This window comes from Streptomyces flavofungini, assembly GCF_014650815.1.
Classification (GTDB): Bacteria; Actinomycetota; Actinomycetes; order Streptomycetales; family Streptomycetaceae; genus Streptomyces; species Streptomyces flavofungini.
This window is the reverse complement of the sequence record NZ_BMVR01000003.1, coordinates 391,482-506,824: the sequence shown is the minus strand read 5'-3', so window position 1 is coordinate 506,824 and position 115,343 is coordinate 391,482. Positions and strand designations below refer to the sequence as shown.

The following is a 115,343-nucleotide window of genomic DNA, read 5'->3' as shown; positions in this document are numbered from 1 at the left end:
GCTGGAGGAGCTGGCGCGCCTGCGGGTCCATCAGTTCGGCGTCGCGCGCCGAGACCTGGAAGAAGGCGGCGTCGAAGTGCCCCTTGCCGCGCATGCTCGCGCGCACCGGTACGTGCGCCGGGTCCTGGACGAGCCGTTCGTCGACGCCGAGGCGGCGCAGCTCGTCCGGCGGGCACAGCTCCACGCTCTCGGTGCCCTCGACGAGGTTGCGCCAGAACGCGCGGTGGTCGTCGGCGCCGGGGAGGCCGACGGAGATGCCGATGATGGCGACGCTGCCGTCGAGGTGGGCGGGGGCTTCGGGGCTTTCCACCGTGCCGGGGGTGTGCACTTCGGTGCGGGGGGTGCGCACTTCGGTACGCGGGGTGCGCTCGGTCGAAGCCGAAGCCGAGGCCGACGCCCGCGCGGGCACCGGCGCCGACACCGGTGCTGCGGGGCGGGCCTCGTCGTGCGGCGCCCGCTCCGGGCTCAACACCGCGCGCAGCCGCGCGGCCGTGCCCCCCGCGTCGACGCAGCCGAAGACGTCCGCCGAGGTGAAGGGGACGCCGAAGCGCGCGGCGATGCGGTCGGCGAGCACCACGGCGAGGACGGAGTTGCCGCCCGCGTCCAGGAAGGCGTCCGTGGGCCGGAGCCCGGCGACGCCGAGCACCTCGCACCACAGGTCGAGCACGTCGGCGTCCCGCACGGTCCCCGTGGCGCCGGTCGGGGTGTCGCGCACGGCGCCGGTGCTGCCGGTGGTGCCGGTCGGGGTGTCGGGCGCGGCGTCGGGGCGGGCGGCGGTGGCGGACGCCGTGGCGGGCAGGGTGACGGGGCGCCGCGCCAGGACGAGCCGGTCCACCTTGCCGTTGGGGGTCTGCGGCAGCCGGTCGATCGGCAGGACGAACGCGGGGACCATGTACGCGGGCAGGTCCCGGCCCAGGTGCGCGGTCAGTTCGCGTACGGAAGCGTCCGTGCCGGTGCCCGTGGCGGTCCAGTAGGCGACGAGCTGGGTGGTGCCCGTGGCGGGCTCGGTCCTGGTGACGACGGCGCACTCGCGGACGGCGGGGTGCCGGGTCAGGACGTGCTCGATCTCGCCCGGTTCGACGCGGAAGCCGCGCACCTTCACCTGGGAGTCGATGCGGCCCAGGCATTCGATGGCGCCGTCGGCGAGGCGGCGCGCCAGGTCACCCGTGCGGTACAGCCTGGCGCCGGGCGTGAAGGGGTCGGCGGGGAACCGCTCGGCGGTGAGTCCGGGCTTGTTGAGGTAGCCGAGGGCGAGCCCGTCGCCCGCGACGCACAGTTCGCCGGGGACGCCGATCGGCGCGGTCCTGCCCCGCTCGTCGATGATGTGGATCCGGGTGTTGTCGATGGGGCGGCCGACGGTGACGCGGCGGCCCGCCTCGACGCGGTCGACGGTGGACCACACGGTGGTCTCGGTGGGCCCGAACAGGTTCCAGACCTCGCCGCCCAGGGCCGTGAGGCGCTCCTTGAGGGCCTCGGACATGGCCTCGCCGCCGCACAGCACGCGCAGGCCCTCCGCGTTGGTCCAGCCCGAGTGCAGCAGCATCGTCCAGGTCGCGGGGGTCGCCTGCAGCACGGTCGGCCGCACCCGCGCGACGAGGGCGGCGAGCCGGTCGCCGGAGCGCACGGTGGCCGGGTCGGCGAGGTGGCACTCGGCGCCGGTGATCAGCGGCAGGTAGAGCTCGAGGGCGGCGATGTCGAAGCTGTGCGTCGTGACCGCGAGGAGACGGTCGCCCGCGTCCAGACCGGGCTGCTTCGCCATGGCGCACAGGAAGTTGGTGAGCGCGCGGTGCGGCACCACGACGCCCTTGGGCCGACCCGTGCTGCCGGAGGTGTAGATGACGTACGCGGGGTCCTCACCACCGGACGTGACCTCGCCCGCGGCCTCCCACGCCCCCTCCGCCGGGGCATCGGCGTCCGGTGCGTCGAGCGCGAGCACCCGCTGCCCCGCCGCGTCCGGATCACCGAGACGGTCGCGCAGCGCGGAGGTGCTGAGGACCAGCGCGGGCGCCGCGTCGTCGAGGATGTGGGCGATCCGGTCCCGCGGGTAGTCCGGGTCGAGCGGAATGTAGGCGCCGCCCGCGCTCAGCGTGGCGAGGAGCGCGACGACCAGGTCGACGGAGCGCTCCAGGTGCACCGCGACCAGGCTGCCGGGGCCGACGCCGAGGCGGCGCAGCCGTGCGGCGAGGCGGCGCGTGCGCGCGGCCAGGTCCGCGTAGGTGACCGACCCGGTGCCCGCGACGAGCGCGACGGCGTCCGGTGTGCGCGCGGCCTGCTCGGCGAACAGCTCGTCGACGCGGAGCCGCGGCTGGGTCACGGCGGTGTCGTTCCACTCCGCGGTGAGGGTGTGCAGCTCCTGCGGCGACAGCGGCGAGCAGTCGTCGAGCCGCTGGTGGGGGTCGGCGGCCGGGGCCGACTCCAGGAGGTGGACGTACTGCCGCAGCAGCCGGTCCACGGTCGCGGCGTCGTACAGGGCCGGGTCGTACTTCCCCTTGATCGTGAAGGCGGCCTCGTCGCCGTGCGGCGCGATGACCTCCAGGACGAGGTCGTACTCGCCCTCCTGGTGGATGCCCTCGACGTAGCGGACGCCCGGGGCGGCCGCGGTGACGTCCTCCAGCCAGTCCTGGTACATGAAGGCGTGCCGGAACACCGGCGCGGAGCCGTCCGCCCCGCCCAGGCCGAGCTCGCGGACCAGCGGGCCGAACGGGTAGGTGTGCGCGAGGGCGTCGAGCAGCGTCCCCTGGACGTCCGCGCACAGGTCGGCGAACGTCCGGTCGCCGGACAGCCTGCTCCTGACCGGCACCATGGTGACGAAGTGGCCGACGGTGGCGTCGAAGCGGCGGCCGGGGCGGGTGCTGACCGGCATGCCGACGACCAGGTCGTCCTGCTGGGTGTACTGCCGCAGCAGGACCTTGTGCGCGGCCAGGAACACGGCGGACGGGTAGACGCCGCGCGCACGGGCGAAGCGGGTGATCCGCGCGCCGACGTCCACCGGCAGTCGCGTGACCTCGGTGGCGCCGTGCCGTCCCCGGTCGGGGGCCGAGCGCGGCCGGTCGGTGCGGAAGGCCGCGGCGGGCGGCAGGTCGGCGAGCCGCTCGCGCCAGTGGGCGAGCCGTGCGGTGCCCTCGGCACCGGACAGGAGGCCGGTCTCGTCGGCGACGAACTCCGCGAAGTCGGCAGCCGGGGGCGGCCCTTCGGGCAGGGTTCCGCCCTCGACGAGGCTCCGGTAGCCGGACAGCAGGTCCTTGACGAGGACGACGGCGGAGGCTCCGTCGAGGACGAGGTGGTGGGCGTTCAGGAGGATCCACGCGTCGCCGTCGGGCGTGTGGAAGACGCTGAGCCTGCACAGCGGGCCCCGGTCCAGGTCGAACGGCTCCCTGGCGTGCTCACGCACCTGCGCGCGCACCGCGTCGGGGTCCGGCGCGGACAGCCGGTGCTCGGCGAACGCGGGCCGCGCGGCAGCGGGGCGGGCGAACACGAGCCGGTCGCCGTCACGTCGGACGACCGCCGCGAGCAGCGGGTGCCGGGTGCGGACGCCCTCGAAGGCGGCCCGCAGCGCGTGCGGGTCGAGCCCGGACACGCGGAAGCACAGCGGCACGTTGTACACGCTCGTGTCGGGAGCGGACTTCTGCAGGCTCCACAGGCCCCGCTGCCCCTCGGACAACGGATGCGGCTCGAACTCCCCGTCCGGGCGCGGCAGTTCGCTGCGGGGCGGGTTCGGCACGCGGACGCCGTCGAGGTGGGCGGCCAGGGCGGCCACGGTCCGGTACTCGAAGAGCGCGGCCGAGCCGAAGTCGGCGTCGAGCTCCGCCCGCACCCGTCGGGCGAGGCGCACCAGGCCCATCGAGGACAGGCCGAGCGCGGGGAACTCCTGATCGGTGGCGATCTCGTGAGGCGCGTGGCCCAGCTCGTCGGCGAGCACGGCCCGCAGCCAGCCGCGCACACCGTCGGCGCCGTCAGCGCCGACGCCCTCGGTCTCGCCGGTGTCACCAACGCCCACGCCGTCCGGGCCGCCCGCGCCGCCCGCGCCATCTGTGGGCAGCGCCTTCGCCACGCCGCCGTACCAGTGGTCCTTCCTCGCGAACGGGTACGTCGGCAGGCTGACGCGGCGCGCCGGGCGCCCGGCGCCCTGCTCGTCCCACGGCACGCTCTCCCCGGCCAGCCAGCGCAGGGCGACCGCGTGCGGGTCCCCGGCCGGGCGGCCCGCCACGGGAGCCACGGCGGCAGCGCCCTCGGCGTCGGCGCGCTCGGTGAGGTCGGCGTACCGACCGGGCTCCGCGGTGCCCTGCGCACTGAACTCCGCGAGAGCGGTGGCGAGTTCGGTGGTGGAGCGGACGACGAGCGCGAGGCGTACGGGCAGTTCGTCGCGGCCGGTCGCGAGGGTGTACGCGAGGTCGCGCAGCGCCAGCGGGCGCCGCCCGCGTTCCGCGTCGCTCAGGTGGGCCGCCAACCGACCGGCCGCCGTCCGCAGTTGAGCGGGCGTGTGCGCGGAGAGCGGCACCAGGCAGGCCTCGCCGCCCGCCGTGCCGCCGGGGCGTGCCTCGTCGTCCATGTATTCCTCGATGATCAGGTGGGCGTTCGAGCCGCCCGCGCCGAAGCAGGAGATGCCGGCGCGCCGTGGCAGCGGGCGCCCGTCGGCGTCGGCCGGGGTCCAGGGGGCGAGTTCCCGCTGGACGAAGAACGGCGACTGCTTGAAGACGATGCCGGTGTTCAGGTCCTCGGCGTTGATGGAGGGCGCGAGGGCGCCGTGGCGCAGCTGCATCAGGACCTTGGTGAGCCCCGCGATGCCGGAGGCGCTCTCGCTGTGGCCGAGGTTGGACTTCAGGGAGCCGACCGCGCAGTACTGCCCGGGGCGGGCACCGGCGAAGGCACGGCTGAGCGCGGAGATCTCCAGGGAGTCCCCGAGCGGCGTCGCCGTGCCGTGGGCCTCCACATAGCTGAGGGTGTCGGGGGTGACGCCGGCCCGGTCCAGGGCGCGGGCGACGACGTCGCGCTGCGCGTCGAGGCTGGGCATGCTGTAACGGCTGGTGCGGCCACCGGAGTTGACGGCACTGCCCTTGATCACGCCGTAGATGTGGTCGCCCGCCGCGACCGCGTCGGCCAGCGGCCGCAGGACGACGGCGCCGACGCCCTCCGCCGCGAGGAACCCGTCCGCGTGCTCGGAGAAGGGACGGCACCGCTCGCCGGACGACAGCAGCCCGTGCTCCTCCAGGACGTCGAAGTGGTCGGTGCCGAGGAGCAGGTTGACGCCGCCCGCCACCGCGCAGTCGCTGTCCCCGGAGAGCAGGCTCTGCGCGGCCAGGTGCACGGCCGTGAGCGACGCGGAGCAGGCCGTGTCGACGGCGACGCTGGGGCCTTGGAAGTCGAAGAGGTACGAGGTGCGGTTGGCGATCGACGAGTAGGCGGTGCGGCCGTTGTACGTGGCGTTCATGACGCCGACGAACACGCCCACGCGGCCACGTCCGGCCAGCGCCGCGGGTGTGTAGCCCGCGTCCTGCACCGCCCCGTGCGCCGTCTCGATGAACAGCCGCTCCTGCGGGTCCATGGCCGCCGCCTCGCAAGCGTCGACGCCGAAGTAGTCGGCGTCGAAGGCGGCGACGTCGTCGAGGAAGCCGCCCCAGGGGCGCTCCCGGCCCGTCCAGTCGCACCACTGCCGGTCGGCCGGGTAGGGCGCGGTCGCGCTCTCGCCGCGGGCCAGGTTCTCCCACAGCTCCGTGGGGGTGTCCGCGCCCGGGTAACGCCCGGCGAGACCCACGATGGCGATGTCGCCGGAGCTCCGGGCGGCCCTGTGCTGGTCGCCGGAGCGCTGTTCCGGCCGCCGCGGTGCGGACTCGTGCGCGAACGCCTCCTGCGCGACGGGCGCCACGGGCACGGACCGAGCACCCATGCCCACCACCTCGGCCAGCCGCTCCGGCTGCGTCTGCGTGAAGTGGTCGACCACCTCCCGGACCGTCCGGCGGTCGAAGAACAGCGTGCTGCTGAGGTCCTCGAAGTCCTTGCCGAGCGCGTTGTTGAGCTGGACCACGAGGATCGAGTCGAGGCCGAGGTCGAAGAGGTCGGCGTCCGCGTCGAGCTCCTCGGGGGCGAGCTTCAGCGTGCCGGCGACGAGGCCGGAGACGTACGCGAGGGCGCGCTCGGCGAGGGCCGCGTCGTCGACGTGGTGGTCCCGCGCACCGGCGCCGACGGCCGGGGCGGGTGCCGGACCGTCGAGCCGGAACAGCCTGCGCAGCTCCGCCGCCCGCCGCTCCACGAAGTGGTCGACGAGCTCGTCCAGCGTGCGCAGTTCGAAGAACAGGGTGCTGCCGACGTCCTCGAAGTCCCGGGCCACGGCGCTGTTCATGCCGGACACGAGGATGGAGTCGAGGCCGTAGTCGTGCAGGTCCTTGGCCGGGTCCAGGGGCCCGTCCGGCAGCCGCAGGGCGTCGCGCAGCAGCCGCTCGAAGTAGCCGACGGTGCGCGCGCGCAGTTCGGCGCCGTCGTCCGCGGGGCGCGGTGCCGTGGCGTCCGGCTCCCGGATGTCGTGGACGGCGATCGGGGGCGCGGCGGCCGGGGCCTGGGGACCGGCCGCCGTACGGAACCAGCCGTCGCTCTCGGCGACGATCAGCATCTGGCCGAGGGCGTGGGCGTCGGTGTCCGGCTGGACGCCGGTGCGGAACCCTTCGTCGGCCAGGACCTCGCGCCAGCTCTCGGCGGAGAGCACCGGGCTGCCGGGGATGCGCAGGGCCGCGTCCCGGTACAGCCACCAGCCGTCCAGGAGGCCGAACGTCACGTGGGCGAGGAGGGTGTTGCGGCTCATCTCGTTGAGGAAGAGCAGGCCGCCGGGTCGCAGGGTGGCCTTCACGTTGCGCAGGGTGCGGGCGATGTCGGCGGTGGCGTGCAGGACGTTGGTGGCCACGACGACGTCGAAGCCGCCGAGGTCGACGCCCTGCGGTCCGGGGGCGTGCTCGGCGTTGAAGATGCCGGTGGTCACGTACGGGTGCCGGGGCTTCAGGCGCTCCTCGGCGCGGAACAGGAACGCCTTGGACAGGTCGGTGTAGTGGTACTCGGCGATGCGGTCGCCGAACGGCTCCAGGGCCTCCAGGACCTTGATGCTGGTCGCGCCGGTCCCGGCGCCGACCTCCAGGACGCGCAGGCGGCGCTCCGGTTCGGCCGTGGTCCAGGCGCGTACGGCGTCGGCGAGCACCACGCTGAGCTGATCGTTGAAGTAGTCGGCGACGGGGTCGCCGCGGTAGATGCCCTCGACGCGCGACAGCGAGGAGCCGGGGAAGAGGATCTCGGTGGCCTGCCGGGCGCCGGTGAGGACGTCCGGCAGGGCCTGCAGGCAGGACTCGACGAGGTCGACCTGCGCCCGCTGGTTGGCGTTCGGCTGCCACGCGTCGCGCTCGGCCCGCCACTGCCGCCACAGGGCGGCGGCGTCCAGATCCCGCGCGGCCGGGCCGGACCCGGCCTCGGCGAACAGCCGGTGGCTCTCCGCCAGCCACCGCGCGTACCGCGCCGGGAGCCGGTGCCCCGTGCCGTCCGGCCGCTCGGCGCCCAGCTCACGGAGCGTCACGTACAGCAGATTCAGGGTGAGTTCGCACATGCGCGGGTGCGGCAGGAAGCGGCGCAGGCGCTCCACCTCGCCGTGCGGCGCGCGGTGCGCGGACACGACGGCGTCGCGTACGGAGGGCAGGGCGGACGGGTGGCGGCCCTGGTGCTCGGCCAGGGTGAGCCCGCGCAGCGCCTCGTCGCCGAAGGTGCGCATCAGCGCGACCTGGTCGCGGTCACCGGCGAGGAAGGACTCCAGGGTGCGCAGGGCCTCGTCGGGGTCGAGCGAGTCGACTCCGGCGGCGGCCATCCGCTCGCGGTAGTAGGCGTCGCTGACGACACCGGCCACCCCCCAGTACCCCCAGTTGACGACCTTGGCCAGGGCTCCGCCGCGCTGCCGGAGGGCGTGCGCGAAGGCGTCCTTGAAGGTGCAGCCGGCCGCGTAGTTGGCCTGCCCGGGCGCCCTCACGAAGCTCTCGACCGACGAGAAGAAGAGCAGGAAGTCCAGCGGTTCGGCGCCGAACACGTCGGCGACGCGGACGCAGACGTCGACCTTCGAGGTGAGGGCGGCGCGGAAGCGCTCCTCGTCCATGTGGGCGAGGGTCTTGTCGGCGAGGACGATCGCGGAGTGCACGACGCCGTCGACGCGGGCGTGGTCCTGCTTGATGCGGTGGTACGCGGCCAGGAGGCTCGCGTGGTCGCCCGCGTCGGCCTGGACGTAGGCGGGCGCCGCCGCGCCCGCGGCGCGGGCCCGCGCGGCGAGGTCGGCGAGGCGGTGCTCGACGTCGTCGGCCAGGGGGCGCCGCCCGATCCACACGATCGTCGCCCGGTACCGGTCGACCAGGTACCGGCTCCACAGCTCGCCGATGCCGCCCGCGCCGCCGACGACGACGTACACGCCGCCGTGCCGGTAGGTGCCGGTCGCTGGTTCGAGGGCGTCACCGGGCAGCAGCTCCTGGGAGAACCAGCGGCCGCCGCGCAGGGCCACCGTGGTGCCGGGCCGCACTCCGGTCAGGTGCCGCTCCTGCCCGAGCAGGCGGCCCACGGGTGCGCCGGAGTCGGCGTGCTCCAGGTCGACCAGGTCGATCGTCCAGCGCGTGTGCTCCTGGGCGAGGCTGCCGACGAGGCCGTGGACGCTCGCGTGCGTCGCGGCGACCCGGTCCTGGTCGCGGACGGCCTGGGTGCCGAACGTGTAGACGGACCAGGTGAGTTCGCGCGTGCCGTGACCGAGGGACAGCAGTGCCTTGACGAGCCGGAAGACCTCGACCGCGCCGCGCTCCTGGCCCCGGACCAGGTCGTCGGGGGCTTCGGCCGGGGCGACCCAGACGATCCGGTCGATGCGTCCGTCGGTTGCCGCGCAGGCGGTACGGATCCGTCCGGCGATGTCGTCGACCGGCGCTCCCTCGGGCAGGTCGACGACCTGGTGGCCGGGGTGCAGCGCGGTCAGTTCGGGGTGCAGCCTGCGCTCGCCGTCGAACACGAGCACCGCGCCCGCCGGATCCCGCGCTTCGAGGGCGGGCGTCTCGGCGGGGTGCCGCGGCTCCCACACCGGAAGGAGTGTGCGCAACTGCGAGACGCGGGCGTCCTGTTGGCGGTCCGGTGCGGTCAGGGCGCGGTAGGCGAGGCCGCGCAGCGCGGCGCAGACCCGGCCCGTCGTGTCGAGCAGGTCGATGTCGAGGACACGGCCCGCGCCGGCGGCGCGCTCCCCCGGCGCCGGGCGCACCCAGGCGTACATCGTCTCGCCGAACGGCGCGTGCGCGTCGAGTCGGTCGAGCGCGAAGGGCACCCGGGTCGGCCCGTCCGGGGCGGTCGCGGACCCCTCGGTGTCGAAGGCGGGGTCGAGGCCGAGCGAGGCATGGACGGCGGCGTCCAGGAAGCTCGGGTGGAGGGCGTAGTCGCCCGCCGTGTCGCGCAGGTGCGCGGGCAGGCGCAGCTCGGCGAGCACCTCGCGGCGGCCGTCACGCTCGCCCCGGTGCAGGACGTGGACGAGGCGGAAGCCGGGGCCGTAGGCGACGCCCGCGCGGGCGATGTGGGCGTAGACGTCCTCGCCGGGAAGGGGGCGCAGGCGCAGCTCGTCGCGGAGGCCGCCGAGGTCGACGGAGGGCGGCGGCGCGGCGGCTTCGGTGCTGGCGCGGCCCTGGACGCAGAGCTGGTCGCCGTCGGCGAGGAGGGCGAAGCCCAGCGGTCCGGGGTGGGCCGCGTCGCGCTCGCGGGTGAGCGTGAACTCCACCTGTCGGCCGCCGTCGCCGACGACGACGGGGCGCGCCCACGTCACGTTCTTCAGGACGGTGCGCCGCCCGGTCGCCTCGGGCAGGGCCTGCCGGACGGCAGCGCAGGCCATCTCCAGGCTGGCGACGGCGGGCAGCAGCTTCCTGCCGTCGACGACGTGGTCACGCAGGACGTACTCGTCGCCGGTGAAGGACGAGCGGTGGCGCTGACCGTCGAGCCGCGACACGTTCTCGTGCAGGAGCGGGTGCGCGGGGGTGCCCGGGATTCCGGACGGCAGCGGCGCGGGGGTCGCCTCCGTGCGGCTCCCGGCGGGGGCGCCGGCGCGTGACCGGCGTTCCGGATACGGGTGGGACACGGGGGCGAAGGCGTACCCCGGCAGGCTCACGCGCCGGGCGGACCACTGCCCGGGAAGCACGTTCCAGTCGGCTTCGGCGCCGCGCGCCCAGGCCTTCGCGGCCTTCTTCAGCTTGCCGTCGGCGAGCTTGCGGGCGAGCTGCGCGGCGCGCTTGCGGGCGGTGTCGCCGTCGGCGGTGGCGCAGCCCGCGGCGGGGCCGGTGAAGCGACGCGCGGAGTCGTCGCGGTCGGGGTGATCGACGAACTCGGCCAGCTCGGCGGCGAGTTGACGCAGGTCCCGGACCACGAAGGCCACCCGGCAGGCCATGGCGACGCGGCCCGTGCGCAGGGTGTGGGCGACGTCGTCGAGGCGCAGCGCGGCGGCGCGGGGGCCGGTCAGCTGCCGTCGCAGTGCGGCGGCGGCGCGGACGAGGTCGTCGCGCGTGCGGGCGGAGAGCGGCACCAGCTGCGGCGTGCTCTCCTCGTCCGGCCGCTCCTGCGCCGCTCGGGGCGGGACGTACTCCTCGAAGACCGCGTGGGCGTTGCTCCCGCCCAGACCGATGGAGCTCTGCGCGGCACGCCGCGGCTCGGCCTCCCTGGGCCAGTCCCGCAGTCGGTCCACGACGTGGAACGGCGAGGCGTCCAGGCGCAGTTGGGGGTTCGGCGTGCGGTAGTGCAGCGTCGGCGGGAGCTGCCCGTGGTAGAGGCTCAGGAGCACCTTGACGCAGCCCGCGAGTCCGGCCGCGGTGTCGAGGTGCCCGAGGTTGGTCTTCACCGAGCCGATGCCGCAGTAGCCGGTGTCGTCGGTGAAGGCGCGGTAGGCCTCGGTGAGGGCGGCGACCTCGACGGGGTCGCCGAGCTTGGTGCCGGTGCCGTGGGCCTCGACGTAGCCGATGGTGCGCGGGTCGACGCCGGTGCGGTCGAGGACCTGCCGGACCAGGCGGGTCTGGCCGTTGACGCTGGGGCTGTAGAAGCCGGTGGCGTCGCCGCCGTCGTTGTTCGTGGCGATGCCGCGCAGCAGCCCGTAGACGTGGTCGCCGTCGGCGACGGCGTCGGCCGCGCGCCGGATCAGCAGCGCCACCACGCCCTCGCCGCCCGCCATGCCGTCGGCGTCCGCGTCGAACGCCTTGACCCGGCCGTCCCCCGAGAGGTTGAGGCCCGCCTGATGGACGTAGCCGAGGCCGTCGACGCTGTTCGCCGAGGCCGCCGCCACCAGCGCGAAGTCCGTCTCGCCCGACTGCACGGCCCGGGCCGCGAGGGCGAGGGCGCTCAGCGAGGACGAGCAGTTGGAGTGCACGGACATGCTGGGCCCGCCGAAGCCGAGCTGGTACGACACCATCGAGGCGACGGTGCCGCTCTGGCTCATCACCCACGACAGGTACTGCCGGGGGTCCTCGATCACGGCGGCGGGCGTCTCACCGGAGTCGTCGGGCGCGCCGTAGTGGTGGTTGCCGGTGGCGACGTACACGCCGGTGCCGGGTATCGAGCGGTGGTCGCGGCCCGCGTCCTCGACGGCCTTCCAGGCGTGCAGCAGGACCTGGCGGAACTGCGGGTCCATCAGCTCGACGTGCTGCGGCGAAAGGCGGAAGAACGCGCCGTCGAACTCGTCCTTGCCGTCGAGCCCGGAGCGCAGCGGTACGAAGTCCGGGTCGCCCAGGACGTGTTCGGGCACACCGGCCGCGCGCAGCTCCGCCGCGCTCCAGCGTCCGGCGGACTCGTGGCCGCGCTTGAGGTTCTCCCAGAACTCCCAGTGGTCGCGGGCGCCGGAAAAGCGGCAGGAGATGCCGACGATGGCGACGGCGTCGTCGGGCACAGGCGTGGCCTCGGTCTCCGGCGCGGCCCTTTCGCCGGTGGTCACGTCGTCGGCCTGATCCACGGCAACGGCGTCGGCCTCAGCCTCGGCCACCTTCATGTCCACGTCAGACTGCTGTCCCCGCACATACGCGGCGACGTCCCGCACCGTCGCGTACTTGAACAGGTCCGCAGCCGCGAACGGCACGCCCAGGCGGCGGCCGATCAGGTCGGCGAGCACGACGGCGGACAGCGAGTTCCCACCGGACTCGAAGAAGGACACGCCCGCCGTCAAGTCCCTTACCTTCAGAACCTCCTGCCAGCAGGCGAGAACCTCCCGCTCGACGTCACGGGACGCCTGCGCAGGGGGCGAGGTGCGCGGCCTCGCGCCGCCCGTCGAGGTGCGCGCCTTCGTGGCCGCCGCAGTGCGCGGCGCCGCGGCCGGGGCGGCGGCCGCCGACACCTCCCGCCGCATCAGCTCGGCCCGGTCCACCTTGCCGCTCCCGGTCAGCGGAACGGCGGCGAGCGGCACGAAGAAGTCCGGGACCATGTAGGCGGGCAGCAGCGCCCGCAGATGGTCCTTGAACGCCTCGGCGCTCCCGGCCCCCCGCTCACGCGGCACGTAGTAGGCGACGAGCTGCTTGGCGCCGTCCTCGCCGCGCGCGACGACGGCGCACTCGGCGACGTCCTCGTGCAGGCCCAAGTGGTAGTCGATGTCGCCGAGTTCGATGCGGTAGCCGCGGATCTTCACCTGGAAGTCCTTGCGGCCCAGATAGTCGATCTCGCCGTCGTCGGTCCAGCGGGCGAGGTCGCCGGTGCGGTAGAGCTTGCCGCCGGGTACCAGGTCGTGGTCGATGAACTTCTCCGCGGTCAGGTCGGGCCGGTTGACGTAGCCCTTCGCCAGGCCCCTTCCGGCGATGCACAGCTCACCGGTCTCGCCGTGGGGCACCGGGCGCAGGCGTTCGTCGAGGAGGTGGACCTGGGTGTGCGCGACGGGCCTGCCGATGGTGGTCGGCCGGTCGTGCCGGACCCGTCCGCCCGTCGAGTACACCGTCGTCTCCGTGGGCCCGTACAGGTTCCAGGCCTCGGTCCCGGTGTCGCGGAAGAACTCCTTGAGGGTGCGGGGCAGCGCCTCGCCGCCGCAGAGGACGCGCAGGCCCTCGGGGTTGCGCCAGCCCGAGTGGAACAGCATGCTCCACGTCGCCGGGGTCGCCTGCATCACCGTGGGACGCACCCGCCCGACGCGCTCCTTGAGCCGGTCGACGTCCTTGATCGTCGGGCTGTCGCAGACGTAGACGCGGGCCCCGCACACCAGCGGCAGGAACAGTTCGACCTGCGCCATGTCGAAGCTGATGGTGGTGACGGCGAAGAGGGTGTCCGCCGCGTCCAGGCCGGGCTCGCGCCGCAGCGAGCCGAGGAGGTTGGTGAAGCCCCGGTGCGGGATCATCACGCCCTTGGGGCGGCCGGTGCTGCCGGAGGTGTAGATGACGTACGCCAGGTCGTCGCCGGTCACAGGGACGGCGACCGGGCCGGATTCGGCCGCCGCCGCGAGGGCGGCGCGCTCCTCGTCGAGGACCAGCAGCGCGGGCGCGGGGCCGTCGCCGGGCGCGGCCGCCAGGTCGCGGGCGCGGGCCTGGTGCCGGGCCCGGGTCACGATCAGCGGGCTGCGGCTGTCCGTCACGATGTCGGCGAGCCGGGCAGCGGGCAGCTCCGGGTCGAGCGGTACGTAGGCCGCGCCCGCCTTGAGGACGCCGAGCAGCGTCACGACCATCTCGACGGACCGGTCGAGCAGCACCGCGACCAGGTCGCCGCGCCGCACACCACGGGCCACGAGAAGTGTGGCGAGGGCGTCGCTGCGGGCGCCGAGCGCCTCGTACGTGAGGACCTCTTCCTGTCCGGCCACGGCGACCGCGTCCGGGGTGCGGCGCACGGCCTCCCCGACGAGGTCGTGCACGCACAACTCGCCCTCTGTCTGCCGCAGTTCGGCCAGGGTGGTGTGCGGGTCGTCGCACACGGCGGTCAGGACGCGCAGGAAGCGCGCCGCCAGCCCGTCGACGAAGGCGTGGCCGTACAGCTCGGGCTGGTACTTCCAGTACAGCGCGTAGCCCGCGCCGCTGCGCCACACCTCCAGCGACAGCTCGTACTCGCCCTCCTGGTGCAGTTCCTCGACGAGCCGGTAGGGCCGGTCGGGTGCGGTGAGGCCGTCGAGGACGTCCTGGTAGACGAACGCCGTCTGGAACACCGGGGAGCGTCCGGCCGGGGTGTCCTGCGCCAACTCCCGCACCAGCGCCGGGAAGGGGTGGCTGTGCATGAGGTCGTCGGCGACGTACCCCTGGGCGCGGGTGACGAGCCGGTCGAAGGGCTCGTCGGCGGGGAGCGCGACGCGCACCGGCACCATGTTGATCATCAGGCCCATGGTCCGGGCGAAGGCCTCGCCGTCGCGCTCGTTCACGGGCATCCCGACGACGAGTTCATCGGCGTCGGAGTACGTCGCGAGGGTGGCCGCGTACGCGGTGAGCATCGCCGTCGCCACGAAGGCGCGCCGACCGGCGGCGAACTCGGCGACGCGCGCGGCCAGTTCGGCGGGCACCTCGGTCACGAGGGTCTTCCCGGCGAAGCGGTCGGCGAGGGCCGTGTGGGGGCGGTCGGCGGGCAGCGCGAGGACGGGCAGGGGCGCGGCGAGGCGGCCTTGCCAGTACGGCAGCCGTGCGGCGGCGCGGTCGGCGAGGGTGCGCCGCTCCTCGGCCACGAAGTCATGGAAGCCCGCGGCCTCTTGGGCCTGCGGGGCGGGCGTCGCGCGCTCCTCGGCGGCGGCGCCGAGCAGCGCCTCGTACTCCTCGAAGAGCGTGCTCATCAGGAGGGTGGCCGAGGTGCCGTCGAAGACGATGTGGTGGACGACGAGCAGGACGAGCGACTCGCCCGCCGGGCGGTCGAAGACACGGACGCGGAACAGCCCTTCGCCGTCCCGCCCGGACGCCCCGCCCAGCGCGAACACCTGCTTGCCCGCGCGCTCGACGACGGCCAGGGCCTCGCCCTCGTCGGCGGTGCCGGTGAGGTCCACGCGGGCGAAGTCCGGCGTGCGGCGCGGGTCGACCGACTGCGACGGCGCGTCCGCCTCCTGGCGGATCACCGTGCTGAGCACGGGGTGCCGCACGAGCAGCGCCCGGCAGGCCGCCTCGAAGGCCGCCACGTCCAGGCCGGAGACGCGGAAGCACAGCGGCACGTTGTACGCGGCCAGGTCCGGGTACGCCCGCTGCAGTGCCCAGAGACCGCGCTGGCCCTCGGAGAGGGGGTAGGCACGCTCACCGGAGGCCGGGGCGGTGCGCTCCTCGGCGAGAGGGGCCGTGCGCTCCGCGGTGGCCGTCGGCCCCGGCGCGTCCTGCGGGTGCGACTCCTGCGCCTGGGCGCGCAGTTCACGCAGGAGGTCGCCGACCTCCCGGGCGTCGACCTTGCCCGCCCGGTAGTCCGCGATGAGGGCGCTGAGCTCGTGCTTCACTTCTCGTAACTCTCTTCGTCGAGGAGCGCGATGGCGTCGTCGAGGTGCAGGGCGCCGGTGCGCAGCAGCTCCAGCACGTCCAAGACGGCGGGGCTGGCGGGGTCGGCGCGGTCGGCCTCCGGGGCGGCGGGCGCGGGCGTTTCGGGGCGCGTCGCGACCAGCCGCGCGAGGCCCGCGGGCCAGCGGTCGGCGAGGTGCGCCGCGAGATCGGCGACGGTGCCGTACTCGAACAGCGCGCTGGGCACGAACCCGGGCGCGACCGTCGCCGCCAGGTCCCGGCTGAGCCCCACGGCGCCGAGCGAGGTCAGGCCGAGCTCGATCAGGCCCGCGTGCGGCCCGATCTCCCCCGCGGGCCGTCCCACGCGGGCGGCGACTAGCTGACGCAGGTAGCCGCGGGCCTTCTCCTCGGCGGGGAGGTCTCCCCGGTGGGCGGTCGCGGGCGGCTCGGCGCCGTCCGGAACGAAACGCCACCGCACCGCGTCGGGCGCCTTCCCCGTGGCGGGCCGCTCCCCCGTGGCGCGCGTGCCCCCGGCCGCGGGCAGGCGGCTCGACGACCCGGCACCCCGCTCGGGCGACGCCGTCACCCAGTGCCGCCGCCTGGCGAAGGGATATGTGGGCAGATGCACGCGCCGCGGCACCGCCGTGCCGTGCGTGCCGTGCGTGCCGTGCCAGTCGACCGCGTAGCCGCCGAGCCACAGCTCCGCGACCTTGTCCCACTTGCCCCGCGCCACCCAGCGGGCGACGAGGTCGGCGCGCACGTCGTCCTCGTCCAGGAGCCGCGCCTCCAGGGGCCGCTCGGCCACACGGCCGCGCCACACCCGCACCCCGGCGTCGGCCGTGCCGGTGCCGTGGGCCAGCGCCTCCAGGCCGTCCCGGACGTCGTCCAGGTCGTGCGCGAGGATCACCGCGCGCTCGGCCAGGGCGACCCGCCCGGTCTGCAGGGTGCCGGCCAGGGCGGCCGGGGCGAGCGCCGCGCCCTCCTTGGTCTCCAGGAAGCGCAGCAGCTTCTCGGCGTAGGCGCGCAGCCGTTCGCCGTCCGTCGCCGACAGCGGTACGAGCACAGGTCCCGTCGCGCCGTCGCGCAGGGCCTGGTCCGCCGCTGCCGGTGCTTCCTCCAGGACGATGTGGGCGTTGGTGCCGGTGGCGCCGAACGCGCTCACTCCGGCGCGGCGGGGCGTGCCGGGGCGGACGGCGTCGCCCGTCCACTCCTGGAGTTCCCTCTGGAGGCGGAACGGCGAGTCGTCGAGGTCGAGGTACGGGTTGGCCGTCCCGTCGCCCACGAGCGGTGTCAGCGTCCGGTGGTGCAGTTGGAGGACCGCCTTGGTGAGCCCGCTGATCCCGGCGGCCGCCTCGGCGTGGCCGATGGCCGACTTGACCGAGCCGAGGGCGCAGCATCCGGTGGCGTCCGTGTGCTGCTCGAACACCCGGCGCAGCGCCTGCACCTCGATCAGGTCACCGATCTCGGTGCCGGTGCCGTGCGCCTCGACGTAGCCGATCGTCGCCGGGTCGACCCCGGCCCGCCGCAGGCAGCCCTCGATCAGTTCCGCCTGCGCGGCGACGGACGGCACCCGGATGCCGGGGGTGCGCCCGGAGTGGTTGACCGCGGTGCCCTTGATGACGGCGTACACGGCGTCACCGTCGGCCAGGGCCCGGTCCAGCGGCTTCAGGACGACGGCGCCGACGCCCTCCGCCGACACGTACCCGTCGCCGCCCGCGCCGAAGGAACGCGCGGGCGCGTCGCTCGCCAGCAGGTCGAGCGTGCCGTACGTGCGGTACTTGGCCGGGTGCAGCGAAAGGTTCACGCCGCCCGCGAGGGCCGCGTCGCACTCGCCGCGCCGCAGGCTCTCCACCGCCAGGTGCACGGCGCTCAGCGACGACGCGCACACGGTGTCGACCGCGAGGGACGGGCCGCGGAAGTCGCAGAAGTGGGAGACGCGGTTGGCGACGGCCGCGGCGTTCAGGGCCAGCGGCGCGGACGCTCCGTCGCCGCCCGCCGCGTCGTGCTGGACCAGGACGTAGTCCTTGTGCATGACTCCGGCGAAGACGCCGACGGACCGGCGCGGTCCGGGTCCCTCGGCCCCGGACAGACCCGCGGGCGTGTACCCGGCGTCCTCGACCGCCTCCCAGCACACTTCGAGGAACAGCCGCTCCTGCGGGTCGAGTTGAGCCGCCTCGCCCTCCGGGACGTCGAAGAACTCCGCGTCGAAGCAGTCCGGGTCGTCGAGGAAGCCGCCCCAGCCGGACATCTCCCGTCCCGACGGGGTGCGCTCGCCCGCGAAGGTGGCACGCGGCCAGCGGCTCTCCGGCACCTCACCGACGCAGTCGCGCCCCGCCTTCAGGTTCTCCCAGAACTCGGCGATGCCGGGCGCCTTGGGGTAGCGGCCGCCGAGGCCGACGATGGCGATGTCGCCGGAGGGTCCGGCGGGGGCATGGGGCGGGGTGTCCGGCCGCGCGGGGGCGTCGGAGGCGCTGTGCACCTCGGATGCCTCGAATGCCTCGGACGCCAGGGACGGCACGGGCACGTCGAGCGGGTCGGGTGCGTCAGGCTCTCCCGAGCCCATGTCGCCGTCCCGCAGAGGCACTTCGGCCGCCACGACGGACGCGTGCTCGCGGGTCAGATGCGCGGCCAGCTCCGTCACCGTGGCGTGCTCGAACAGCACCGTCGGCGACAGCTTCGTGCCGAGCCGCTCCCCCAGCTCCACCGCGATCCGCAGCAGCGTCGCGGAGTCCAGGCCCAACGCGTAGTAGCTCTTGCCCGCGTCGACCTGGTCGGCGGGCAGGCCCAGCGGACCGGCGACCACGGCACGTACGAGCGCCTCGATCCCGTCGGCGGGCGCGGCCACGGACCCCGTCTCGGCACCGGACACGGACACGGGCAGCGGCGCTGCGGCCCGCGCGGAAACGGCGGCCCGTGCGGGATCGGCGGCCCGTGCCGGATCCGCGGCCCGTGCCGGATCGATGTGCCCGGCATCGCGCACCGCCTTGGTCGTGAGCCCTGTCAGCTCGCCGACCTGCCGTCCGCGTCCATCGAAGAACTCCATCCCGAAGGTGAGCAGTTCACCGCCGCGCGTGATCCCGGCGCGCGCCACCCGCGTGTAGCAGGCGCGGCCGAGGGTCTCCGTGGCCCGGAACGACGCGTAGTGCAGGGGCAGGAACAGGCGTGGCTCGCCGTCGAGGGCCACGGCGCTCGCGGCCACCGCGCTGGCGTCGATCAGCGCCGGGTGGAAGAGGTGCTCCGGCGCCCCGGCCGGGGCGGTGGACCCGTCGACGGCCACGCGCACCCAGATCGCGTCGGGCGTGGTGTGCACCGCGCCGACGGCCTTCATCGTGCCCGTGTGGACGAGTTCCCGGGAGCGGAAGCCGCGGTAGATCTCCCCGAGGTCACGCGTGCCGCTCCCGTCGGCGAAGCGCGGCGTGCCGAGGGCGTCGAGGACGTCGGCGGGAACCGTCGCGCCGAAGCGCGCGCCGTCGTCCGTCCGGTGCGCCTCGGCCGTCACGTACGGCTCCGCGCCCTGGTCGTCGCCGCGTTCCGCGTCGGTGACCGTGAGCCGCCAGGCGCCCGTGGCCGTGGGCCGCGCCTCGACGCGCAGGTCCACAGAGCTGTCGGCGGCCACGGCCAACGGCCGGTAGATGGACAGGTCGCGCAGGGTGAGCCCGGTGGCGGGCGCGTCCGGTGCGAGGTCGGCGCAGCAGCCGTACAGGAGGTCGATCCAGGCGAGTCCGGGCAGCAGGCGGCGGCCGTAGACGCGGTGGCCGTCCACGACGGCGTCGCGGGCGTCCAGGCGCCGCGTCCACACGCGCGGCTCGGTGGCGCCGACGGGTGCGTCGGTACGGACGGGATCGCCGGTGCGGACGACGGGGCCGCCGGAGCCGACCACGGGAACGCCCGTACGCACGTCACGCCGGTCGAGCTCCGGCAGCGGCACCGGACCACGACGTTCCGCACCCGGCGGGGGCGCCACGGGCCGGCGCAGGACGACGTGTCCGTTCGTGCCGCCGTCGGCGAAGCTGCTCACGGCCGCGTACTCCAGGTCGACCGGCTCGGCCCGCCGGGGCAGGGCCAGCACGGCGGGGTCGAGGGTGAAGTGCTCCATGGGCTGCGCACCCGAGCGGAACGGCACCGTCGACTGGTGGTGCACCATGAGCGCCACCTTGAGGAACGCGGCGATGCCCTCGGCGCACAGCGGGTGCCCGATGTTGGGCTTCATCGACCCGAGGCACAGCGGCTCGGTCCGCCCGGCCCCGTACACCGCCTCGACGGCCTTGAGCTCCAGCAGGTCGGTGAGTTCCGATCCGGAGCCGTTGACATCAAGGTGGCCGACCTGGTGCGGCGGGCATCCGGCCTGCCGCAGTGCCTCGCGCATCACCCGCTTCTGGGCGGCGAGGTTGGGTGTCGCGGGTCCGGCCGTGCGGCCGTCGTTGTTGAGGGCGACGCCCTCGACGACCGCGTACACCGTGTCGCCGTCGCGTTCGGCGTCGGCCAGCGGCTTGAGCAGGGCCACGCCCGCGCCCTCGCCGAGGACGACACCGCCCGCGCGCCGGTCGAAGATGTGGAACTCCCCGTCCTCGCGCAGCAGTCCGCGGCGCCGGAACAGCTCGTGCGCCTCGGGGTCGGCGAGCAGGCTGACGCCGGCGACCAGGGCCAGGTCGACCGATCCGGCGGCGAGCGCGTCGGTGGCGACCTTCAGCGCCGTCAGCGCGGACGAGCAGGCGGTGTCCATGACCATGGCGGGGCCGTGCCAGTTGAAGAACTGGGAGACGTTGGCCGCCAGGTAGTTCTGCCCCACCGTCATGATCGGGTTGCGGGCCGCGCCCACCAGCGCCCCGTCGGCCGCCGGGCGACTGCGGGCCCCCACGTACACACCGGTACGGGTGCCGTCGAGGTCCGCCGTCCGGTAGCCCGCGTGGTGCACGGCCTTCAGGCTCTCCTCCAGGAGGACCAGGGCCTGCGGGTCCATGGCGCGGACGTCCTCGGCGTGCAGCAGGAAGTGCCCGGCGTCGAAGCCGTACACGTCGTCGACGAGACCGGCGCGGAAGCCCGTCGCCCGCCCCCAGCGTTCGGCGGGTATCTCGCGCACGGCGCTGCGCCCCTGGGACAGCAGCTCCCAGTAGGCGTCCAGGTCGGGAGCGCCGGGCAGACGGCAGGCCATGCCGATCACGGCGACGGCGGCGCCGCGACGGTCATCGGTACGGTCTGCGGGGACCGGCTCCGTCGTCGGCTCCGACTCCATCGTCTGCTTCAGCACCGGCGCCTGCGCCTGCTCCGGCTCCGGCGCCTGCTCCGACGCGGAGACGAACTGCGCGGCGATCTCGTCCGGATACGTGTCGAGGAGCCAGGTCACCAGCTCGCTCAGCGTCGGGTACTCAAGCAGCACCGACGGGTCCAGCGGCACGTCGAGGCGCTGCCGGATCCGCTGCAGGATCTGGGCGAGCAGGATGGAGTCGGCGCCGTAGTCCGCGTACGAGGTGTCGTCGTCCAACTGCCCCGGCTTGAGGCCGAGTTCGCCGCTGAAGGTGGTGCCGAGGAAGGCGGTGAGGCGGGCCGCGAGGGTGTCGCTTGCGGGCGCGGCGTCCTGCTGGGCCATCGGGGCGGGTGCGGCGGTACGTGCCCGGGGCGCGGGGTCGGCGGGAGAGGCGTCCGGAGCGGGGACCGTGGGCCGTACGTCGAGCAGTGCGGCCGCGTCGAAGCGGTCCGGGTCGACGCGGACCGGCATGACCACGGGGCCGCGCGGGGCGGCGAGGACCTCGTCGAGCAGGGCGAGTCCCTCGGAGTCGGTGATGCTGAGCAGACCGGTGTCGGTGTACGCCCTGTTCGTGACCTCGCCGAAGCCGGTGTCCCGCCAGCTCGGCCACTGGACGCTGGTGACGGGCAGTTCGTGGGCGTGCGCCTGGGCGAAGTAGTCCATGAAGGCGTTGCCCATGGCGTAGTCGCTCTGTCCGGCGCCGAGTGTCGGCAGGGCCGCGGAGACCGAGGAGAACAGGACGGCGAAGCGCAGGGTGCGGGCGTCCAGGGCCGTGAGCAGGTTCACGGTGCCGTCGATCTTCGGTGAGACGACCCGGGACATGCCGGACAGGGGCTTGCGGACGAACGCCGGGTTCTCCGTGTCGACGAGTCCCGCCGCGTGCAGCACGCCCGCGATCGGCCCGAGCGTCGACTCGACGGTCGCGACGGCCGCGGCCACCGCGTCGGCGTCGTCCAGCGGCAGCGCGAGCACCCGCACCTCGACGCCCTGGGCCTCCAGCGCGGCGACCGCGTCGGTCTTCGCCCGCACCGGGGGCGGGCAGGCGTCGGGATCCGCCCACAGGTGGCGCGGCGGCAGGGCCTCACGGCCCGTCAGGACGAGACGTCGTACGCCGTGACGGTCGACGAAGTGCTGGGCGCACCGCAGGCCGATGCCACGGGTGCCACCGGTCACGAGGAGCACCTCGTCGGCGGCGAAGGGGACCGGGGCGGCCTCGGCGGGCCGACCGCGCCCGGCCGTGCCGGTCGAGGGCTCGGCGAGGACGGGCGTGAGCCGGGTGCCGTCGCGGTGGCAGACCTCCGGGGCGCCCCCGGCGTCCAGGAGTTCCCGGTGGACGGCGGCGGCGAGGTCGGCGGTGTCGCCGACGGCGGGGTCCAGGTCCAGGTGGCAGGAGCGGAGGTGCCGGTACTCGCTCTGGAGCAGCCGGTAGAGGGCGGCACGGGCGGCGCCGGTCAGCGGGACGCGACCCGCGAGGGGAGCACCGGTCCCGGCAGCCGTCCGGCCTTCGGAGGCCCGCACGCCTCGGGGGGCCGTCAGGCCGACCGGAGCCTCCAAGCCGCCGGGCGCCTCCAGGCCCTGGGTCACGAACAGCGCCCGGACGTCCCGCGACGCCTTGGCGTCGAGCACCTGTCGCAGCAGCGCGAGGGCGCGACCGGCGGTGCTGTGTTCCGTGATCCGGTCGATCCCCCCGGGCGCGGCGGCGTCGCCCAGGCCGGTGAGGTCGATCAGGGCCGCGCAGGACGCGGCACGCCGGGCGACGAGCCGGTCCGCCGCCGGGTCGGCCACGGCCACGAGCGTGGCGTCGTCGACCAGGTCGGCGATCGCCTCGGCGAGCCGTCGGGTGGCGCGGTCGTGCAGGAGGAGGGCGCCGGTGGGCCGAGGCCCCTCGGCGGCGGCCGTGGCCGGGCGCCACTGCTTGGTCAGGAAGAGGGTGCCGCGCGGCGCGGCCTCGGCCGCCGTGACCGTGGCGGCGGGGGCCGTCCGGACCACGGGCTCGGCCTGCGCCGCCGTCGGCACGGCCTCCGGTACCCAGTGCCGTTCCCGTGCGAACGGGTAGGTGGGCGCGCTGATCCTGCGCGGCGCGGTGACCGCCGCCGCGTGCAGGGCCTGCCAGTCGGGTGCGGCCCCGCGCGCCCACAGTTCGAGCAGCTCCACCAGCTTGCCGCGCCGCCCCAACGTGGCCACGGTCTCGGCGAGTTCCTCGGCGGGGACGATGGCCAGCCCCTTCCGGTCCCGCTTGGCGTTGCCCCGGCAGACGCCCTCGATCGAGGTGTCGCCCGCCAGTTGGCGTTCCAGCTTCTCGGCGAGCGCGGCGAAGGAGTCGGCGACGACGCCGAGCCGCTCGTCCATGGCCTCACGCCCGGTCTGCAGCGTGTACGCGAGGTCCGCCGGGGTCACGTCGGCAGCCGCTTCCTGTTCCCGGGCGTAGCGCAGCAGTTCCCGGGCGTAGGCGCGCAGCCGCTCGTCGTCCTTCGCGGAGAGCGGGAACAGCTGCGGGGTGCCGCCGGCCGGGGCCGGGCGGCGGTCGACGTGCTCGGCGACGATCAGGTGGGCGTTCGCGCCGCCCGCGCCGAACGAGGAGACTCCGGCGACGCGGGGGTGCGGGCGGCCGTCGACGACGGGCCGCTCCCAGTCGCGCAGTTCCTGGTTGACGACGAACGGGGTGCGGGAGAAGTCGATGTTCGGGTTGAGCGTCGACGAGTGCAGCGAGGGCGCGATCTGCCCGTGCTGGAGCTGGAGGAGGACCTTGGTGAGCCCGGCGATGCCCGCGGCGCTCTCGCAGTGGCCGATGTTGGACTTCGCCGAGCCGAGGTAGCAGCGCGGGTCCTGACCGGAGGCCCCCGTACCGCTCGTACCGTTCCCGCCCGCGGCGGAGGCCGCAGTGGCGAAGGCCTGGCTCAGACCGGTGATCTCGATGGGATCGCCGAGCTTCGTGCCGGTGCCGTGCGCCTCGACGTAGCCGATGGCCCTCGGGTCGACGCCGGACTCGCTCAACGCCTCCTGGATCGCGGCCTGTTGGGCGCGCGGGTTGGGCACGGTGTAGCCGTTGGTGCGACCGCCGTGGGAGACGCCGCTGCCCTTGATGACGCCGTAGACGTGGTCGCCGTCGCGTTCGGCGTCGCGCAGCGGCTTGAGCAGGACGACGCCGACGCCCTCACCCGGGATGTAGCCGTCGCCGCCGACGCCGAAGCTCTCGCAGTGGCCCTTGCCGGAGATGAACTGGCCCGCGCTGAGGCCCAGGTACTTGTTCGGGTGGACGGTCACGTTGACGCCGCCCGCGAAGGCCAGCTTCGTGCGGCCGCGGCGCAGGTCGCGGCAGGCCAGCTCCACGGCGGTGAGCGAGCTGGAGCACATGGTGTCCACGGTCATGCTGGGGCCGTGCAGGTTCAGGACGAAGGAGACACGGTTCGCCACGCTCGCGTAACTGCTGCCGAGGGCATGGGGGTTGCCGCGGCCCGCGCCCTCCCCCGAGAACAGCAGCTGGTACTGCCCCCACATCACCCCGGCGTACACGCCGACCTGCCCGGCGCCGCGCTCACCCGTGGCACGCCCGAGCCCCTCACGGGTGTACCCGGCGTCCTCCATCGCCGTCCAGGCGTGCTCAAGGAACAGCCGCTCCTGCGGGTCGAGGTAGTCGGCCTCGTGCGGCGCGATGTTGAAGAACAGCGGGTCGAAGCGGTCCACCTCGGCGATGAAGCCGCCCCACTTGCTGTAGTGCCGCCCGGGCACGGAGCGGTCCTGCTCGTAGTGCTCGCGCCAGTCCCAGCGGTCCTCGGGGATCTCGACGACGCAGTCGCGTCCGGCGCGCAGGTTGTCCCAGAACTCCCGTACGTCGCGCGCTTCGGGGTAGCGTCCGGACAGGCCGATGACGGCGATGTCCAGGGCGATGTCCTCGGCCGGGGCGACGTCGTGGCCTCGCGTCGCCGCGGCGGTGTCGCGGACGGCGTCGACGGCCTTCGCGCGCGTCGGCCGTGCCGCCGCCGCGGGTATTCGTTCCGGGACGACGTCCTTGAACATCCGCTCCAGGACCGGCCGGTGGCCGTCGAGGAAGTAGCCGCTGAGTTCGTCGACGGTGTGGTACTCGAACATCAACGTCTTCGGCAGCGACCCGAACGTCTTCTCAAGCCCGGCCGTCAGCTCGGTCGCGAGGATCGAGTCCATGCCGTACGAGCCGAGGGGTTCACAGTCGTCGATCTCGCCCGGCGGGAGCTGGGTGAGGCGGTACAGCTCCCCCTTGAGGAACTCCAGCGTCCGCGCGCGCAGCGCGCCCTCGTCCGGCAGGTCGTGCGGCTGCTCGGCCGCGACGTCCTGCGCCCGTGCGGCCTCCCCGTCCAGCAGCGTCCGCCCCGCCACCTGGTCCCCGGCCCACACGACGACATGCGGCTCGTCGGACGCCAGCGCGCGCCGGAACGCGTCGAGCCCGGCCTCCGTGGCCATCGGCAGCAGCCCGCCCCGCAGCCGCAGGGTCCGCCGCGTGGCCTCGTCCGCGCCCATGCCGCCGCTGTGCCACAGCGGCCACGCGACGGACAGCGTGCGCCCACCGCGCGCACCGGCGGCCACGCGGGCGGCGCGCTGTCGGGCGAACTCGTCGAGGAAGGCGTTGGCCACGGCGTAGTCGCCCTGGCCCACGTTGCCCGCAGCGCCCATCAGGGACGAGAACAGGACGAAGAAGTCCAGGTCGACGTCCTGGGTGGCCTCGTCGAGGGCACGGCAGCCATCGAGCTTGGGGGCGAGGACGCGGCGGAACTCGGCGACGGACTTGCGCTGGAGGAAGTTGTCGTGGACCACGCCCGCCGCGTGCAGCACGCCGTGCAGCGCCTGGTGACGTCGCGTCAGTCCGGCGACCAGGCGCGCGGTGGCGGCGGGGTCCGTGACGTCAAGGACGTGGTACTCGGGTCGCGCACCGGCAGCGCGCAGGGCACCCAGCTCCGCCTCGATCGCCGGGCTCAGCGGGGACCGGCCGGTGAGGCACAGCACGGCTCCGGGGGCACGGCGGGCGATGTGCCGGGCGAAGATCCGGCCCAGGCCACCGGCGCCGCCGGTGATGAGGTACACGCCGTCGGCCCGCCACGGCTCGGGGGCCGCCGGGGGCAGAGGGGCGGTCCCGTCCAGCTCCTCCCAGCCGAGCACCCTGCGGACCCCGCCGTCGTGGCTGATCCGCTGGTCGCCCGGACGGCGGCTCTCCGCCTCCAGGACGTCGGCGAGCTGCGCCGTGGACGCGTCGGGGGGCACCGCGACGAGCTGTCCGACGAGGGCGGGGTGCTCCAGGCGGGCGGTCCGGAGGAGGCCGGACAGGGCCTGGTGGAGGGCCTGTTCGCCGTCGATGTGCGTCAGGACCTGCAGCAGGACCGGCCCCGACGGCTTGCCGAGCAGCACCCCCCGCACGGCCCGCAGCAGCTCGACCGCGTGCGCGGCCACGGAGTCGGCGACCGTGGCGGCGGCCCCCTCGGCGACCTCCAGGACGGTCGCGCCCGGGACCAGTTCACGCAGCGCGTCGAGCCGGTCGTCGAACCCGCAGGCGAGCACGAGCCGCGCCGTGTGGGCACCCTCGCGGCCCGCCGCTTCCGCCGTCGCGTCCCCGGCAGCGGCCTCGCGCCATACGGGTCGGAACAGCGTCACGTCGTGCGTGGCCCCCGTCTCGGCGGGCTCCGTGGTCTTCCGCATGGAGTAGCCGCGCAGCTGCGCGAAGATCCTTCCCTGGGCGTCGCAGAGGTCGAGGTCCCACCGCTGTACGTGGCGCGAGGCGCTCGGCACCGCGCGGATCCACGCGTGGGCGCAGCGCGGGGTGGCCCCGTGGACGTCGATGCGGTCGAGGGCGAAGGGCAGGGCGGCACCACCCTGTTCGGCCGAGTGGAGCCGGTGCGCGAACGCCGCCTGCAGCGCGCCGTCGAGCACGCTGGGATGCAGTACGTAGTCGTCGAGGGTGTCCGCCACGTCGTCCGGCACGGCGAGCTCGGCGAGGACCTCGTCGGCACCGAGCCGGATGCCACGGAGCGCCCGGTGCGCGGGGCCGTAGTCGAGACCGGTCGTGCGGAGCGTGGCGTAGAAGTCGTCGATGTCGAGCGCCGCCGCGTCCGTGCGGGACGTGAGGGCGTCGAGGTCGAGGGGCCGGGGCGCGGTGGTCCGGTGGCGCGACGCCGCACCGCGCGCGTGGACGACGTCGGCCGTGCCGTCGGCGGCATCGGCGCGGATCTCGAAGGCGACGGAGCCGTCCGCCGCTTCCGTCACGACCGTCCGCACGGTCCGTGCCCCGTCGCGTACGACGACGGGCCGCGACCAGACCACGTTCTCCAGCCGCAGCACCTGGGCGGGGCCCGGCCCGTCCACGTCATCGGCGGCGGGCAGCACCCGGCTGACCGCTTCGCGCGCCATCTCCAGGGAGGCGACGGCGGGCAGCACGGGTTCACCCGCGACCCGGTGGTCGCGCAGGAAGGAGGCATCGGCGGTGAGGGTGGACGCGAAGCAGGTCTCTCCGTCGGCGTCCGGCGTCGTCGTCGCACGCTGGAGCAAGGGGTGTGCGGGCGCGGGTGCCGCACCGGACGACCCAGGCTCCACAGCTGCTGACCCCGGCTCCACGCCTGCCGACGCCGGCTCCGCCCCGGCCAGATCCGGCTCCGCCCCGTCCCGCGACCGGCCACCGGCCGCGTCATCGTCGATCCAGTAGTGATCCCGGTCGAAGGCATGCGTGGGCAGCGCGATCCGTCGCGGCGCCGTACCGCCCTCGTAGCGGTCCCGCCAGTCGATCCGGGCCCCGCGCACCCACCCGGCCAGCACCTCCACCGGTGCGGCGTCGGCGGCGACATCCGGCACGGCGTCCCGCCGGGCCCGCCCGCGCACCACGTCCGTCGAGCGGCTGTCGCCCGCCACGAACGCTTCGAGCAGCTCGGCGAGCGAGTCGACGCCCGTCGGCAACAGCCCCAGCCGCTCGGGCAGTTCCTCCCGGCCGACCTGCGTGGTGTACGCGATGTCCCGCAGGTCGGCGTCGCCGGGCCGCTCCCGGCGCAGGTGGTCGAGCAACCGCTGCGCCTGACGCACCAGCTGGGACTCGCTGCGGGCCGACAGGACGACCATCGGGCGCGCCGCCCCGGACGCGTCCGAGCCGGTGGCGGCCGGACGGCGGTCCCCCTCGTCCGCCGTCGGCACCACACCGGCTCCGGCGAACTCACCGACGATCACGTGGGCGTTGCTGCCCCCGGACCCGAAGCTGCTGATCCCCGCGAGCCGGCCGGGGCGTCCGTCGAGGTCCCAGTCGGACAGCCCGGTCACCACGGAGAACGGCGAGGCGTCCAGGTCGATGTGCGGGTTGGGGCGCGAGTAGTGCAGCGTGGCGGGCAGTTGCCGGTGCTGGAGGGCCAGGACGGTCTTCAGGAGTCCGGTGATGCCCGCGGCGGCTTCCAGGTGGCCCAGGTTCGTCTTCACCGAGCCGAGGGCGCAGGTCGCGTCGCTGTCGGCGAACGCCGTGGTGAGCCCTTGGACTTCGATGGGGTCGCCCAGCGCGGTGCCGGTGCCGTGCGCCTCGACGTAGCCGATGTCGCGCGCGCTCACGCCCGCGTCGGCGAGGGCCGCCTCGACGAGGCTCGCCTGCAGGGCGGCGCTGGGCACGGTCAGGCCGCCCGCCCGGCCGCCGTGGTTGGTGGCGCTGCCCTTGAGGACGGCGTGCACCGGGTCGCCGTCAGCGAGCGCGGCGGCGAGCGGCTTCAGGAGCAGGACGACGCCGCCCTCGGAGCGGACGTAGCCGTCGGCCGAGGCGTCGAACGTCTTGCACAGGCCGTCGGGCGCGAGCATGCCCGCCTGGTGGTAGGCGAGGGTGTCGGCCGGGTGACAGAGCACGTTGACGCCGCCGACCAGGGCCGTGTCGCAGTCCCCCGCCCGCAGCGCGCGCAGCGCCGAGTGCACGGCCACCAGCGAGCTGGAGCACGCCGTGTCCAGCTGCACGCTCGGGCCGCGCAGGTCGTAGAAGTACGAGACGCGGTTGGCGATGACGGCCATGGAGGTCGCCAAGCCGCTGTGGGCCCGCACGGGCAACTGCCGGGTGTCCATGAGCCGCTGGTAGTCCGAGCCGCTGGCGCCGACGAAGACGCCGGTCCGGGTACCCGCGACGGCGCTCGCCGCGTATCCGGCGTCCTCCAGGCAGGCCCAGGTCAGCTCCAGGAGCCAGCGCTGCTGCGGGTCCATGTGGCGCGCCTCGTACGGCGTGACGCGGAACAGCGCGGCCTCGAACGCCCCGGCGTCGGTGACGAATCCGCCGCGGTCGATGCCGGGGTGGCGGTCGGGTCCGGTGCCGTCGGGCCACTGCCAGCGGCCTTCCGGCAGCGATCCGATCGCGCTGCCGCCGGACGCGAGCAGCCGCCACAGGCCGGTGCGGTCCTCGATGCCGCCGGGCAGGCGGCAGGCCATGCCGATGATGGCCACGTCGCGGGTGGTGGCCGTGTCCTGGGAGGCGTCGGAGCCGTGCCGGGCCTCGGAGTCCGGGCGGGCCGGGGCGGTCGGGGGCGGGTCGGAGTGCCCGGACGTGCCGGAATTCACAGGCTCGGTGGCCTCGGGGGCCGGTGAGGCGTCCGGTGCTTGGCTGGTTTCGGCCGCCGCGACCCCACTGAGACCGGCCAGGTGGGAAATGATCTGCGTGCCGGTGTTGTGCTCGAAGAAGAAGAGGGGCGCGAGGGAAATGCCGTAGCCGGATTCGATCTTTTCTTGAAGATCCAAAAGGCCCGCTGAATCGAATCCCAGCTCGAACAGCGGGCTTTCAAGGGGGTGCTCGATTCCCTCGTAGTCACCCCCGAGTATCTCGTCGAAGAAATCCCGGATTTCCACGGAGAGTTGCCCTGCGGAAGGAATGGTGACGGGCGCGGAGGTTTCCTCCGTACGCTTCAGGAGACTCATCCGTACCTGACGGTCCGGCAGATCGTAGACGACGAGCACGCCGTTTCCCGCATTGACCAGATCACCGGGCCGATATCCCGGGACGAGGCCCTTGATCTCCGCGCCGTGGAGCTGGTGCATGCGCAGCACCGTGTCCAGGCAGCGCCCCTGCGCGTTGGTCGCGCGGACGTACTCGGCGAGCTCGAACCCGGGATGCCGCCGGACGTCACGGCACCGGGTCACGCCCACCGCGGTCCGCACGCCGGCCTGTTCCTCGGCCCACGTCAGAAGATGTTCCAGCAGCGTGTCGCCGAAACGGAAGCTCTGCTTCGACGGATCGACGTTCAGGGAAAGGACCTGGGCGACCGGGCCCTCGGGGTGGTGCAGCCGATCGGCGGTGTCGAACGAAACGGCGTAGAGGCCGTCCGGACTCTCGATGCGCTGGGAGTAGACGACGGCCTGGACAGCACCGTCGGACTCGACGACGAACTGGCCGACCGGATGTGAGAAGAGCCGCTGCCGGATGACTTCTTCGGAGATCCGCAAGGGCGCGGGCCAGCACAACTCCTCGAGTTCGAGAAGCCTGGGCATATCGGAGAGACGGGCGTGACGAATGACATCATTGTGCTGCTGACCCATGTGTACGTACGCCCCGTCCCCCGTGCACCGGCGCTTCATCACCGTCGAACTGTCGCCCACTTCACGCACCGACGACTGCCCGCCACATTGAGCTAGGAATGGGCGGAACGTCAAGCGCCGATTTCCACACCTCGTCCACCACCCGCTGTTCCCACTTGTCCGGAATTCACGGTGACTCCGTGATCGAGTGGGTACGAGCTGCGGAGACGGCAGCACCAGTCGGTCGTTACAGTGGCTCGAAATATACCTCAGCGCACGTGACCCCCCGCCGGTGTCACGCCGAGTGCGCCGGGAGCTTAGAGTAGCCCCTGTTCGACCATGAGTTACACACAATGGTCACGATTCATTCACAACAGCCACTGAGACGTCACGAGGAAGAGGCAGCACGATGGCATCGACCGGCAGCTCCTGGGTCCGGCGGTTCCATCCGGCGCCGGGCGCGGCCACCCGGCTCGTCTGTTTCCCGCACGCCGGCGGCTCGGCGACGTTCTACTTCCCGCTCTCCGCCGCGGTCTCACCTGCGGCGGAGGTCCTGGCCGTGCAGTATCCGGGCCGCCAGGACCGCATGAACGAATCCTGCATCACGGACATTTCGACCCTCGTGGACCGCGTCACCGAGGAGTTGCTGCCCTGGGCGGACCGGCCGCTGACGTTCCTCGGGCACAGCATGGGGGCGACGGTGGCCTTCGAAGTGGCCCGTAGACTGGAGGCGCGGGGCATCGTCCTGCTCGGCCTGTTCGCCTCCGGGCGGCGCGCCCCCTCACGTCGACGCGAGGAGAGCGTGCGTCTGCGCGACGACCAGGGTCTCGTCGAGGAGCTGCGGCGCCTCAGCGGCACGGACGGGGAGCTCCTTGCCGACGAGGCCGTCCTGAGCATGGTCCTGCCGGCCATGCGCGGCGACTACCACGCCATCGAGACGTACCGCTACCAGCCCGGACCGCCCCTGAACTGCCCCGTCCTCGCCCTGACCGGCGACAGCGACCCCCTGGTCGAGGTCGCCGAGGCCAGGGCCTGGGCGCAGCACACGGTGGCCCCGTTTCGGCTGCGGGTCCTGGCCGGCGGACACTTCTTCCTGAGCGAGCACACCGAGACGGTCGCCCGGGAGATCACCGACCACCTCGACGCCGTGGCCCCGCGCCGCTGACCGGCCCGCCCGCCCGCACGACCACCAGGACAGACCAAGGAGCTGGGACCGCTGGAGCTCGACGAGTACGCGTCCTTCGACGCGGTGGGACTGCGGGAGCTGATCCGGGCGCGTGAGGTGACCCCGGCCGAGGTCGAGGACTGTGCGCGCCGGGCCCTTGAGCGGGCGCACGCCGAACTCAACGCGCTCACCCGGCCGTTGTTCGAGCCGTCCCTCGCCCATGAGCCGGACGGGCCGCTGGGCGGGGTGCCGTTCGTCATCAAGGACAGCGGCCCCTTCGCGCAGGGCGTGCCGTTCACCATCGGCAGCCGGGCCATCAACGGCGCGTACGCCCAGGTCGACCACGACCTGATGGCCCGGTTCCGGGCCGCCGGTCTGGTGGCGCTCGGGCAGAGCACCGCGCCGGAGTTCGGGCTGAGCTTCGCGACCGAGTCGGTGCGGTACGGCCCGACGCGCAACCCCTGGAACCCCAAGCTCGGCGTGGGCGGGTCGAGCGGCGGCGCGGCCGCCCTGGTCGCCGCGGGCGCGGTGCCCGTGGCGCACGCCAGCGACGCGGGCGGATCCATCCGCGTCCCGGCCGCGTCCTGCGGCCTCGTCGGCCTGAAGCCGGGTCTCGGCCGTACGCCGTGCGGGCCGACCAGCGGGGAGATCGCCTTCGGCCAGCTCGTCGAGTTCGCCGTCACCCGCACCGTCCGGGACACCGCCCACCTCCTCGACGCCGTCAGCGCGCCCACCGTCGGCGACAAGTACCAGGCGCCGCGGCCCGCGCGCCCGTACACCGAGGCGCTCCGCACCGATCCCGGCCGCCTGCGCGTCGCCCTCACCACCGAGCCCTGGACGGGCGGCACCGTGAACGGCCAGGTCGCCGCCGCGGCGGTCACCGCGGGCCAGGTCCTGGAGTGGATCGGGCACGCCGTGACCGAGACCCGCCTCGACCTCGACGGCGACGCGGTCGTCGAGGCGGCCATGCTGACGGTCGTCACCACCGGCGGCGCCGTGCTGCGCGGCGCGCCCCGCAGGCCCGACCCCGCGAAGCTGGAGGCCGTGTCCCGGCGCGTGCTCAGCGAGACCGAGGAGTTCACGCTCCTCGACGTGATGAGCGCCACCCAGGCCCAGAACGAGGTGACGCGGTCCCTCGGCCGGTTCTTCCAGGAGTACGACCTGCTCGTCACGCCGACCCTCGGGCGCCTGCCCGCGCCGCACGGCACCCTCAACTACGACCACTCCGGGCACACGGCACGCTCCTGGCTGCGCCGCCTGTTCACGTACGGGCCCTTCACCGCCACCTTCAACGTGTCGGGGAACCCGGCCATCAGCCTGCCGCTCGGCCAGAGCCGCGAGGGCCTGCCGATCGGCGTCCAGCTCGTCGCCGCGCACGGCCGCGAGGACCTGCTGCTGCAGGTGGCCGCACAGCTGGAACAGGCGACGCCCTGGGCGGACCGCACTCCCCCGGTCTACACCGGCTGACCCCGATCCCCATCGGCCGACCCGGTCCGCACCGGCGGGCCCGCGCTCAGCGGGTCGGCGCCGGCTTGTCGAACATGGCGCACATCGCGGTGGTCTGCAGCTCCTTCGACACCTCGTTGATCTTCGGGAAGGCTTCCGGGTGCTCGGCGAAGGCCTCCGTCGGGATGAGGACGGTCGCCGTGCGCTTGCCGCCGGGGTCGGTGAAGTGGGTGCTGAAGTAGCCGGGGATGCCGCCGTCGTGGGCCCACACCCTGCCGCACGGGCCCTCGAGGGTCTGGATGCCGAGGCCGCCGCCGGGGCCGTTCGGCTGGTCCGGGCGGATCGGCACGGTGGTGCGCATCTGGGCCAGCTGGGCGGCAGGCAGCAGCTCGCCCGACATCAGGGCGTGGTAGAACCGGCCCCATTCACGGGCGCTGGACACCACCGCTCCGGCCGCGCCGCCCCACGAGGGGGTGTTGTCGGAGACGTCCACGTGACCGTCGCGGGGCACCCCGGCGTACTCCCTGAACTCGGGCGGTACTCCCGGTGGCATGTGCGCGGCGTCGGGTTCGTAGCCGCGGGCATGTCGGCCGCGCCAGGTGGAGTCCGTGGCGAAGTAGGTGTGCTTGAGGCCGAGCGGCCGGGTGATCCGGTCGCGGACCAGCTCGGCCAGGCTCTTGCCGGTGACCTTCTCCAGGACGGCGCCGACCGCGGCGTAGTTGGTGTTGCTGTACGACCATCTGGCGCCCGGCGGGAACTGCGGATCGGTCCGCACGCCGACGGCCAGCAGTTGCTCCGACGTCCAGCGCCGCTGTTCCTGACCCAGGATCGACGGCAGCAGCGCCGGGTCCAGGGTGTAGTCGTACAGGCCGCTGGTGTGGTTGAGGAGCATCCGCAGGGTGATCGCCCGGCCGTTGGGCACCAGGCCCGGCAGCCACTTCTCCACCGGGTCGGTCAGCGCGAGCCTGCCCTCGGCGACCAGTTGCAGGGCGACGGTGGCCATCATGGTCTTGGTGTTGGACCCCATCCGGAACTCGTCCCCGGCCCGCAGCCGCTGCTCCGCCCGGCTCCAGGCCGCCTGCTCGACAACCTCGACCGGCCGCCCCCGCCCGTCGTCCACCCGCACGATCACACCGGGCGCCCCGGCGGCCACGACGTCCCGCGCCAGCCGCTCCAGTGGCACACGCTGCTCGGCCTGCGCCGCTTGCGACGTGCCGCCCGCCTTCGCGACGGCCGGGCCCGCCTGCCCGAGCGTGCCGACGAGCCCGGTCACGGCCAGGACGCAGGACACCGCCAGCAGGCTGACGCGGCGACGACGGTGGGCAGGTCGCGTACTGGACAGTTCGGGCCCGCTGACGGGGCGCGCTCTCATCGTCATGCCGATCACCCTTGCGCACCGGCGATCCCCTCGTCACTGGGGCACACCGGAGGGTCGAGGTGGGGCCTGCTCCCCCACGGGGACCTGCCGCACGCCGTCGCCGCCCCCTTTCGGGTGGGCGGCAAAGGGCAGAGCCACCCGTTCGACTACGACGACTGGCTCATCAACATCCGGCGCTACACCTCCGACATCGGCGGGGACCAGGAGCGCACCGGTCCACCTCGCGCTCTGACGTGCGGCTCCGCCCACCCATTGGTCCACTCCACTGACGCACCGCAGGCGATGACACCGCCCGTGGCGAAAACACGCCAGACCGGTGTTGACATGGGAAATCCCTGCTGCTGGGCATGATTGACGGATCGTCGGCGAGCCGGTACCACTGACGCACGCCCGGCCCCGCACGCCCCGTCATGCCGCACCGGCCCGGAAGTCCCAGGAGGCTGCCTTGCGAGGATCCGTCACCGCCCCTGTCCCGCCCCCGCGCAGACGTGCCGTCAGGGCGGCGGGCGCCCTCGCGTCGGCCGCGCTGCTGGTGCCGCTGCTGGGCGCGGCGCCTTCGTCGTCCGCCTCCCGGCCCGATGCGGCCGCCGGGTCCGGGGGCCTGCAGAGCGCCTTCGCGGCCGCGGCCGCCGAGTACGACGTGCCGCAGAGCGTGCTGCTCGGCGTCTCCTACCTCCAGTCCCGCTGGGACGCGCACGGCGGCGCCCCGAGCGTCACCGGCGGCTACGGCCCGATGCACCTCACTGACGCCCGTACCGCGCTCGCCTCCGCGCCGCACCACGCCGACGGCGCGGAGGACCCGCGCGGGGACGCGTCGCGGGCCACGCTGCGGCCCGAGGCGAAGCCGCCGACGGAGTCCCAGCTCCCGGACCGGTTCAAGACGTTGAAGCGGGCCGCGAAGCTCAGCGGCCTGCCCGCGGAGCGGCTGCGCGAGGACTCGGCGGCGAACGTCCGGGGCGGCGCGGCCCTCCTCGCCGCCGCGCAGCAGCACCTGGGCAAGCCGCTCAGCGACGACCCGGCCGACTGGTACGGGGCGATCGCGCGCTTCTCGGGAGCCGACGACCGGGCGAGCGCGGCCACGTACGCCAACGATGTGTTCGCTGTCATGCGGGACGGGCAGACGCGGACGACCGACGCGGGGCAGCGCGTGACGCTGGCCGCCCGGCCCGGACTCGCCCCGGAGGACGCCCAGTTGCGCGGCATGGGGCTGCGCAAGGCGAAGGCGGCAGGGACGGACTGCCCGAAGACGCTGGCGTGCGAGTGGATCCCGGCGCCGTACGAGGAGTTCGGCGACAACGACTACGGCAACCACGACAAGGCCGACCGCCCCAAGAGCCAGGGCGTCAAGTACATCGTCGTGCACGACACCGAGGGCACCTGGGAGGGCGTCCTCAAGATGGTGCAGGACCCGACGTACGTGTCCTGGCACTACACCCTGCGCTCCTCCGACGGCCACGTCGCCCAGCACGTGCGCACCAAGGACGTCGCCTGGCACGCGGGCAACTGGTACGTGAACGCCAAGTCGGTCGGCCTGGAGCACGAAGGCTTCCTGACGGCGCCCGACACCTGGTACACGGAGGCGATGTACCGCTCGTCGGCGCGCCTGGTGAAGTACCTCGCCAAGCGGTACGGCATCCCGCTGGACCGCCAGCACATCCTTGGCCACGACACGGTGCCGGGCACGACGGCCGCGACGATCCGCGGCATGCACACCGACCCTGGCCCGTACTGGGACTGGCAGCACTACTTCAAGCTGCTCGGCAAGCCGCTGCACCGCACGGCGGGCCCCGAGGGCGGCCTGGTCACGGTGGCGCCCGAGTTCAGCAGGAACCAGCCGGAGTTCACGGGCTGCGCCAAGCCGGGCGAGACGTGCGTGCCGCACGGCTCCAGCGCCGTGCGCGTCTACACCGAGCCCCGTGAGGACGCCCCGCTCATCCAGGACATCGGCCTGCGCCCGGGCGGCGAGCCGTCAACGATCGACGTCAACGACATGGGCTCGCGTCTCTCGACGGGCCAGCAGTACGCGGTCGCCGACCGTCAGGGCGACTGGACGGCCGTCTGGTACCTGGGCCAGAAGGCCTGGTTCAAGAACCCGAAGAAGCAGCCGACGGCCGTCGACGCGCGCGGCTGGGTCCTGACGCCGAAGGACGGCGTGAGCGACGTCCCGGTGTACGGCCGCGCCTACCCGGAGAAGGAGGCCTACCCGGCCGAGGTGCCGGTGCAGGCCGTCTCGCCGCTGCCGTACAAGCTGCTCGCGGGCCAGAAGTACGCGGTGGGCGACAAGCTCCCCGGTGAGTACTTCTACGCGCCGACGTTCGACCTCGCCCCGCACCGCGTGGTGCGCGGCAAGGACATGTACTACGAGATCCAGTTCGGCCACCGGGTGGCGTTCGTGCGCGCCGCCGACGTGAAGGTGGTGCCGTCCGGGGCGTGACGGCGATCGCGACGGCCTGAGCTCGTCGGGCCCGGACCTGCGTGGGGGCAGGCTCCGGGCCCGACGTCGTACGGGAACGACACAGTCGTACGGGGACGGGGCAGTCGTGCGGGAACGGGCTAGCGGACGACGTAGCGGCGGCCAGCCACCGCCTTGAAGGTGCGCTCGCCGCCCGCCAACAGGGAGCAGCGCACGGTCAGTTCACGGGTGCGCGACGCGTGCACGACGACGCGGGTGGCGCGGCCGTCGGCCCAGGTGATGTCGACGGTGGCGCCGCCGCGGGCCCGCAGGCCCCGCACCGAGCCGTCCGGCCAGCTCGCGGGCAGCGCGGGCAGCACGTCGATGACGTCGTGCTGGCTCTGCAGCAGCATCTCGACGATCCCGGACGTGGCACCGAAGTTGCCGTCGATCTGGAACGGCGGGTGGGTGTCCCAGAGGTTGGGCAGCGTGGACGACTTGAGCTGTTCGCCGAGCATCTTCCGGGCGTGGTCGCCGTCGCGGAGGCGCGCCCAGAAGTTGATCTTCCAGGCCTTGGACCAGCCGGTGCCGCCGTCGCCGCGCGCCTTCAGGGAGACCTCGGCGGCCTTCGCCCACCGGCTGCCGGGGCGGATCTGCCGTCCGGGGTGCAGGGCGTAGAGGTGGGAGACGTGCCGGTGGTCGTCGCCCTGGTCGTCGAGGTCGTCCTTCCACTCCTGGAGCTGCCCCCAGGAGCCGACGCGCAGGCCGGGGTCGAGCCGCTCCAGGGCCCCTTCCAGGCGGGTGCGGAAGGCGGGTTCGTCGCCGAGGACGCGGGCGGCCTCCAGGGTGTTGGTGAACAGGTCGTGCACGATCTGCTGGGACATGGCGGCCCCGGCGGTGAAGTCGCCGTGCTCCGGCGAGTAGCTGGGGGTGACAACGAGGGTGCCGTCGCGCGGGTCGGTGCGCAGTTGGTCGAGCCAGAACGCGGCGGCCTCCTTCAGGACCGGGTAGGCGGTGTGCCGCAGGTAGTCCGTGGAACCGCTGAAGCGGTAGTGCTCGTAGAGCTGCCCGGTGAGCCAGGCGGCGGCCTCCGGGAACCAGAACGCGGTCGCCCAGTCGTGGACGCCGGTGAAGCCGTACGGGTTGGTCTCGTTGTGGACGACCCAGCCGGGGGCATCGAACATCTCGCGTGCGGTGCGCCGTCCGGGCTCGCGCAGGGCCTCGACGAAGCGGTCGTAGGGGGCGGTGGTCTCGGCGAGGTTGGCGGCCTCGGCCGGCCAGTAGTTCATCTGGAGGTTGATGTTGACGTGGTAGTCGGCCGACCAGGGCGGGGCGGTGCTGTGGTTCCAGCCGCCCTGGAGGTTGGCGGGCAGTGAGCCGGCGCGCGAGGACGCGATGAGGAGGTAGCGCCCGTACTGGAAGAACAGCGCTTCGAGGGCCCGGTCGGCGGCGGGTGCCTGGCCGTAGTCCTTGAGGAGCTGGTCGGTGGGGACATCCGGTGGCGGGCCCTGGCCGAGGTCCAGGGCGACGCGGTCGAACAGGGCCCGGTGGTCGCGCACGTGGCGGGCGCGCAACGCCTCGTGGCCGCGGGCGAGGGCGGCGTCGACGGTGCGGGTGACGGCCGGGTGCGGGTCGTCGCCGCGGTAGCGCGGGTAGGTGTCGGCGTAGTCGGTGGCGGCCGCGAGGACGAACCACACGTGGTCGGCGCCGGTGACCGTGAGGCTGCCGTCGGCGCCCGCGGCGAGCGTCCCGCCCCGGTGGGCGACGCGGATCTGGGTCTCGAACTTCAGGCCGTTGTCGGCGAGTTCACCCCGTACGGTGATGCGGTCGCCGTCGGCCCCGGCGGTGATGTCGGCGCGCGGCGAGGTGGTGCGCAGGGTGCAGGTGACGGCGCCGGGGCGGTCCGCGCCGAGCCGTCCGACGAGCACGCCGTCGGGGTGGGAGGCGAAGAACTCCCGGGTGTGACGGGCGCCTTGGTGGGTGTACGCGACGCTCGCGACGGCTTCGCGGAGGTCCAGGGCGCGGCGGTACGAGGCGTCGGGGGCGTCCGGTGCGCCCACGACGTCGATGTGCAGGTCGCCCAGGGTCTGGTGGGCGCCGTAGCCGCGCCGGGGCTGGCCGAGCGCGGTGGCGACGGCCTCGGGGTCGAGTCGGCGCCGGTCGTCGAGGTCCGTGCGGACGGTGGTGAGGGCGCCGGGGCGGGGTGCGCGCCAGTTGCCGAAGTCGTAGCCGCCGTCGGCGCCGGGGCCGCCTGTCCACAGCGTCTTCTCGTTGAGCTGCAGCCGCTCACTGGCGAGGGCTCCGAAAACCATGGCGCAGAGCGCGCCGCCGCCGATGGGCAGTGCCTCGCGTTCCCAGTCGGCGGCCGGGGCTCGATACCAGAGCCTCAGGTCATCGGATGACTGGGCCGTGTCGTCGGTGGCGGCCAGGGCATTGGACGCCGGTGCGCCCAGCGCCAGCGCGGCCCCTGCACCTACGGCCGACTGGATAGTGGTTCTTCGAGTGATCCCCCGCCGGATGGACTCCATGAACTGTGGCCTCATGGGCCGTCACGCTAAAAGTCCGATGACTGACCTGACAAGGCGCATGACAAACCCACTCCTTGGACGGAGTGGGCGGACACTTGGACTTCGCAGGACTTCGCAGGGACTTCGCGGGACGTCCGGGGCGGAGGGCGTCGGGCTCCGACGCGGCGCCGGGCTTCCGGGCTCCGTCGGCCCGGCCGGGCCGTCAGCCCTGCTGGAACAGCTCCGCGGGCAGCGGCTTGAGGAGCGCGTACAGGTCGTCCGTGATGGGGCGGTCCCAGGCCGCGATGGTCACCAGGACGTTGTCGCTGCGGTCGAACTGCACGCAGGAGACGCGGCTTTCGGAGAGCCGCAGACGGCGCACGATCAGGAGGTTGTCGCCCTGCATCACCGGCACGTCCTCACTGGCGACGACGGTGACCTCCTCGTCGTTCTCCAGCGCGAGCAGCAGCTGCGCCACCTCGAAGGGCACCTCGCCGTCGGCGAGGTCGCGGGCCGGGGAGCCCTCCGGCAGATTGCCGATCACCATCGCGGGGCCACGGCCGCCGAACAGGTCGTAGCGCAGGAAGACGCCCTGACAGCTGCCGTCGGGCGCCGGCAGCAGGCCGGCGCCGAGATTGCCGGGCCAGTCACCCGGGTCCATGGCCAGGACATCGAAGTCCGGGCCCGCGGGTGTGGCGGAGCTGCGGCGACGGAGGAAGGACATGCCGCCATGGTACGTGTCCGGCGCGCCCGCCCCGGCCCGGGGGCGGCGCCGGGAAAGCGCCGGTGAGCGTGTGGATCGCGGCCGGGCCCGGCTCAGCCGGGGCCCCGATTGCGCTCGTGGTGGCGGGCCACCCGGGCGCGGTTGCCGCACGCGGGGCGGCACCACTCCTGGCGCGGGTGATCCTTCAGGAAGTACCGCACACAGCGGGGCGCGTGGCAGGCGCGCAGGCGCTCCCGGTCGGGGCCGGTGAGGAAGGTCAGCGCGGCGCGGGCGAGGGCGGCGAGCAGGAGGTCCGTGCACGCGACCGACGTCCCCGGGGCGATCGGCTCGTCCCGGACGACGGGACCGGCGCCCCGCGGCCAGCTCAGCACGGGCACCGTGGGCACCCCGGCGGCGGCCTCATTGAGCCTGGCCACGGCCTGACCGAGGGGCAGCAGTCGCCGGGCGTCGGCGGGACTCGGCGCTCCCGGACGCACCGCGTGTGCGAACAGCGCACGGACGGCGGCACGCACCCCCCGTACTGCGTCCAGCGCGCTCTGGTCGGCCCGAAACCGCCCGGCGGCGAGGGCACCGGGCAGCGCCCCCGCGTGGGCACGGACCCAGGCGGTGAGGCCGTCCGGCACGTCGAGATCGTCGGCGACGCCACCGTGCCCGTCGTGACGGACGGTGGCGGCGAGGCCGAGGGTCAGGAGGGTGGCGGTGGGGGCGGTCCGCGCGGCCTCCGGGGAGGGCGACGCTGACCGCCCACGCGGTGCGGGCGACTCGGACGGCTCGGGCATGGGGCTAATGATAGGTTCCACGGCAACCATTAGCCGGGGGGTGGCTCGCGATGACGGACGGGACCGTACGGGACTACTGGCGCGCCGGAATCGACGCCGTACCGGAATCGGTGTGGGACACGCCCCACCTGGAGTCGCTGCTCCTCGCCGACAACGCGCTCGCGCACCTGCCCGCCCGCGTCGCCGCCCTCACGGCCCTGCGCACCCTGGACCTCGGCCACAACCAGTTGACCGAGGTCCCGCCGGAGCTCGGCGACCTGCCCGCACTGACCGATTTCCTCTATCTGCACGACAACCGCCTCACCGCGCTGCCCGAGGAGCTGGGTGGCCTGAACCGGCTCGCCTACCTGAACGTGGGCGAGAACCGGCTCGGCGCCCTGCCGGACGCACTCGGCCGCATGACGGCCCTCGTCGAGCTGCGCGCCCAGCACAACCGGCTCACCGCGCTGCCCGCGACGCTCGGCGGCCTGCGTCGGCTGCGCGAGCTGTGGCTGCGCGGCAACCGGCTGACCACGCTCCCCGACGGCGTACGCCGGCTCGGCGAACTCCGCGAACTGGAGCTCCGGGAGAACGCGTTCGAGACCGTGCCGGACGCCCTGCGCGGGCTGCCCCGCCTGCGCCGCCTCGACCTGCGGGCCAACCGGCTGCGCGAAGTGCCGTGCTGGCTGGCCGCGTTGCCGTCCCTGGAGAAGCTGGACCTGCGCTGGAACGACGTGCGGGGCGGCGCGGACACCGTGGCGGCACTGCGCGCACGGGGCTGCGTGGTGCTGCGCTAGCGCGGCGTGGTGCTGCGCCAGTGCCGCGTGGTTGGCGCACTGGCACAGCCGAGGTGCCGCGTCGGCCGCTACCCCTTCAGCACCGGCTCCCGCCGACGCCGCTCGATCAGGGACGCGCGGATCTCACCCGCCCTGACGGCCGTGTTCGACAGAAGGGTCGAGGTGAGGCCGTGGGTGTGTTCCGTGCCGCCCTGGAGGTAGATGTCGGCGGCGACATTGGCGTGCGTGGCGACGCGGTGGTCGCGGCCGACGACGAGAGCGTCCTCGTCGTCGCGGCGGCACAGCTTGCCGAGTTCGCCCATGCGTTCGTCGATGCCGCGCGGCTGGTAGCCGGTCGCGCAGACCAGGAGGTCGGCGTTCAGGACGTCGCGTTCGGCGGTGGGCAGGTACTCGATGCCCACCCGCAGGCCGTCGTCGTGGGCCTCTATCTCGCGGATGCGGGAGACGTTGAGCATGCGCATCCGCTGCCGCCCCTGCACCTTCTCCTGGTACATGGTGCGCGAGAGCGACTCGATGAGGTCCATGTCGACCACCGAGTAGTTGGTGCCGCGGTGGTAGTCGAAGAGGGACTGCTTCACCTCCGGCGGCGCGTTGTAGAAGATGTCCACGGCCTCCGGGTCGAAGATCCGGTTCGCGAACGGGCTGTCGTCGGCGGGCGTGTAGCCGTACTTCGCGAACACCGAGCAGATCTCGGCGTCGGGGAAGTGCCGGTGCAGGTAGTCCACGCTCTCGGCGGCGCTCTGGCCCGCGCCGAGGACGACGGCGCGGCGCACCTCGGTGCCCTCGTCGAGGAGCGCGCCGACCCGGGGGATCAACTCGCTGTTGTGGAAGACCCGTTCGGAGCGGGCCGCGCTGGGCGGCAGGTGCGGCTCCATGCCGGTGGCCACGCAGAGGCTGCGGGCCCGGCGCACGATCTTCCCGTCCGGGCTGCCCGGGTCACGGCTGACCACGTCGAAGGCGACGACCTCGCCGTTCTCGGTCACCGGCCGCACGGCGACGACCTCGCAGGAGTACTCGACGAGCCCGGCGACGCGCCCCGCGGCCCACTCCAGGTAGTCATGGAACTCGATGCGCAGCGGGAAGAGCGTCTTCTGGTTGAGGAAGTCCACCAGGCGGTCACGGTCCTGCAGGTAGCACAGGAAGCTGTAGCTGCTCTTCGGGTCGCGCATGGTGACCAGGTCCTTCAGGAAGGACACCTGCATCGTCGCGTCGTCGATCAGCATGCCCCGGTGCCAGCCGAACCTCGGCTGCTTCTCCAGGAATCCGGCGCGTATCCGGTCGCCCTCGGCCGCCTGCGCGTTGTGCTCCTCGACCGCGATCGCGAGGGCGAGGTTCGACGGCCCGAAGCCGATTCCCAGGACGTCGTACGTCACTTCCGGTCCCCCGTGTGCCGACCCCGTGCCGCCGCTTCCCGGCTCCGTGCCGTCGTACGTCGAATCCTGTTCGCTGTGCAAGGTGTTCACCCGCGTCATCGCCTCCCTAAGCAGGCACATGTTAGATAAGGTTAGCCTTACCTTGCAATGTCTGAGGAGGATTCACATGCGGGTCGTCATGTTCGGCTATCAGACGTGGGGCCACCGCACACTGCAGGCACTCCTTGACTCCGAGCACGACGTGACCCTCGTCGTCACGCACCCGAAGAGCGACCACGCGTACGAGAAGATCTGGGACGACTCGGTGGCCGACCTCGCCGCGCGGCACGAGGTGCCCGTGCTGCTGCGCAACCGCCCCGGCGACGCCGAACTGCTCGAAACCCTCAAGTCGGTCGAACCGGACCTCATCGTCGCCAACAACTGGCGCACCTGGCTGCCCCCGGAGATCTTCGACCTCCCCCGGCACGGCACGCTGAACGTACACGACTCGCTGCTCCCGACCTACGCCGGCTTCTCCCCGCTGATCTGGGCCCTCATCAACGGCGAGCCCGAAGTCGGCGTCACCGCCCACCGCATGGACGCCGACCTGGACATGGGCGACGTCCTCCTCCAGCGCGCGGTGGCCGTCGGCCCGCGGGACACGGCCGCCGACCTGTTCCGCGCGACGGTCGACCTGATCGGGCCGATCGTGCGCGACGCGCTCGACCTGATCGCCGCGGGCACGGCGGTGTGGACCCCGCAGGACCGGTCGCGGGCCAGTTTCTTCCACAAACGTGCCCTGGAGGACAGCCGCATCGACTGGACCTGGCCCGCCGAGGACCTGGACCGCCTCGTGCGCGCCCAGTGCGACCCCTACCCCAACGCCTTCACGCACCACCGCGGCAAGCCGCTGCGGATCGTGGAGGCGGCGGTGTCCCGGGGCCGGTACGGCGGAACTCCCGGGCGGATCTTCATCCGTGAGGACGACGCGGTCGTCATCGTCGCCGGTGCCGACGCGCGCACCGGCCACCGGCACGGGCTCGCGGTCAGGCGGGTGCGGACGGAGGACGGGACGGAGCACGCGGCGACGGACTACTTCCGCACGATGGGCGGGTATCTGACGGCTCGCCCGTCCTGACCCGACCGGGCATACCCGAGGGGCGACCCCGTCCTCGGCGAGCGCGAGGTTCACCGGCATGCCTCCCGAGCCGCCGAGCCCGCCCAGGAGGCGCGCGGGGCGGCGCGCGCCGGACTCCCCCGTCCACTCCCCGGACCGACCATCTGATTAGGCAACCCTTACCTTACTATGGGACCGATCTCCGGACGGCGCCCGCACCGATCTCCGGACCACCGACATCGAGGAGAGACCGCAGATGAGCAACCCCTTCGACGACACCGACGGCCGGTTCTCCGTGCTCGTCAACGACGAAGGCCAGCACAGCCTGTGGCCCGAGTTCGCCGAGGTACCGGCCGGCTGGACCGTGGCCCACGGCCCGGCCGACCGGCAGTCCTGCCTGGACCACGTCGAGGCCAACTGGACCGACCTGCGACCCAGGAGCCTGCGGGAGGCCACGCGCGGCTGACGCGCAGCGGCCCGCGCCTTCGGGGCGCGGGTCGCCCCCCCGGCGGCACCCCCGCGCTCCTCACGCGTCCCCCGCACCCCGCGCGTGCGCCAGCGGCCCGTCGTCGACCCGCACCAGCCGGTACCCCCGACCGCCCCCGGGCCCCCCGCGCCGCTCCGCCCGCCGGGCCCGCGCCCGCGCGCGCCGAGCGGCGGCCAGCAGCGCCGCGACCTCCGGACTGCGTCGGCGCAGCCGCAGGAAGGACCGCTCCGACCACCCACCGAGTACGGCGGCGGACGGCTGGGCGACCCCGTCGCGCACGGCCCGCAGGACGACCCGCAGGGCCGCCGCGCCCGGCCCGGCCGAGGCCACCACCGGGCGGCCCCGCTCGCGCTCACGCGCCGCCATCAGACTCGCCGCCGCCATGGCCTCCGCGAACGAGGCGTCCTGCGCCTGCCAGTTGAGCAGGAGGCGCTCCGTCACGCCCGCCGCCGCGGCGCAGCCCGCCTGCCCGAGGCCGAGCGCCGCAGCACGCAACGCGTCGGCCCTGCGCACCACGGTCTCCTCGCGCAGGCTCGGGTCCACCCGCAGGGCCTGCAATAAGGAACGATCGATATCTTCTTGCGCGTCGAGGCCCGCGACCACACCATCGGCCCAGACCTCAAGGCGGTTGACCGCGGCCTCCCGCCGCCCCACCCGTTCGTCTTCCACCAACCCACCACCAAAGAAACTTAGGCTAGCCTCACCTAATAATAGAACAATAGCCCGTCGGAATCCCGTACGGATCAAAAGATCGGACCCGACGCTCCGCTGCCTCGAAGGGACCGGTACGTGCTCTGCACCAGGATCACCAACGCCCGCGTCGTCACGATGGACCCGGACCGCCCCACCGCCCGTGAACTCGGCATCTGGCGCGGGCGGATCGTCGGGCTCGACGCCGATGTGGCGGGGCTTGCGGCCCGTCGCGTCGTGGACCTGGGCGGCGCGACCGTGCTGCCCGGCTTCATCGACAGCCATGTCCATCTCGTCTGGGCGGGCCTGAAGGCCAAGGTGCCGAGCGTGGCGCCCAGCAGCCGCGTCGACGATGTGCTCGCGGTGGTGGCCGACGCTGTCGCGGCGGCGCCCGGTGACGGCTGGGTGACCTTGGCCGATTACGACCAGCGCGAGCTGGACCGGCCCCTGACCGCCAAGGAACTGGACGCGGTGAGCGCGGGCCGCAAGGTGTACCTGGGGCACATCTCGGGGCACGCGTGCCTGGTCAACACGGCGATCCTGGACCTGCTCCCGCCGCATGCCGCGGGCTCGGACGGGTTCCTCGCCGAGGAGGACATGGGGGCCGTCCTGCGGCTCCGTCCGCCGCACGCGCTCGGTGAACTCGCCGACGCCATCGAGCACGCGGCGCGCGGGTGCCGGTCCGAGGGCGTGACGGCCGTCGTGGAGGCGGGCATCGGCAGCGAGCTGTTCGCGCACAGCCCCATCGAGGCCGCCGCGTACCAACTCGCCCACGAGTCCGGCCGGTTGCCCGTCCGCGTACAGCTCATGGTGGCCGCCGACGCGCTGCGTCCGGTCGAGGCGGCACGCGCGGACACCACGACCCGCGCCTTCGGGCTCGGCCTGCGCACGGGCTTCGGCGACGGCGGTCTCTCCCTCGGCGCCCTGAAGGTGTTCACCGACGGCGGCATGATGGCGCGGACGGCGGCGCTCACCGACCCGTACGTGGGCAGCGAGTCGAACGGGCAGCTCCAGATGGCCCCCGACCTGCTCAAGGACACCATCGTGGCGGGCCACCGCGCGGGCTGGCAGCTCGCCGTCCACGCCATCGGCGACCGCGCGGTCGACGTCGCCCTCGACGGCCTGGAGGCGGCACAGCGCTCCCGCCCCCGCCCCGACGCCCGCCACCGCGTGGAGCACGCGGGCCTGGTGCGCCCGGACCAGCTCCGCCGGTTCGCCGAGCTCGGCGTCACGGCCGTCGTCCAGCCCAGCTTCCTGCGGTACTTCGGCGACGACTACGCCACGATCATGGGCGCGGAGCGGGCGCCGTGGATGTACCGGGGCCGGGGCTTCCTCGACCACGGGGTGCGCCTGGTGGGCAGTTCGGACCGGCCCGTCGCCGACGGGGCGCCGCTGCGGGCCGTCCAGTTCATGGTCGAGCGGGCCTCCGCGTCGGGGCAGGCCATCGGACCCGGCGAGGCCATCGACGTGGACGCGGCGCTGCGGGCGTACACCGTCGACGCCGCGTACGCCTGCCACTGGGAGGACAGCGCGGGCAGCATCACACCCGGCAAACGCGCCGACCTGGTCGTCCTCGGCGACGACCCGCGGCAGGTGGAGCCGGGGCGGATCGGGGACATCGAGGTGCTCGGCACCTTCGTCGAGGGCCAGGACGACCTGGCCGCGCCCGCAGCCGGCTGACGGCGCCCCCGGACTCCCCTGGACGTCACCGCGGCCCCGGCCCCCCGCATAAGGGAGACCGGGGCCGCGGCCCGTCGCGGCGCACGGGCGCCGCCACACGTCCTACGTCAGGTCGAACCGGCCCTCACGCGCCCCGTGCACGAACGCGCCCCACTCGGCGGGGGTGAAGATCAGGGACGGGCTCTCCGGCCGGCCGCCGTTGCGCATCGCGATGAACCCCTCGACGAAGGCGATCTCCACATCACCGCGACCTTCACTGCTCGACCGCCATTCGGCGCTGCTGAGGTCGAGGTCCGGCTTGTCCCAACCCGCGAGCGGATGCTGCTGGATGATGGTGCTGTCGGCCACGTCCGTGCTCCTCCCGATGCGTCGTCCGCCGCCAGCCTAGCTTTCACCCCCGGCGCAGCACAGGCCGCGGCACCGGCCACCGCGGCGGGCGGAATCGCGCCCGCCGGGAGTGCCCCTCACGTCGTGGGCGGCTCCGCGCCGACCAGCCACATGGAGAAGAACTGCGAGCCTCCTCCGTAGGCGTGCCCAAGTGCCTTGCGGGTACCGGCCACTTGGTGCTCGCCGGCCTGTCCGCGCACCTGGAGCGCGGCCTCGGCGAAGCGGATCATGCCGGACGCCCCGATGGGGTTGGTCGACAGGACACCGCCCGACATATTCACCGGAAGGTCACCGTCCAGTTCTGTCACGCCGGACTCGGTGAGCTTCCAGCCCTCGCCCTCGGCGGCGAAGCCCAGGTTCTCCAGCCACATCGGCTCGTACCAGGAGAACGGCACGTACATCTCGACGGCGTCGATCTCGCGGCGCGGGTCGGCGATGCCCGCCTGCCGGTAGACGTCGGCCGCGCAGTCCTTCCCCGCCCGGGGCGACACGAAGTCCTTGCCCGCGAACATGGTGGGCTCGCTGCGCATCGCGCCGCCGTGCATCCAGGCGGGCGGCCGCGGCGCCCGGGCCGCGCCCGCGCGGTCGGTGAGGACCATCGCGCAGGCGCCGTCGGAGGACGGGCAGGTCTCGGAGTAGCGGACGGGGTCCCAGAGCATCGGCGCCGACTGCACCTTCTCCAGGGTGATGTCGTGCTCGTGCAGGTGCGCGTAGGGGTTCTTCAGGGCGTTGCGCCGGTCCTTGTACGCGACGAGCGAGCCGATCGTGTCGGGGGCGCCGGTGCGCCGCATGTACGCGCGGATGTGCGGTGCGAAGAATCCGCCCGCGCCCGCGAGCAGCGGCTGCTGGAACGGCACGGGCAGCGAGAGGCCCCACATCGCGTTGGATTCCGACTGCTTTTCGAAGGCCAGGGTGAGGACGGTGCCGTGGACGCGGCCCGCGACGAGGTTCGCGGCGACGAGCGCGGTGGAGCCGCCGACGGAGCCCGCGGTGTGGACGCGCAGCATGGGCTTGCCGACGGCGCCGAGCGCGTCGGCGAGGTACAGCTCGGGCATCATCACGCCCTCGAAGAAGTCGGGCGCCTTGCCGATGACGACGGCGTCGATGTCGGCCCACGTCAACTCGGCGTCCCGCAGGGCGCGGTGGGCGGCCTCGCGGACCAGGCCCGCGATCGACACGTCCCGCCGGGCGGCGACGTGCTTGGTCTGCCCGATCCCGACGACGGCGACGGGCTCCTTGGCCACCCTCGTGCTCGCTGACGCGCCGCTCATCGCGGATCTCCTTCCAGGACGGCGACCAGGTTCTGTTGCAGACAGGGGCCGGAGGTGGCGTGGGCGAGGGCCCGCTCGGACGCGCCCCGGTGGATGCGGGCCGCGGCCTCGCCGAGCCGGATCAGCCCGGCGGCCATCACCGGGTTGGCGGCGAGGGCGCCGCCGGACGGGTTGACGGTCACCTGGTCGCCGAGGCGCAGCGCCTTACGCAGGACGACCTCCTGCGAGGTGAACGGCGCGTGCAACTCGGCGGTGTCGACAGGCCGTTCGAAAGCTCCGGCGCGCTCGGCGGCGAGGCGCGTGGAGACTGAGTCCGTGAGGTCGCGCACGCCGAGGCTGTGCGGTTCGATGCGGTGGTCGATGCCGCGGATCCACGCGGGCCGCCCGCACAGCTCCCGGGCCCGCTCCCCCGCGGCGAGGACGACGGCGGCGGCGCCGTCGCCGATCGGCGGGCAGTCCCCGGTACGCAGGGGATGTACGACGTAGCCGCCGTGCGGCACCGAGCCCCGGAGCTGCGCGTGGGGGTTGGTGCGGGCGGCGGTGCGGCTGCGGGTCGCGACCCCGGCCAGGGCGCGCTCGTCCGTGTCGCCCGCGTCGATCAGCGCCCGCGCCTGGAGTGCCGCGAGCGCGACGGAGTCCGGCCACAGCGGCGCCACGTAGTACGGGTCGAGCTGGCGGGTCAGAACGTCGCGCACCGACCCGGGCGACGACTTGCCGTAGGAGTAGACGAGCGCGGTGTCGCACTCGCCGGTCTGGAGCTTCACCCACGCCTCGTACAGCGCCCAGGCGCCGTCCATCTCCACGTGCGACTCGGAGATCGGCGGCCAGGCGCCGACGCCGTCGAGGGCCATGGTGAAGGAGAAGGCGCGCCCGGCGAGGTAGTCGGAGGAGCCCGAGCAGGTGAAGCCGATGTCGCCGGTCTTCAGGCCGGTGGCGGCGAGGACTTCGTGCAGGACGGGCATGAGCAGCTCGACCTCGGACAGCTCGTCCGTGCTTCGCCGGTGGTCGCTCTGCCCGAAGGCGACGATCGCGACGTCCCGTGCCCCGTGCGCGGCGGCCGCCATCTACACCAGCTCCTTGTACGTGTCGTAGTCGGCGTCGGGCTCGCCGGTGGGCCGGTAGTGGTCGGGGTAGCGGCTGCCCGTGGCGGAATCGGCCCACACGGGTTCGACGCGCAGGCCCATCCGGACCCGGTCGTAGGGAATGCCCGCGATCCGGGCGTGCAGGGCGAGGTCGGCGCCGTCGAGGGCGATGTGCGCGTAGACGTAGGGCACTTCGATGTCGAGGCCCTTCGCCTTGATGTTGACGATGCAGAAGGTGGTGACGGTGCCGCGCGGTCCGACCTCCACCTGCTCGGCGGTGGCGACGCCGCAGGTGGGGCAGGCCCCGCGCGGCGGCACGTACACCTTGCGGCAGGACGGGCAGCGCTCGCCGACCGTCCTGTGTCCGGACAGGGCGCGGATGTACTGGGACTGGGCGCGGCCGGGGCTGTAGGTGTAGTCGAGCCGGGCGGGCGCGACGATCCCGGTGACAGCCTCGCCAACGAACTCACCACTGTGGGACGGAGCCTGATGAACCATCACATCTCCTTCGTACGGTTCGAAGCAGGCGATGTCCGTGATGGCGCCGGTGCGTTCGGCGGCCCAGCGGACGCGGACGCGCAGGCCGGTGCGCACGGCGTCCGGGTCCGGGGCGTCGAGGGCGTGCAGCAGGGCGGTGTCGGCGCCGTCGAGGCGCACCAGGACCCAGGCGAAGGGCGTGTCGAGGGGCTGACCGCGGCGGGGTCCGGGGTTCCAGGCCCAGGTGGTGACGGTGCCGGTGGGGGCGACCTCGACCAGGTCGCGCAGCTCGGCCGCGGTCGCCGGGTCGTACTCGACGGGCGGCACCAGGACCGTGCCGTCGGCGGCGCGCACGCCGAGCAGGGTGCGTTCGCGCAGGCCGGTGAGGAAGGCGGACTGGACGGGGCCGACGGAGCGGGTGAAGGGGAACTCGACGACCAGGGGGGCGCTGAGGACTTCGGTCACGGGGGTGGCTCCTCGGGTCAGGCGCGGCGGTAGACGGGCGGGCGCTTCTCGGCGAAGGCGCGGGCGCCCTCCTTCGCGTCGGCGGTGTCGAACACCGGCCAGCCGCGCCGCAGTTCGGCCGCGAGGCCGTCGGCCTCCGTCAGGTCGGCGGTCTCGTACACCGAGGCCTTCACGGCCTCGACGGCCAGCGGCCCGCAGGCGTTGATCCGCTCGGCGATGGCGAGGGCCCGCTCCAGGGCGGTGCCGTCGGGTACGACATGGCCGATCAGGCCGACGGCGGCGGCCTCCGCGGCCGTGTACGGGCGGCCGGTGAGCAGCATCTCCAGGGCGTGGGTGCGCGGGATCTGCCGCTGCAGGCGCACCGTGGAGCCGCCGATGGGGAACAGGCCGCGCTTGACCTCGAAGAGCCCGAAGGTCGCGGACTCCCCCGCGACCCGGATGTCGGTGCCCTGCAGGATCTCGGTGCCACCGGCCACGCAGGCGCCCTCGACGGCGGCGACCACGGGTTTGCGGGGGCGGTGGTGGCGCAGCATGGCCTTCCAGTGCAGGTCCGGGTCGGCCTTGAGCCGGTCCCGGTACTCCTCGCCCACCATGCCGCCACCCGCGAGCGCCTTCAGGTCCATCCCGGCGCAGAAGGCGCCGCCCGCACCGGTGAGCACGACCGAGCGCACCGCGTCGTCCTCGTCGGCGGCCACCCACCCGTCGTACAGGCCGACCAGCATCGGCAGCGAGAGCGCGTTCCTGGCCTCCGGCCGGTCGAGCGTGAGTATCAGCGTGGCGCCTTCGCGCCGCACGGAGAGATGTTCCGTACCACCCATAGCCGTCCTCCCGTCGTCAGACCTGGAACAGGTTGCAGGAGGCGGGGTGCCAGTTCAATAGTTTTCTGACAGGTAGTCAGTTTTCTTCTACGGGGCCCCTTCCCACTTGTGCGCGGCTCTGCTCTCATGACCGCCACGGATGGCGCCGGGGTCAGGAGGAGCGGTGGAGTACAACCTTGCCGACCTGTTCGAGTCGGTCGTGGACGTGGTGCCCGACCGGGCCGCGCTGCTGTACATCGACCACCCCGGCACGGGCGCGGAGCGCCGCCTGACCTACGCGGAGCTGGACGCGGCCGCCAACCGCCTCGCGCACCACCTGATGGACCACGGCATCAAGCCGGGCGAGCACCTGGGCCTGCACCTCTACAACGGCGTCGAGTACCTCCAGACGGTGCTTGCCTGCCTCAAGGCGCGGATCGTGCCGGTCAACGTCAACTACCGGTACGTGGAGGAGGAGTTGGCGTACCTGTACCGGGACGCCGACCTGGCCGCGCTGGTCTTCGACGCGGAGTTCGGCGGGCGGGTGGCCGCCGCGCTGCCGCGCGCGGAGAAGCTGCGGCATCTGATCCGGGTCGGCGAGGCACCGCCCGGCACGCCGGGTCCGGACGCGGTGGCGTACACGGAGGCGGAGGCGTCCGGGTCGCCGGAGCGCGGGTTCCCGGAGCGCTCGGCGGACGACCTGTTCATCATCTACACCGGCGGCACGACGGGCATGCCCAAGGGGGTGATGTGGCGTCAGGAGGACCTGTTCTTCTCGGGACTCGGCGGTGGCGCCCCGACCGGTGAGCCGGTGACGAGCCCGCAGGAGGTCGCCGAGCGGGTGGCGGCCGGGGGCGACGGCATCACCTTCTTCCCCACCCCGCCCCTGATGCACGGCACGTCCACGCTCACCGCCTTCATCTGCTTCAACTTCGGCCAACGCCTCGTCATCCACCGCAAGTTCGCCCCCGAGGAGGCGCTGCGCACCATCGCCGAGGAGAAGGTCACCAGCGTGTCCCTGGTGGGCGACGCGATGCTGCGGCCCCTCATCGACGCCCTCAACGGCCCGCTGCGCGGGACCGACCTCTCCGCCCTCTTCAGCGTCTCCTCGTCCGGCGCGATCATGTCGGAGACGGTCCGCGCCCAGTTCGCCGCGCTCGCCCCCAACGTGCTGCTGCTCAACAACTTCGGCTCGTCCGAGTCCGGCTTCAACGGCACCGCGACGGCCGACTCAGGACCGCAGAAGGGGTTCCGGATCCAGGTCAACTCCCGCACCCAGGTGGTGGATCCGGCGACGTACGCCCCGGTGGCGCCCGGCGAACCGGGACGCATCGCCCAGCGCGGCCACGTACCGCTCGGCTACTACAACGACGCCCGCAAGACCGCCGAGACCTTCTTCCAGCGCGGCGACGAGCGCTGGGTGCTGCTCGGCGACATGGCGACGGTCGACGCCGAGGGCATCGTGACGGTCCTCGGGCGCGGTTCGCAGTGCATCAACACGGGCGGCGAGAAGGTGTACCCGGAGGAGGTCGAGCAGGCCCTCAAGTCCCACCCCGACGTCTATGACGCGCTGGTCGCCGGAGTACCGGACGAGCGGTGGGGCAACCGGGTCGCTGCGGTCGTCCAACTCCGTGACGGAGCACAGAGGTTGGATCTCTCCACCCTCCAGACGCACTGCCGCACGCACCTCGCCGGGTACAAGATCCCGCGGGCGGTGGTCTTCACGGACCACATCCAGCGCTCGCCGAGCGGCAAGGCGGACTATCGCTGGGCGCGGGCGGTGGCGGCCGAGGCGTAGCCGCCACGGCCCGTCACCCGCCCGCCCTCCGCACCCCCCGAGCCCCGTCCCGACCCGGCTCGGCAGCCATCAGCCGTCAGCCGCACACCGACCGCGACGCCCGCACCAGCGCCACCGTGTGCAGCACGTCGAGGTGCCGCTCGTACCGCACCTGGGCGGTGGCCGCGGTGAGCAGCCCCCGGCAGTACGGGGCGGTGCGGGCGGGCTCCGACGCCGCGATGGCGTGGACCAGCTCGCCGTTGACGCGGTTGATCTCCTCGCGCACCTTCGCCAGGTCGGGCCGCTCGGTCGGGGCCGACGCCGGGTCGGCGTCCCACCGCCGGTGCAGGGCGCGCTGCACGACCTTGTTGGCCTCGATCTGGTCCCGGAAGATCCGCACGGTCACCTCGGGGTCCGCGCCGACCTGCTCGGCCCGGCGCGCCACAGCGGCGAGTACCTCACGCTCGCGCGCGGGGTCGTCGATGGGACTGCCGGTGCCGTACTTGGCGGCGGCGACGAGGTCGGCGGTGGCCAGGCGCCGCACGGACAGGTCGGAGAGCGGGCGCAGTTGCGCGTACGGGTTGGCAGGAGCGGCATCCCGTACGACACGGACGGCGTCCGGCGCTGCGGAGTCCGCGACGGCCGTACTCCCGCCCGCGAGCAGCGCCACGGCGATGCCCCCGGAAGCGAGCAGACGTCCGATGGATGAGGCAACGCGCACGAGAAGTCCCCTTGCCGACGGCAGCCGTTGAGCGCGCGGGCGCCCGGTCGGCACCCGCGAAGACGCGGCCATCGTACGACCCGAGGACCCGGTTCAGCGGGTTGTTCGGCCGGCCAGCCCACTGAAAGGATCTCTTGTCATGCACCTTGTGAGGCGGGCCCGCTCTTTGCTATTTCTTGATTAGGAAAGGTTCCTAACCTTCGATGGCTTGGAGTCCCCCATGAGACCAGCCCGTCTGGCCGCCGCTCTCGCCACCACCCTCGTCGCGGCCCTCGCCTCCGCCGCCCCACCGGCCGCCGCGACCGCGTCGAAGCCCGCCGCACCGCGCGCCGCCGCACCGACCCCGGTCGCCGCGAACGGCCAGCTCACCGTGTGCGGCACCAAACTCTGCAACCAGAACGGCAAGGCCGTCCAACTGCGCGGCATGAGCAGCCACGGCACCCAGTGGTACGCGCACTGTCTCACCAACAGCTCGCTGGACGCCCTCTCCGGCGACTGGGGGGCCGACGTCCTGCGCGTCTCCACGTACGTACAGGAAGGCGGGTACGAGACCAACCCCAAGAAGTACACCGATCTCGCGCACTCGCTGATCGAGCAGGCCAGCGCGCGCGGCATGTACGTGATCGTCGACTGGCACATGCTCAGCCCCGGCGACCCGCACGCCAACCTGTCCAAGGCCAAGACGTTCTTCACCGAGATCGCCAAGCGGCACCAGGGCAAGAGCAACGTCCTGTACGAGATAGCCAACGAGCCCAGCGGCGTGAGCTGGTCGCGCATCAAGTCCTACGCCGAGCAGATCATCCCGGTGATCAGGAACATCGATGCCAACGCCCCGGTGCTCGTCGGCACCCGCGCCTGGTCCTCGTTCGGCGTCTCGGAGGACGGCGACGAGTCCGAGGTGGTCAACAACCCGGTGAACGCCGCCAACATCATGTACACCTTCCACTTCTACGCCGCCTCGCACCGCGACGAGTACCTGAACACCCTCTCCCGCGCGTCCGCCAAGCTCCCCGTCTTCGTCACGGAGTTCGGCACCCAGAACTACGCGGGCGAGGACGCGAACGACTTCGCCATGTCGCAGAAGTACCTGGACCTGATGGCCTCGAAGAAGATCAGCTGGGTCAACTGGAACTTCTCCGACGACGACCGCTCCGGCGCCGTCTTCAAGACCGGCACCTGCGACAAGGGCGGCCCCTGGACCGGCACCGGGCCGCTCAAGCCGGCCGGTTCCTGGATCCGGGAGCGGATGCGTACCGCGGACGACTTCTGAGCCCCGCGGGGACCGGCGCGAGGCCGCCGCCGACCGGCGCCGGTCCCCGGCACCACCCGTACGATCCGATGCCCGCGGGAACCGGAACACCACCCCCGTCCCGGGAACCACCCGCCCGCCGCGACGCGCCGCGACACCGACCGTGCCACCTCGGACGAAACCCTTGCCAGAAGCCATGAAACCTTGAATAACTGACCCCGACACAAGATCGGCCAAGGGCCGGTCGCCCGGCATGGGACGGGGGTACTCCAGATGGCGCGCACACCGGCACTGCTGGACGCGGGGGAGCGGCTCGGCCGCGCGGAACTGGCGGCGCTGCAGCTGGACCGGCTCCAGGACACGCTGCTGCACGCCTACGAGAACGTGCCCTTCTACCGGGCCGCGTTCGACGCGGCGGGACTCAGCCCCGACGACTGCCACACGCTCGCCGACCTCGCCCGCTTCCCGTTCACCACGAAGGCGGACCTGCGGGCGAACTACCCCTTCGGGATGCTGGCGGTCGAGCAGTCCGAGCTGCGGCGGCTGCACGCGTCCAGCGGCACCACCGGGCGCCCCACGGTCGTCGGCTACACCGAGCAGGACCTGAGCATGTGGGCGGACGTCGTGGCCCGGTCCATCCGGGCGGCGGGCGGGCGGCCGGGGCAGAAGGTCCATGTGGCGTACGGGTACGGCCTGTTCACGGGCGGGCTCGGCGCGCACTACGGCGCGGAGCGGCTCGGCTGCACGGTGATTCCCGCCTCCGGTGGCATGACCGCGCGCCAGGTGCAGCTCATCCTGGACTTCCGCCCCGAGATCATCATGGTGACGCCCTCGTACATGCTCACCCTCCTGGAGGAGTTCGAGCGCCAGGGCATCGACCCGCGCACCACCTCCCTCCAGATCGGCATCTTCGGCGCGGAGCCGTGGACGGAGGAGATGCGGCGCGAGATCGAGGAGCGGTTCGCGATCGACGCCGTCGACATATACGGCCTCTCGGAGGTGATCGGCCCCGGCGTCGCCCAGGAGTGCGTGGAGACCAAGGACGGCCTGCACATCTGGGAGGACCACTTCTACCCGGAGGTCGTCGACCCCATCACCGGCGAGGTGCTGCCCGACGGCGAGCACGGCGAGCTGGTCTTCACCTCCCTGACCAAGGAGGCGCTGCCCGTCATCCGCTACCGCACCCGGGACCTGACCCGCCTGCTGCCCGGCACGGCGCGGGTGTTCCGGCGCATGGAGAAGGTCACCGGGCGCAGCGACGACATGGTGATCCTGCGCGGTGTGAACCTCTTCCCCACCCAGATCGAGGAAATCGTCCTGCGCACCCCCGGCCTCGCCCCGCACTTCCAGCTCCGCCTGACCAAGGAGGGCCGCATGGACGCCCTCACGGTGTGCGTGGAGGCCCGTGCGGAGACCCCGCCCGGGCGGCGCGTCACGGCGGCCCGCGAGATCTCCTCGGCGGTGAAGGACGGCATCGGCGTCACGGTCTCCGTCGAGGTCGTCGACCCGGAGACCATCGAGCGGTCGGTGGGCAAGTTCAAGCGGATCGTGGATCTGCGGGGGAAGTGAGGGCGCCTTCCGCCGGGGGACGGTTGCGTTCCCCGTACCGCCCGAGCGCCTCCAGGCTCGCCCGGAACGCCTCGTCCTGACGGCCATCGGCCAGCGCGCCGGGCAGGACGACGGGGCGGCCGTGGACCAGGTGCGCACGGGCGACCCACCAGGAGACGCCGCCGCGGCCGGTGCGACGCTCCGCCTCGATGCGGGTGACCGTGTGCCACGGAATCCGCCGTCGGCTCACCGCCGTCCTGAGCCGCATCCCCTCGGGGGTGAGCGTGGTCGTGCCGTACGCGCGGTTCAGCGTGTAGAAGGCGCCCGGCAGCCAGATCGCGGCGAGCACGGCGGTGGCCGTGCGGCCGCTCCCGGTCGTGTGCGCGTAGGCCTGGGGAAGCACGAACAGCGCGATGAGTCCGAGCGTGAGCGTGAGCACCGCCAGGCCGAGGTGCATGGCGCGTCGCCGCTGCCGAGGGAGAGCTATTCGAACCGATTCCACCGGTTCATGGTAATTCGCCGGTCCCCTCCCGGCGGCCGCCCGCTCAGTCGTTGATCGCCTCGACGCCCTGGTCCTTGAGCGCTTCGAGGTGGTCCCGCATGTGCTGAAGGGCCTCCGGCGAGTGCCCCTGCCAGTCCCGGACCTCCGCGACGACGCGCAGGGCCTCGCGGGTGCGGTAGGACCGGGTCGGGTTGCCGGGGAACCTCTTGTCCGTGAGATTCGGGTCGTCCTCGAAGGAGCCGGTGGGCTCGACGAGGTAGATCCGCTCGCGCTCCGCGCCGGCGGCCAGTTCGGCTCCCCAGACGGCGGCGTCCAGCGTGGCGGTCAGGTAGACGAAGTTCGCCGTGTCGCCCTTGCCGTAGTGGGAGCCGTACCCCGGCTCCAGCTGCGAGCCGACGGCCACGTCGGCCCTCGTGCCGTGGAAGAAGGGTCCGGGATCCTCACTGCCCCAGCGGATCGGCGCGTTCACCATGGGCTCCTTCGCATGTCGGCGGTCCGGGCCACGGTAGCGCCGTCAGGCGGGTACGGCCCCGACAAGACCCCCGTCGACGATCAGGTCCTGGCCGTTGACGTAGGACGCGTCGGACGAGGCGAGGAACGCGACGGCCGCCGCGACCTCCTCCGGGCGGCCGAAGCGGGCGGCGACGATCCGGCCGGTCACCGCCGCCGCTTCCGCGTCGCTCAGCGAGGCGGCCGGGTACATGGGGGTGTCGATGTATCCGGGGCTGACGGAGTTGACGCGGATGCCGCGCGGGGCGAGCCCGGCGGCGAGGGTCCGGGCCAGGTTGTGCGCGGCGGCCTTGGTCGCCGAGTACAGGGTGAGGATGCTGTTGCCCCGGTGCAGGGTCCAGGACGCGTTGATGACGACCGAGCCCCCGTCCACGAGCAGCGGCAGCGCCTTCTGGACGGTGAAGAACACGCCCTTGAGGTTGACGTCGACGGCGTGGTCGAAGTCCGCCTCGGTGATGTCCTCGAACGGCAGGAACGTACCGGTGCCCGCGTTCGCGAAGAGGCAGTCGAGGTGGCCGTGCCGGTCGCGGACGGTGTCCATCAGGGCGTCCGTCGCGCCGGGTTCGGCGGCGTCGGCCACGGCACCCGAGGCGTTCGGGCCGAGCGCCTCGACGGCCGCGTCCACCCGGGCGCGGGTGCGGCCGGTGACGACGACGTGGGCACCCTCGGCGACGAGGCGGTGGGCGGTCGCGAGGCCCATGCCGCTGGTGCCCCCGGTGATGAGGGCGGTCTTTCCGGTGAAGCGGTTCATGCCGGTGCTCCAGTCAGTGCGTGGGTGATCCAGTCCGCCAGGAGAGGCAGCCAGTCGGGGCGGGCGTTGCCCAGGAGGTGGTCGCCGTGCGGGACGGACACATGGGTGCCGCGCGGGGCGAGGCGGGCCAGGGGCTCCCCGTTCGTGACGCCGGGGATGACGTCCTGGCCGCCGTCGACGGTCAGCAGCGGGGCCGTGATGCGGGGGGCCAGCGCGGCGAGGTCCACGTGGCGGGCGAACGCGCGGGCGGCTTCGGTGCCGCCCGCGCGCCGGATCAGGATGTCCCGTACTGGCTGCGGCAGTTCCTCCCAGTCCAGGCGGAAGGGGCCGCTGACGGTCGCGGCGGCGGCCACGCGCGGCTCCAGGGCCGCGGTCCCGGCCGCGTAGTAGCCGCCCAGGCTGAGGCCGACGACTCCGACGCGCGGGACGCCGAGGGCGTCGATGACGCGGCCGACGACTCGGTGGTAGTCCGCGCGCACGGTCGTCGTGGCGGTGAGCGCCCCCTGCCCGGGGCCGTCCATCGCGAACACGGCGAGGCCGCGGGCCAGCAGCGCGGCCACCAGGTCGAGGAACTCCTCCTTCGCCGAGTCCAGGCCGGGGACGACGATCACGGTGCCGGGGGCGTCGGCGGGGCCGCGCAGCCAGCCGGTGAACTCCTCGCCGCGCACGCGCCGGGCGCCGGGCTCCAGCAGGGCGAGCGCCCGGCCCAGCGCGTCGTCCGCCTCGGCCGCGGCGCGATCCGCTTCGGCGTACGGGGCCAGCGTGGCGAGGTGGAACCACCGGGCTGCCATCAGCAGACACTCGCCCGCCGACAGCGGGGATCCCGCACCTGCCGCTACGAGGGATTCCGCGCCCACCGATGCGAGGGATCCAGCGCCCGCCGATACGGGAGATTTCCCGCCCCCCACGCGCTCGACGTAGCCGCGTCCGGTGCGCACGCAGGCGGGGCCCCAGTCGGCGACGGACTCCAGGTCCCCGGTGACACGCTGGTACTCGTGCGGGTCGACGCCCGTGCCGGTGGCGCGGCTCCACTGGGCGGCGGCGAACTCGGCGGCGCTCATCGGGCGGCTCCTGTGGTGAGGACGGCCTTGCCGCGGACGCGGCGCTCCCGCAGGTCGACCAGGGTGTCGGCGGTCTCGCTCCAGTCGGCGACCCGGTCGATCTCGGGGTGCAGCCGCCCCTGCTCCACGAGCCGCACCAGCGTGGCCAGGTCGGGGCCGTAGGGGGCGCCCGCGTAGTGGAAGTGCCGGATCGTGACGCCCGCCGGTCCGCCGAGGAGGTCGAAGAAGTCGAGGGTGACCGGGGTGCGGCTCGCCTGGCCGAACCAGACGAGCAGGCCGCCCGGCCGCACCTTCGAGACGGCCGCCGACAGCTCGGGGCCGCCCGTGGAATCCAGCACGACATCGAACGGCCCCCGAGCCGCCACGACCTCGTGCACCACCTCGGCCGCGCCCAGCTCGGCGAGCCGCTCGGCGCGCGCCGGGGTGGCCGTCACCACGGTGAGCGCCGCCCCGGCCGCGGCGGCCAGCTCGGTGACGTAGTGGCCGACTCCGCCCGAGGCGCCGGTCAGCAGCACCCGCCGACCGGCCAGCGAGCCCACCGTGCGCAGCAGCCGCAGGGCGGTGATCCCCGCCAGGGGCAGGGCCGCCGCCCGGGCGCTGTCGATCCCGTCCGGGAGCACGGCGAGGGAGTGGGTGGGAACGGCGGCGTACTCGGCCCAGCCGCCCTGCGGCGGATGCCCGGCCACGCGGGTGCCGACGCCGGGGCCCGAGCCGTCCGCGGCGGCCTGGACGACGAGGCCCGCGATGTCCTTGCCGGGCAGCAGCCCCGGAGCGGGACGTTCCAGGAGGAACGTCTCGCCCCGGTTCGGCGCGAACGCCTCGACCTTGATCAGCGCCTCGTCAGCGTCCGGGACGGGCTGGGGGACGTCGGTGAACTCCACCGGACGCGGCGCTTCCCCCGTGGGAATCAGTCTTCGCATGCCGACGATGCAATCCCGGCGGCCGCCCAGTGATCCAACAACGGACCGGAAAGTCCGACAACCATCGGTTGTCACCTATGGTGGTGGGCGTGGATCTGGACATGGCGCAGGTGCGTGCCTTCGTGTACGCCGCCCAGGAGCTGCACTTCGGACGGGCCGCCGGGAAGCTGGCGATCACCCAACAGGCCCTGTCCAAGCGGATCGGACGGCTGGAGTCACTGCTCGGCACGAAGCTGTTCGACCGCCCCGGCCACGGGGTGGCGCTCACCGAGGCGGGGCGGGGCTTCCTCGAACCGGCCCGGCGCGTGCTGGCCGCCGCTGATGACGCGGTGGCGGCGACGGTACGGAAGGACAGGCCGCTGCGGGTCGACGTGTGGGGGCATCTGTACGCGCCGATGCGGACGCTGGCCCAGGTCACCGGACGGGGCCCGGGGCCGGAACCGGGCCAAGCCGCCGTACCGGCCCCGGAGCTGGAGCTCGGCCACGGCCGCGATCTCCCGACGGCGCTGGCGGCCCTCCTGCACGGCGACATCGACGCCGCCTTCGGCCGCGTCCACCCCCCGCTCCCCGCCGACCTCACACACCGCCTCGTCCGCCTGGAACCGGTCGACGCCGTCCTGAGCACCGACCACCCCCTCGCGGCCGAGCCCGCACTCCGGCCCGGCCAGCTCCGCGACAGCGTCCTGTGGGCCCCCGGAGCCCTGGACCGCCTCGACTTCCTGCGCCGGTTCGCCGACCGCTTCGACATCCGGGAACGGGCCGGAAGCGTCAACCTGGGCCTGCCCCACTTCCTCACCGAGGTGGCACAGCACCCGCGCCGCTTCTCGCTGCTTCCCGCCGACGTCCCCCTGCCGGACGTCCCCGGCCTCCGCTCCGTCCCCCTGGTCGACCCCACCCCGCTGTACGCCTGGTCCCTGCTGTGGCGCACCGGCAACACCCACCCCGGACTGAGCGCCCTCGCCGCCACGTGCGCCGGGGAGGCGGGGCGGAGCCGGTGGCTGGAGTACGACCCGGCCCGCGACTGGCTGCCCGAAAAGGCCTGAGCCCCGCGACGGCCCTCAGCGCTCGCCGTCCACCGCCTCACCCGCGACGTACGCGGTCGTCAACGTCCCGTTCCGGGTACGGATCTTGGGTTGCAGGGTCAGGGTGATCCGCTGGGTCCGCGCCGCGGAGTGCGTGGCGTCCGCCGCACCCTCCACCACCCAGAACCGGATCTTTCCCTGTCCGCCCGCCGTGCGCTCGGCCGCGACGGTCGCCTCGATCTCGACCGGGCCGAGTTCGAACTGGACCGGCTCGTCGATGCCGTCGGCCAAGGCGTCGTTCAGTTCCTCGCGCAGGGCGCGAATCATCTCGGCGAGTTCCACTGCCTGTCTCCCTGGCGTGCGCGACCGTCGTACTCTCGTCCATGTGGCTTGTGCCACACGGCAGTTGGTCGGGTGGAGCCTAGCCAGTCGCTGGCTCAGGTGGAACAGGTGGCGGACGTGTCCGGACTGCGGGCCGGTCAGGTGGCGGAGATCGTCGTGACGCACGGCGCGGGCGAACGCCGCGGCTCCGGCTACCTGGTGGGGCCCGGCATCGTCCTGACCGCCGCGCACGTCGTCACGGGAGCCCGCCACGCGCGCGTGCGGTTCGACGCCGACCGGCCCGGTGAATACAGCGTGACCGCGCACGTGCGGTGGCGGCACGAGGGTGTTGATGTCGCCGTTCTCGGCGTGCCGTCGCGGCAGGTGCCGAAGGCCGGCGCGGCGCGCTTCGGCCGGGTCCCCGAGGAGGACCTGCTGCTGCGGTGCAGCGCGGCGGGCTTCCCTCGCTTCAAGTTGCGGGAGCGGAAGGACGGTTCGCGCTACCGGGACTGCGAGCACGTCCACGCCGTCTGTTCGGTGCTGGCCAACCGCCGTGAGGGAACGCTGGACCTGCGTGTGGCCCAGACCGTCCCCTCTGCGGCAGGAGCCCGCCCGGTCTCGCCCTGGGAGGGCATGTCCGGCGCGGCGGTGTTCAGCGACGGACACATCGTCGGCATCGTCTCGCGCCATCACCTCGGCGACGGGTCCGGTCGGCTCGGGGCTTCCCGGGTGGACCGCTGGGCCGAGACCCTGTCGGCGGACGAACGGGGGCAGTTGGAGGAACTCCTGGGCTGTCGGCTGACGCTCGACGCCCTGGAGGGCGTACGGGAACAGGCGCACCGGACGTCGTCGTACGAGCAGGCCGGTCAGCTCGACCACTATCTGGCGGCGGCCGAGCGCTACGCGGGCACGCATCCCTACGACGACGTGTCGTTCGGCCGCACCCCGCCGCTCGCGGACGTCTACCTCCGCCGGTGTGTCAGGAGGCGTCTCATCGAGCACCCGCAAGGGAGTCAAGGGGGTCAAGGGGGTCAAGGGGGTGAAGCGAACGAGGGAGCGGGGACCGTGGGAAGCCGGGATCGGCTGACCGCCCGGCTCTTCGAAGAGGTCTCCGCCGAGGAGGTGTTCACCAGCGAGGAACCCTGCGTCGTGGTCGCCGGAGCCGGTGGCGGCAAGACCAGTCTGCTGCGCCGCTGTCTCGCCCTGGGCATCGAGGCCCGTCGGCGCGGCGAGGCCGACGAGGTGAGCGTTCCCGTACTGGTTCCCGCGGCGGCGCTGGCCGGGCAGCCCCTCGCGGAGGCTCTCGCGGCCGCCGCGACCGCGGAGTTGGCGCCTTTCGGGCTCCTGGAGACGCTCTCCCCGGCGCTGTTCAGCAGGGGCCCCGGCCCCGGGGCACGCTGGACGGTGCTTGTCGACGGGCTCGACGAGATCGCCGACGTCAGTGTCCGCCGGAGCGTGCTGGGCAATCTCGCCGCGCTCAGCGAAGGTGCCCCGGCGGGCCCGTTCCGGTTCGTCGTCGCCACGCGGCCGCTCGCCGACGAGGAGTTGGAGAGCTTCACGCTGCACTTCGTGCTGAAGCCGTTCCAGGACCACGATGTGCGAGACCTCGCCCAGGTGTGGTTCCGCTACCTGGGGCTGCCCGATCCACAGCGGGCGGCCGACCGCTTCCTGACCGTCCTGGCACGGGCGAACCTGGCCGAGCTGGCGAGCAGTCCGCTCATGGCCACCATGCTGTGCCGCCTCTACGCGGCAGGGCCGGACGGGGCGCTGCCGAGCAGCCGGGGCGCGATCTACCGCAGCTACATCGAGCTGCTCGACTGCGGCCGCAACCCCGCCGGTCTCGTACGGGTCCGGGCCCAGACCCGCGCCGCCCTCCAAGGGCGTGGCGACCAGGCCCTGAGGGCCGTCGAACGCACCTTGGACCAGCTACCCGCCCTGATCGCCCAGGTCGCGGACGTCCTGCACGGCGACAACCGGCGGTCCGCGATCGACGTCCTGGCGAAGCTGCCCGCGGCGGAGCAGCCCTCCGCGGTCCCCCCGCGGGAGTGGCTCGCGTTCCTGGAGGCCGCGCTGCGCGGCAGTGGACTGCTGACGGCCGGTGCCGGGCGGCTGGAGTTCTGGCACCAGACGCTGCTCGAGTTCCTGGCCGCGCAGCACGCCCTGGCCGACGGCGCCCACGCGCTGGGGCCCGCACTCAGGCGCGTCTTCGAACGCCAGAACCCCGATGCGTCGGAGTGGCGCGTCGAGTACGGCGTCCGCATCCCCCACGAGTACCTCTCCTACATCTCCTTCCTCCTGGACGCGGCATCGGAGAGCGGCGACCCGGAGGCCATGAAGCAGATCAGTGAGCGCCTGTGCCACCTGGTCAATGCCGACTACCCGCTGCTCGCCTGCGAGTTCGTCGTCCACCTCGCGCGGTTCGGTGCCGCGCTGCCTCCGCAGGTCGTCACCACCGTCGTGGACACGGCGCTGCGGCTGCTCAGGACCGGTGCCGCCCACCCCTACGAGTACCAGGAGGGCGAGGAAGCCGTGGACGTCGTGCTCGGCGTGGGGCACCCCGACGCCATCGGGATCTGCGCGGACCTCGTCAAGGATCCCTCGCTCGACGACCGTGCCGCCATGTGGGCGGCCCGGGCCCTGCCACGCGCGGGCGGCGCAGGCGGCGTCGAGCTGTGCGTGCGCCTCGCCTCGGACCCCGCCCTGCCCGGGACCGTGCGCGTCAGATCGGCGCGTGCGCTGGCCGGATGGGATCCGCGCGGCGCGGAGCTGTGCGCCGCGCTGGGGCAGGACACCGACCTGGACGACGAGGCCCGGGTGCGGGCGCTGCGCGCTCTGGTGCGGCTCGGTGACCCGCGCGCCGCCGACCTGTGCGCGGACCTCTGCGCGCAGCCCACGCTCAGCGCGACGCACCGCACCTGGATGGCCATCCTTCTGGTCTCCGTCAGGGACGCGCGCGGAGCCGGCCAGTACGCCCTGCTCGCCGCGGACGCCCGGCTGGATCCCGCGCGCCGCCGACGGATCGTCAAGACGCTGGGCCGTCTCCCGTTCCCGCGTGCGGCCGATCTGTGTGCCGGGCTGGCCATGGACGACTCCCTCGTCGGACAGGTGCGGGTCGCCGCCGCCGAGGCCCTGCTGGCCCGCTGCCCGGACGCCCGCGCCATCGCCCTGGCCACGGCACTCACCGCCGACGCCGGTCTGCGGGACGGGCACCGCGTCGCGGCGGCCCGCGCGCTGGCGCACCGGTCGCCCCGGCAGGGAACCGCGCTCTGCGCCGCCCTGGCCGCGGACGAGAGCCTCAACCCGCACGCCCGTGACCAGTTGTGGCGGCTGCTCGCCGAACTCCGGAGCGCCCACGCCGCGCCGTGAGGGGCCCGCGCCGTGCGAGGCCCGCGCCGTGCGAGGCCCGCGCCGTGCGAGGCCCGCGCCGTGCGAGGCCCGCGCCGTGCGAGGCCCGCGCCGTGCGAGGCCCGCGCCGTGCGAGGCCCGCGGGTTCGAGCGGCCCGCCGGTCAGCCCGAGCCGAGGCTGTCCCGCAGCTCCCTCTTGAGGATCTTCCCGCTGGCGTTGCGCGGCAGGGCGTCCACGAACACCACGCGCTTGGGCGCCTTGAAATGCGCGAGCCGTTCGCGGGCGTGGGCGATGAGTTCGGCTTCGGTGACGTCCTCGCCGCGTACGACGACGGCGGTGACGGCCTCGATCCAGCGCTCGTCGGGGAGGCCGACGACGGCGGTCTCGGCGACGGCCGGGTGGGTGTAGAGCGCGTCCTCGACCTGGCGCGAGGCGACGAGGACTCCCCCGGAGTTGATGACGTCCTTCACCCGGTCCACGACCGTGAAGTAGCCCTCCGCGTCGCGCACCGCCAGGTCGCCGGAGTGGAACCAGCCGTCGCGGAAGGCCTCGGCGGTCTCCTCCGGCTTGTCCCAGTAGCCCTCGCACAACTGCGGCGAGCGGTAGACCACTTCGCCCCGGGTGCCGTCCGGCACCTCCTTGCCCGCCTCGTCGACGACCCTCGCCTCGACGAACAGGACGGGCCGCCCACAGGACTCCATGCGGCCCTCGTGCTCGTCCGGGCCGAGGACGGTGGCGAGCGGGCCGATCTCGCTCTGGCCGAAGCAGTTGTAGAAGGCGAGGCCGGGCAGGCGGGAGCGCAGCCGTTCCAGGACCGGCACCGGCATGATCGACGCGCCGTAGTAGGCCTTGCGCAGGGCGCTCAGGTCGCGGGTGGCGAAGTCGGCGTGCTGGGACAGGCCGATCCACACGGTGGGCGGCGCGAACAGGCTGTCGGCGCGGCCCGCCGCGACCAGGTCGAAGATCCTTACGGCGTCGGGCGCGTCGAGGATCGTGTTCTCGGCGCCGACGGCCAGGTACGGCAGCAGGAACACATGCATCTGGGCCGAGTGGTAGAGCGGCAGGGAGTGCAGCGGCCGGTCGGACTCCTGGAGGTCCAGGGCGTGCACGGCGCTCATGTACTCGTGGACGAGGGCCCGGTGGGTGAGCATGGCGCCCTTGGGGGCGGCCGTGGTGCCCGAGGTGTACAGGAGTTGCGCGAGGTCCTCGGCGTCCGGTGCGGGACCGTCGTAGGGGGCGGTGGTCGTGAGGCGGGCGAGGAGTGCGTCGTCGGCGTCCCTGAGCGGCAGGACGGCCACGTCCTCGGGGAGGCGGTCGGCGAGGTCGGGGTCCGCGAGGACGAGCGTGCTGCCGGACTGCCGGACGATGTACGCGAGGTCGTCGCCGGTGAGGTTCTGGTTGACCGGGACGTGGACGAGGCCCGCGCGGGCGCAGGCCAGGAAGCCGATGAGGTAGGCGTCCGAGTTGTGGGCGTAGGCGCCGACGCGGTCGCCGGGGCCGAGGCCGGTGGCGCGCAGGACGGCGGCCGCGCGGGAGACGGCGTCGTCGAGTTCGGCGTACGTCCAGGAGCGGTCGCCGTAGTGGAGTGCGGTGCGGTCCGGTGCCCGGCGGGCGCTGCGCCGCAGGACGCCGTCGACCGTGCTGCCGCGCGCCCCCGTGGTGGCCGTGCCCGCCCCTGTCGTCGCCCCGCCGCGTTCACCCGTCATGGGCGTGATCCTGCGGGCGGCCAGGTACGCCGGTCAAGGCCCCCGCACCGCGCGCGTCGCCGCTGGCCAGGCGCTCCGGACAAGATACATACCGCTTGGTACGCTCCAACGGCCACTGCTCTCACACCAGTTGGGAGGCTCTATGCGCATCCGCACCAGACCCGTCGTGGCGTTCGGCGCCGCGCTGCTCACCGCCTCGGCGTTGCTGTCGCCCGTCGCGGCGGCCCAGGACGACGACAGCCCGCCCGGCGCCCACCCGTCCGGCGGCGGCCTGTCCGCCACGATCCGCTACACCGAGTACGGCATCCCCCACATCCGCGCCGACGATTACGCCGACCTCGGCTTCGGCACCGGCTGGGCACAGGCCGAGGACCAGGTGTGCACGCTCGCCGAGGGGATCGTCACCGTACGCGGCGAGCGCTCCCGGTACTTCGGCCCCGACGGCGACCCCGGCGGCGAGCTGTCGTCCGCAAGCACGAACCTCACGAGCGACCAGTACTTCCGGGGCGTACGCGACGCGGGCACCGTGGAACGGCTGTACCGGCAGTCCGCCCCGCTCGGCATGAGCCGCGAGGGCAAGGAGCTGACGCGCGGATTCGCCGCGGGCTACAACGCCTGGCTGAAGCAGAACCGCATCACCGACCCGGCGTGCGCGAAGGCCGACTGGGTGCGCCCGGCGACCACGATGGACCAGGCCCGGCTCGGCTACGCCGTGTCGGTGCTCGGCGGCGAGGGCCGCGGCATCAACGGCATCGTCGCGGCCACGCCCCCGGGCGCGGGCGCCGAGCCAACCGGCGCGGACGCGACGCGCCGGGCGCCGGACCCGGGGAAGGCCGCGAAGGCGGCCCGCGACCTGGTCTCCCCCGGCCCCGGCAACGCCGACATGGGCTCCAACGCCGTCGCCTTCAACGGCACCACCACCGCCGACGGCCGCGGCCTGCTCATCGGCAACCCGCACTACCCCTGGCACGGCGGCCGCCGCTTCTGGCAGTCGCAGCAGACCATCCCCGGCGAGCTGAACGTGTCCGGCGGCTCGCTCATCGGCACGCCGGTGGTCAGCGTCGGCTTCAACGGGCACGTGGCGTGGAGCCACACCGTCGCGACGGGCGTCCCCTTCAACGTGCACGAGCTGACCCTGGACCCCGCGGACCCGACCGCGTACCTCGTGGACGGCAAGCGCGAGCGGATGACGAAGCGGACCGTCACCGTCCCGGTCAAGAACGGCACCCCGGTGACCCGCACGCAGTACTGGACCCGTTTCGGCCCCGTCGTGACCTCGCTCGGCGCCGAACTGCCGCTGCCCTGGACGAAGACGACGGCGTACGCCCTCAACGACCCCAACTCCCGCAACCTGCGCGCCGGGGACACCGACCTCCGCTTCGGCCAGGCCCGTTCGACCCGGGGCGTCCTGCGCGCGCTGCGCGACACCCAGGGCCTGCCGTGGGTCAACACCGTCGCCGCCGACCGGCACGGCGACACGCTGCTCACGCAGTCGCAGGTGCTGCCCCGGCTCACCGACGACCTCGTCGGGCGCTGCTCCACCGCCCTCGGCAAGGCCACCTACCCGGCGGCGGGCGTCGCCGTCCTCGACGGGTCGCGCGGCCGGTGCGCGCTCGGCACGGACAAGGACGCGATCCAGCGGGGCACGTTCGGCCCGTCGCGACTGCCGACGATCAAGAACGCCCCGTACGCGGAGAACTCCAACGACAGCGCCTGGCTGAGCAACGCCGACCAGCCCCTGACCGGGTACGAGCGGGTCTTCGGCACCATCGGCACCCAGCGCTCGATGCGCACCCGCGGCGCGATCGAGGACGTCGCGGCCATGGCCCGGCACGGCGACCTGACGGTCAAGGACCTCCAGCGCCAGCAGTTCGCGAACCGCGTACCGGCCGGTGACCTCGCCGCGGCCGATGCGGCGCGTGCCTGCGCCGCGCTGCCGCCCGGTGCCGCGCGGACCACCGACGGCAAGGCCGTCGACGTGGGCGAGGCCTGCCGGGTGATCAAGTCCTGGGACCGCACCATGGACACGTCGAGCCGGGGCGCGCTGCTCTTCGACCGGTTCTGGCGCGCCCTGACGGCGAAGGTGCCGAACGCCCGACTCTGGAAGGTGCCGTTCTCCGCCGCCGATCCGGTGCGCACCCCGAACACCCTCAACACCGACGCACCCGCCTTCGCGACGGCCCTCGCCGACACGGTGACGGAGCTGACGGCAGCACGGATTCCGCTCGACTCCCGGCTCGGCGAGCACCAGTTCGTCGTACGGAACGGAAAGCGGCTGCCGATCCACGGCGGCACCGAGTCCCTCGGCGTCTGGAACAAGATCGAGCCGCGGTGGAACGCGGCGGGCGGCGGCTACACGGAGGTGGCGCACGGCTCCAGCCACATCCAGGCCGTCGGCTGGGACAAGTCGTCCTGCCCCAAGGCCCGCACCCTGCTGACCTACTCCCAGTCGTCGAACCCCCATTCGCCGCACTACAGCGACCAGACACGGCTGTACGCGGACGAGCGCTGGGTGACGTCGCGCTTCTGCGAGAAGGACATCCGCAGCGCGCCCGGCCTGCAGGTGGTGCAGGTCCGCCAGCGCTGACACCCACCTGGGGGCGGGAGCGCGGCGATCTCACACCGCCCGCTCCCGCCCTTCCCAGTACGGCTCCCGCAACCGCCGCTTGTACAGCTTGCCGTTGGGGTCCCGGGGCATGGCCGCGACGAAGTCGACGCTCTTGGGCCGCTTGTAGCCCGCGAGTCGGCGCTCGCAGTGGCGCAGGATGTCGGCGGCGAGCGCGTCGTCCGCCGGGTGTCCGTCGGCAGCCTCGACGACGGCCTTGACCTCCTCGCCCCAGTCGTCGTGCGGGATGCCGAACACGGCGGCGTCGGCGACCGCGGGGTGGGTGAGCAACGCGGACTCGATCTCCGCCGGGTAGATGTTGACGCCGCCCGAGATGATCATGTCGATCTTGCGGTCGCGCAGGAAGAGATAGCCGTCCTCGTCCAGGTAGCCGAGGTCGCCGACGGTGAAGAAGTCGCCGATGCGGTTCTTGCGCGTCTTCGACTCGTCCTTGTGGTACGAGAAGCCGCCGGTGCTCATCTTCATGTAGACGGTGCCGAGTTCACCGGGCGGCAGCCTCTCCCCGTCGTCGTCGAAGACCGCCAACTCACTGATGGGCCAGGCCTTTCCGACGGTCCCCGGCTTCTTCAGCCAGTCCTCCGCGGTGGCGAACGCGCCGCCGCCCTCGCTGGCCGCGTAGTACTCCTCGACGCACGCGCCCCACCACTCGATCATCGCCCGCTTCACATGGTCGGGGCAGGGCGCGGCCCCGTGGATGGCGTGCCGCATCGACGACACGTCGTACGCCGCCCTGGTCTCCCCCGGCAGGGCGAGCAGGCGGTGGAACTGAGTGGGGACCATGTGGGTGTGGGTGCAGGCGTGCTCGTCGATGAGGCGCAGCATGTCCTCGGGCGCCCACCTGTCCATCAGGACGAGGGGGTGGCCGATGTGGAGGGCCGCGCCCGCGAACTGGAGCACGGCCGTGTGGTAGAGCGGCGAGCACACCAGATGGACGTTGTCGTCGAACGGCTTGATGCCGAAGATGCCGAGGAAGCCCCCCAGGTAGGACTCCTCGGGCGGCTTGCCCGGAAGCGGGCGGCGGATGCCGCGGGGGCGTCCGGTGGTGCCGGACGTGTAGTTCATGACCCAGCCGAGGGTGCGGTCGGCGGGCACCGACTCCGGCTGTCCGTTGACGAGTTGGGCGTACGGCCGGAATCCCGGTACGTCCCCGACGGCGTAGCGGTGCGTCGCGGGGAGCTTCGCCTCGTCGGCCGCCGTGGTCGCCGCGGCGGCGAACCGCTCGTGCGCGATGAGGACCTTAGCGCCCGAGTCGGCGACGATCCAGGCGATCTCCGGGCCCACCAGATGGTGGTTGACCGGGACGAGATAGAATCCGGCCTGGCTGGCGGCGAGGTACGCGGTCAGGAACTCCACGCTGTTGGGCAGCACGACGGCGAACGCGTCGCCACGCTCAAGACCGGCCGCGCGCAAGCCGTGCACGAGCCGGTTGACGTCGGCGTGCAGGCGGCCCGCCGTCCACTCCGCGCCGCCGGGGTCGACGAGGACGGTACGGCCGGGGTCGGCACCGGCCTGGGCCCAGAATCCGTTGGGCGGGGTGCTCATCGGGTCTCCTCGGGGGGTTGGCGCGGGGCTTGGCGGAGGTGTGGGGTGCGGGGCACGGGGGGGGTGGCGCCCCGGGGCGTCGGCCGGGCGGCCGCCCTTCGTGCCCCCCTCAGGCCCGTCCCGCGATCCGGTTCAACCGCTCGACGGCCCGCTCGAAGCCCCGGGTCAAGTCGTCGAACACGGCCTGGACGCTGCGCTCGCTGTTCATCCGCCCCACGATCTGCCCGACAGGCGTACCGAGCAGCGGCTCCACCTCGTACTTCTGGATCCGCGAGACGGCCTCGGCGACGAGCAGCCCCTGCAGTGGCATCGGCAGCGTCCCGGGCCCGGCCGGGTCGTCCCAGGCGTCGGTCCACTCCGTACGCAACTGCCGTGCGGGCTTGCCCGTCAGTGCCCGGGAGCGGACGGTGTCCCCGGACCCGGCGGCGAGCAACTTCCTCGTCAGCGCGGAGGAATGGAGGTCGGCCTCCGTCGTCGTGAGCCACACCGAGCCGAGCCACACACCCTGCGCGCCGAGCGCGAGGGCCGCCGCGACCTGCTCACCGCTGCCGATGCCGCCCGCCGCGAGCACCGGCAGCGGCGCAACGGCCTCGACGGCTTCGGGCGTGAGCACCATGGAGGCGATCTCGCCGGTGTGGCCGCCCGCCTCGTACCCCTGCGCGACGACGATGTCGATCCCGGCGTCCGCGTGCTTCCGGGCGTGCCGGGCGCTGCCCGCGAGGGCGGCGACGAGGACGCCCTGCTCGTGGGCGCGTTCGATGACGTCGGCGGGCGGGGAGCCGAGGGCGTTGGCGAGGAGCTTGATGGGGTAGTCGAAGGCGACGTCCAACTGGCCGCGCGCCACCTGCTCCATCCAGCCGGTGATGCGCCAGCCCGACGCCTCGCCCTCGGCCAGCCCCGGCACCCCGTGCTTGGCGAGGGTCTCCTCGACGAACTGCCGGTGCCCCGCCGGGATCATCGCCTCCACGTCGGCCTCGGTGAGCGCCTGCCCGCCCGGCGCCTCCGCCTTCTTCGCGGGCATGACGACGTCGAGCCCGTAGGGCAGCCCGTCCACGTGCTCCTGCATCCAGTCGAGGTCCCGCGCGAGGTCGTCGGGCGCGGTGTAGCGGACCGCGCCGAGCACCCCGAACCCGCCCGCCCGGCTGATGGCGGCCGCCACGGCGGGGAACGGCGTGAAGCCGAAGACGGCGTACTCGACTCCGAGTTGCTTGCTCAGCTCCGTCTGCATGCGCGCAGGATGCCGCAGCGGCCCGGCCGAGGGAAGAGGTTTCTGATGCAGTGTCAGATAATTTACGCGCCCATCCGTCTGACCGCATGGTCAGCTATCTGACCATTCGGTTAGAGTGACCGGACCCGCGCAGCGCGAGACACCCGGGACGCGAGCCGGCCGGGACGCGGGACGCATGACGCTCACGAGGGGAGTCGGACATGGAACGCACGACATGCTGTGTGGTGGGCGGCGGACCGGCGGGCATGATGCTGGGCCTGCTCCTCGCCAGGGCCGGGGTCGAGGTCACCGTCCTGGAGAAGCACGGCGACTTCCTGCGCGACTTCCGGGGCGACACGGTGCACCCGTCGACGCTGCGGCTCCTGGACGAACTGGGCCTGGGCGAACGCTTCGACCGGCTGCCCGCGCAGCGCCTCACTCAGATGCGGATGCAGGTCGAGGGCACCACCTTCGTGGCGGCCGACCTGCGCCGCGTGCCCGGTCGGCACAAGTACATCGCGATGGTCCCGCAGTGGGACTTCCTCGACCTGCTCGCGTCGGCGGCGGCCGAGGAGCCGTCGTTCCGCCTGCGGATGCGGACGGCCGTGACGGGTCTGCGCACGGACGCGACGGGGCGGGTCACCGGCGTGACGTACACCGACGAACACGGCGCGCCGGGCGAGCTGGCGGCCGATCTGACGGTGGCCTGCGACGGCCGGGACTCCGTGGTCCGCGCGGCGGCCGGGCTCGTGCCCCGGTCGTTCGAGGTGCCGATGGACGTGTGGCAGGTCCGGGTCCCCGCGCCGCGCGACCGGCGCAGGCGCGGCCAGGTGTTCCTGAGCGTCCGCGACGGCCAGGTCGCCGCCACGATGGACCGCGGCGACTACTACCAGACCTCCTACCTCATCAAGAAGGGCGCGGACTCCCGGCTGCGCTCCCACGACATCGGCTGGTTCCGCGACCGCCTGGGCGACCTCCTCGGCTGGGACCACGAAGCGCTGCTCGCGATCGGGTCCTGGGACGACGTGAAGCTCCTCGACGTCACCATGGGCCGCCTCCCCCACTGGTATCGCGACGGCCTCCTGTGCATCGGCGACGCCGCCCACGCCATGTCCCCGGTGGGCGGCATCGGCGTCAACCTCGCCGTCCAGGACGCCGTGGCCGCGGCCCGCCACCTGGCCGCCCCGCTGCGCCGGGGCCGCCCCACGACCGCCGACCTGCACCGCGTCCAGCGCCGCCGCGCGTTCCCCGCCACCTTGACCCAGCGCTCCCAACTCACCGAACACGAAACCCTCCTGCGCCCCGCCCTCGACGGCACCCTCCGCCCCGGCCGTCTCCCGGCCCCGCTCCGACTGCTGCGGCGGGTGCCGGTCCTGCGGATGGTGGCCGGGTACGTGGGCGGGGTGGGGGTGCGACCGGAGCATGCTCCCGGGTTCGCGCGGCGGGGTCCGGGCGGGACGCCTGCGGCCGGGGCCACGGATGGCCTGCGCGGATGAAGCGGAGACCGCGGAGCCGGGTCCGTCCTGCCCGTGCAGGCGGCTCTCAAGGTCGAACGCGGGCCGCACCGGGTGGCAGCACGCCATCGAGTACGTTCCGACACGCGGACGGCATCGGCCCGCACCGCCGCGCGCACCACCCGTAGGCTGACTCCTGATGCCGAAAAGCCGCCACCCCTCTTCGGGACCCTCGGAGCCGCAGGACGTGCCCAGCGGCGCCGGGTGGATTCCGCACGGCTACACGATGGCCCCCCACGCTCACGTGGCGGGTCAACTCGTCTACGCGGCAGCCGGGACGCTGGCCACCACGACCGGGCGCGGCACCTGGGTGGCCCCGGCCAACCGTGTGACCTGGACGCCGCCCGGCTTCGCCCACTCCCACCACTTCTACGGCCGCACCGACGCACGCCTGCTGACGATTCCGGTCGACCTGTGCGGCCAACTCCCCGAACACCCCAGCGTGTTCGCGGTCAGCCCGCTGCTGCGCGAGGCCGTACTGGCCCTGACCGGTGACCGGCCCGAGAGGCGTCCCGGCGCCCACCAGCGGCTGCTCGCCGTAGCCATCGACGAGCTGTCCGACGCCCCTGAGCAGTCCCTGCACCTGCCCGAACCCAAGGACGACCGGCTGCGCGCCGCCACCGGCCTCCTGCACGCCGATCCCGCCCGGCCCGCGACCCTGGCGGATCTCGGACGCGCCGCGGGGGCCAGCGAGCGCACCCTGAGCCGCCTGTTCCACACCGAGCTCGGCATGAGCTTCCACCGGTGGCGCACCATCTTGCGCATCCACCACGCCCTGGCCCACCTGACGTCCGGCATGTCGGTCACCGACACCGCGATGGCGTGCGGCTGGTCGAACCCGTCCAGCTTCATCGACGCCTTCCATGACGTCGTCGGCCAGACCCCGGGCAGCTACCAGGCGGACCTGCGCCACAGCCCCGCGGCGCCGTAGCGGCCTCGCCCGAGGCCCCTGCCGAGCACGCCATGTTGGCGGGTTTTCGGCATCGCCTGTCCATTCACCGGTTGGTGACGGCCGGGGTCGGGTTCCACAGTGGTGTCAGTAACGCCGCGCCGGCGGAACGGCACGACCGTTCACGCTCCGGCACGTGCGGCCCCACTGTGCGCAAGGAGCTCGAAGACCATGACCAACACCGGCAAGGACACGACCGTCGTGATCGTAGGGGGCGGAGTCGCCGGACTCGCGCTGGGCAACTTCCTCCTGCGGAAGGGGGTCGGGTGCGTCGTCCTTGAGAAGCAGAGCCGTGCATACGTGGAGCAGCGGCAGCGGGCGGGGCTATCGATGGCGGCGGCGTGCGCGTACTGAACGAGTGGGGGGTGGGCGAGGCCGTGGAGGGCCACAGCCACGGTGACTCCGACTCGGGGATGCCGCTGCTCATCGATGGGGAGAAGCGGCAGTGGAAGAGGGGCGAGGACGATGTCGACGGGGCGTTCTGCCCGCAGCAGGTCCTCGTTCGCAACCTGATCAGGGTCTTCCTGCGCGATGGCGGTGACCTGCGCTTCGAGGCGCGGGACCTGTCGCTGCACGACATCGGCACCGAGCAGCCGCTGGTGCGCTACCGGGAGGCCGACGGCTCGACACGGACGGTCACCTGCGACTTCGTCGCAGGGGCCGACGGCTACCGCGGCGTCAGCAGGACGGCCATCCCCGAGGACGTCCTCACCTGCTTCACCCACGAGTTCGGCTACGCCTGGCTGACCGTGCTGACGGAGGCACCGGCGGACCCCCTGGCCGTGCTGGCCGTGCACGCGCGCGGCTTCGCCGCGCAGATCACCCGCGGCCCGCACGCGAGTCGCCTCTACCTGCAGTGCCCGCTCACCGACACCGTCGAGCAGTGGCCCGACGAGCGCGTCTGGACCGAACTGGAGGCACGCTTCGGTACACCCGTGGACCCCCAGGGCCCGATCACGAACAAGCAGGTCGTGCCGCTGCGCGGAGTGGTCTTCAGCCCCATGGGCTTCGGGCGGCTCTACCTTCTCGGGGACGCGGCCCACCTCATCTCTCCGATGAGCGCGCAAGGCATGAGTCTCGCCCTCCACGACGCCGACGTACTCGCCCGCGGGGTCGTCCAGCACGTCGAGAAGAACGACTCGAGCCTGCTCGACGGCTACTCCGACACCTGCCTGAACCACACCTGGGAGCGCCAGGCCTCCGCGGTCTGGATGACCCAGACCATGCACGACTCCGGTGACCCCGGCTACGAGGGGGAGTTCCGCAAGCAGATCGCCCGGAAGAACCTGGAAACCATGCTGGAGCCGTCGGCGGCGCCGCACTCGACCTCGTAGGTCGACAGAGCGCCGGATTGTCGCCATGGATGACGATGCCTGGAGTGTGACGCTCCGTCATGGGCGGACCAGGCAAGGGCGCTTCGCGTCGAACCGCCAACCGGGGATGAGGTACTGCATCCCGGTGCTGTCGTCGCGCGCGCCCAGGGCCTTCTCCTGGTAGAGGTCGTGGGCCGCGTGGAGGCGGTCGGTGTCGAGGGTGATGCCGAGGCCCGGGGCGTCGGGGACGGATATCTCGCCGTTGATGATCCGGGGCGGGGTGACCGTCAGGCGTTCCAGGCCCTCCTGCCAGATCCAGTGGGTGTCCAGGGCGTTGTACGAGCCGGGGGCCGCGGCGCCGCAGTGGGTGACCATGGCGAGGGAGATGTCGAAGTGGTTGTTGGAGTGGCAGCCCCAGGTCAGGCCCAGGGAGTTGCAGAGTTGGGCGACGCGGACCGAGCCCTGCATGGTCCAGAAGTGCGGGTCGGCCAGGGGGATGGAGACCGACTGGAGGGCGAGGGCGTGGGTCAGCTGGCGCCAGTCGGTGGCGATCATGTTGGTCGCGGTCGGCAGGCCGGTGGCGCGGCGGAACTCGGCCAGGATCTCGCGGCCCGAGTAGCCGTCCTCGGCTCCGCAGGGGTCCTCGGCGTAGGCGAGGGTGCCGACCAGGGGCGCGCACAGGTCGATGGCCTCGCGCAGGGACCAGGCGCCGTTCGGGTCCAGGGTGATCCGCGCCTCGGGGAAGCGGGCCTTGAGGGCGCGGATCGCCTCGACCTCCTCGGGGCCCGGCAGGACTCCGCCCTTGAGCTTGAAGTCCCGGAAGCCGTACCGGGCGTGGGTCGCCTCGGCCTGGCGGACGATCGCCTCCGGGGTGAGCGCCTCCTCGTGCCGGATGCGGTACCAGTCGACGTCCGCGCCGGGCTCCCGGACGTAGTCGAGGTCGGTGCGGTCCGGGTCGCCGACGTAGAAGAGATAGCCGAGTACGCGTACGGAATCGCGCTGCTGGCCGTCGCCGAGGAGGGCCGCGACCGGCACGTCGAGGTGCTGGCCGAGCAGGTCGAGCAGGGCCGACTCGACGGCCGTGACGGCGTGCACCGTGGTCCGCAGGTCGAAGGTCTGGGCGCCGCGCCCACCCGCGTCACGGTCCGCGAACCGGCTCCCCAACGCACGGAGGACCTGCTTGTAGTTGCCCAACTCGGCCCCGACGACCAGAGGTTCGGCGTCCCGTAGCGTCTGCGTGATCTTCTCGCCGCCCGGCACCTCCCCCAGGCCCGTGCGGCCCTCGGAGTCCTTGAGGACCACGATGTTGCGGGTGAAGTACGGGCCGTGCGCGCCGGAGAGGTTCAGCTCCATGCAGTCGCGGCCCGCGACCGGGTAGACGGCGAAGTGCGTGACGGTCGGCTGGCTGCTCATGCCGGGCGGGGTCCTTCCGGAGGAGGTGAGGGAGGGGCTGAGGGAGGGGCGGAGCGTTCAGAGGTGGAGGACGTCCAGCGTCCGCTCCAGGGCCAGGACACCGCCGAGGCCCAGGATCGCGAGGACCGTCGTGTACGTGGTGCGGACTTTGATCGCCTCGATGACCGTCAGGTTGAAGTACTCCTTGAACAGCCAGAAGCCCGGGTCGTTGACGTGGGAGCAGGCGATGGAGCCGCAGGAGACGGCGAGCACCATGATCTCGGGGTGGATGCCGCTGCCGGCGAGGATCGGGAGGACCACGCCGGAGGCGGCGACGACGGCGACCGTCGCGGAGCCGAGGGCCACGCGGAGGATGACCGCGATGAGCCAGGCCAGGACGATCGGCGAGATGGTCCAGGTGTCGGTGGCGTCCTTGATGTAGTCGGAGATGCCGCCTTCGACGAGGACGTTCTTGAAGGCGCCGCCCGCCCCGATGACGAGGAGGATCATCGCCATCGCCTGGGCCGCCGAGGTGCAGGAGGCGCTGACGTCCGCCATGCCGCGGCCGATGCGGGGCCCGAACGCCCAGGTCGCGAGGGACAGGGTGAGGAGGAGCGCGATCGGCGGCGACCCGATGAAGGCGACGACGTGCAGGAACGGGCGCTCGCCGGACGTGGCCATGTCCGTCACGGCGGCCCCGGCGATCAGCACCACGGGGAACAGCGCCACGAACAGCGACCAGCCGAGGCCCGGCATCTCCTCGTCGGTGAACTCGCCCTCGCCGACCAGGCCCCTGGGGACGGCGGGGTTCATCACCTTGATGAACGGCAGCCTCGGCCACGCGAGCGCGACGAGAGCGCCGATGGGCACGGCGATGAACAGCCCGTAGCAGAGGGTGTGGCCGACCGACGTGTGGAACGTCGAGGCCACGGCGGTGGGGCCGGGGTGCGGCGGCAGGAAGCTGTGCATGGTCGACAGGGCGATGGACATCGGCAGGCCCACCCACAGCAGCTTCGCCCCGGTGACCCGGACCAGCGTGAAGGCGATGGGCACGATGATGACGAAGGCGACCTCGTAGAACATGGTCACGCCGATGAGCATGGCCGTGACCACCATCGCCACCTGCACCCAGCGCGGCCCGAACGCGGCGAGCAGCCTGCCCGCGATCCGCTGCGCCGCGCCGGAGTCGCCCAGGACCCGGCCGACCATGGCGCCGAGCCCGATGGTGAGCATCGTGTCGCCGATCTGGCCCCCGATGCCCTCGGAGAGGACGTCGGGGATGTCGGCGACCGGTATCCCGCGGACGAGCGCGACGCCGACCGCCACGAGCAGCAGCGCGGCGAATCCGTTGAGTTTCAGGCGGGTCATGAGGAGCAGCAGCACGAGCACGCTGATCCCGACCACGAGGAGAGGCATGTCCGTTCCCCTTCGAACGGTTGAGCAGGTGGGTCTCGGGCGCTCACCCGCCGCGCGCCTGGGGGCTGTTGGGCGAGCGGATTCGATGACGGTCCGTCAGGCGGCGTGCGAGTGCCTGGCTCCGGCGAGCTTCAGGCCGTCGTCGAGGATCTTCTCCAGGTCGGCGAGGTCGGCGGGGCCCGGGTCGACGAGCGGGGCGCGCACGGGCCCGACCGGCAGTCCGCGCAGCCGGGCCGCGGCCTTGACGAGGGCGACGGCGTACCCGGGCACCCGGTCGCGCAGTTCGACCAGCGGCACGTAGAAGTCGCGCAGCAGCCGGTCCACCGCCGCGTCGTCGCTGTCCCGCAGAGCGGTGAAGCAGGCGCCCGCGATCTCCGGCGCGAAGGCGTGCACGGCCGAGGAGTAGGCCGGGACGCCGACGGCCGCGTACGCGCGGGCCTGGATCTCGGCGGTGGCGGCGCCGTTGAAGAAGAGGAAGCCGTCGGGCGCGGCCAGGGTGAGGCGCTGCAGCCGGTCGAGGTCGCTGTGCCCGTCCTTGAGGCCGACGACCGTGGGGATCTCCGCGATGCGGCGCAGGCTTCGGGGGGTGAAGGCGACCTGGCCGCGCTGGTACGCGATGAGGGGCAGCGTCGTCCCGCGGGCGAGCTGGCGCAGTTGCTCGACGAGGCCGTCCTGCGGCGCCTCGACGAGATAGTGCGGGAGCACCAACAGGGCGTCGGCGCCCGCCTCTTGCGCGATCCGGGCGAACCGCAGCGCCTGCGCCCAGCCGTACCCGACACCCGCGACCACGGGCAGCCGCCCGGCGGCGATCTCGACCGTGGCCTCGACGACCGCGCGGTACTCGTCCTCGTCCAGCGAGAAGAACTCCCCGGTGCCGCAGGCGGGGAACACCGCGCCCGGCCCGCCCGCGCCCGGGGCGGTGCTCAACTGGCCGGTCAGGTACGCCCGGTAGGACTCCAGGTCCAGGCCACCGTCCTGCCGCAGGCTCGTGAGCGGGAAGGACAGTACTCCGCGCGTCATACCGTCCCGCAGCCGCCGGACCACGTCCTCGGTCTCCCTGCTGAACCGCATCCTGAATCTCATCCCTGTATGCAGATGGTGTGCATGTATGAGAACGGAGGCTATGGTGATGAACGGGCGCGGTCAATGGGTGCGACAGCGCCGATGCGGACGGCCCGCCCACGGGCGTGGCGACGCCCCTGCGTACGGCGACGACGATGCGCACGGCGGCCGGGCGGCGCGCGGAATTACGATGTGGCCATGGCGAAGACGAGCGGGACCCGCGGGGTGAAGTCGGCGGCCCGCACCGTGGAGCTGCTCGAACTGCTCGCCGCCCGGGGCGACCGCCCCGCCCGCCTGGACGAACTCGCCGCGGAACTGGGCGTGCCGCGCAGCAGCATGTACCAGCTCCTGCAGACCCTCGTCGACTGCGGCTGGGTGCGCTCCGACACGACCGGGTCCCTCTACGGCATCGGCATCCGCGCGCTGCTCACGGGCACCGGCTACCTGGACGGCGACCCGCGCGTGCGCCGGGTCCGCCCCGCCCTCGACCAGGCATCGGACGCCCTCGGCGAGACGATCCACCTGGCCCGGCTCGACGGCCCGAACGTCGTCTACCTCGCGACGCGCGAGTCCCACGAGTACGCGCGCAGCCTCAACCGGGTCGGCCGCCGGATCCCCGCGCACGCCGGTGCCCTCGGCAAGGCCCTGCTCGCCGAGCGCGCCGACGCCGAACTGCCGCTGCCCGAGGGCCCGTTGGCCGCGTACACGGAGAACACGCACACCGACCGGAGCACGCTGCTCGCCGACCTCGCCGAAACGCGCGAGCGCGGCTACTCCATCGACCGCGAGGAGACGGTGACCGGCATCGTGGGCTTCGGCTTCGCCCTGCGCTACGACGTACCGGCCACCGACGCCATCAGCTGCTCGGTGCCGGTGGCCCGGCTCAGCGCGGAGCACGAGGCCCGGGTCGTCGCGGTCATGGGGGAGGTCCGGACCCGGCTCGAGAGCGTCACCGCGCCCGAGCCGGGCGCCCCCGACTGGCGCTGAGCCTCAGGCCGTACGCCACCCTCCACCCGCCCCGGCCACGCCCGCTCCCGCCGTCCCTACCACCTTCACTCCACCCGCCCCAGCCAGGCGAGCGCCGCCGTCGTCATCGCCGTCACGCCGGTGGTGACGGCCGGTGCGGCCTCGGGGGCGAAGCGGGGCGAGTGGTTGGACGGGATGTCGCGGTCCAGGGTGCCCGCGGCCGCCGCCGCGGCGTACGTCGCGGGGTCGCAGCCGCCGAACAGCCAGTAGCAGACCGGGGCCTTGGCCGCCGCGCCGAGGATCCCCACGTCCTCGCTGCCGGTCACGGGCCCCGGGTCGATCACCTGCCCGCCGCCGATGACCGCGCCGATCGCACCCATGGTCCTGGCCACCGCCGCCTCGTCGTTGACGAGCACCGGGAACGCGTCGAGCTGCGTGAACTCCGGCTCGCGGTCGGCCCCCGCCACCCATGCCTCGCCGCGCACGATCCGCTCGACGGCGGCGCGCATCCTGGCCCGGATGTCCTCCTTGTACGAACGGATGCTCAGCCGCAGCTCCGCCTCGTCCGGGATGACGTTGTCCACCGTGCCCGCCCGCAGCGACCCCACCGTGAGCACGGCCGTCTCCCCTGCCGGGACCTCGCGCGAGACGACGGTCTGCAGCCGCATCACCGTCGCGGCGGCCATCACCACGGGGTCGACGGACGTCTCGGGCCGGGAACCGTGCGCGCCCTTGCCGTACATGACGACCTTCAGCGAGTCGGTGGCCGCGAACGCCGGTCCGGCGTGGCAGGCCACCATGCCCGCGGGCAGCGGCGCGACGTGCTGGCCGAGCACCACGTCGGGCGTCCCGAAGCGCTCGACGAGGCCGTCGTCGACCATCGCCTGCGCGCCCTCGCCGATCTCCTCGGCGGGCTGGAACGCGGCGACGATCCGCCCGCGCCAGCTCCCGCGCGCCTCGGCCAGCAGCTTCAGGGCGCCGAGGAGGCAGGTGACGTGCATGTCGTGGCCGCAGGCGTGCGTCACGCCCTCGGTGCGCGACGCGTAGGGCAGGCCGGTGAGTTCGACGAGGGGCAGGGCGTCGAAGTCGGCGCGCAGCAGGACGGTGGGACCTTCTCCGTTGTCGAGGACGGCGACGACGCCGGTGCGGCCCACGCCGGGGGTGACGTCGTACCCGTACGCGGCGGCCCGGCGGGCGATCTCGGCGGCGGTGCGGTGCTCCTCGAAGGGGAGCTCGGGGTGGGCGTGCAGGTCCCGGTACAGGGCGACGAGTTCGGGCAGGGCGGCGTCGAGACCGCGCAGGGCGGGGGGTGGGGACTCGGCGGACGGCTCCTGCGGTTCGGACGAGGGGCTGCTGACGCCCATGCGACGCTCCTTCGGCACGCGGTTGCGGCGTCGCCCCCGGCCCCGGCGGCCGACGGCTGACGCCCTCCAAGTGCTGCCCACGGCCCACGGGGCACACACCTGTTCGCCCTGTGCCCGTCCCGCCCCCGGTTCAGCGGTCGGCGTGGTCGCCGCCCCCGGCCCCGATCGCGTTCAGCGTGAACGTCTCCAGCTCGGCCGCCGCCGCGTCCAGGTCGAGGTCGGGGTGGGCCAGCCAGTGGCCGATGACGCCGTCGATGGCGCCGCCGACGGCGAGGGAGACGGTGCGGACGTCGAACGCGCGGAAGGTGCCCGCCTGCTGGCCCTCGGCGAGGAGGTCGGCGAGGGCCTGCCAGCGGCCCGCCGTGTCGTGGCTGCCGGGGGTCTTGAGGCGGGTGCCGCCGTGGTCGTCGAGGAGCATCTCCGTGATGACCCGGACGTGGCGGCGGTGCGCCTGCTGGTAGCCGATCATCGCGCGGACGTAGGCGATCACGGCGGCGCGCGGGTCCTCCTCGGCCGCGACGCGGTCGCCGACGTACGCGGTGAACTCCTCCAGGACATGGTTCAGCGCCGCGCGGGTCAGGTTGTCCTTCGAGGCGAAGTGGTAAAGGACGGCCGCCTTGGACAGGCCCGCCTGTTCCGCGATGGCGGACAGGGACGTCGCGGGGTAGCCCTTGGTGGAGATCAGGTCGATCGTGCACTCGATGAGCTGTCGGCGGCGCGCCTGTTCGGTGAACGTCGGGGAGTCCGCGCTGCGGCCGGCGCGTCGGGAAGCCATGGTGAGCACCTCTTGTCTCCGTCACTCACGCGTGGGTCCTCCTCGCGCTTCGAACGGTGTCCGACCGTACACCAGCGCGTTCCGCGCGGCTTCGCCTCACCGTTCCAGTACGGCCATCGCGGCGTTGTGCCCGGGGATGCCGCTGACGCCGCCCCCGCGCACGGCGCCCGCGCCGCACAGGAGGACGTTCGCGTGCCGGGTCTCCACGCCCCAACGGCCCGCCTGTCCCCGCTGGTCGGGGGCGCTCTCGTCCGCGTACGGGAAGGACAGGTCGCCGTGGAAGATGTTGCCGCCGGGCAGCCGCAGGTCGCGCTCCAGGTCGAGCGGGGTCTTCGCCTCGACGCACGGACGGCCGTCCGCGTCCACGGCCAGGCAGTCGGCGATCGGCTCGGCCAGGTGCGCGTCGAGCTGGGCGAGGGCCGACGTCAGGAGTTCGGCGCGCAGCGCGTCGTGGGTGGCGTCGGTGAAGAGGCGGGCGGGGGTGTGCAGGCCGAAGAGGGTCAGGGTGTGACAGCCTCGGTCGACGAGGTCCTGGCCGAGGATGCTCGGGTCCGTGAGGGAGTGGCAGTAGATCTCCGAGGGCGGCGCCGCGGGTGGTCCGCCCGCCGCCGCCTGCGCGTACGCCCGCGCCAGCTCGCCGTACCCCTCGGCGATGTGGAAGGTCCCGGCGAAGGCCTCGCGCGGGTCGACGTCCGGGTCGCGCAGCGCGGGCAGCCGGTCGAGGAGCATGTTCACCTTGAGCTGGGCGCCTTCGGCCGGGGGCGGCGGCGCGTCCCCGGTCAGCGCCGCGAGCTGCTGCGGCGAGGCGCCCACCAGGACGTGGCGGGCCCCGACCGTGCCCTCGCCGTCCTCCGTCCGGTACGTCACCTCGGCCTGCCGTCCGTCGGTCTCGACGCGGGTCACCTCATGGCCGGTGCGCAGCTCGGCGCCGGCCGCGCGGGCGGCGTCGGTGAGGGCGTGGGTCAGGGCGCCCATGCCGCCGACGGGGACGTTCCAGTCGCCGGTGCCGCCGCCGATCACGTGATACAGGAAGCAGCGGTTCTGGCGCAGGGACGGGTCGTGGGCGTCGGCGAACGTGCCGATCAGCGCGTCCGTGAGGACCACGCCGCGGACCAGGTCGTCGGCGAACCGCTGCTCGACCGCCCGGCCGATGGGCTCCTCGAACAGCATGCGCCAGGCGGTCTCGTCGTCGACGCGGCCGCGCAGCTCCTTCTTCGTCGGCAGCGGCTCGGTGAGGGTGGGGAACACCCGGGTGGCGACGTGGGCCGTGCGCGCGTAGAACTCCCGCCAGGCCGCGTACTCCCGGTCGTCGCCGGTGAGCCGCGCGAACGACGCCCGCGTGCGGGCCTCGCCACCGCCCACCAGGAGCCCGGTGGGGCGGCCTGCGCGGACCGTCGGCGTGTACGACGACACGGTCCGCGTGCGCACCCGGAAGTCCAGGTCCAGGTCCCGCACGATCTTCCGCGGCAGCAGGCTCACCAGGTACGAGTAGCGGGAGAGATGGGCGTCCATGCCCGGGAACGGGCGCGTCGACACGGTGGCTCCGCCGGTGTCGGGCAGCCGTTCCAGGAGCAGCACGGAGTGGCCCGCCCGGGCCAGATAGGCGGAGGCAACCAGGGCGTTGTGGCCGCCGCCGACCACCACTGCGTCGTAGCTGGATCGCATGATCCTTGGTAGCACGGAATCGAGCGGTTGTCCGGGGGCGGGAGCGGAGCAGTGGCGAGGGCACGCTCCAGGCACCGCTCGCCGCGTGCGACCCAGGTCCCGCTTGAGTACGGGTACTCATGCCCGTCGCACCGCGCCGACGCAGGATTCCCCCATGGCAAAGATCAGCATGGCTCCGGAGCAGCGCCGCAAGGCCGTGAGAGCGACCACGGCGGGCCTGGGGATCGTCGCGGCACTCGCGGGTTTCATCGGCCTGGCCCGGTGGTTCGACGGGGTCTGGCAGGGCGACCCGTACCCCGTCGCCGATCCGGCGGCGACGTCCCGGCACCTGGACGAGCGCAGCCAGACGGTCTACGACGCGCTCGCGCTGCCGCACGCCCGGCTCGACGCCGAGCGGTCCGGGGTGCGCGCGTACACCGACGCCTACAACTGCGACCGCCGCGGCCTGCGCACCTGGTCCGACGCACTCGACCCGTCGCCGCCGAGCGAGCCGCACGTCGTCAGCGTTTCTTACGACTGGACCCTGCGGGACGTGCCCCGCGCCCGGGCGGTCGTCGCCCTTCAGCACGCGCGCAAGGAACTGACCCGCGAGGGCTGGACGGTGGCCGAGCACCGCGACGACCGTTACCGCCTCCAGCTGAGCGTGCGGCCCCCGAAGGACGGCACGTCGGTCACGCTCACGGCCTATCCCGGCGACCGCCTCGAGGTCTCCGCGTACGCCGACTGCGCCCGTTACCCCAAGGGCACCCCGATGGACATGGACGGCGATCCGGAGCTGGCCGCCATGCGCGCCCCCGTCCAGCTCCGCGGCTGACCGGGAAGGCCGCGCCCCGCGCCCACGCGGCTCAGTGCGCCCCCGAAGCCCGCTGCTGCCGCAGTGCCGCCACCCTCCGGTAGAGCTCCACCGCCTCCGTGCCCCGGCCGAGCTGCTCCAGGCAGTGGGCCTCGTCGTTGCGGCTGGCGAGGGTGTCGGGGTGGCCGGGGCCGAGGACCTGTTCGCGGGCGGCCGCGACGCGGCGGTACTCGGTGAGGGCGTCCGGCCAGCGGCCGAGCCAGCCGAGGCCGACGGCGACCTCGCGGCGGCTGACCAGGGTGTCGGGATGTCCTGCGCCCAGGACGCGTTCGCGGATCGCGCACACGTCGCGGGCCTCCACCAGGGCCTCCTCCCAGCGGCCGAGGCGGCCCAGGTTCACGCCGAGGCCGTGCCGGGCGCGCAGGGTCTCGGGGTCGGCGGGGCCGTTGATCCGGGTGCGGTCCTCGATCAGGACGCGGTACAGCTCCAGGGCCTCCGCGCTGCGGCCGAGCCGCCCGAGGCTGATGCCGACCTCGTAGCGCGCCGCGAGCGTGTCGGGGTGGTCGGCGCCGAGCGCCCGCGTGCGCGCCTCGGCCACGTCGCGGTACGTCTGCAGCGCTTCCGGCCAGTGCCCCAACTGCCCCAGGGCGTACGCGACTTCGTAGCGGGTGACGAGGGTGTCGGGGTGGGTGGCGCCGAGGACGCGGGCCCGGGCGGCGGCCACGTCGCGGGCGAGGCGGTAGGAGTCCTCAAGGCGGCCCAGGCGGCTGAGGTTGAAGGCCAGGTTGTGACGACATCGAAGGGTGTCGGGGTGGTCGGGGCCCGCCGTCCGCTCCCGTACCGCGAGCACCTGCGTGTACACCTGGTGCGCCTCGAAGTGCCGCCCGAGCTGACCGAGGACGTACGCCATCTCCTGGCGCGCGGCGAGCGTATCCAAGTGGTCGGCGCCCAGGGCGCGTTCGCGGCCCTCGGCGACGCGGCCGTACTCGCGCAGGGCGTCCGCGGGGCGCCCCGTGCGGCTGAGCGTGAAGCCGACCTCGTACCGGCTGGCGAGGGTGTCGGGGTGGTCGGGGCCGAGGACGTGCTCGCGCTCGGCGGCGACGGCGCGGTGCACCTCTCCCGCCTCCGCCCAGCGGCTGAGGCGGCCGAGGCTGAGGCCCGCGTTGTGCCGGCTGACGAGGGCGGCGACGACGGACGGCGCGGGCGCGGGGCGCTCCGGGGCGGGCGGCGGCACGACGGTGTGGCGGCCGGTGGCGCGCGGGATCCACTCGCCGGTCAGGCCCGCGGCGGCGTCGGGCGGTGTGGTGCGCAGGGCGGCGCCGGACGCCTTGTGTCCGGTGGTCATGCCGCGCGTCCAGGACGGCAGGGCGGGCTCGGGGCGTTCGGGGGGCGCGGCCCCGGGGCGGCGCAGCGAGGGCGAGACGACGGTCGGTACGTACGCGCTGGGCGCGCTGCGGCCCGCGGTGATGCGGCGGCCCAGCTCCCGGGCGTCGGCGGGGCGTTCGTCGGGGCTCTTGGCGAGCAGGTCGAGGACGATCCGGTCCAGGTACACGGGCAGCTCGCCGCGGTGGCGGCGGGGCGGCTCGGGCGCGGTGTCGCGGTGGCCGACGAGCACCGCCCAGGCGTCCTCCATGTCGAACGGCGGGGCCCCGGTGACGAGTTCGTAGAGCACACAGCCGAACGAGTAGAGATCGCTGCGCTGGTCCACCTCGGCGCCACTGATCTGCTCGGGCGACATGTAGTGCGGGGTGCCCATGGCGATGCCGGTGCCGGTGAGGCGGGAGGTGAAGCCGATGTCGTGGCCGAGCCGGGCGATGCCGAAGTCGCAGATCTTCACCGTGCCGTCGGTGAGCCGCATGATGTTGGCGGGCTTCAGGTCGCGGTGCACGATGCCCTGTTCATGCGTGTAGGCGAGCGCGGAGGAGACCTGGTCGGCGATGTCCACGACGTCGGTGACGGGCAGCGGGTGCTGTCTGTTGTCCTCCAGGAGCTGGCTCAGGTTGCGGCCCTCCAGGAGCTCCATGACCAGGAACAGCACGCCGTCGTTCTCGCCGAAGTCGTGCACGACGGTCACACCGCGGTGCTGGAGGGCCGCCGCGACCCGGGCCTCGCGCCGGAACCGCTCCCGCAGCACCCGGGTGAACGACTGGTCGTGCTGGGGCCCGAGCGGCTTGAGGCATTTGACGGCGACCTTGCGGCCGAGCGATTCGTCACGTGCCCGCCACACCTCGCCCATGCCGCCGCGCCCGATCAGGTCGAGCAGTCGGTACCGGCCCTGGATCAGCCTGGTGTCCGCCATCGCGTGCCGTCGCCCCCGTTGCCTCGCTGCGCCCTCCCCGGCCCGTCCAGTATGGCGTCCCGTCTGTCGACTTTGTACGGGACATTGCGGCGGTCGGGGCGGGCGCCGGGGCCGAGGCGGGCCATGGCGCGCAGAATGTGCTTCGGCGGGAGCTGCCAGCGCACCCGGGCCGGGACGAGGCGCAGCAGGGTGCCGGTGGCGGCCAGGCGGCGGGTGACCGTCGGCGGCGGTGGGGCGGGCCTGCCGTACAGCTCGTGGGCGTAGCGGGGCAGGGACGCGTACGCGAGGTTCGCCACGCGCCGCCACAGCAGGGCGCGCGCCGGGACGAGCAGGGCCTTGGTGGGCGGCCGGAGCAGGAAGTCGTCGACGGCGCGGGCCTCGGGTCCGGCGGCGAGGTCGGGGCGCACCTTCTCGAAGTACGCGGCGAGTTCGGCGGTGGACGCCGGTACGCCGTCGGGGTCGAGGCCGACCAGGCGGGCGCTCTCGCGGTGTTCGGCGACGTAGCGGTCGGCGGCCGTGTCGCTGAGCGGGAAGCCGGAGCGGCGCAGGACGTGCAGGTAGGAGTCGATCTCGGCGCAGTGCACCCACAGCAGCAGTTCGGGCTCGTCGACGCCGTAGCGCTCCCCGGTGTCGGGGTCGACGGCCGAGAGCATGGAGTGGATCTTGCGGACGCGGGCGCCCGCCTTCTCCGCGGCCTGCGTGGTGCCGTACGTCGTCGTGCCCACGAAGTGCGCGGTGCGCATCAGGCGGCCCCAGGCGTCCTTCCTGAAGTCCGAGTTCTGCATAACGCCGCGTACCGCGCGCGGGTGCAGGGCCTGGAGGTACAGCGCCCGTACGCCCGCGACCCACATCATCGGGTCTCCGTGCACCTGCCAGGTCACCGACGAGGGCCCGAAGAGCCCGGCGTCCGCCTCGCGCATGCCGTCACCTCCCCCTCGCAGATTACGCATAATTCCGCAGCCCGCGATACGTCCGTGAGCGGCTCGCCTCCCGCCCGCGACGGCGGGCGAGCGCGTGGTGTTCTCAGTCAACACCCCCTGAGTAGAACGTTCGTTCCAGCTACTGTCGACTGTCCGCCAGAACCCGCGCTCCGGGCGCGCAGCACTTCCGCAGCGCGGCGAGTTCGGCGGCGGGCAGCCGCAGGGCGGAGCCCCGGCGACTGTCGTCGAGGCGTGCGGCCCCGGTGTCGAGCCACTCCGGCAGCGGCTCGACACCGATGAAGTCGGCAAGCCGCGTCAGCTCCTTGCGGGGCTCGTCGAGCAGGTCCTCGTAGGCAAGCGTGGTCCGCGACGACGCGGGCACCTCGCTCAACAGCCCCACGCCCTGCGTGATCAGCTCCGACCACAGCGCCCCGAACCCGGTCAGCGGCAGATCGCTGTCCAGGACGAGCGCGGGGTCGAACCGCTCCCCCAGCAGGGGCGCCAACTCGGGCGGCAGGGAGCCGACCTGCTCCTCGGTCAGGTCCTCGACCCGGTCGGCGCCTGTCCGGGTCAGGATGTCCCGCAGCAGGTAGATCAGCCGGTAGCCGGTGTGCCGGCTCATGGACAGGGCGCAGTCGGGCCCGTCCCTGAACAGGTGCACGAAGCGCGCCTGTGGGAACACCCGGTGCAGCAGCGGCACCCGCTGCAGCGAATACCCGGACCGCTCGACGGCCGCCGTGCGCCCGAAGCGCGCACCCAGCAGGTCGAACAGGGCTTCGTGGTGCTCGGCGGCCGTACGCTCCGGCCAGCCGGGCACCTGCGCGGCGAGTTCGTCGAAGAGGCCGTCCGGATCGTCGGTCAGATGCGGAAGGACCATCAGCGACAGTGCCGGAATGCCGGTGGTCTCCGTCGCGAACCGTCCCGGACGCCGCGGGTACACGAACTCCGGCATCGGCACGCCGTTGCGGATCATGTTCTCGAACAGCGGATGGGGTTCGGCGAGCAGCCGCCAGAACTCCCCGCCGCCGAGCAGCCCCTCCGGAAAGGCCCGGCTCTGCACGGACGCGAGGAACTCGTTCAGGCTCAGCACATCCGGATGCGCGTTGACGATGCCGGACAACGCGGTCGACCCACTACGGCCGGTACCGACGACGAACGTCAGGGTGCGCATGTGGCAGTTCTCCTTCGACGACGACCCCAGGTGAGCACAGGCTTCCCTGAGGGTCGGCGTCCGACGCTTCAGCGGCGCACCCTCGGCATCCCCAGGCCGATCCACGAGATGATCTCGCGCTGGATCTCATTGTTGCCGCCGCCGAAGGTGAAGATGACCGCCGAGCGGTAGCCGCGTTCCAGTTCGCCGTGGAGGACGGTGCCTGCCGAGGCCTCCTTCAGGGCGCCCGCGGAGCCGACGACTTCCATGAGCCAGGCGTAGGCCTCGCGGCGGGCCTCGGAGCCGTAGACCTTGACGGCGGAGGCGTCCTGGGGGGTGAGGGTGCCGTCCTGGACGGCGTTCACCATCTGCCAGTTGAGGAGTTTCATCGCGTCGAGCCTGGTGTGGGTCTGGGCGAGGCGGCGGCGTACCCAGGGCAGGTCGATGACGCGGCGGCCGTCGGCGAGTTTGGTCTCGGCGGCCCAGCGCTGGACGTCGTGCAGGGCGCGGATGGCCATGGTGCCGTGGGCGGCGAGGGTGACGCGTTCGTGGTTGAGCTGGTTGGTGATCAGGCGCCAGCCCTTGTTCTCCGCGCCGACGCGGCGGGAGACGGGGACGCGGATGTTCTCGTAGTAGCTGGCCGTGGTGTCGTGCGAGGCGAGGGTGTTGATGAGGGTGCAGGAGTAGCCGGGGTCGGACGTCGGCACCAGCAGCATGGTGATGCCCTGGTGCGGCGGCGCCTCGGGGTCGGTGCGGACGGCGAGCCACACCCAGTCCGCGGTGTCGCCGTTGGTCGTCCAGATCTTCTGGCCGTTGACCGTGTAGTGGCCGGTGTCCTCGTCGCCCTCCCGGACGGCCCGGGTCCTGAGCGCGGCCAGGTCGGTGCCCGCGTCGGGCTCGCTGTAGCCGATCGCGAAGTCGATCTCGCCGGAGAGGATCCGCGGCAGGAAGTACGCCTTCTGCTCGTCCGTGCCGTAGCGCATGAGCGTCGGGCCCACGGTGTTGAGGGCCATCAGCGGCAGCGGCACGCCCGCCTGGGCCGCCTCGTCGAAGAAGATGAACTGCTCCATGGGCGTGAGCCCGCGGCCGCCGAACTCCTCCGGCCAGCCGACGCCGAGCCAGCCGTCGGCTCCCAGGCGGCGGATCGTCTCCCGGTAGAACCGCTTCTGGGCGGCGGGCTCGGCATAGCGGGTGTACGCGCGGCCGGGCACCAACTCGGCGAAGTACGTACGCAGTTCGGTGCGCAACCGCTGCTGCTCGGGCGTGTATTCGAGGTGCACGGGCCCTCCTGTCGTCCCTGCGCCCGCCGCCGGCGCGGCGCTGCGGCTTGACGGCGCACAGAGTAGAACGTGTTTCAGTAAGGGGGAAGGGTCCGGCCGGCGTCGACCACTCGGCGGCGGTGCCGCACCCGCCGCGCACCCGCCTCCCTTGAGAGGCTGGCCGCATGACGAATGATCAGCCCGGGGTGGCCGCGGGCACCGAGACGCCCGGGCCGCGGATCGGCAACCGGCACCCGCTCGCCCTGGTCCTCTTCGCGCTCACCGCCGTCAGCGGGTTCGTGGACGCCGTCACGTTTCTCGGGCTCGGCCGGGTCTTCGCGGCGAACATGACGGGCAACGTCGTCGTCATCGGCTTCGCCGCGGCCGGGGCGCCCGGGTTCTCCGTCACGGGGTCACTGGTGTCGCTCGGCGCGTTCCTCGTGGGCGCGGCCGCGGCGGGGCGGCTCGCGCGGGCGTTCCGGGGGCGGCGCCGGGCGGTGTGGGTGCGGGCGGCGCTGTTCGGCGAGGCATCGCTGCAAGGGGTGGCGACAGTGCTCGCGTTCGCGGGCGCCGCCGACGCCACGTACGTCCTGATCGGGCTGCTCGCCCTGGCGATGGGGCTGCGCAACGGCACCGTGCTGAAGCTGAACGTGCCGGACCTGACCACGACCGTCCTGACGCGCACGCTCACCGGGCTCGCCGTCGAGTCCCGGCTCGCGGGCGGCGCGGACCGGCTCGCCATCCGGCGGGTCGGCGCGACCCTCGCGATGATCGCGGGCGCGCTGCCGGGTGCCTGGCTGGTTCTCCACCACGGAATCGGCTGGCCGCTGCTCGCGGGGACGGCGGCCGTGACGGTGGTGGCCTGCGTGTATCGCGAGAGGCCGGATGCGACTCCTGAGGGATCGGGCGCCTAGCCCAGCAGGCACTACTTTCGGATGCACTCCTAGTTTGGACATTGTCTCGGTTTGGTCACAGCCCCAAGAAGGCTGAACAGGCCTGAGCACGGCGCCCGTACTCACGCCTCGAAGGCTCACCACAGCCCGAGCGACCGAGCGACGACATCCCTGGGAGACCACTCATGATCCGCAAGAACACCCGGCCCGCCCTGCTCTTCACCTCCTTCGCAGCCGCGGGCGTGCTGCTCCTGACCGCGTGCGGCGGCGGTGGCGACGACGGCGCCAAGGCGGCGGGCGACGCACCGGCGGCCGACGCACCCGCGGCCGACGGCCAGGCGGGCGGCGAATCCGGCGGCCGGTCCGGCGGCGGCGCGATGAACCTCTCGCTGCGCTCGGGCACCGCCGAGCAGAACAACGCCCAGCGGCGCACCGGCGACTGGGCCAACCCTCCCGGCAAGCCCGCCACCAAGCCCGTGCAGCGCAAGTGGGTCCAGCTGTCGGCGAGCCGCGCGGGCGACCTGAACCCGGTCGTCGTGAACGGCGCCGGATTCACCCTCTACCGCTTCGACAAGGACACCGCTCGGCCCTCCGCGTCGAACTGCGCGGGCGCCTGCGCCACCACCTGGCCCCCGGTCCTCGTCGACCCGGGCGGCAAGATCTTCGTCGACGGGGTGAAGCCGTCGGACGTCGGCGTCATCAAGCGGGACGACGGCACCCGCCAGGTGACGATCGGCGGCTGGCCGGTGTACCGCTTCAGCAAGGACACCAAGCCCGGCGACACCAACGGCCAGGGCGTGGGCGGCACTTGGTTCGGCGTGACGCCGGACGGCCAGAAGTCGGGGCGGCCCACGGGCGGCGACTCCGGCGCCGACGAGGGCACCGGATCCGGCGACGCGGGCGGGGACCAGGCCAACGCCCCGGCCACCAGCGCGATCCTCTTCGACGACGCCGGCTTCCCCGGCGACGGCGTCGCGCAGGGCGTGGCGGGCGAGGGCTGCCAGAACGTGGCGCGCCCGAGGGTGGCGTCCTCCGTCTCGGCCAGCGGCTCGCTGAAGCTCTGGTCGAAGGCCGACTGCAAGGGCGAGTCAAAGGTGATCAACGGCGATGTGGCGGACCTGGCCGCCGTCGGCTTCGACAACAAGACCAGCTCGGTGGCGTTCGGCTGACGAGCCGTCACAGCTCACACCGGCTGATTCAGCAAGCCGCCTCCCGGACCCGCGCCACATGCCCGTCCGGACGGATCAGCGCCGAGCCCACCCCCACCCAGTCGGGGTGGACCTCGGCCAGTGGCCCCTCGTGGACGACGACGTCCGGCGAGGGGCCGTCGGCGTGCCCGGCGCCGGTGAGGTCGAGCAGGACGTGACGGCCCGGACGCAGCAGGTCGAACAGGCGCCCCCGCCCGCGAGTTGCAGGTTCGGGGCGCGGCGCCCGGTGAGCGGGTGACTGCCTTCGTCGGCCGCGTACGCCACCGAGAGGCCCGGCACGGCGGACGCAGCGCGCCCGGCGGGTGGGCAGGAGGCGGCGTGGACCGCCTGGAGCCTGCTGTACTTCGTCATCGGTCTGACGCAGGAGGAGCAGTCGGTGCCGGAGGCGGGCGACCGCCGTTTCACCGACGCGCTGGCGGCGGGCGACTACCCGTCACTCCGCCGCCTCGCACCGCACTTCCGCGACACGTCCTTCGACGGCCGCTTCGAGCACGGGCTCGATCTGCTCCTGGGGACCAGAGCCGACCAGGGCCTGCCCGATGGGGCCGGTGCGGCCAGGCCCTGACCGGTACGGCCTAGGCCCCGTCGGCCGCCGCCCGCAGCGCCGCCACGTCCAGCTTCCGCATCGTCAGCATCGCCGCCATGGCCCGCTGCGCGCGCTCCGGGTCGGGGTCGGTCATCAGGGCACCGAGTTCGGCGGGGACGACCTGCCAGGACAGGCCGTACTTGTCCTTCAGCCAGCCGCACTGGCTCTCCTGGCCGCCGTCGGCGGTCAGCTCGGTCCAGTAGTGGTCGACCTCTTCCTGGTCGGCGCAGTCGATCAGGAAGGAGACGGCCTCGTCGAAGGTGAACTCGGGTCCGCCGTTGATGCCGGTGTAGTCCTGACCGTCCAGCGAGAACTCGACCGTCAGGACCGTGCCGGCCGGGCGCGGTCCCGCCTCGCCGTAGTACGACACGTTCGTGACCTTTGAGTTCGGGAACACGGAGACGTAGAACTCGGCGGCCTCCAGTGCCTGGGTGTCGAACCAGAGGTTGGGCGTGATCTTGGGCATCGTGCTCTCCTGTCGTGCGCGGGGACGCTCGCTCTCCTGTACTGACCCTCGCTCCGGTCGAAACTCATCGCCACCGGGAACCCCGATGTCCTGGCCCCCCTCCCCCGGCGCCCCGATGATGCGCTCAGGGGCCAGGCACATCGGGGGGAGACCGGGCTATGGACAGCGGTCTGATCAGCACCGTCATCGCGACCGTGGGCGGTGGCCTGCTCGGCGGGGGCGGCGCGATGCTGAGCCACCGCAGCAACACCCGCACCGCCGCCCGGCTCATCTACGCCGAGCTGGCCAGGAACAGCGCGGCCGTCGCCTACTTCCGGCAGACCGGCCACTGGACGGCCCCCACGCTGTCGCGGACCGCGTGGGACGAGCAGGCCACGGTCATCGCCCGCAGGCGCGGCAGCGCGGCCTTCGTCGCCATCCACCAGGGGTACGAGGCGCTGGAGACCACCCCCGTGCTCGCGGCGGACGGCCTGAGCGACGCGGTCCGCGACCGTCTCCTCAACGGGGCCGTACGCCAGTTGGCGCGGGCGCTCGAAGAGGTCGCGGCGATCGCGCGGATCCCGCCGGACCTGGTCCGCGAGGCCACCGGCCTGCTCGACGGCTCGTACCCGATGCCCGCCGAGGAGACCAGCACCCTCACCTGGCTGCTGCAGGGCGTCGTCCCGCTGGCGCTGCAGGCCCGCCTCGCCCCGGAGGACGTGGCGCGCCTCGTCACCGAGCCCGCGGCCCCGCCGCCGGCCTCGGAGCCCGCCCCCGCCGAGGACGCCGACCATGTCGTGTACAACGCCGGGAACAGCCGGGAGACCACGGGGCTCGCCGTGGCCCGGCGCACCGGACAGCCGCCGACGGACGACACGGCCGTGGACGAGGCGTACGACGCGCTGCTCGCCACCTCCGCCTTCGCGCGTGCCGTCCTGGGCCGCGACCCGCTGGTCAGGCGGCCCATGACCGCGGTCGTGCACTACGGCGGCGACTTCAGCAACATGTACTGGAACGGGGAACTGCTGGTCCTCGGCGACGGGGACGGCGCGGTCTTCGGACGGTTCAGCCAGTGCCTGGACATCGTCGCCGGCGGCGTCTGGATGGGAGTGCGCGAGATGATGTCGTTCTTCTCCCCCGCGGGGCAGAGCGGCGCGCTCGCCGTCTCGCTCTGCGATGTCTTCGGCCAGCTCGTCAAGCAGTACACCCACGGCCTGAGCGTCGAGGAAGCGGACTGGGTGGTCGGCAAGGGCCTGCTCGCGCCGGGCGTCCACGGCGTCGCCCTGCGCTCCCTCAAGGCGCCCGGCACCGCGTACGACGACGCCGTCCTCGGCAAGGACCCGCAGGCGGCGGCCATGGACGGCTATGTCCGCACGGGCCGCGACAACGGCGGCATCCACATCAACAGCGGCATACCCAGCCACGCGTTCTACCTCGTCGCCGAGCGCCTCGGCGGGCACGCGTGGGAGCGCGCCGGGATGATCTGGTGGGACGCGCTGACGGTGCACACGATCGGCCGTGACCTGCTCTTCGAGGACTGGGCGCGCTTCACGGTGACGGCGGCGGTGAGCAGGTACGGCGAGGGGGGCGTCGAGCACCGGGCCGTGCTCGACGCGTGGGAGCGGGTGGGGGTGCGGGTGCCGGAGCGGTAGGCGCCGGGGCGGCCCGCGCCGTCGGGCGCCGGGAAACGGGGGCGGCTTCGCTCCCGGACGCCGGGCGGGGGAAGGCCTCGGACACGGAGCGGAGGAAGGCTTCAGCCTCGGACGCGCAGCGCCGCCGTCAAGGCGTCGCCGAACTCCGCCGCCGTGGCCTCCTCCGGCCTGGCCAGCGCGTTCCAGGTGAGCTGCCGCAGCCACGGCGTGAACCAGAACTCGCCCTGTTCGGGCGGCCGTTGCGCGTCCCAGTCCGGTACGGGACCGGCGAGGCGCGCGACCAGCAGTGCCACCCGGTGGACATCGCGGACCAGGGGCGGCATGCGCGGGTCGTCGCCCCAGTCCGGCTGGTGCATCAGGAGGGGCCGCGGGTCGTCCAGGGGCGTCACGCTGTCGATGTCGATGAGCCGCCCGCGCCCCCGGCCCGCCTCGACGCCGTACACGAAGTTCTTCCAGTTGGTGTCGCCGTGCGCGAGCCCCATGTCGTGCAGCAGGGCGTGGGCCGACACCACGTCCAGGAGCAGTTGGGCGCGCTGCCTGGACGTGGGCACCTGGCAGCCGGCGAATTCCGGCTCCTCGGCAAGGAGGTGGTCGCCGGTCTGCGCGCCGCCCTCGCGCAGCAGGAACGGCGCCGCGATGGCCGGGTACAGGACGCCCTCGGCCCGCTCGCCGACGCCGACGACCGCCCGCGGCCACAGCAGGACGCGGTCGGCGGTGCGGCGCCGGGGCGTGGGCAACGTGCCGACTCTGGACAGGAGTTCGCGGTACGGGGCGAGGGCCCGGACGGGATTGCGCTGCCGCTCACCACCGGCCGACGGCGCCGCCGCGCTCTCGGGGTCGAACACCTTCACCACGAACTGCTCGGCGGAGGCGGTGGTGCGAACCCGGCGGATGTGCGGCGGCGCTCCCGGCTGCGGGTCGCCGCTCGTCAGGTCGTCCCGGTGCACGAGGTCGATCATCGGGTAGCCGTGGGCGGGCGGGGGACGCCTGAAGGACTTGGCCGAGCGTGACCGGGTGTTCTCCGGCGACGGTCGCGACCGCGTGGGCGGAGCACCGGACGGGGCTCCGTGCCAGGGCCCGGGGCGGGATCCCGGCGACGCCGGGGGCATGGACCCGAGCGGGATGTCGGGCAGGGTGTCGGACCGCGTGCCGCGCGGGTTCCCGGACCGGGCGCCGGGCGGTGCCGCGGCCGGGACCCCGTACGGCATGGGCGCCGCCCGCGGGTCGTGCGGGGTGCCGGGCGGGGGCCCGTACGGAGCGTGCGGCGGGGGCGGATCGACCGCGTCCACCAGGGCAGTCGCCGCCGCGGTGAGGGGGGCCGGGCCCGCGCGCCGCGGCAGGGTCGCCAGCACGCGTCGCAGCAGCGGCGACGCGGCGATGACGACCGCGCTCGCCGTCGTGCCCGCGGGCGCGTCGTCCGCCCCCGCCGGACCCGCCAGGAGCAGCGCGCCCGCCGTCACGTACACCAGGTGGGCGACCGACCGGTCGAAGGGCGCGGGTTGACCGGCGATCAGGGCCGTGACCCACAGTGCGAGCAGCACGACGGCCGGGCCCGCGAGTGCGAGGGCGACGACGGCGCCGTCCGCCAGGTGCCCGGGCTCCTCCCACCGCGCGTTGACCTGCCACCGCCAGCACGCGACCTGGCTGCCCGCCCAGACCGCGGTGAGCAGGAGCCACCCGGCGGCACGGCGCCGTCGCGCCCGGCCCCGCAGCCCGCGCAGCCGGTGCGCGTGTCCGGCGAGCTCGGCGCCCCGCGTGGTGCTGCGGCTCGTGTCCGCGCGCCGCCGCAACTCCGCCGCCGCGGCGGTGAACCGCAGCGCGTCGGCCGCCGCGCCGTCCATCGCGCGGCGCGGCACCTCGGCGAGGAGCTGGGCGGCGGCGACAGCGAGCACGAGCCACCAGCCGGGTGTCACGTCCAACGGCCCTCACCCCGCGCCGGAGCCGAACGTGCCCTCGGGCGCCGCCTCGTGGTGGCCGAGCCAGGCGACCGCGGCGGCCCGGTCGTCGCTGCGGTCGTTGCGCCGCACGGCCAGCGAGCCGAGGAACTCCAGCGGGGTCGGCGGGGCCGCCCAGAGCCGCCCGAGGAAGGCCCGCATCTGCTCGTCGCGGCCGTCGCGCGCCAACCCGTCGGTCGTCAGGGCCAGTACCTCGCCGTCGCCGAGGTCGAGGACCTGGATCTGCAGCGCCGCGTAGTTGCCGGGCAGGGCGGCGGTGGGCGCGAGGTCCTCGGCCTGCCCGGGGAAGACGGGCATGAGGGAGCCCGAGTGCAGCCGCCACGCGGTGGAGTCCCCGACGCGGGCGACGACCGCCGCGACGTCGCCGCCCGGCGGCACCCGGGTCGGCAGCGCCGCCACCACGAGCGTCGTGCGGTAGTCACCGTGCTCGTGGCCGCCGCCCGGCCGCTGCCGGGACAGCGAGTCGAGGGTGACCGCCACGTCGGCGACCGTCTCGCGCACCCGGTCCCTGAGGTGGTCGCCGGAGAGGTCGGGGGCCGGGAGCCACTGCGCGCGGAACGCCTTCACCGCGACGCGGGCCGCGGCGCGGGCGGCGCGGCCCGCGTCCTCCGAGCGGCCCACCCCGTCCGCGACGGCCAGGAAGCAGATGCCGGTCGCCGCGTCGGACCACAGGGCGAAGGCGTCGTTGCAGTTGTCCCGGGGACGGCAGGTCTCCGCGGCCGCCGCGCCCGCCCGCACCGTGACCGCGCCCGCCTGCCCGCCGTCGTACGCGAGCAGCGGCAGCGCCGCCTCCGCGTCGCCGGTGAACAGCGGGGGTTCGTACCAGGGTTGGTCCATGGCGTCCACAGCCGGAAAGTCGGACACGGTCAGTAGTCCTCCACGTAGGGCCGCACGGTTCCCGGTGGCGGTACGACCTGTTCGGAGTCCATCGCCACGCTGCGCGCCACCGAGCCGAAGACCAGTTCGGCGAAGCGCTCGATCGCCTGCGCGGGCGAGTCGCTGCGGCCCGCGAGGTACGCGGCGCTCGGGTCGGCGGCGATCGACGCGAGGGTACGGGGGTCGACGCGGCCGTAGCCGTAGGGCACGAGCAGGACGCGGCGCCCCGGGCCCGCGCTGGCCAGCAGCGCCTGATGCTCCGCGTACCAGCCCGCCGCGCGGTCGCGGTGGGCGGTGGGGCGGCCGTCGGTGAGCATGAACACCAGCGGTGACCGCGCGGCGGCGCCGAGCGCGGCCAGGTCGTGCGCGACGGTGCGGGCCGTGGCCTCGAAGACCACCGCGAACGACGTCGGCCCGGAGGCCTCCAGATCCGGCACCGCCGTCGTCGACGAGAGGCTGGTCAGCGGCAGGTCGACGCGGGCGTCCTCGGCGAAGGAGATCACCGAGAGGCGGACCGCCCGCCGGATCGTCGGGTCCTTGGCGAGCCGCGCCAGGAGTTCGCGCAGCACCGTGTTCACCACCTCGATCGCGGTGGCGGACCCGGTGGTCTCGGCCATGGACCCGGACCGGTCGGCGAGTACGTACAGCGGCAGCACGTTCATGCGCCGCTCCTCGGGGCGAGCAGCACCAGGGCCTTCTCCATCCGTCCGGCCCGTTCCCGCGGCAGGCGTACGACTTGGAGGACGTTGCCGGAGCGGGCCGGATAGCCGTCGAGCGTCACGCTGCGCTCCATGTCGACGAGCGCGGTGAAGTCGGCGGAGCCCCGCCGGTCCAGCTCGCCCTCCCCCTCCCGGGCCTCCCCCAGCTCGGCGAGGGCGCGCACGGCGTGCGCCCGCACCGCCGCCATCAGCTGGGCCCAGACGCTGCCCTCGGCGGCCTCGGGCACGAACGCCGACGCGGCCAGGTGGTGGGCGGCGATCACCCAGGCGCCCGGGTCGGCGGTGGCCGCGGCGGCGGGGCCCAGGGCGTCGCCCTCGGCGAGCAGCCGCAGCCGGGCCGACCAGCCGGGCACGGTGGTGACCTTGGTGTGGTCGACGAGGGCCACCCCGCGCATGGCGCCGAGGAGTTCGGCGACGGTCGGCAGCAGGCGCTCCACGGCTTCGCGCGGCGGCAGCCCGGACGGCAGCGGGGTGAGGGTCAGGCCGGGCAGGAGCCGCTCCCCGGCCAGGCGGAGGGTGACGATGTCGACCGCCGAGGGCCCCCACAGCTCGGGCTGTTCGCCGCGCTCCGCCGTCCCGGCCCGCACCCATTCGGCGAGCAGTCGGCAGGCGACCTGGCGCGGTCCCGCGGCGGCCACGCCCACCAGGCCGAGCAGCGGCGCCGCCGCCCCGTCGTGGCGGGGGTGCAGGTCGGCGGGGTCGACGGGGGTGCGCAGGACGGTGCCGAGGTCGTCGCAGAGGGCGCGGACAAGGCGGGCGGCGCGGCTTTCGGAGTCACTGCCCACGCCACTGCCCACGCCACTGCCCACGCCACTGTCCGCACCGCTGTCCGCACCGCTGGCGAGACCGCTTCCCGGTGCGCGGGCCGCGTCGGGCCGGGCGCCTTCGGCGGGTTTCACGGCGTCAGAGGGTGCCATTGAAGGGGTCCTTGCTCTCGTCGTAGAACAGGCCCGACTTCATGACCTCCTCGAAGACCTCGCCGGGTGCGGCTTCGAGCAGGTCGAGGGGCGCGGTCACGGTGCGGCGGAGGGGCCGTTGCTGGTGGAAGCGGAGCGCGCCGGTGGCGTCGAGGGACACCCAGACGTACCCCTCGGGCACATCGGCCAGCGTCCCGAACTCCCGGCGCGCCGGGTCCGGTCCCGCGTCCCGCTCCATCCTGTCGCCCGTCGGCGCCCCGGCCCCAGGCTCTGCCCCCGCACCGGCCCCCTGCCCCATCCCAGCGCTGGGCAGCCCCCAGTACAGCGTGATCCGCCGCGCGGCCACATGCAACAACAGCCCGCCCGCCGGGACCTGATCGCCCGCGAAGGCCAGCGGCTCGCGTTCCCGCAGGCCGACGCCGACCTGGTACACCTCCTGGTAGAGCGAGTAGCGCAGGGTGGCGGGGGCGCCCTCGTGCTCCGGCGGGGCGACCAGGCCGTGCGGTACGTCGGTGGTGTCGACCGGGGCGTCTTCGAGCCGCCAGCCCGGTGTGCCCTTGCACAGCAGGAGCGTGATGCGTTCCTCCTGGTCGATCTCGAAGCGGACGTTGACGCCCGCGGCGGCGAGTTGGTCCGCCTCGCTCTGCAGCATCGTGTAGGTCGCCCACAGCGATTCGGCCCCGAGGGCTTCGTCGCCTTCCTGGGCGACGTCGTAACGGTGCACGGCGAGGACGGCGCGCACCGGGTAGGTGAAGCGGCCCTCGGCGTAGGCGCGGCCGCCGGGTTCGAGTTCGAAGCGCTGGCCCCGGCTGAACACCGGGTCCTCGTACGCCCGCTGGGAACCCTGGCGCACATGGAAGTCGGCCGCCAGGTTCACGTACAGACGGCTGGCGTCGACGTCCAAGTAGGAGATGCCGCGCAGCAGTTCCGGGATGACCTCGGGGTCGTCGGCGTCAGGGCTGAGGTCGGCGACCGCGTCCAGGTACACGCCGCCCACCGCGGTCCCGGTCTTGGCGAACCGCGCGTCGAACTCGACCTCGAAGGTGGGCGCGAGCTGGTCGCTCTCGAAGCGGCGGCGCAGCCCGTCCTCGATGCCGCGGCGCAGCGCCGCCGCCTCCATGGAGCCGCCGGAGAACAGCACCCGGTCGACGCTCTCGTGACCGCCGCCCGACACGTCGAGGCCACCGCGAGCGATGCCGCCGGCCAGCCAGGTGATCTCCGCGACGAGGTCGCGGAGCTGCTCGGCGAGTTCGTCGGCGGTGACGGTCACCTCCGCCGCCGAGGGCTCGGCGGGCGCCGCGCCGTCCGGGGACACCGGCTGGGCGAAGGGGACGGCGCCGGAGTCCGGCGCGGCGCTGCCCGGGGCGGTGGCACAGACCCGGACCGTCGCCGGGGTCACCATCCCGAGCCCCTGCCGCTTCACCGCCTCGGCCGCCTCCCACAGGGCGTGGAACAGCTCCCTGCGGGGCGCGGCCTTCTCCACGCCCTGGAACCGGGTGTCGCCGGGCCTGATCCCGAACTTGCCGCGCAGCAGCGTGAAGAGCTGGGCGGTGAGGCGGTCCCCGCCGAGGTTGAGCCGTCCGCCCGAGGCGAGCACCTGCGGCTGGAGTTTGTAGAACCGGCCGGGGCTGTCCCCGGCGGCCGCCGGGGTCGCGTCGACGACGGTGACCTTGATCAGGGCGCAGTCGGTGGTCCCCCCGCCGACATCGATGACCAGCAGGTTCTCGTGCCAGGCGCGGGCCTTCGCCCACTCGTCGGGCTGTTCCCAGGCACGGCCGCCCTCGGGGCAGCGGGCGTGCAGCGTGAACGCCTCCACGCCGAGCAGGAAGTCCGCGCCGAGCCGCTTCATCATCGCGAACCCGGCGGCGGCCACGGCCTCGTCGATGTTCATCTCCACCTTGGTCGCGAGGGTGCGCAGCACGTCGAGGAGCTCGTCGCGCTTGTCCGGCGGCAGCTTGGTGGGGAAGGTCACGCTCAACGAGCCGATGGCGCGCGGCAGTTCCAGCTCGTCGGCGACCAGCTCGGCAAACCGCGCGTACACCCGCCGGAACAGATCCCGGCCGCTGAGCTCGGTGCCCGGCACCTCGTGCTCCAGGTCGGCCAGATGGCGCTTGGCGCCGCGGACGCGCTCGCCGGTGGCGTCGGACGCGAAGTCGACGCTGTCGCCGGTCACGACCAGATCGCTGGACCGCGGCCTGGTGTGGCTGACGTGGTGCACGTCCAGGGGCGCGCAGCCGAAGATCTCGCGCCATGCCTCGCCCCGGGCCCGGGGGATGCCGATGGTGCGTTCCTCGATCTCCTGCGCCGGGTCCGGCGAGTCGTCGGTGGCGAAGAGCTGGACCGGCAGCAGGCTCCTGGCCCGTTCCACCCCGGCGGCGGGCAGCGCGGCGTCGCTGCCGCTCACCCGGCGGCGGTCGAACACGCCGCACACGGCACGGCTGGTGCCGAAGTCGAGGAAGGCGCCGATGAGGTCGGGACCCTGTGTCTGCGCGGGGCTGCCGTCGGGCGTGGCCTGGGTCATGGGACGGTCTCCGATCTGCTCCGGGTCGAGCCGGAAGCTGCTGCGTGCCGACGGCGCGGGGACGCGGGACTCCGGTTGGTGGCGGCGGTAGTGGACGACGACCGTGGGCGCGCCGGGCCTGCGCCGCCACGGGGTGAGGGCGAGGTCGGCGTCGGCCGCCGCGCCGTCGACGGGCGGCGTGAACGCCGTCGTGCTGACGACCGCCGCGCCGTCGAGCACGTCGACGCGCTCTATGCGCCCTGGAACGGTGCCGCGCCGCAGTGCGAGGCCGGCGCCGCCCGGGTGGCCGTAGAGTTTCAGCGGCGGCCGGTCATCAGGCACTGCCCGCCCTCGCCGTCGACAGTTGCTGCAGCTCGGCGCCGATCTGGTTGAGCACGGCGACCGGTCCGGTGGAACTCACGAGCGCGAGCCGCTGCTGGACGAGGAGTTCACCGAGGGCCTTCTGGGTCAGGACGACGGCGGGTTCGAAGGTGTCGATCAGCATCCGCTCCAGGAGCCGGGCCAGCTCCTCGCGGACCCGGGCGACCTGCCGGAAGTAGAGGCGCGCGGCCGGGCGGGACCCGGCGTCGTCGGTGGTGTGGCGCCCGGCCAGGTGCTGCAGCAGACGCCTCGCCATGCTGTCGACCTGCGCGGCCGCCTTGGCGTCGGCGTCCGCGCGCAGCCGCCGTTCCGCCTCGTCCACGTCCGGTCCGTGCGGCGCGATGAGCCGGGCCTGCGGCGCCTCGGTGGCGAAGTCCGCGCGGGTGTGCGAGGCCCACCAGCTCGCGAGGGCGTCGGTCAGCTCGGCCCGCGTTCCGTCGATGGCGCCCGCAGCGAGGCCGGCGACGTCGAGGTCGCGCAGCGGCTGCAGGGCTTCGGCCTCCACCCGGCCCCCGGAGCGGCTCTGTTCCACGGGGAGCCGCACCTTCGACCAGGCGTCCGCCGCGTACACGGCGGTGTCGGCCTGTTCCCTGGCGATGCGCCGGAGGTCGGCGATGGGCCGCGCGTCGTCGCGGGCCGCCGCCTCCTGGCGTTTGATCTTCCCGGCGGCGGGGACGTGTCCGCCCGCCTCCTTGAGCAGCCGGATGCCGTCCTCGATGAGCTGCTCGAACTCCAGCGAGTCGACGTGCGCGGCGTCCTTGTCGGCCAGTTCGGCGATGAGTTCGCGCAGGCGGCCGACGCCGCCGTCCGCGAGGGCGCCCTCGACGGCGGTCCGCAGCTGACCGCCGGTGGCCCCGGACGGGTCCCAGGCGGCGGCCCGCCACTGCTCGCGCGCCGGTTGGGTGCCCTTCCAGATGTGCGGGTTGTCCGGGTCGAAGGCGATCCAGGCCGCCTCGTCGGCGGCGGCCCAGGGCCCGCAGACAGCGGCGACGCGGGTCTCGCGGCCCGGCCGTCCGTGCGCCCCGATGTCGCGCACCATGGAGGCGATGTTCGTCTCCAGGACGCGCAGGGAGTTGGCGTTGCCCGGGTTGTCGACGGCGTCGAGGCGGGTGGCGACGAACACGCAGTGCGGGTCGGGTGCGGCGCGCGGCGTCGTGAACTGGGTGCCGCCCCCGCAGGCCACGGTGAGCAGCGCGATGTGCGCGCGGCTCTGCGTCTCGGCGATGACGACGTCCTCCAGCGCGCCGCCCTTGCGGGTGCCGGGGGTGTCGACGATCACCACGGACCGCCCCGCCGCCCACGCCAGCGGCCACGCCTCGGCCGGGACGCGCACGCGCGCGGTCACCCGGGCGATGAGCGGGCTGCCCCGGCCGCTGCTGAAGGTGAGGGAGCCCTCGCGGGCGGACAGCTGCTCCAGGGTCAGCGTCTCGCCGTAACCGAGCTGTTCGACGGCCGCCAGCATCTCCTGGACGAGGCCGACGTTCGGGTGCGGTGTGCGGCTCAGCTCCTCCAGGGTCCGCCGGTCGTCCTCCTCGACGTCGAGCAGGCGCCGGGCGCGGCGGCGCGCGCCTTCCTCGGTGAGAGTGACGACCTTGTACTCGGGCGGCCCCGTGGGGCCCTCGTCCTGGACGAGACGCAGCTCCGTGGAGACCGCGCTGACCGCGCCCGGACCCACGGAGAGGATGTCGTCGCGCCCGAGGAGCAGTCGCAACGTGGTGGACTTCAGCGAGGAGTTGGCCCCGAGGGCCACGATCCTGACCTCACCGGCGGTGGTGTGCCGCAGCCGTTCGAGGACGACCCGCAGTTGGCCGATCCGGTCGACGAGCACGGGCGAGTCGGCGGGCAGCGCAAGCCGCGCCAGGCCCGCCTCCAGCTTCTCCAGCTTCCTGACCAGGTATGTGTCCCCCATCGGGTGCCTCCCCCCTCGGCGTCCGGGGAGCACCACCCCGAGCGCGCGGAACGCCGTCACCCCGGCGGGTGGGCGGCGGCTCCAGGCCCCTCAGCCTGAACCACTTTTCATGATTTTGATAGACATCAAACACTGGCTGACACACCGTCAGCTGCACGTGTCCCACGTGCTGTCGGCGCCTCAGCCGTGCGGCACCACCGCGATGGGGCAGGCCACGTGGTGGACGACGGAGTGCGCGGTTCTGCCCAGGCCCGGCCCGGCCTGCGCGTGGCGGCCGACGACCAGGAGCGAGGCACCCGTCGCGGCCTTCAGCAAGTGGTGCCCGGTGCGCCCGAACCGGACGTGCTCGACGACCTTCGTGGCGGGGTGGGCCCGGCGCCACGGCAGCAGGGCCGCCGTCAGCTTCCGGCGCGCGTGCTCCGCGCGCTCGGCGAGCACGTCCGGGACGGCCCGGCCCGGGGCGTAGGCGACGAGCGGCGGCACCGTCCACACGTGCACCACGTGCAGGGGGGCGCCGCGGACGGCCGCGGCGTCGAAGGCGTATCCGGTCAACTCGCCGCCCGGGAGCGGCAGATCGAGCGCGAGGACGACCGGCCGGTACGGCGTGCTGCGCGAGGGTCCGCCGTCGGCGTCCGGGACATGGGCGTCCTCGGGGCGCTCCCCGGCGCGGACGAGCACGACGGGCCGCTCCGCGCGCGCGGCCACCGCGGAGGCGACCGAGCCGACCAGGAAGCCGTCGCACCCGGACAGGCCCCGGGAGCCGAGGACCAGCGTCTCGGCGTCGGCGGCCGCCGCGAGCAGTGCGGCGGCCGCCGGGCCCGAGGGCTGCTGGGCGTGGATCCGCAGCGCCGGGTGGACGTACGACAGCGTGATCGCCGCCCGGTCGAGGACGCCCCGGGCCCGGTCGGCGACAAGGGCCCGGCGTGGCTGCCGGTGCGGGTCCGGGTCGGCCGCGACGTGCAGGAGGCACAGCGGCACGCCGCGGCGCAGGGCCTCACGGGCCGCCCAGTCGGGGGCGTCCATACCGGCGAGGGTGCCGTCGATGCCCGCGGTGACCGTGCGGGTGCGGTCACCGGCGGCAAGGCGGGTGCGGATCGTCGGGCAGGGACGGGGTGACGTGCGGCGGCGATTCATGGCGTGCCTCGGTGGGGGTGCGATCCGGTGCTGTTCGGGGACGGGTCGGGGACGGGTCAGTACGGCCACGACCAGTCCGCGACCTCGGGCAGGTCGGTGCCGTGGTCGCGGATCCAGGCGTGGTGACGGGTGCGTTGGTCGGCCATCCGCTGGCGCAGGGCCGTGGCGCGGACGGACAGCTCGGGGACGCGGTCGATGACGTCCATGACCAGGCGATACCGGTCGAGGTCGTTGCGTACGACCATGTCGAAGGGGGTGGTCGTCGTGCCCGACTCCTTGTAGCCGCGCACGTGGAGGCGGCCGTGGCCGGTGCGTCGGTAGGCGAGGCGGTGGATCAGCCACGGGTAGCCGTGGTACGCGAAGATCACCGGCCGGTCGCGGGTGAACAGCGCGTCGTACTCGAAGTCGGCCATGCCGTGCGGGTGTTCCTCGCGCGGCAGCAGCCGGGCGATGTCGACGACGTTGACGACGCGCACGGCGACTTCGGGCAGGTGCTCGCGCAACAGCGCGGCGGCGGCGAGGACTTCCAGGGTGGGGACGTCCCCCGCGCAGGCGAGGACGACGTCCGGGTCGCGCAGGCCGTCGTCGGTGCCCGCCCACTCCCACACGCCCGCGCCGCGCGCGCAGTGGGCGCGGGCCGCGTCGAGGGTCAGCCAGTCGAAGCAGGGCTGCTTGCCCGCGACGATCACGTTCACGTAGTCCCGGCTGAGCAGGGCGTGTTCGGCGACGGACAGCAAGGTGTTGGCGTCCGGCGGCAGGTAGACGCGTACGACCTCGGGGCTCTTGTTGAGGACGTGGTCGACGAAGCCGGGGTCCTGGTGCGAGAAGCCGTTGTGGTCCTGGCGCCAGACGTGCGAGGTCAGCAGGTAGTTGAGGGAGGGGATGGGCGCCCGCCACGGCAACTGCCGTGCCGTACGCAGCCACTTGATGTGCTGGTTGACCATGGAGTCGACGATGTGCACGAACGCCTCGTAGCAGGAGAACAGGCCGTGACGGCCGGTGAGGAGATAGCCCTCCAGCCAGCCCTGGCAGAGGTGTTCGGACAGGACCTCCATGACGCGGCCGTCGGTGGCGAGGTGCTCGTCGGTGGGCAGCGTCTCGGACTGCCAGGCCTTGCCGGTGACGGTGAACAGCGCGCCGAGGCGGTTCGACTCCGTCTCGTCGGGGCCCACGACGCGGAAGTCGCGGCGCTCGGCGGTGTCGGCCATGACCTTGGCGAGCATCCGGCCGAGGACCCGGGCGGGCTCGTGCAGGGCGGTGCCGGGCTTGTCGACGGCGACCGCGAAGTCCTCCAGGGGGCGCAGCGGCAGGGTGCGGGTGAGCAGGCCGCCGTTGGCGTGCGGGGTCGCGCCCAGGCGCCGGTCGCCCGCGGGCACGCAGGCCAGGACCTTCGGGGTGGGGCGTCCTTCGGCGTCGAACAGCTCCTCGGGGCGGTAGGAGCGCAGCCAGGCCTCCAGTTGGCGCAGGTGCTCGGGGTTCTCGCGCACGCCCGCGAGCGGCACTTGGTGCGCGCGCCAGGTGCCCTCGACCGGTTGGCCGTCGACGTGCGCGGGCCCGGTCCAGCCCTTGGGCGTACGCAGCACGATCATCGGCCACGCCGGACGGGGCCCGCGCTTGCGGGCGGCGCGGGCGTCCCGCTGGATGGCCCGGACGCGGTCGACGGCCCGGTCCAGGGCGGCGGCCAGGTCGCGGTGGACGGCGCGCGGGTCGTCGCCGGTGACGTGCAGGGGCTCGTGGCCGTAGCCGCGCAGCAGGGCGTCGAGTTCGGCCTCGGGGATGCGGGACAGGAGCGCCGGGTTGGCGATCTTGTAGCCGTTGAGGTGCAGGATCGGCAGGACCGCGCCGTCATGCACGGGGTCGAGGAACCGGCCCGAGTGCCAGGACGCGGCCAGCGGCCCGGTCTCCGCCTCGCCGTCGCCGACGACGCAGGCCACGAGCAGGTGCGGGTTGTCGAAGGCGGCGCCGTAGGCGTGCGCGAGGGAGTAGCCGAGCTCGCCGCCCTCGTGCAGGGAGCCGGGGGTCTCGGGCGCGACGTGGCTCGGTACGCCGCCGGGGAACGAGAACTGCCGGAACAGCCGCGCCATGCCCGCCGCGTCCCGCGTGACGTCGGGGTACGTCTGCGTGTAGCTGCCCTCCAGCCAGGAGTTGGCGAGGACGGCGGGGCCGCCGTGGCCGGGCCCCCACACGCACAGGGCGTCCAGGTCCCGCTCCTTGATCAGCCGGTTCAGGTGCGTGTGGACCAGGTTGAGGCCGGGGGACGTGCCCCAGTGGCCGAGGAGGCGCGGCTTGATGTGCTGGGGCCGCAGCGGCTCGGTCAGGAGCGGGTTGGCGAGCAGGTAGATCTGGCCCGCGGTGAGGTAGTTCGCGGCGCGCCAGTGGGCGTCCAGGGCGGCGAGTTGATCCTTGGCCATGGGTGACGGACCTCGATTCTGTCCGGGTTCGTAGCCGAGTTCGCGTCCGGGGCGGTGTCCGGGTCCCCGGCCGCGTGTCTGTCCGGTGGGCGGCCGGGTTCCACGTTTGGTGCGGTTCAGACGGGGCGGTCCGGACGGTGCGGTTCGGGCCGGTCGGTGCGGCCGGGTCGGGTGCGGGTACGTCTGGTACGTCCGGTACGCGCGCCGCGGCGCCGTCGCCCCTCAGGCATGCGGCACCACCGTGACCGGGCACGCGGCGTGGTGCAGGACGGCGTGGTTCACGGGGCCGAGCTGGAGGCCGGTGTGGCCGGGGCGGCGGCGGGCGCCGACCACGATCAGGTCGGCGGCGGCCGAGGCGTCGAGCAGGGCGGCGCGGGCCTGGCCCTCGACGGCCTCGTGCCGCACGGCCACGGCGCCGTGGTCGCGTACCGCCGACCGCAGGGCCGCGTCCAACTCGCGTTCCGCGCGCAGCCGTCGCGGGTCGGCGGCACCGGCGGGACGCGGTCCGCCGGTGGTCTCGGGCACGGGGCGGCGCCAGGCGTGCACAGCGAGGAGTTCGGTGTCGCGCTGCTGGGCCGCGCGGACGGCGTACCCCACCGCCGCCGCGGCCCCGGCGGCCTCGTCGACGCCGACGACGACGCGCCGGAACCCGCCGCGCAGGCTCTGCTCACCACCGCGCACCACGGTGACCGGGCACGACGCGCGGGCCGCCACGGACAGGCTGACGGAGCCGAGGAGCAGTCCGGCGAGACGGCCGCGCCCCCGACTGCCGACGATCACCCCGGCCGCCTGGCGGCTCTCGCGGATGAGGGCGGCGGCCGGGTCCTCGTCCAGGACCTCGCTCGTCACGTCGAGGGAGCGGTCCCGTTCGCCCGCCCGCGCCTTCGCTGCCGCGAGGACGCGGTCGGCCTGGGCGCGCACGGCCTCGCGGTTGATGCCGAACGACGGTTCGTGCCCCTCGTACCACTCCCATCCCGACGCGTGCACGATCCGCAGCGGCAGTGCGCCGCGGGCGGCCTCGTCGGCGGCCCAGTCGAGGGCCCGCAGGCTCGACCGGGAGCCGTCCACTCCGACGATCAGTGTCCCGTCCACGGCGTACGGCCTCCTCGGCGTGGTGTCCGCGCCCGCTGCCGGGAGCCGCCGCCCGCCCGGCGGTTCCCACCATGACGTTGACATGCCACGACCGCGCGGGGCAGAGGCGAACCGGCCCGATGAGGGGGACCGACCGGCCCCTGCCGCGGGACGTCTCCGTGCGGAAGGTGCGGACGTACGGGGTCAGCGCCGGGTGAGGGCCGCGCGCTGGGCGGCGCTGAGCCGCCCCGGCCTGGCGGCGACACCGTACGTGTCCGGCGCCGGGCGGCGCAGGGTCAGCGGATCGGCGACGTCCGGGTGCTGCTCGGCGTCGTACAGGGCCGTGGCGACGCGCGCCTCGGACCAGCCGAGCGCGGTCGCCAACTCGTCTGCGGTCAGGGGCACTTCGGCGTGGACGAGGGCGGCGAGGACGGTGAGGGCGTCGGCGAAGGCGTCGGCGGCGGTGCCTCCGGCCATGTCGTCGCTGAGGCTCGTGAAGAACTGCCGCATGACGGCGAGGCGGGCGCCCGCGGGGGTGCCGGGGTGCAGGATCCCGGCGCCCGCCTGCGCGGTGTCGGCCATCATCGCGTGCGTACGGGCGCTGGTCAGCCAGGTGCGCAGCCACACGTCGTCGTCGATGACGTACGCCTCGCGCCGCCCGACGGCGCGGTGTTCGCGGCGCAGCACGTCCAGGCGTTCGAGGTAGGCGACGGCCTTCGACACGGAGGCGGGGCTGACCCGCAGCCGCCGCGTGAGGTCGGCGGCGGTCAGTGAGCCGGAGTCGGTCGTGACGAGGCTCGCGAGGACGCGGGCCGCCATGCGCGGCAGCCCCGTGTGCACCATGAGTTCCGCGAACTGGTCCACGAAGGCGCGCACCGCCGCCGGGTCGCGCCCGTACGCCGCGTCCTCGGCGGGCGCGTCCTCGCCCCGGGCCGACGCGGCGCGCCGGGCACGGCGTGCGGTGGCGTGGTGGGCGTGGTCGGCCCGGTAGCCGCGGGGGCCGCCGTTGCGGGCCACTTCCCTGCTGACGGTCGACGTCGGCCGGTCGAGCCGCCGGGCGATCTCCGCGTACCCGAGCCCGTCGGCGAGCCCGGCGGCGACGCGCAGCCGGTCCTCGTGGGTGAGCCTGCCTCCGGGCATCGTCGCGCGCTCCCCTCCGCCGCCGTGGCCTCCGGTCGATGACCCGGACAGTATCCGTTCACGAGCATGCCATTGCAACGCCGAGAAACCAGGTATTGCGTTCACCTTCAATCCCATTGCAACGGATAGGCATATCCCCCGCCAAAAAACCCCTCACCACTACCCCAATCCATTGCGCCCCCCATAAACGCAACGTAGCTTTCGCGGCCTATGAACAGTGAGGGCACGGCACCGATGACTACGAAGACCAGCTGTGGCGGCGTCGCGCTCGACGTCGAGGGGCTGCGGATGCGGTACGGCACGACCGACGTCCTGCGGGACGTGACGTTCCGCGCCCGGCACGGCGAAGTGGTGGCGCTGCTCGGGCCGAACGGCGCGGGCAAGTCGACCACGATCGAGATCCTGGAGGGCTTCAGGCTGCGCTCGGCGGGGCGGGTCACCGTCCTCGGCACGGATCCCGCGCACGCCGACGAGCGGTGGCGGGCCCGCGTGGGCGTCGTCCTGCAGTCCTGGCGCGACCATGGCAAGTGGCGGGTGCGGGAGCTGCTGACGCACTTCGGCAGGTACTACGTCCCGTACGCCACCGAGGCGGTGCCGCGGCCGTGGGACGCCGATGAACTCCTCGCCGCCGTGGGCCTGTCGGCGCAGGCGGGCGACAAGGTCAGGACGCTGTCCGGCGGGCAGCGGCGGCGGCTCGACGTGGCGGTCGGTCTCGTCGGCCGCCCCGAACTCCTCTTCCTCGACGAGCCGACGGCGGGCCTCGACCCACGCGCCCGCTACGAGTTCCACGACCTGGTCCACCGCCTCGCCGCCGACCACCGGACCACGATCCTGCTCACCACGCACGACCTCGCGGAGGCGGACAAGCTCGCCGACCGCATCATGATCCTGTCCGGCGGCCGGATCGTCGCGGACGGCTCCGCGGCGGACCTGGCCCGCCGCGCGGCCGCGGCGGACGAGGTGAGCTGGACGCGCGAGGGACGGCACTTCACGCACAGGACCGGCGAATCGACGCGGTTTGTAAGGGAGTTGTTCCTGGAGCACGGTGAGGCGATCGGTGACCTTGCGGTGCGCCGGGCGTCGTTGGAGGACACGTACCTGGCGCTGGTACGGGAGCACGGGACCGGGTCCGGCGGTGCGGCCGGTGCGGGTGCGGGGCAGAAGGCGGTGGCGGCCCGATGACCACGGCGCATCCGATGAACACGGTGCTGCGGGCGGGGTGGAGCCGCGGGGTGATCGAGCTGCGGCAGACGTTCACCAACGGCGCCGACCTGGTGTCGCATCTGCTCTGGCCGGTGCTGATGCTCACCGCGCTGTACTTCATGCGGGACAGGGAGTTCGGGTCGAGCGGGCTGCTGCTCGGCAGCCTGGCGCTGCCGAGCATCCTGGGCATGAACGCCGCCATGGGCATGGTCACGATGAGCCAGGTCCTCACGGCCGAACGCGAGGACGGCACGCTGCTGCGGGCCAAGGCGACGCCGGGCGGGATGCGGAGCCATCTGACCGGCAAGGTCGTCACCGTCGCGGGCGGGCTCGTCGCCGACCTCGTGATCCTGCTCGTCCCCGGCATGCTCCTCATCGACGGCATGGCGGCGGGCAGTGCGGGCTCCTGGCTGACCGTGGCGTGGGTGCTGGTGCTCGGCATGCTGGCGACGCTGCCCGTCGGGGCGATCCTCGGCTCGCTCTTCCCGAGCGCCCGCAGCCAGGGACTGATCCAGCTGCCGATCATGGCCATGATCGCGATCTCCGGCATCTTCTACCCCGTCACGTCCCTCCCGGACTGGCTCCAGCTCGTCGCCCAGGCCACCCCCATTTACTGGCTCGGCCTCGGCATGCGCTCCGCGCTGCTCCCCGACGCCGCGGCGAACGTGGAGATCGCCGACTCCTGGCGCCACCTGGAGACAGCCGCGGTCCTCGGCGCCTGGGCGGCACTCGGCCTGGCCCTCGCCCCCGTGGTCCTGCGCCGGATGGCTCGCCGCGAGTCGGGGTCGGGGGTGGCCGAGCGACGGGAGCGGGCGCTGCAACGCGTGGGCTAGGGACTGCCCGGTGGCGCGACGCCGTGCCGACCCGTCGGCCGGTGGCGAGGTAGTAGTGCGGGATCTCCCGCTTGGAGCGGCTCATCAGCTCGGCGACGGCGTGGCGCATCGCTGCCGCACGCCGGTCCTTGGCCGCGGATTCCGTGGTCGGTGCCGGAGCCGCACCGTCGTCCGTGCCTGCCGTTCCGGACGCCCGGTCGGCACCGTCGATGCTCGACGTGCCCCCGGTGGCCGGCTGTCCTGACGCGGCCACGCCCCCGGGCGCGATGGCGGTCCGCGCTCCTACGGCCGCACGCACAACGGCGACCCGTACCGCGCCGCTCTCACCGGCGCCTCGGAGGGCGGCGAGGTCCACGTGCAGTTCGCCGGCGAACCGTCGGGCGTAGGGAGTGGCCCGCACCCGGGAGGGGCGTTTCGGCTCGGTGCGCTCGACATCGGTCCGGGTGATCCGCCCGCCCCGCCCTGTGCCGTGGACGGCCGCAAGGTCGACCCCCCGCTCCGCGGCGAGATGGCGCACGAGGGGGCCTGCCTCAAGGCGTGGGACGTCCTGGGCGATGACGTCGGGCTGTGCGGGACTGCCCGTCGGCACCAGAACGCGGGGCTCGCTCGCAGCCGGCGCCGTCGGTAGGGGCCTGTCCTCCACAGGGCCTCCTCGTGCCCCGTCGCCGTCTCCTGCCCGGGTTCTCGCCGGCTTCACCACAGGTACCGGCGCGGCCCCTTGGTCCGACGCGGCGTGAGGCTTCGCGGGAACCGCCCCCACTGTGCCTGTCGGCGCCGGGCTCGGTGCCACCGCCTGCTCCGGAAGCAGCACCGGCCCCAGTGCTCGTGGGCCAGGGGCATCGGCCGAAGCCCCGATCGACGGTGCCTGCAGGCAGTTCGCCAAGGACTCGGCCGCAAGAATGTCGAACTCGCCGTGGAGCTCGACAACAGCGCCTTTGGAACCGTCCCTCTGCTCGATTCGGAAGAAAGCCTGCCCCTGAGACATGATGTGAAGCGTCCTCGCCACATCGTGGTGATCAGCAGGAGACGGCAAAACCCGTCGTGTTCGCCGTGGGACCTCGTGACGGCGCACTTCACGTGCCTGCACGGTACGACCACCGCCGGAAGGAACACGGCCGCCGGGTGGCCCATTGCCGCTGCCACATGCAACTACACGGCACTATTCGGCCAGCTGCAACCATGGATCACATGGCTCGACCGTGGTTGCACGGTGAACCGCCATCCTGTTCCGGGCACTTGGAGACCGCTGCCGGGGTAGGCAGGATGGCGGGCAGTTCCCAGGCACCGGGTACGGGGAAGTACGACCGCAGGAACGCTGTGATCAGCGTCTGCTGAGCGTCCCACTCACCCTCGCCGGAGACCGTGTCGTTGAGGCAGAACACATGCCGGTCCCGCCGGGCCAGCAGAGTGTCCAGACGTGCGCCGAGGCCGGGGTGCGACAAGTCCAGGTACGCGTAGCGGAGATGCCCTGGGACGGCGCGTGCGGTGTGGAAGGCGTAGTAGTGGTGCAGGGAAGAGACGATGGACAGGTCAGTCAGGCCCCGGAACCGACTGCTGGCCGTGGCCTGGTGTTGCTGCGCGAATCGCTCCTCGATCTCGTACAGCACACTGCGGCGCAGCGCGTGCGGTGTGTGCTTCATCTTCTGAGCGATTCGCGTGCCGAAGGAGGCCTCGATGAGGGCCCGGTTGTTCTTGCCGGCGGCAGCGACCGGCACGTCCTGGTCGTCCGGCGGCCCCGGTGGGATGAGTGCCGACGAGGGGAAGAACTTCGTCAGACCGTTGGCCAGGAAGAAGTCCTGTGGCGAGGTGAGTCGGCCGAGGAACACATCGTCGTTGAGGTAGAGATAGTGCTCGGACAGGCCCTCGATGTGGTGAATTTGGCTTTCGATGGCGTGTGAGTTGAACGTCGGCAGCACACTCGGATCGCTGAAGATCTCCTTGTGGCTCACGACCCTGAGCCCGGGGGCGTTCGTGTCGAGCCACGCCGGGATCTGATCGTCGGTGACCAGGTAGACGGTCCGCACCCATGGCGCGTTCTGGCGCAGCGAACGCAGCGAGTAGCGCAGTTCGTCGCGGCTCACATAGCGGGCGGCGTTCGCTGACTCCTCGTGGTACGCCTGCCCGGCGCAGTCCGCACGACGCCGCAGCCACGCCCGATCGCGTCCGTCGACCCACGTGTACACGGCGTCGATGGGAAAGCGGATGTCCTCGGGGCCAGGGCGCGCGAACTCCCTCCGCGTGCGGACATCGGGCAGCGGGTTGCTTGCGGACGCGAGCCCAGTGAAGAGGGAGTCGGACACACGCGTCGAAGTGCCGCCACGGGCCACCCGATCCGCCGTCCGGTTGCAGCGCGGGGCCACCAGCGTCTCACCGTCCTGCGACCAGAATTCCACGTCACAGCCGTACTTGGGACCCAGGATCAGCTGCCCCTGCGGGTCGCTGTGGTACCAGGTCAGCCGGATGACGTCGGCTTCGGCCACAGCTCGCCAACCGGCCGGCTCGAAGCCCGGCCTGGTCGCCCGGCGCCGTTGCCACGTCCGGTCCACTGCGTTGACGTATCCGGGCAGGGCACGACACGCACCCGCAAGGGCACGATGGGCCGCTGCCCTGTCCTCGGCGGCGACTGCGACGACCGCCGAACTCTGACTGCGGCCACGCACGCAGAAGTAGTCGAGACCCGCGGCGTCCAGGGCCCGGCGAACTGCGGCCTCGTTGGAGTTGCGCGCCTGCAACGGCGACGGAGCAGAGCGTACGAGCACGGCCTTCGGAACGCCCCGCACCAACCGCACCGCTCGGTCC

The 115,343-nt window shown here is 73.5% G+C and carries 71 protein-coding genes and 1 pseudogene (2 of these 72 cut by a window edge); 25 read left to right on the top strand and 47 right to left on the bottom strand.

Translation table 11 applies throughout. The features are described 5' to 3' along the window. Both IE274_RS09400 and IE274_RS09395 read right to left on the bottom strand, forming a co-directional pair. Positions 1-15,373 carry the 5' portion of a non-ribosomal peptide synthetase gene (locus IE274_RS09400; protein ID WP_190115152.1) on the bottom strand. 7,196 nt of this gene lie to the left of the window's left edge, so only the first 15,373 of its 22,569 coding nucleotides appear in the window; the start codon lies at positions 15,371-15,373; its stop codon lies off the left edge, out of view. Further along, entirely contained in the window at positions 15,370-30,066 is a 14,697-nt protein-coding gene (locus IE274_RS09395) for an SDR family NAD(P)-dependent oxidoreductase (RefSeq protein ID WP_190115151.1), read from the bottom strand. The genes IE274_RS09400 and IE274_RS09395 overlap by 4 nt, the downstream gene beginning before the upstream one ends. A gap of 436 nt (positions 30,067-30,502) precedes the next feature. On the opposite strand from IE274_RS09395, the gene IE274_RS09390 reads away from it, so the two are divergent. Both IE274_RS09390 and IE274_RS09385 read left to right on the top strand, forming a co-directional pair. After that, on the top strand, positions 30,503-31,258 hold the full coding sequence (locus tag IE274_RS09390; protein ID WP_190115150.1) for a thioesterase II family protein: 756 nt from the start codon (positions 30,503-30,505) through the stop codon (positions 31,256-31,258). Between the two features lie 84 nt (positions 31,259-31,342). Beyond that, a complete protein-coding gene (locus IE274_RS09385) occupies positions 31,343-32,725 on the top strand; it encodes an amidase (RefSeq protein ID WP_190115149.1) in 1,383 nt (460 codons plus the stop codon). A 46-nt stretch (positions 32,726-32,771) separates the two neighbouring features. Here IE274_RS09385 and IE274_RS09380 read toward each other — a convergent pair whose 3' ends face one another. Then, the gene (locus IE274_RS09380; RefSeq protein ID WP_198897932.1) at positions 32,772-34,082 is read right to left on the bottom strand and encodes a serine hydrolase domain-containing protein; all 1,311 of its coding nucleotides are present in this window, start codon (positions 34,080-34,082) and stop codon (positions 32,772-32,774) included. Between the two features lie 445 nt (positions 34,083-34,527). Here IE274_RS09380 and IE274_RS09375 point away from each other — a divergent pair, with 445 nt between their 5' ends. Beyond that, the gene (locus IE274_RS09375) at positions 34,528-36,516 is read left to right on the top strand and encodes an N-acetylmuramoyl-L-alanine amidase (protein WP_190115148.1); all 1,989 of its coding nucleotides are present in this window, start codon (positions 34,528-34,530) and stop codon (positions 36,514-36,516) included. A gap of 119 nt (positions 36,517-36,635) precedes the next feature. Here the strand turns inward: IE274_RS09375 and IE274_RS09370 are convergent, their stop codons facing one another. From IE274_RS09370 to IE274_RS09360, 3 genes are all read right to left on the bottom strand, one after another. Next, a complete protein-coding gene (locus IE274_RS09370) occupies positions 36,636-39,017 on the bottom strand; it encodes a glycoside hydrolase family 95 protein (RefSeq protein ID WP_229909400.1) in 2,382 nt (793 codons plus the stop codon). A 187-nt stretch (positions 39,018-39,204) separates the two neighbouring features. Then, positions 39,205-39,705, bottom strand: a complete 501-nt coding sequence (locus IE274_RS09365) for a hypothetical protein (protein WP_190115147.1) — start codon at positions 39,703-39,705, stop codon at positions 39,205-39,207. Positions 39,706-39,797: 92 nt separating this feature from the next. After that, positions 39,798-40,484 (bottom strand): CGNR zinc finger domain-containing protein, encoded by a 687-nt coding sequence (locus IE274_RS09360; RefSeq protein ID WP_190115146.1) that lies wholly within the window; start codon positions 40,482-40,484, stop codon positions 39,798-39,800. A gap of 50 nt (positions 40,485-40,534) precedes the next feature. On the opposite strand from IE274_RS09360, the gene IE274_RS09355 reads away from it, so the two are divergent. Beyond that, on the top strand, positions 40,535-41,260 hold the full coding sequence (locus IE274_RS09355) for a leucine-rich repeat domain-containing protein (RefSeq protein WP_190115145.1): 726 nt from the start codon (positions 40,535-40,537) through the stop codon (positions 41,258-41,260). 68 nt (positions 41,261-41,328) lie between these two features. Here IE274_RS09355 and IE274_RS09350 read toward each other — a convergent pair whose 3' ends face one another. Further along, positions 41,329-42,753: a lysine N(6)-hydroxylase/L-ornithine N(5)-oxygenase family protein gene (locus tag IE274_RS09350; RefSeq protein ID WP_229909399.1), complete on the bottom strand. Its 1,425-nt coding sequence runs from the start codon at positions 42,751-42,753 to the stop codon at positions 41,329-41,331. A 46-nt stretch (positions 42,754-42,799) separates the two neighbouring features. Here IE274_RS09350 and IE274_RS09345 point away from each other — a divergent pair, with 46 nt between their 5' ends. Both IE274_RS09345 and IE274_RS09340 read left to right on the top strand, forming a co-directional pair. Beyond that, complete coding sequence (locus IE274_RS09345) at positions 42,800-43,750, top strand: methionyl-tRNA formyltransferase (protein ID WP_190115144.1); 951 nt, start codon at positions 42,800-42,802, stop codon at positions 43,748-43,750. A 235-nt stretch (positions 43,751-43,985) separates the two neighbouring features. Next, the gene (locus IE274_RS09340; RefSeq protein ID WP_190115143.1) at positions 43,986-44,195 is read left to right on the top strand and encodes an MbtH family protein; all 210 of its coding nucleotides are present in this window, start codon (positions 43,986-43,988) and stop codon (positions 44,193-44,195) included. Positions 44,196-44,255: 60 nt separating this feature from the next. Here IE274_RS09340 and IE274_RS09335 read toward each other — a convergent pair whose 3' ends face one another. Then, on the bottom strand, positions 44,256-44,885 hold the full coding sequence (locus IE274_RS09335) for a hypothetical protein (RefSeq protein ID WP_190115142.1): 630 nt from the start codon (positions 44,883-44,885) through the stop codon (positions 44,256-44,258). A gap of 120 nt (positions 44,886-45,005) precedes the next feature. Here IE274_RS09335 and IE274_RS09330 point away from each other — a divergent pair, with 120 nt between their 5' ends. Then, positions 45,006-46,586 carry an amidohydrolase gene (locus tag IE274_RS09330; RefSeq protein WP_190115141.1) on the top strand — a complete coding sequence of 527 codons (1,581 nt, stop codon included), beginning with the start codon at positions 45,006-45,008 and terminating at the stop codon, positions 46,584-46,586. A 102-nt stretch (positions 46,587-46,688) separates the two neighbouring features. Here the strand turns inward: IE274_RS09330 and IE274_RS09325 are convergent, their stop codons facing one another. From IE274_RS09325 to IE274_RS09305, 5 genes are all read right to left on the bottom strand, one after another. Continuing rightward, positions 46,689-46,934, bottom strand: a complete 246-nt coding sequence (locus IE274_RS09325) for a DUF397 domain-containing protein (RefSeq protein WP_190115140.1) — start codon at positions 46,932-46,934, stop codon at positions 46,689-46,691. Positions 46,935-47,050: 116 nt separating this feature from the next. Beyond that, entirely contained in the window at positions 47,051-48,217 is a 1,167-nt protein-coding gene (locus tag IE274_RS09320; RefSeq protein WP_190115359.1) for a thiolase family protein, read from the bottom strand. Between the two features lie 23 nt (positions 48,218-48,240). Further along, positions 48,241-49,308 (bottom strand): thiolase family protein, encoded by a 1,068-nt coding sequence (locus IE274_RS09315; protein ID WP_190115139.1) that lies wholly within the window; start codon positions 49,306-49,308, stop codon positions 48,241-48,243. Next, entirely contained in the window at positions 49,309-50,268 is a 960-nt protein-coding gene (locus tag IE274_RS09310; RefSeq protein ID WP_190115138.1) for a Zn-ribbon domain-containing OB-fold protein, read from the bottom strand. A gap of 17 nt (positions 50,269-50,285) precedes the next feature. After that, positions 50,286-51,086 (bottom strand): crotonase/enoyl-CoA hydratase family protein, encoded by an 801-nt coding sequence (locus IE274_RS09305; RefSeq protein WP_190115137.1) that lies wholly within the window; start codon positions 51,084-51,086, stop codon positions 50,286-50,288. 163 nt (positions 51,087-51,249) lie between these two features. On the opposite strand from IE274_RS09305, the gene IE274_RS09300 reads away from it, so the two are divergent. Then, a complete protein-coding gene (locus IE274_RS09300; protein ID WP_190115136.1) occupies positions 51,250-52,863 on the top strand; it encodes an acyl-CoA synthetase in 1,614 nt (537 codons plus the stop codon). Between the two features lie 76 nt (positions 52,864-52,939). Here IE274_RS09300 and IE274_RS09295 read toward each other — a convergent pair whose 3' ends face one another. Further along, positions 52,940-53,563, bottom strand: a complete 624-nt coding sequence (locus IE274_RS09295) for a chorismate mutase (protein ID WP_229909398.1) — start codon at positions 53,561-53,563, stop codon at positions 52,940-52,942. A gap of 220 nt (positions 53,564-53,783) precedes the next feature. On the opposite strand from IE274_RS09295, the gene IE274_RS09290 reads away from it, so the two are divergent. Together IE274_RS09290 and paaK are read left to right on the top strand one after the other, a co-directional pair. Continuing rightward, positions 53,784-54,833: a glycoside hydrolase family 5 protein gene (locus tag IE274_RS09290; RefSeq protein WP_190115134.1), complete on the top strand. Its 1,050-nt coding sequence runs from the start codon at positions 53,784-53,786 to the stop codon at positions 54,831-54,833. Between the two features lie 252 nt (positions 54,834-55,085). After that, on the top strand, positions 55,086-56,381 hold the full coding sequence (gene paaK / locus IE274_RS09285) for a phenylacetate--CoA ligase PaaK (protein ID WP_190115133.1): 1,296 nt from the start codon (positions 55,086-55,088) through the stop codon (positions 56,379-56,381). On the opposite strand, the gene IE274_RS09280 is transcribed toward paaK, so the two are convergent. The 5 genes from IE274_RS09280 to IE274_RS09260 form a co-directional block, all read right to left on the bottom strand. Continuing rightward, complete coding sequence (locus tag IE274_RS09280; protein ID WP_190115132.1) at positions 56,350-56,817, bottom strand: PH domain-containing protein; 468 nt, start codon at positions 56,815-56,817, stop codon at positions 56,350-56,352. The two genes, paaK and IE274_RS09280, sit on opposite strands and share 32 nt — an antisense overlap. Positions 56,818-56,905: 88 nt before the next feature. Beyond that, positions 56,906-57,334 (bottom strand): NAD(+)--rifampin ADP-ribosyltransferase, encoded by a 429-nt coding sequence (arr, locus tag IE274_RS09275; RefSeq protein ID WP_190115131.1) that lies wholly within the window; start codon positions 57,332-57,334, stop codon positions 56,906-56,908. A 42-nt stretch (positions 57,335-57,376) separates the two neighbouring features. Next, the gene (locus tag IE274_RS09270) at positions 57,377-58,123 is read right to left on the bottom strand and encodes an SDR family NAD(P)-dependent oxidoreductase (protein ID WP_190115130.1); all 747 of its coding nucleotides are present in this window, start codon (positions 58,121-58,123) and stop codon (positions 57,377-57,379) included. Continuing rightward, positions 58,120-59,184, bottom strand: a complete 1,065-nt coding sequence (locus tag IE274_RS09265) for an alpha/beta hydrolase family protein (protein WP_190115129.1) — start codon at positions 59,182-59,184, stop codon at positions 58,120-58,122. Before IE274_RS09265 ends, IE274_RS09270 begins: the two co-directional genes overlap by 4 nt. After that, a complete protein-coding gene (locus IE274_RS09260; protein ID WP_190115128.1) occupies positions 59,181-60,104 on the bottom strand; it encodes a zinc-binding dehydrogenase in 924 nt (307 codons plus the stop codon). The genes IE274_RS09265 and IE274_RS09260 overlap by 4 nt, the downstream gene beginning before the upstream one ends. An 89-nt stretch (positions 60,105-60,193) precedes the next feature. Here IE274_RS09260 and IE274_RS09255 point away from each other — a divergent pair, with 89 nt between their 5' ends. Continuing rightward, positions 60,194-61,147: a LysR family transcriptional regulator gene (locus IE274_RS09255; RefSeq protein WP_190115127.1), complete on the top strand. Its 954-nt coding sequence runs from the start codon at positions 60,194-60,196 to the stop codon at positions 61,145-61,147. Between the two features lie 15 nt (positions 61,148-61,162). Here IE274_RS09255 and IE274_RS09250 read toward each other — a convergent pair whose 3' ends face one another. Next, complete coding sequence (locus IE274_RS09250; protein ID WP_229909397.1) at positions 61,163-61,468, bottom strand: trypco2 family protein; 306 nt, start codon at positions 61,466-61,468, stop codon at positions 61,163-61,165. 108 nt (positions 61,469-61,576) lie between these two features. Here IE274_RS09250 and IE274_RS09245 point away from each other — a divergent pair, with 108 nt between their 5' ends. Beyond that, the gene (locus IE274_RS09245) at positions 61,577-64,813 is read left to right on the top strand and encodes a trypsin-like peptidase domain-containing protein (protein WP_190115126.1); all 3,237 of its coding nucleotides are present in this window, start codon (positions 61,577-61,579) and stop codon (positions 64,811-64,813) included. A gap of 141 nt (positions 64,814-64,954) precedes the next feature. On the opposite strand, the gene IE274_RS09240 is transcribed toward IE274_RS09245, so the two are convergent. Beyond that, a complete protein-coding gene (locus tag IE274_RS09240) occupies positions 64,955-66,499 on the bottom strand; it encodes an acyl-CoA synthetase (RefSeq protein WP_190115125.1) in 1,545 nt (514 codons plus the stop codon). Positions 66,500-66,641: 142 nt separating this feature from the next. On the opposite strand from IE274_RS09240, the gene IE274_RS09235 reads away from it, so the two are divergent. Beyond that, positions 66,642-69,086, top strand: a complete 2,445-nt coding sequence (locus tag IE274_RS09235) for a penicillin acylase family protein (protein ID WP_190115124.1) — start codon at positions 66,642-66,644, stop codon at positions 69,084-69,086. 30 nt (positions 69,087-69,116) lie between these two features. Here the strand turns inward: IE274_RS09235 and IE274_RS09230 are convergent, their stop codons facing one another. Further along, a complete protein-coding gene (locus IE274_RS09230) occupies positions 69,117-70,667 on the bottom strand; it encodes an acyl-CoA synthetase (protein WP_190115123.1) in 1,551 nt (516 codons plus the stop codon). A gap of 109 nt (positions 70,668-70,776) precedes the next feature. Then, positions 70,777-71,895 (bottom strand): NAD(P)H-dependent flavin oxidoreductase, encoded by a 1,119-nt coding sequence (locus IE274_RS09225; protein WP_190115122.1) that lies wholly within the window; start codon positions 71,893-71,895, stop codon positions 70,777-70,779. Positions 71,896-72,095: 200 nt separating this feature from the next. On the opposite strand from IE274_RS09225, the gene IE274_RS09220 reads away from it, so the two are divergent. From IE274_RS09220 to IE274_RS09210, 4 genes are all read left to right on the top strand, one after another. After that, positions 72,096-73,370 (top strand): FAD-dependent oxidoreductase, encoded by a 1,275-nt coding sequence (locus tag IE274_RS09220; protein ID WP_190115121.1) that lies wholly within the window; start codon positions 72,096-72,098, stop codon positions 73,368-73,370. A 157-nt stretch (positions 73,371-73,527) separates the two neighbouring features. Then, positions 73,528-74,319: an AraC family transcriptional regulator gene (locus tag IE274_RS09215; RefSeq protein WP_190115120.1), complete on the top strand. Its 792-nt coding sequence runs from the start codon at positions 73,528-73,530 to the stop codon at positions 74,317-74,319. Positions 74,320-74,508: 189 nt separating this feature from the next. Then, on the top strand, positions 74,509-74,691 hold the full coding sequence (locus IE274_RS40025) for an FAD-dependent monooxygenase (protein WP_268255563.1): 183 nt from the start codon (positions 74,509-74,511) through the stop codon (positions 74,689-74,691). Next, complete coding sequence (locus tag IE274_RS09210) at positions 74,679-75,671, top strand: FAD-dependent monooxygenase (RefSeq protein WP_268255562.1); 993 nt, start codon at positions 74,679-74,681, stop codon at positions 75,669-75,671. Before IE274_RS40025 ends, IE274_RS09210 begins: the two co-directional genes overlap by 13 nt. 57 nt (positions 75,672-75,728) lie before the next feature. On the opposite strand, the gene IE274_RS09205 is transcribed toward IE274_RS09210, so the two are convergent. The 3 genes from IE274_RS09205 to IE274_RS09195 form a co-directional block, all read right to left on the bottom strand. After that, entirely contained in the window at positions 75,729-77,063 is a 1,335-nt protein-coding gene (locus IE274_RS09205) for an enolase C-terminal domain-like protein (protein ID WP_190115119.1), read from the bottom strand. A gap of 57 nt (positions 77,064-77,120) precedes the next feature. Beyond that, positions 77,121-78,458: a gluconate:H+ symporter gene (locus IE274_RS09200; RefSeq protein WP_190115118.1), complete on the bottom strand. Its 1,338-nt coding sequence runs from the start codon at positions 78,456-78,458 to the stop codon at positions 77,121-77,123. Between the two features lie 96 nt (positions 78,459-78,554). Continuing rightward, the gene (locus tag IE274_RS09195; protein WP_190115117.1) at positions 78,555-79,529 is read right to left on the bottom strand and encodes a 5-dehydro-4-deoxyglucarate dehydratase; all 975 of its coding nucleotides are present in this window, start codon (positions 79,527-79,529) and stop codon (positions 78,555-78,557) included. A 189-nt stretch (positions 79,530-79,718) separates the two neighbouring features. On the opposite strand from IE274_RS09195, the gene IE274_RS09190 reads away from it, so the two are divergent. Next, positions 79,719-80,507: an IclR family transcriptional regulator gene (locus IE274_RS09190; RefSeq protein ID WP_190115116.1), complete on the top strand. Its 789-nt coding sequence runs from the start codon at positions 79,719-79,721 to the stop codon at positions 80,505-80,507. 65 nt (positions 80,508-80,572) lie between these two features. Here IE274_RS09190 and IE274_RS09185 read toward each other — a convergent pair whose 3' ends face one another. The 3 genes from IE274_RS09185 to IE274_RS09175 form a co-directional block, all read right to left on the bottom strand. Next, a complete protein-coding gene (locus IE274_RS09185; protein ID WP_190115115.1) occupies positions 80,573-81,850 on the bottom strand; it encodes an amidohydrolase in 1,278 nt (425 codons plus the stop codon). 130 nt (positions 81,851-81,980) lie between these two features. After that, a complete protein-coding gene (locus IE274_RS09180) occupies positions 81,981-82,625 on the bottom strand; it encodes a TetR/AcrR family transcriptional regulator (RefSeq protein ID WP_190115114.1) in 645 nt (214 codons plus the stop codon). Between the two features lie 96 nt (positions 82,626-82,721). Continuing rightward, complete coding sequence (locus tag IE274_RS09175) at positions 82,722-84,290, bottom strand: phytoene desaturase family protein (protein ID WP_190115113.1); 1,569 nt, start codon at positions 84,288-84,290, stop codon at positions 82,722-82,724. A 154-nt stretch (positions 84,291-84,444) separates the two neighbouring features. Between IE274_RS09175 and IE274_RS09170 the strand changes: the two genes are divergently transcribed. After that, on the top strand, positions 84,445-85,104 hold the full coding sequence (locus IE274_RS09170; protein ID WP_190115112.1) for a hypothetical protein: 660 nt from the start codon (positions 84,445-84,447) through the stop codon (positions 85,102-85,104). A 31-nt stretch (positions 85,105-85,135) separates the two neighbouring features. On the opposite strand, the gene IE274_RS09165 is transcribed toward IE274_RS09170, so the two are convergent. The 4 genes from IE274_RS09165 to IE274_RS09150 all read right to left on the bottom strand — a co-directional run bounded on the left by IE274_RS09165 (position 85,136) and on the right by IE274_RS09150 (position 90,732). Then, complete coding sequence (locus tag IE274_RS09165; protein ID WP_190115111.1) at positions 85,136-87,382, bottom strand: serine/threonine-protein kinase; 2,247 nt, start codon at positions 87,380-87,382, stop codon at positions 85,136-85,138. After that, positions 87,364-88,302 carry an oxygenase MpaB family protein gene (locus IE274_RS09160; RefSeq protein WP_190115110.1) on the bottom strand — a complete coding sequence of 313 codons (939 nt, stop codon included), beginning with the start codon at positions 88,300-88,302 and terminating at the stop codon, positions 87,364-87,366. Before IE274_RS09160 ends, IE274_RS09165 begins: the two co-directional genes overlap by 19 nt. Before the next feature lie 139 nt (positions 88,303-88,441). Further along, entirely contained in the window at positions 88,442-89,473 is a 1,032-nt protein-coding gene (locus IE274_RS09155; RefSeq protein WP_190115109.1) for a sulfotransferase, read from the bottom strand. Positions 89,474-89,541: 68 nt separating this feature from the next. Further along, positions 89,542-90,732, bottom strand: coding sequence for an acyl-CoA dehydrogenase family protein (locus IE274_RS09150; RefSeq protein ID WP_190115108.1), 1,191 nt, complete (start codon positions 90,730-90,732; stop codon positions 89,542-89,544). 164 nt (positions 90,733-90,896) lie between these two features. Between IE274_RS09150 and IE274_RS09145 the strand changes: the two genes are divergently transcribed. Both IE274_RS09145 and IE274_RS09140 read left to right on the top strand, forming a co-directional pair. Then, positions 90,897-91,625 carry a YoaK family protein gene (locus IE274_RS09145; protein ID WP_190115107.1) on the top strand — a complete coding sequence of 243 codons (729 nt, stop codon included), beginning with the start codon at positions 90,897-90,899 and terminating at the stop codon, positions 91,623-91,625. 164 nt (positions 91,626-91,789) lie between these two features. Beyond that, entirely contained in the window at positions 91,790-92,773 is a 984-nt protein-coding gene (locus tag IE274_RS09140; protein ID WP_190115106.1) for a COG4315 family predicted lipoprotein, read from the top strand. Positions 92,774-92,801: 28 nt separating this feature from the next. On the opposite strand, the gene IE274_RS40345 is transcribed toward IE274_RS09140, so the two are convergent. After that, a complete protein-coding gene (locus IE274_RS40345; protein ID WP_373305727.1) occupies positions 92,802-92,984 on the bottom strand; it encodes a hypothetical protein in 183 nt (60 codons plus the stop codon). A 66-nt stretch (positions 92,985-93,050) separates the two neighbouring features. On the opposite strand from IE274_RS40345, the gene IE274_RS40020 reads away from it, so the two are divergent. Continuing rightward, entirely contained in the window at positions 93,051-93,377 is a 327-nt protein-coding gene (locus tag IE274_RS40020; protein WP_268255566.1) for a TetR/AcrR family transcriptional regulator C-terminal domain-containing protein, read from the top strand. A gap of 10 nt (positions 93,378-93,387) precedes the next feature. Here the strand turns inward: IE274_RS40020 and IE274_RS09125 are convergent, their stop codons facing one another. After that, positions 93,388-93,864 (bottom strand): VOC family protein, encoded by a 477-nt coding sequence (locus tag IE274_RS09125; protein ID WP_190115104.1) that lies wholly within the window; start codon positions 93,862-93,864, stop codon positions 93,388-93,390. A 158-nt stretch (positions 93,865-94,022) separates the two neighbouring features. Between IE274_RS09125 and IE274_RS09120 the strand changes: the two genes are divergently transcribed. Continuing rightward, positions 94,023-95,495 (top strand): M4 family metallopeptidase, encoded by a 1,473-nt coding sequence (locus IE274_RS09120; RefSeq protein WP_229909396.1) that lies wholly within the window; start codon positions 94,023-94,025, stop codon positions 95,493-95,495. Between the two features lie 101 nt (positions 95,496-95,596). On the opposite strand, the gene IE274_RS09115 is transcribed toward IE274_RS09120, so the two are convergent. From IE274_RS09115 to IE274_RS09070, 10 genes are all read right to left on the bottom strand, one after another. Next, a complete protein-coding gene (locus IE274_RS09115; protein ID WP_190115103.1) occupies positions 95,597-97,414 on the bottom strand; it encodes a hypothetical protein in 1,818 nt (605 codons plus the stop codon). Between the two features lie 6 nt (positions 97,415-97,420). Then, a complete protein-coding gene (locus IE274_RS09110) occupies positions 97,421-98,314 on the bottom strand; it encodes a protein phosphatase 2C domain-containing protein (protein ID WP_190115102.1) in 894 nt (297 codons plus the stop codon). 2 nt (positions 98,315-98,316) lie between these two features. Next, the gene (locus tag IE274_RS09105) at positions 98,317-98,988 is read right to left on the bottom strand and encodes a vWA domain-containing protein (RefSeq protein ID WP_190115101.1); all 672 of its coding nucleotides are present in this window, start codon (positions 98,986-98,988) and stop codon (positions 98,317-98,319) included. Further along, positions 98,985-99,962: a hypothetical protein gene (locus tag IE274_RS09100; RefSeq protein WP_190115100.1), complete on the bottom strand. Its 978-nt coding sequence runs from the start codon at positions 99,960-99,962 to the stop codon at positions 98,985-98,987. Before IE274_RS09100 ends, IE274_RS09105 begins: the two co-directional genes overlap by 4 nt. Then, a complete protein-coding gene (locus IE274_RS09095) occupies positions 99,949-102,804 on the bottom strand; it encodes an acetate and sugar kinases/Hsc70/actin family protein (RefSeq protein ID WP_190115099.1) in 2,856 nt (951 codons plus the stop codon). Before IE274_RS09095 ends, IE274_RS09100 begins: the two co-directional genes overlap by 14 nt. Then, positions 102,797-104,752, bottom strand: a complete 1,956-nt coding sequence (locus IE274_RS09090) for a GTPase family protein (RefSeq protein ID WP_190115098.1) — start codon at positions 104,750-104,752, stop codon at positions 102,797-102,799. Before IE274_RS09090 ends, IE274_RS09095 begins: the two co-directional genes overlap by 8 nt. A 180-nt stretch (positions 104,753-104,932) precedes the next feature. Further along, complete coding sequence (locus IE274_RS09085) at positions 104,933-105,886, bottom strand: universal stress protein (RefSeq protein WP_190115097.1); 954 nt, start codon at positions 105,884-105,886, stop codon at positions 104,933-104,935. A 56-nt stretch (positions 105,887-105,942) separates the two neighbouring features. Further along, complete coding sequence (locus tag IE274_RS09080) at positions 105,943-108,297, bottom strand: phosphoketolase family protein (RefSeq protein WP_190115096.1); 2,355 nt, start codon at positions 108,295-108,297, stop codon at positions 105,943-105,945. Between the two features lie 222 nt (positions 108,298-108,519). After that, a complete protein-coding gene (locus tag IE274_RS09075) occupies positions 108,520-109,389 on the bottom strand; it encodes a universal stress protein (protein ID WP_229909395.1) in 870 nt (289 codons plus the stop codon). A 183-nt stretch (positions 109,390-109,572) separates the two neighbouring features. After that, entirely contained in the window at positions 109,573-110,508 is a 936-nt protein-coding gene (locus IE274_RS09070) for a GbsR/MarR family transcriptional regulator (RefSeq protein ID WP_190115094.1), read from the bottom strand. Between the two features lie 234 nt (positions 110,509-110,742). On the opposite strand from IE274_RS09070, the gene IE274_RS09065 reads away from it, so the two are divergent. Next, a complete protein-coding gene (locus tag IE274_RS09065; protein ID WP_229909394.1) occupies positions 110,743-111,690 on the top strand; it encodes an ABC transporter ATP-binding protein in 948 nt (315 codons plus the stop codon). Further along, a complete protein-coding gene (locus tag IE274_RS09060) occupies positions 111,687-112,544 on the top strand; it encodes an ABC transporter permease (RefSeq protein WP_372447260.1) in 858 nt (285 codons plus the stop codon). Before IE274_RS09065 ends, IE274_RS09060 begins: the two co-directional genes overlap by 4 nt. 319 nt (positions 112,545-112,863) lie before the next feature. Here the strand turns inward: IE274_RS09060 and IE274_RS09055 are convergent. Together IE274_RS09055 and IE274_RS09050 are read right to left on the bottom strand one after the other, a co-directional pair. Further along, positions 112,864-113,529, bottom strand: a pseudogene (locus tag IE274_RS09055) (E3 binding domain-containing protein); the annotation flags it as partial. 199 nt (positions 113,530-113,728) lie between these two features. Further along, positions 113,729-115,343: the 3' portion of a stealth family protein gene (locus IE274_RS09050; RefSeq protein ID WP_372447261.1), read on the bottom strand. It continues 293 nt past the right edge of the window; 1,615 of the gene's 1,908 nt are visible here — the last part of the coding sequence; its start codon lies beyond the right edge, outside the window; the stop codon is at positions 113,729-113,731.

Excerpts from the sequence above, each read along its gene's own strand:
- IE274_RS09180 (WP_190115114.1), bottom strand. The coding sequence starts at position 82,625 with ATGGCTTCCCGACGCGCCGGCCGCAGCGCGGACTCCCCGACGTTCACC.
- IE274_RS09355 (WP_190115145.1), top strand. The coding sequence starts at position 40,535 with ATGACGGACGGGACCGTACGGGACTACTGGCGCGCCGGAATCGACGCC.
- IE274_RS09185 (WP_190115115.1), bottom strand. The coding sequence starts at position 81,850 with ATGGGCGTCAGCAGCCCCTCGTCCGAACCGCAGGAGCCGTCCGCCGAG.
- IE274_RS09205 (WP_190115119.1), bottom strand. The coding sequence starts at position 77,063 with ATGAGCAGCCAGCCGACCGTCACGCACTTCGCCGTCTACCCGGTCGCG.
- IE274_RS09265 (WP_190115129.1), bottom strand. The coding sequence starts at position 59,184 with ATGAGCGCCGCCGAGTTCGCCGCCGCCCAGTGGAGCCGCGCCACCGGC.
- IE274_RS09060 (WP_372447260.1), top strand. The coding sequence starts at position 111,687 with ATGACCACGGCGCATCCGATGAACACGGTGCTGCGGGCGGGGTGGAGC.
- IE274_RS09395 (WP_190115151.1), bottom strand. The coding sequence starts at position 30,066 with ATGCCCAGGCTTCTCGAACTCGAGGAGTTGTGCTGGCCCGCGCCCTTG.
- IE274_RS09140 (WP_190115106.1), top strand. The coding sequence starts at position 91,790 with ATGATCCGCAAGAACACCCGGCCCGCCCTGCTCTTCACCTCCTTCGCA.
- IE274_RS09230 (WP_190115123.1), bottom strand. The coding sequence starts at position 70,667 with ATGAGCACCCCGCCCAACGGATTCTGGGCCCAGGCCGGTGCCGACCCC.
- IE274_RS09100 (WP_190115100.1), bottom strand. The coding sequence starts at position 99,962 with ATGGCACCCTCTGACGCCGTGAAACCCGCCGAAGGCGCCCGGCCCGAC.
- IE274_RS09120 (WP_229909396.1), top strand. The coding sequence starts at position 94,023 with ATGGACAGCGGTCTGATCAGCACCGTCATCGCGACCGTGGGCGGTGGC.
- arr (WP_190115131.1), bottom strand. The coding sequence starts at position 57,334 with ATGGTGAACGCGCCGATCCGCTGGGGCAGTGAGGATCCCGGACCCTTC.
- IE274_RS09315 (WP_190115139.1), bottom strand. The coding sequence starts at position 49,308 with ATGGCGGCCGCCGCGCACGGGGCACGGGACGTCGCGATCGTCGCCTTC.
- IE274_RS09065 (WP_229909394.1), top strand. The coding sequence starts at position 110,743 with ATGACTACGAAGACCAGCTGTGGCGGCGTCGCGCTCGACGTCGAGGGG.
- IE274_RS09365 (WP_190115147.1), bottom strand. The coding sequence starts at position 39,705 with ATGTCCTTCCTCCGTCGCCGCAGCTCCGCCACACCCGCGGGCCCGGAC.
- IE274_RS09190 (WP_190115116.1), top strand. The coding sequence starts at position 79,719 with ATGGCGAAGACGAGCGGGACCCGCGGGGTGAAGTCGGCGGCCCGCACC.
- IE274_RS09340 (WP_190115143.1), top strand. The coding sequence starts at position 43,986 with ATGAGCAACCCCTTCGACGACACCGACGGCCGGTTCTCCGTGCTCGTC.
- IE274_RS09215 (WP_190115120.1), top strand. The coding sequence starts at position 73,528 with ATGCCGAAAAGCCGCCACCCCTCTTCGGGACCCTCGGAGCCGCAGGAC.
- IE274_RS09235 (WP_190115124.1), top strand. The coding sequence starts at position 66,642 with ATGCGCATCCGCACCAGACCCGTCGTGGCGTTCGGCGCCGCGCTGCTC.
- IE274_RS09260 (WP_190115128.1), bottom strand. The coding sequence starts at position 60,104 with ATGCGAAGACTGATTCCCACGGGGGAAGCGCCGCGTCCGGTGGAGTTC.
- IE274_RS09220 (WP_190115121.1), top strand. The coding sequence starts at position 72,096 with ATGGAACGCACGACATGCTGTGTGGTGGGCGGCGGACCGGCGGGCATG.
- IE274_RS09105 (WP_190115101.1), bottom strand. The coding sequence starts at position 98,988 with ATGAACGTGCTGCCGCTGTACGTACTCGCCGACCGGTCCGGGTCCATG.
- IE274_RS09270 (WP_190115130.1), bottom strand. The coding sequence starts at position 58,123 with ATGAACCGCTTCACCGGAAAGACCGCCCTCATCACCGGGGGCACCAGC.
- IE274_RS09360 (WP_190115146.1), bottom strand. The coding sequence starts at position 40,484 with ATGCCCGAGCCGTCCGAGTCGCCCGCACCGCGTGGGCGGTCAGCGTCG.
- IE274_RS09390 (WP_190115150.1), top strand. The coding sequence starts at position 30,503 with ATGGCATCGACCGGCAGCTCCTGGGTCCGGCGGTTCCATCCGGCGCCG.
- IE274_RS09160 (WP_190115110.1), bottom strand. The coding sequence starts at position 88,302 with ATGCGCGAGGCGGACGCCGGGCTCTTCGGGCCCTCGTCGGTGACCTGG.
- IE274_RS09125 (WP_190115104.1), bottom strand. The coding sequence starts at position 93,864 with ATGCCCAAGATCACGCCCAACCTCTGGTTCGACACCCAGGCACTGGAG.
- IE274_RS09280 (WP_190115132.1), bottom strand. The coding sequence starts at position 56,817 with ATGCACCTCGGCCTGGCGGTGCTCACGCTCACGCTCGGACTCATCGCG.
- IE274_RS09170 (WP_190115112.1), top strand. The coding sequence starts at position 84,445 with ATGGCAAAGATCAGCATGGCTCCGGAGCAGCGCCGCAAGGCCGTGAGA.
- IE274_RS09200 (WP_190115118.1), bottom strand. The coding sequence starts at position 78,458 with ATGCCTCTCCTCGTGGTCGGGATCAGCGTGCTCGTGCTGCTGCTCCTC.
- IE274_RS09195 (WP_190115117.1), bottom strand. The coding sequence starts at position 79,529 with ATGCGGTTCAGCAGGGAGACCGAGGACGTGGTCCGGCGGCTGCGGGAC.
- IE274_RS09155 (WP_190115109.1), bottom strand. The coding sequence starts at position 89,473 with ATGCGCACCCTGACGTTCGTCGTCGGTACCGGCCGTAGTGGGTCGACC.
- IE274_RS09225 (WP_190115122.1), bottom strand. The coding sequence starts at position 71,895 with ATGCAGACGGAGCTGAGCAAGCAACTCGGAGTCGAGTACGCCGTCTTC.
- IE274_RS09380 (WP_198897932.1), bottom strand. The coding sequence starts at position 34,082 with ATGACGATGAGAGCGCGCCCCGTCAGCGGGCCCGAACTGTCCAGTACG.
- IE274_RS09080 (WP_190115096.1), bottom strand. The coding sequence starts at position 108,297 with ATGGCCAAGGATCAACTCGCCGCCCTGGACGCCCACTGGCGCGCCGCG.
- IE274_RS09345 (WP_190115144.1), top strand. The coding sequence starts at position 42,800 with ATGCGGGTCGTCATGTTCGGCTATCAGACGTGGGGCCACCGCACACTG.
- paaK (WP_190115133.1), top strand. The coding sequence starts at position 55,086 with ATGGCGCGCACACCGGCACTGCTGGACGCGGGGGAGCGGCTCGGCCGC.
- IE274_RS09370 (WP_229909400.1), bottom strand. The coding sequence starts at position 39,017 with ATGAGGCCACAGTTCATGGAGTCCATCCGGCGGGGGATCACTCGAAGA.
- IE274_RS09085 (WP_190115097.1), bottom strand. The coding sequence starts at position 105,886 with ATGAATCGCCGCCGCACGTCACCCCGTCCCTGCCCGACGATCCGCACC.
- IE274_RS09145 (WP_190115107.1), top strand. The coding sequence starts at position 90,897 with ATGACGAATGATCAGCCCGGGGTGGCCGCGGGCACCGAGACGCCCGGG.
- IE274_RS09350 (WP_229909399.1), bottom strand. The coding sequence starts at position 42,753 with ATGTGCCTGCTTAGGGAGGCGATGACGCGGGTGAACACCTTGCACAGC.
- IE274_RS09175 (WP_190115113.1), bottom strand. The coding sequence starts at position 84,290 with ATGCGATCCAGCTACGACGCAGTGGTGGTCGGCGGCGGCCACAACGCC.
- IE274_RS09290 (WP_190115134.1), top strand. The coding sequence starts at position 53,784 with ATGAGACCAGCCCGTCTGGCCGCCGCTCTCGCCACCACCCTCGTCGCG.
- IE274_RS09165 (WP_190115111.1), bottom strand. The coding sequence starts at position 87,382 with ATGGCGGACACCAGGCTGATCCAGGGCCGGTACCGACTGCTCGACCTG.
- IE274_RS09090 (WP_190115098.1), bottom strand. The coding sequence starts at position 104,752 with ATGGGGGACACATACCTGGTCAGGAAGCTGGAGAAGCTGGAGGCGGGC.
- IE274_RS40025 (WP_268255563.1), top strand. The coding sequence starts at position 74,509 with ATGACCAACACCGGCAAGGACACGACCGTCGTGATCGTAGGGGGCGGA.
- IE274_RS09240 (WP_190115125.1), bottom strand. The coding sequence starts at position 66,499 with ATGACGGGTGAACGCGGCGGGGCGACGACAGGGGCGGGCACGGCCACC.
- IE274_RS09305 (WP_190115137.1), bottom strand. The coding sequence starts at position 51,086 with ATGGGTGGTACGGAACATCTCTCCGTGCGGCGCGAAGGCGCCACGCTG.
- IE274_RS09070 (WP_190115094.1), bottom strand. The coding sequence starts at position 110,508 with ATGCCCGGAGGCAGGCTCACCCACGAGGACCGGCTGCGCGTCGCCGCC.